We start from the raw sequence: 114,781 nt of genomic DNA on the forward strand, positions 1-114,781 counted from the left end.
CCCCATCGTTGTGACGCTGGGAGTGTTGACGCTGGCGCGGGTGCCGCTGCCGCGGTGGGTGTGGCTGGGGCTGCAGGCCGGGTTGACGTTCGCGGTGGTGTTCGTGCACTGGCTGATGTTCGCCTCGCTGTACCGCATCGGGGCGCTGTGCCCGTACTGCATGGTCGTCTGGGTGGTCGTCGTCGCGCTGTTCTGGTACACGACGCTTCACAACCTGGACCGGGGTCGCCTGCAGCTGCCCGGTCTGCGCCGAAGTGCGGTGAATCTTCTGGCCGAGACGCACGCGGCTGGTCCGGCGCTGTGGGTGCTCACTGTCGTCGTGCTGATCGCGCAGGCATTCTGGGACCAGTGGATGATCATGATGGCCTGAGCGCGGCGCTACTCCTCCGTGACCGGCCGGCGGCAATGGAACTACCGGCAGCGTCGTGACGACCAACGCACGTCGCTTTACTCGAGGCACCGCGTCTGCCGGCAGGCGACGGTGGCTCATCAACCGCCTGCGACTGTCGGCCGGTGCCGCACGCGTCGGCAGCCTGGATCAGCTGATGTGATGGAGAGGTCGTCGATGGGTCAGCCGATGGTGAGTACGCCGGGCAGATGGCTGCGGCTGATGCTCGCCGTCGTGGCCGGCGCGGTAGTGGCGCTGGCGCCGGCAGGCGCATCCTGGGCGCACGAGGTCGGCGGGGTGGGCGCGACCAACTTCGCCACCACCCTGTCGGCGTTGTCGCCGCCTGTCGCCGGCGTCGCGCTGTCGGTTGTCGAGAACGGTTCCCGGCTGGAGCTGCGCAACACGACCGGGACCGAGGTCGTGGTCCGCGGCTACAGCGACGAGCCTTATGCGCGCGTCGGCCCCGACGGAGTGTGGCTCAACGACAGTTCCCCGGCCACGTACCTCAACGCCGACCGGTTCGCCACGACCCAGGTGCCCGACGACGCCGACCCGGCCGCGCCTCCGCGCTGGCGCAAGGTATCCGACGAGGCAGTGCACCGCTGGCACGACCACCGCATCCACTGGATGCTCACGACGTTGCCAGTAGCTGTCGGCGCCGACCCGGCCGCCCCGCATCGGGTGTCGGACTGGCGCGTCGACCTCGACTACGACGGTCGGCTGCTGTCAGCCACCGGGTCTCTGGACTGGGTGCCTGGCCCATCACCGACACCGTGGTACCTGCTCGCAGCCGCGGCTGCGTTCGTGGTCATCGGCGCGGTTTTCACCCGCTACGCCCACCACCTGCTGGCCGGCGCGCTGGGCATCCTGGTCGCCGTCGACGTGCTGCACGCCGGCGGCATCGCCGCAGTCACCGCAGGCACCGTACCCGAGCGTCTCGGCGCGTTCATCGGCTCCGACATGACCGCGCTGCTGCTGTGGCCGTTCGGCATCCTCGCTGCGGTCCTGCTCGCCCGCCGGGCGACGTTCCTCGGGTTCGTTGCGATGGGCGTCGGCGGTCTGCTGGCTTCGACCATGGGGTTCGACGACGCTCCGGTGTGGTGGCGCTCGTCGGCGCCCTCTGCGCTGCCGGCCGATCTGAACCGCGCCAGTGTCGCTGTCGTCGTCGGCGTCGGCGGTGGGCTGCTCGTTGCCGGGCCGCTGCTGTGGCGCAGGTTCAAACCCGTACAAGCCGCCGCCATGACCGAGTCCGAGCCGCAGCCGAGCCCGGAACCCGAAGACGCAACCACGTCGGCGGTCGCGTCACCGGAACCGGTGCTGCTGGGCGCCCGCGCGGCCGCCGCAGCTGCCGCCGAACCGGAGCCGCCTGCGGTAGGCCGCCGCGGGTTCGCCGGAACGCTGGCCGCCGGAGGGTTCGGCGCGATCCTCGGCGCGGCCGGCGGCATCGCCGCCAGCGACCCAGCTGACGCACCTTCTTTTCAGCCTGTCTCGACGCCGTCCCTGGCCGACATCGGCGCCACCGCGGTCGCCTTCCGCGGCGAACACCAGGCCGGTATCGCCACGCCGACGGGTCCGCAGTCGCGACTGCGGATCGTCGCGTTCGACCTGGCCGCCGGAACCGACGCCGCGGGCCTGGCCACCATGCTGCGGACCTGGACCGGGGCCGTCGAGCAGCTCAGCCAGGGCCGAGCCCTCGGCGGCCCGGACGACCACATCGTCACCGGAGCCGGGCCGTGCTCGCTGACGGTCACGGTCGGGTTCGGGCCCAGCATGTTCGGCAAAGCAGGCATCCCTGCCACCGCCCGGCCGGTGCAGCTGACACCCCTTCCCTCGTTCTCCGGCGAGCAACTGGATGCGGCGCGCAGCGACGGTGACCTGTGCCTGCTGGTGGCGGCCGACGATGCGCTGGTCGTGTTCCACGCCGCCCGCGCGCTGACCCGTCTGGCCGCACCGTACGCGTCCGTGCGGTGGCAGCTTGACGGGTTCAACACCTCCCCCGGCACGACTGCGCCCGGTGCCACCGGCCGCAACCTGATGGGGCAGGTCGACGGCACCAACAACCCCCAACCCGACCACGAGGACTTCAACTCGAAGGTGTTCGTGACCCACCCTTCGGCGCCGGCGTGGCTGCGCGGGGGGTCTCTGCTGGTGGTAAGGCGGATCCGGATGCTGCTCGACGATTGGGATGGCCTGGCCCGCCAGGAGCAGGAACGGGTCATCGGTCGGCGCAAGGACACCGGCGGCCCGCTGTCTGGTGGCAGCGAGCGCACCGCGGCGAATTTCGGCGCCACTACCGACGGCGGGGGGCTGGCCATTGCCGCCGACGCTCATATCCGGCTGGCCAACCCGGCGTTCAACAACGGCGCGGCGATGCTTCGGCGGGGCTACTCCTATACCGACGGCGACTCCGCAGGGCTGATCTTCCTGGCGTGGCAGGCGGATCCGGCTCGGGGGTTCATCCCGGTCCAGCGGCGCCTGGTCGGGGCAGATGCGCTCAACCGGTTCATCCGCCACGAGACCAGCGCCCTGTTCGCGATGCCGCACGGCGTGCAGTCCGGTGGCTTTCTCGGTCAGGACCTGCTCGGAGAGGACAAGTCATGATCGTCAAGCGGATGTCGGCTGCTGCTGCAGTGCTGCTGACCGGATCGCTGCTGATGTCGGGGTGCGCGGTGTGGGGCATGGAAGGCGGCCCGGGCGGTCAGGGTGCAGCGGTTCCGTCTGCCGCAGCGGCGTCGGGCCTGCCTGCGGCGGTGGCGACGATGGGTCCGGACGGCGTGCAGCGGATCGAGATCACCGTCGACGATGAATTGCGCCTGACTCCGCAGGTTGTCGCCGCCCGGCCGGGCCGCATCGAGTTCACGTTCCGCAATGCCGGTCTTACCCCGCATGACATCGCGTTGCGGATCCCTGCGGCCGCCGGGACGGGCAACATCAACGGCCACACGGCCGGGACCGTCACTATCGAGGTGCAGACGCCGGGTACGTACCCGATGCCGTGTCTGTACCACGGCACCTCCGGGATGCGCGGAACCCTGCAGGTGCGTTAGCACCTGTTCAGTGCCACACCTGCCCGGTGCCGTGCGCGGCCCCGGGCAGGTGCGGCGTGTCAGCGTCGGTGAACCTCGCCGTGTGGCACCGCGCAGTGTTCGGCGGCTTCGATGCGGTGGTCGACCTGCAGCGTGGTGTGGGTGATCTGGTGTCCGGCGGCCAGGCGCTGCTCGAGTTGCTCGCGTACCAGGTGGCAGTCGGTGCCGACCTCGACGATCACATGCGCCGACAGAGCCGCCTGGCCGGAGGCGATCGTCCAGACATGCAGGTCGTGGATCTCCACGACGTCGTCGACGGCCAGCATGTCGGCGGCCACCTTGGCGGGGGGCGCCTCTGCTGGTGCGGCGTTGAGCAGGACCCAGCCCGACTCGCGAAGCAGGCCCCAGCCGCCTTTGACCATCAGCACGACCACGACGAGCGTGGCGATGGCGTCGGCGCGCACGAATCCGGTGAGCATCACGATCAGACCGGCGGCGGTTGCCGCGACTGAGGCGAACATGTCCATCAGCACGTGCTGGTAGGCGCCCTCGACGTTGAGGCTGGAGCGGTTGGCTTTGCTGATCGCCCATGCTGCCACGACGTTGACCGCCAGGCCGATCAGTCCGGTCACCAGGACCATCCAGCCGGTCACCGGCGGGGGGTCGCTGAGCCGTTCGACGGCTTCGTAGGCCAGCCATCCGGCCAGCAGCAGCAGGCTCAGACCGTTCGCGGCAGCGGACATGATTTCCGCGCGGGCCAGGCCGAAGGTGTAGCTTCCGCCGGCGGGACGGGCGGCCATCCGCATGGTGATCAGGGCCAGCACGATCGCGGCGGCGTCGGTGAGCATGTGTGCGGCGTCGGAGATGAGCGCGAGCGATCCGGCGATGAGCCCGACGGCGACCTCGACGGCCATGAACCCGACGATGAACGTCAGTGCGAGGGCCAGCCAGCGCCGGTCGCTGTTGGCGCTGACGCCGTGGGAATGGCCGTCGTGGCCGTGTCCGTCGTGGCTGTGTCCGGGCTGGTCGTGGCTGTCGGCGCTGTCGTCGTGGCGGTGGCTGCTGTCATGGTCGTGCACGTCGTTGACCTCGCGGGGGGAGACGGATGCGGTTCGGCCCAGCAGTGGCAGGAAGCGGCCGACGCGCTGGGTGTAGCGGCGGTAGGTCTGGCCGTGTGTGGCCAGCAGGTACGGTTCTTCCACGATGCGTACTTGCAACTGAACCGCGGCGATCAAGGCGATCAGCGCGGCGGCGCTCAGCAGACCCGGGACAAGCAGGACCGTGCCGGCGGCGACGGTCGTCATCGCCGTGAAGATCGGATTGCGGATTATGCGGAACAGTCCGCCGACGACGAGGTCGGTGTGCTCGGCGTGGTCGACGCCCACTCGCCAGGACGCGCCCATCCCGGCCTGGGCAACAGCGACGACCGTCATGCCTGCCGCGGCCAGCAATCCGCCGGTGAATGCGACTGCGTCTGGTGCGGTCAAGACCGGCGCGCCCATCAGCGTGGCCGCAGGGGCGAGCAGGCTTAGCAGCAGCGCTGCCACGAATGCCAGCTTCGCCCACCAGGGCGCGGTTCCGGCTCGGTCGCTGGACAGCCGCAGTCCGGTGTCGCCTGTGGCCCGCCACGCCAGGTAGCTGCGTATTACGAAGGCGTAGACGGCACCGACCAGGTTGACGGCCAGCGCAAACCAGGCTGCGGTCACGGCCGCCGCCCACGCCGTAGGTCCGAGGGCTGCGATGTGCATTCCATGAACGCGGACAGTACAGCGATTCATGAATTCATTGCAACATGAACATGGAAACGGATGTCATACGCAGAGCCAGCCGCAACACCTACCCCCAGAAACGATCTTGATGCTCGCACAGACGCTCGATCGCCCCCGTACTGTGGAGCAGTGCAGACACTGACCGGCCAGCCAGCCACCCACGGGCAAGTCCTGGCCCGCTTCGGACACGCCCTGTCCGACCCCACCCGCGCCAGACTGCTGCTCGCGCTGCGCGAAGCACCCGCCTACCCCGCGGATCTGGCCGACCTGCTCGGAGTCAGCCGCCAGAACCTGTCCAACCACCTGGCCTGCCTACGTGGTTGCGGCCTGGTGGTCGCGGTTCCCGAAGGCCGACGCTCCCGATACGAACTGTCAGACTCCCGCCTGGCCCACGCACTCGGCGACCTTCTCGGCGTCGTACTGGCCGTTGATCCGGCCGTCTGCGCCCAGCCGGCAGACTGACCACCGGCCGCAGCCAGCCGACAACCATCGCGCCCGCCAGCAGGGTGCACACCCCTCACCGAGGTAGACCACCTGCCACAAGCGTGTGCGAGTGCCGTGCCCTTGATCGCTCGGAGGCCGCCTACCAGGCAATTTCCGCTACCGTGGAGGAAACTATGCTCCGCGGTACAGATCGCGGCCTACCCCGAGCAGTTGGCGAGGAGCGATGACGCACACCGACCGCCCCGAGACCCGCTCGCTGACCCGGCGACACGTCCTGGCCGCATTCGGCCTGGCCGGTGTCGCCGGAGGCCTGACCGCTTGCACGCCCGACACCACCCCAGACGGCGGCGCACCCGGCGGTCCCGGCCGCGCACCTGACGCCAAAGCACACGTAACCATCACCGAACCTGTCTCCGGCGGCACCGAGGTGCCCGCCGCCGCCGAAGTCGTGTTCAGCGCCACCGACGCCGTGTCCACCCAAGTGGTGCTGACCGACGCCACCGGCACCGAGGTATCCGGCGACATGCACCCCGACGGCACCGGATGGCTGCCGGCCCGAACTCTGGCCTACGACGCGACGTACACCGCGACCGTCACCGCCACCGGCGACGACGGTAAGACCGCCACGGCCACCACCATCTTCACGACCATGGCGCAGCCGACGAAAGTCATCAGCATCGTCAGCTTCCTGCAAGACGACGCCGTCGTCGGCGTCGGCATGCCGCTGATCTTCCGGCTCAGCCGCCCCATCGCCGAGCAGCACCGCGCCGCGCTGCAACGACGCCTGCTGGTCCAGACCACCCCCGCGCAGGAGGGCATCTGGACCTGGTACACCCCCAGCGAGATGCACTGGCGCCCACGCGAGTTCTGGCAGGCCGGAACGAAGGTCTTCGTCGACGTGCGCGGCGGCGGCCTGCCCCTGGGCGACGGCTACTTCGGCAAGCGAAACTCCACTCTGACCTGCGCCATCGGCCGTTCGCTGATCATGACTGTGGATGACAAGGCGTCACCGAAGGTCATGACCGTGGTCAAGGACGGCCAGCAGGTCCGCACCATTCCCGTCAGTCTGGGGCGGCCGAGCATGCCCTCCTCCAGCGGCACCACGGTCATCATCGAACGGCTTGCCAAGACCGTCTTCGACACCATGAACGACCCCAACCCCGCCAACCGCTACCGCACCAACATCCAGTACGCGCAGCGGCTGACCTGGGGCGGCGAGTTCATCCATGCCGCGCCGTGGTCGGTGCAGGATCAGGGCCGGCGTAACGTCTCGCACGGATGCGTCAACATGTCCTTGCCGAACGCCAAATGGCTGTTCGAGCAGACCCTCATCGGCGACCCCGTCATCACCAAAGGCACACCACGCGAGCTGCAGTACGGCAACGGCTGGACCGACTGGGACAAGCCCTGGGACGAATATGTCAAAGGCAGCGCCGTGCCGAACACCGATACAGCAGCCGCGTCGGCACCGCCGACGCCGACACCGTCGAGCTGAGCGGGCCTGCGGCCAGGACAGACCCGACCGCAGGCCGCCATGCGGTTCCTACTTCGCGACGGCCACCAGTGAGATGTCGTCGTTGAGGTCCGCGCCGACGTACTTGTGATCGCCGGCGACGTACAGCCTGCACGGGCTGATCGCGGCGTCGCCCTTGGCACTGTCATGACGGCACACGACCGCTCGGTGTCCGGCCGCCACTTTCAGCGAGCTGATCTTGTCGTTGCCGACCGGTCCGATCTCCGTCGACTCGTAGACGCCGATGCCGTACTTGTTGTTCACGCCTTTGAAGTCGCGGTCGCCGTAGACCGTCATCCGGGCGCCGTTGCTGGGGCCGGCCAGCACCGCCATCATCGAGATGGTGTTGTCCAGGGCCGTTCCCGCCAAGCTGTGGTCACCGGCCGCAAAGGTCTTGCAGGGGCCGAGGTCGCCTTTGTTGGCCAGCTTCTTGCCGTCGTTGTTGCAGACGACAAGGCGGTAGCCGGGTTCGACGCGAAAAGAGGTGATCGCGTCGTTGCCGACGATGCTGAACTGGCCCTTGTAAGCCTCGTAGATGCCGGGCGTGTACGCCTGCGCGTTGCCGGATTTGCCCGCCTGGCTGTAGGCGGTCACCGCCGGCCCACCGACCGCGATCATGCGCACGTTGCCGTCGAAGTTGGCCCCAAGGCTGGGGTGCTCGCCGGCGGCGAAGAGCCGGCAGGGGCCGACCTGGGCGCTGTTGACGCCCGCTTCACGGTCGTTCTGGCACACCACTGCGCGGTGGCCGGCCGCGGCCACCATCGAGCTGGTCGCCGCTCCGACTTCGGGCAGCTCACCTGCGCTGGACTCGAAACCGCCGACGCCCAGCGGCTGGGAGGCGCCAGACATGCCCGGGTTGCGGTAAGCCGTCACGCCGTCGCCCCTGGCTGGTCCGGACATGACCGCGACCAGCGACACCTTGTCGTTGAGGTCTGCGCCGACGAACTCGTGCTGCCCGGGGCCGTAGTAGCGGCACAGGCCCAGGTTCAGCGCGTTGGTGCGGCCCTGGGAGCTGTCGTCCTGGCACACTACGACGCGGTAGCCGGGCCCGACCTTCATGGAGCTGAGCCGGTCGTCGCCCAGCGAGCCCAGCCCACCGTTGGCAGCGTCGTGCACGCCGGCGCCCAACGCCTGGAATGCGCCCTTGAAGTCGCGGTCGGAGTAGAGCATCACCTGCGAGGCGACTTGCTGCGGCGCATACCGCACTCGGTAGATCTTCGCCCCGGCTTTGGTGGGGTCGGTGCCGGCGTCTGGATACAGTCCGGTGAAGTAGAGGCCGTCCTGGCCGACGGCCAGGCCCGCGACGGTCGACTTGCCTGAGCCGTTGTACTCGACAAGGGTTTTCGGGGCGCTCACCGAGCCGTCGGCTTTGAAGCCGAACTCCACGATGCGCTTGCCCTTGGCCTGCGGTCCGGCGGCGTAGGTCGGACCGCTCTCGGACACGAACGCCCGGCCCCATTTGTCTTCGGGGAAGCCGCCCGCATGGTGGTCGCTCTGCTCGGTGAAGGCGATGTTGACCGGCGCGTGCGTGGTCTCCCACGTGTAGAGGGCGTTCTTCTTCATGTCGTTGACGCCGCCGGCCCAGCCGTAGTCGGTGCCCTTGGTGATGCGGGCGAGGCGGTCGTTGGCGCCGGGGCCGTTCTCCACCGCGTACAGCTGCCCGTCGGAGGCACGCCAGCTGCCGCCGAACGCGTTGCGCAGGCCATACGCGAAGATCATGTCTTTGGCGGTGAGGCCGTCGGAGGCGTCGTAGAACGGGTTGTCGTCGGGGATCGACCCGTCCAGGTTGAGCCGTAGGACCTTTCCCCTGGCAGTGTTCTTGTCACGGGCGGTGCTCGGTTGCATCGCGTCGCCCATGTGGACGTACAGCTTGCCGTCAGGGCCGATGCTCAGGTTGGAGATCTGGTGGGATGCGGCCTGCGGTTCGTCGTCGAGGTCCAGGATCGTCTTGCTCGACGACGCGGTCAGCCCGCCGTCGCTGCTGGAGAACCGGACGATCTTGGGATAGAAGTCGGACCCGTCCTTGTAGACCATCGCGGCGAGGACGTCACCTGTCTTGGGCTCGACGACGATCCCGGATAGGCCGATCTCGCCGCTGCCGGGAAACGCTCCGGTCGGGTCGAAGTTGAGCAGACCCGACTCGTAGGTGCTGACGGAGTAGTCGCCCTTGACGACCTTGATCTTGCCGTACAGCTCGGTCACGTAGAACAGGGGCATTTTCGCCATGCCCTGCTGGCTGCCGGGCGCCATGGCGATGTTGACCGGAAGCTGGAATCCACCGGCGACCTCCTCGACGCGGTAACCGTCCTGCTTGACGACCCACTGCGGTGCGTCGGGCAGCGGCTTTTGCTCCTTGGCGGTCCGGAACGGTCGTTGCGACCAGGCGCTCCACTCGGAGCCGGGATCGCCGCTGTTGTCGCGGTAGCGCACCCGTACCGCGTAGTCGCGTTCCGGGATGAGGTCCGCTCGGCCGGCGTGGCTGTTTTCGAACACGCCGTCGCCCATGTGAATGTGATTGCGCAGCACTCCGCCGGTGCAGCCGCTGGACCAGACCCGTTCACCGCCTCCGGTGACGATCTCCCATTCGCTGCACAGGTGCGCGTCACCGTCGGGATCGCTGTAGGGCGCAGACTCCATGTGCACGTCGGCTGCGCTGACCAGCATGTTGTCCGCCCCGGGCTCGGTGATCACCGGCGCGGCCGGCGGCGCCGCTTGGGCTGCCGGGCCGGGCATGGCGACGGTGAGCAGCCCGGACATCAGCGCTGCGCCGACAGGCAGGGATCTACGGTGGCCCATGACGTGAACGCCCCTTCGCACTCCGTTGGTCTTGAGCGCGTCAGGTTAGCGGGCGAAACTGGGTATATGGGCCACTCGATACTCCGACACAGCTTAGGTGATGATTTACGCTCTTTGGAGTGTATTTGTTGTTGGGCCGGTAACTCATCTGTCCGGTCGTCTGCACCACGCCGGCAGCACCGTCCCGGTTCCCCGACGGCCGGCGATCTCGGTGTTCGGCGGGAGCGCCTGCGTGAGTCCCCGACATTTCGTTGAACATGGCAGTGTCGGACCAAGCCGGCGGCTGTGGGGATGCCCTTCTGAGGGCCGCCGGCTGAGGCGTTCGGGTGGCCGAGGACGATCCGCAGAGGCGCTGGCCGAAGGAGTTGTTGCGCTGCTGGCTGCGGTCGCACGACGTCTGGCCTGCGTGCGACCGCAGCGTAGGCAGGTCAGCCGCGGGTGGCGTTCCAGTGCCGGTCGTTGAAAGGCCTGCGGCCTTCGACGGCCACGAAGACGGGGTTGCTGTAGAACCACAGGTCGGTCCACGGATCGGCGGCGCCGGGCGGGTCGAGTCGCGGCTCGATCGAACCGGTCGCGGAGTACCGCCCGTCGGTGCCGCGCAGCCGCAGATAGAACGGCTCGTCCACCTTGCGGAAGCGGTAGGTCAGCTCGACCGTGCCGGTCCGCTGGCTGATCTCGAACGACTTCACGACCCGGGTCCCGGGCGCGGTGAGGGTGTCGCGGTCGGCTGCCGCGCCGGTGACCGGACCGGCGATCAGGTCGACGCGCCGCAGCCGCGGTGTGTCACCGTTGTTGTTGGGTCGGCTCGGCAGTCCGATGCGGACTGTGACCTCGACGCTGTCTCCGCGGCTGGCGGTGACGACCTCGCCCAGGGTCCCGCGCGGGTGGCGGCGGCTGCCGCCGACGCTGACGTCGAGGCTGTCGATGAGCTGCCCGTGGTCGACCCAGATCCGCCCCGCACGCAGCGCGCGCATCACCGACAGGTAGCTGAAGTCACGAAGCCCGAGGTGGGTGCGGGAGTACTGGCCGGGCCAGTAGTCGCCCCGCCCGGCCACCGGGGTGCGGGTGAACACCGGATCCGGGTACACGCCCTCCGCGCTGGGTGCGCCACCGTACTCCCACGTGTCGCCGAAGACCCGGTGCGAGTCCGACGTCGCCGTGACCCAGAACGGCAGGCCCTCGGCGAGCATCGAATCCCATACCCCGCCGACCTTCGCGGTCAGCCAGTCGAAGCCGCCGAACGTGCTGTACGACTCGAGCGGGTATCCGGCGAAGGAGTCCGCGCCGGGCCCGCCGCCGTAGCCGCCGCGTCCGCCACCGGCCCCGCCGACAGCGGTGGGTATCCCTGCGGCCTGGTGGCCCGGAGCGCCCTCCATGCCAATCGCGACGGACGGGTCGGCGTCACGCAGCGCGCGCAGCTCCGAGGGGGCGTAGGCCCCTGCCCGCGACGGGTGGTTGAGCACGGTCAGGCCCATGTCCACCCGCCCGGCCCGCACCTGCGCGCCCAGCCACCGCACGGCTTCGAGGGCCTTGGCCTCATTGGCGGGGCTGCTGGGCCGGGTTCCGTTGATCGCCGAGTCGAACAGCGCCTCGAACTCCGTCAGCACGATGGCCTCGTTGGCGCCGGGCGCGACGAACAGCGTGCAGTGCTCACCTGCCGGGACGTTCCACTCCATGCCCTGGAAGACCAGCATGTCGGGGTTCTGGTCCCGCGACAGCCGCACATCGGCCAGTGACTGGTTCAGGCCGAACTTCTGGTGCAGCGCACCGCCGTGGTCGGTCACGACCAGCCAACCCAGGCCGTAGCGAGCGGCGGCGGTCACATGCTGGTCGACGCGGTAGGGGGCGTCGGAGCCGGCGCTGTATTTGGTGTGGGTGTGGTGGTCGCCGGCGCTCCACAGCAGCTGACCGCCGGTTGCGGTCGGCGGGGACGCGGCTGCCGAGCTCTGCGTGGCCGCCTCGAGCGCGCTGGCGGCACCGCCGACGCTGGCGATCCCGACGCCCAGCAGGCCGGCACCGCGCAGGAATGACCGGCGGGTGCGGTCGGATGCGGACAGTTCGCTGTCGGGGACCGAGGTGTCGGCGAACGCCGACACCGGCCCGTCGTGGTGATGGTGGTGGTGGCCGTGATCGTGGTCGTGGTCGTGGGGGTGATCGTGGCCCGGGTGGTGGTGCGCGCCCATCGTGAGTCCCTTCGAGAACGCGAGCAGACACCTGATCTTCAGCGGGTGGGGTGAATACCAGATGGCAGGCGGAGGAAGCCGCGGTGGCGGAACGCAAGCCGTATGAGCACACGGTCGGTCGCCACGCGTGCTGACAGCCAGACTCCTGCTGCTTGCCTGCGCGGGTGCGCGAAGCTCTGCCGTCAATCGTGTGCAGCACGCTGGCGGCAGGTGGTCTGGGTGGCCGTTTGTGGCACGGGGGTGTCCTGGCAGCTGTTGCCGGTCGGCCGTGCTCGGCCGCACCGCCGTACTGCGCGGCTGTCAGTTCAGGTCGGCGCATTTCGGTCGTGGGTGCTGGCGTTGTCCTGGCCATGCGCCAGCGGTCGCCGTCTCGGCGCTGTACCGGCTGCCGACTCGGTTCTGCTCAGCTGCCTGGGGTCCGCTGCGGCACTACGAGCCGTCGAGTGAGGGTCTTTGAATCAGGTGCACTTGAGTGCGGCGGAGACGAGCATCGGACCGGATGTCGATGACCTGCGCGTATCGCTGGTTCAAAAGCTTACAAACGAGACATATGACTACTATCCTGCTTAGGATACGTCCAGGTAGCAAGGGGTCGGGGTGTCCGCTTGCGAGGGAGGGCAGCCCGATGAACAGGACACGTATCGGCATCGCGGTCACCGTCACCATGTCGACGCTGGCCTCGGCGGTACTGCTGGGCCTGGTGGCGGGACGGCTGTCCGCGCCGCCGACGCGGGTCGCCGTGTCCGAGGACTCGTACACGATGAGCACCGAACCCGGGGTCACCAAGGGCAGCCGCCTCTACCTCACCGCGGGCGGGGTGGGCGGCGGCGCCGCGGTCAGCTACCTCAAGTTCGACGTGCAGCTGCCCGTCGGCCGCCAGCCGAAGAAGGCCTGGCTGTGGCTCGGCCGGCACAGCGGCCCGCTGCCGGGGCTGGTCGAGCTGACCAGCGTCCCCGACACCCGCTGGCGGGAGGGCACCCTCACCGCCGCCACCGCGCCCCGTCTCGGCAACGTGGTCGCCAGCGTCACGCCGGGCCGGTACGACCGCGCGGTCGCCTTCGACATCACCAAGGTCGTCCGCCGGACCGGCCGGTACGCCTTCGCGATCACCGCGCCGAGCAGCAACCAGGTCGCCCAGTTCGTGGCGGGCGAAGCCGGTGCCGACAGCACCGACACCGGCCCGCCGACCATCACCTTCGAGTGGAACGAGCCTGGCGGACCGACCCTGCCGCCGCCGGTCGACCAGCCGACGACCGCCCCGAGCCCGTCCGGGACGCCCGCACCCGAACCCACCGTCACGCCGTGGCCGGGCACGACGTTCGACCCGAGCGCGACGCCCACGCCGTCCACCGCGCCCGGCCCGTCGTTCCCGGCCGACCCGGCGACCGACCCCAGCCCGTCGCCGACCGGCACCTTCGCCACCGACCCGGTCTACGAGCCCGACCCGGAGCCGAGCCTGCCGGACCCGACCGACGCGCCGACCGACCCCGGCCAGCAGCCCAGCCCGGATCCGGCTACCGAGCCGAGTCCGGACCCCGGCGCGGAGCCGGGCACCGGTCCGGAACCGAGCGCCGAACCCAGCACGGTTCCTGACCCCGGCACTCCGCCGAGCCCGGACCCCGGCGCCGAGCCCGGTCCTGCCCCCGGCCCCGGCCAGCCTGATCCGGGCACGGAACCCAGCCCCGACCCGAGCCCCGGCGTCCCGCCGGTGACCGAGCCGTCCGAGCCGCCGGTGACCGAGCCGAGCCTGCCGCCCGTGGTGGACCCGTCCGAGCCGCCCGCGACCGAGCCGAGCCTGCCGCCGGTGGTGGACCCGAGCACGCCGCCCACCACGGACCCGAGCCTGCCGCCGGTCGTCGACCCGAGCACGCCGCCCACGACCGACCCGGGCACGCCGCCCAGTACGGAGCCGAGCGTGCCGCCGGCCTCACCGTCGCCGTCGGCCGACCCGAACCAGCCGGTGGACTGCGTGATCGGGCAGGCGCTGGTGCCGACCTGCGGTGCGCTGTGGGGCGTCGCGCCGGGCGCGCACACCTCGCAGAACCGCATCGAGGCGCTGTACGCCTTCGAACGGCGCACCAACCGCCAGCAGGTCGTCTACCACGCGTACCACCGCGGCACCTCGCTGTTCCCGACCGCGGAGGAGCTGTCGCTCACCAAGGACCCGCTGCACAAGCGGGTGCTGTTCCTCAACTGGAAGCCGCAGGGCGTCAGCTGGGCCGGCATCGCCCGGGGCGACGGGCGCACCGAGGCCTACCTGGACCGGCTGGCCGTGCACATCCGCGGCTCGCTGCAGGACCAGTTCTTCTTCACCATGAACCACGAGCCGGAGAACGACGTCAATCCGCGGCCGGGCTCCGGGATGACCGCGCAGGACTACGCCGCGGCGTACCGGCACGTCGTCACCGGCCTGCGGGCCCGCGGGGTGACCAACCTGGTCTCGGTGATGGTCTACATGGCCTTCGTGCCGTGGAACGTGAAGACCTGGTTCGAGGACCTGTACCCGGGTGACGACGTGGTGGACTGGGTCGCCTGGGACACCTACGCCTACAGCGACCCGGGCTACGGCTACGGCGACTTCGCGGAGATGATGAACCGCAAGTCGGGCAGCCGCAAGGACTGGCCGGGCTTCTACAACTGGGCCGCGACGTCCTTCCCCGACAAGCCGCTGATGCTGGGCGAGTGGGGGGTCTGGCACTCCCGGACCAACCCGCAGCACCAGGCGAAGTTCTTCGACTCGGCCCGGCTGCAGCTGGAACTGTTCCCGCGGCTGAAGGCACTGGTCTACTTCGAGTCGCCCAGCGCCGAGGAGGGCCGCAGCTCGATGATCGACATGACCTCGACCGGGTTGTCCTCGTTCCAGCAGTTCAGCCGGCACCCGGCCTTCGACATCGTGACCGGCCCGGCCTACTGACCCCGGATCGCGACGGCCCGCCTTTGCAGCAGGCGCACCCGCGCCAGAACTTTGAGCAGACCGGCGCGTCGAGCCACTGCGACTAAAGGGACATTTGATGATTGAACGGCGTTAGGCTGCAGATTGTCGATCAAGGGAGATCACATGCGTCCAACACGACGAACAGTGCTGACCAGCGCAGGCGCGGCGGCGGCCGGGAGCTTGGTGGGCGCCAGCGGCTCGCTCGCCGCTCCGGTCCCCGTCGAGCCTGTGGCCGACCCCGTCGTGCTCGGGCCAGCCACGGACGTACCGGTCGGCGGAGGCAAGGTCTACAGCACGGAAATGGTCGTGGTCACCCAACCTGTGGCGGGCGACTTCAGGGCATTCACCTCGACCTGCACCCACTGGGGTTGCCAGGTCACCGCTGTGGAGGACGACCAGATCATCTGCCGCTGCCATGGCAGCCGCTTCTCGGCGACCGACGGCTCAGTCACTGTTGGCCCGGCCACGCTTCCCCTGAGCCCGAAGACCGTCATCACCAAGGACGGTCAGATCATCCTCAGTTGAACACTTCGTCCATTGTCCTTGGTTCAGCCGAGCCCAGGCCTTCTCATGCCGCGGTGATGGGCGATGCTGCTGCCTTCCCGCGCTCGTCCACCCAGTGGTGTAGCTCACGGTGATGGGTAGGCTGGCGTCCAGGTCGCGCCGGCATCGCTGCTACGAAGGACTCCGCCCTCCTGAACAGCGACGAATAGGTCCGCGTCGTGGGCGGCGAAAGCCGTCGGCGTTCCTTCGACACGTCCGGTCGGCTTCCAGCCGGACCCACCGTCACTGGAGCGCATCACGTCGCCACCCGCGGTGACCGCCCAAAGGACGCTGCTGCTTGGCCAGCTGAGCAATGCGAGCTGGGGCCCGGCAGCAGGGGTCCAGGTGCGGCCGCCGTCAGCGGATCGGGCCATGCCGTCCAGGGTCGTGGCCAGCAGCATGTCGGGGTCGGTCGGGCTGATGACGAAGTCTCGCAAGGCTATGTCTGCGCGCTTGTCCCACGTAGTTTTGTCCTTGCTTGCCAGCAGCTGCCCGTTAGTGGAGTTGAAACCGAAGACGGTGCCATGTCCGTAACGCAACGTGTGGAAGTCAGCGCCGCCGCTGAGCGACAAGGTCTTCCATGTCCGCCCACCATCGGTTGATTCGATCAACCCAAGGTCTACAGGCCCGTCCTGGCCGGTAGCAGGATGGCCGGACGCGAGGAAGTGATCGGAACCTGCGACAGCGAACGCCATGGTGTCCTGCCGCGCCTCACCGACTCGCTGCGGGCCGTCGCTGTCCGGCAGCCGCAATACGCCGTTGTGTGTGGCGGCATACAGGCTGCCGTTGCCGGGGTTCACCGCGAGCCCGTGCACTTGGTCGATCTCGACTGGGCTCGTCACGGCAGGCGTGGTGCGGCCTCGCGGCCAGACGATGAGTCCCGTGACTACAACGAGCACAAGTGCCCCTGCGACGACCAGACTTCGGCGAAACCCCACCTGGCGGGTATGCCCTCCGCCGTTGCGGGTCCTGTCCGCGGCTGGCTTGACCATCCTCACTCCCGACGTTCTGTCAGCGGTCGACGCAGCGCCACCACCTCCTACTAACCTACCTAGGACTTGGCGTCGTCGTCGAACGGGGCAGCCCGGGGTGTGCCCGCTCGTCGCCCCGGGATCCATGACTCTCGACCACGAATGCGACAACTCGGGGCGGTGGCCCCCCAAGCAGCCCCGGCCGCACCGCTACTCGCGCGCAAATCCAGGTCTGGTGACCGAGGCCCTGCGGCCGCAGCTCGACGCTGCCAGCCATTCTGTGGCGCTCGGCACGTACCGACCGCCAGGGAACGCCACAAAACTACGGAGCGTGACAGCGCAGCGGCTTACCGAAGTTGTTGCGGCCCCAGCTTGAAACCGACTCGCTTTCTTTCCTAGGGTTGGTGATCAACTGCCGCGTACGCCTGGTTGCGCCCCTGCGACCGCGCAGCAGTCACCGCCGCCGGCTCACCCCTGACCGTCGGCCGCGGTAGGCGGCAAAGGAGATCCGGTGTCCCCCCTCCATACCGCGTCCCACCCGCTCTCGCGGGTCATGACCGCAGTGGCAGCTTTGGTGGCCGGACTGCTCTTCGCAGTCCCCGCACACGCCGAACCGACCCCCGCCGAGATCGAAGCCCAGATCACCGACGCGTGGAACAAGCTCGAGCCGGTGATCGAGGAGTACAACAAGGTTCACGCCGAGCTGAACAACCTGAAGAAGAAGGCTGCTGCGCTAGACGCAAAACTCGCGCCGCTGCGACTCACGGTCGAGGTCACCCGAGCCCGGGTCGGTGCCGTCGCTTCCGAGTACTACAAGGGTGGCCGCACCCAGGAGATCAATTCGCTGCTGTCCACAGGATCACCGCAGCAGTTCGCCCAGCAACTATCGCTGCTGACGCAGCTGGCGCACTCCAAACAGGAGCAGATCGCCAAGACAATTGAGGTGAAGGCGGCCTTCGACCAGCAGAAGGCCGAACTCGACCAAGTCATCGCCGATCAGGCGAAGAAAGACGCCGACATGGCGGTCAAGAAGCAGGCCATCGAGGCCGACATGGTCCGGCTCGCGGCGCTGCGGCTCAAGGCGTATGGCAGCGGCGGCCCTGGCGGCTCTTTGAAGATCGGCAACCTGTGCCCGGTGCCTGCCCTCGGCACACAGGACAACACATCCTCAAAGGGCAACACGGCCGCGCTGACCGCATGCAGACAGATCAGCAAAAGGTACGTTTTCGGCGCCAACGGCCCCGACACCTTCGACTGCTCAGGCCTGACCCAATGGGCGTGGGCGAAAGCCGGCGTGGAACTAACCCACTACACCAAAGCCCAGTGGACCGAAGGCAAACGGGTAAGCACCCCCATCGTCGGCGACCTCGTCTTCTTCTACCCCAATGACGGCCTGCACCACATGGGCATGTACGTCGGAAAGGTCAACGGCAGACGGGTGATGGTCCACGCACCGCACACCGGCGACGTCGTGCGCATGCAATACATCGACGTCATGCCCCTTGCCGGGTACGTACGCCCGAGCTGAACGGCACCTGAGACCGGCCGCACCGGCAACTTCCAGCGATCGCCAATATTGTCACTGCAGTCATGGAAGTCGAGTAAGCACGGTCCGGCCGGTGTCAACTGCAAACCACGCAAGCCTGCTGTTGCCTGATCGCCCCGATGCACCTGACGCCACCGCAGCACCGTCACGATCACAGCTCCCTGCGAACAGCACTCCCACAGGTTCCGTGCAGCATCTTCGCCTACTCTGCCGAGAGCTGCCCGCAGACAACCTGCCCGTCACGGGTCGGCGTCCAGTCGAGGTGCCAACGATGCGGACAGGGAGGCCAAGTGAGCACCGAGCGCATCGGTGACCAAACCCCGCAGTCGCGAACCGATAGAGGACGTGCACCCACCGAACGCACGACACGTGACCTCCTGAAAACCGCCGACATTCCATGGTTTGGCAACCGACGCACCCACCGCCAACAGCGTTTCGCGGTGCGCACGGCGATGGCCGAGACCGTCACCATGGGAGGCGGCCGATGAACTCACGACGTCACCTGGGCCTGGTCGCGGCCGCGGCCACCGTGCTCGCCTCGGCCCCGATCTCGGACATCTTCGCCGGCTGGAGCTGGCTGTTCGAGGGCGGCCTCATGGTCGCGATGGTGGCCGGGGCCGCGCTGGGCGCCCGCTCGCTGCGCGGACGGCTCTGGGCCCAGCTGCTGGCCATGCTGGCCGCGCTGCTGATCGGCCTGACCTGGCTGTTCGGCAACGGCACCGCGATCGCCGGGCTGATCCCGACACCGGACACGTTCGCCGAGTTCGGCATGCTGTTCGCGCTGGCCGGCGAGGAGGTGCAGAAGAGCTACGTGCCGGTGCCCGACCTGGAGGGGCTGCTGTTCGTCAGCGCCCTGGGCATGGGCTCGGTGGCGATCCTGGTGGACCTGTGCGCGGTCGGGCTGCGCCGCCCGGCGCTGGCCGGGCTGCCGATGCTGGCCATCTACTCGGTGCCGGTCGCGGTCTATGTGGACTCGCTGTCGCCGATCCCGTTCGTCGTCGGCTCGATCGGCTTCCTGTGGCTGCTGGTCAGCGACAACGTCGACCGGGTACGCCGGTTCGGCCGCCGGTTCACCGGCGAGGGCCGCGGCGTCGACGTCTGGGAGCCGTCCCCGCTGGCCTCGGCCGGACGGCGGCTGGCCGTCGTCGGCGTGCTGGTGGCGGTCGCGCTGCCGCTGGCCGTGCCCGCGATGAGCGCCGGCTTCCTCGGCGACTTCGGCTCCGGCGACGGCCTCGGCCAGGCCGGCAAGGGTCCGCGCGGCAACGGCCGGGTGGACCTGTTCGCCGAGCTGAGCGGGCGGCTCAAGCAGGCCGGCGTGCAGGACATGGTGAAGGTCACCACCAACGACCCGAACCCGTTCTACATGCGCTTCGGGGTCGCCGACCAGATCAGCGGCGGCGGCTTCGCCAGCCACCAGCCCACCGGGCAGCCGGTCAGCGACAACCTGCCCGACCCCGCCGGACTCGACCTCAGCGCGGTACGCACGCAGGCCGCGACGGCCCGCGTCGAGATCACCGAGAACTTCGCCATGCCACTGCTGCCGGTCTACTCAGCGCCGACGTCGATCCGCGGGCTCGACGCCGCCTGGTCGTACGACCCGTCCCTGCAGATCGTCTACTCACAGCGGGCCAACTCGGCGGGCCTGTCGTACGAGTTCGACTACGTGCGCGCAGAGTTCACCCCGGACCAGCTGCGCACCGCGCCGACCCTAGGCGCGAATGACGCCAACCAGCGCGACTACAGCCGGGTGCCGGAGGTGCCCGAGGTCCGCGCCCTGGTCGACGGGCTGATCGAGGGCGAGTCGAACAACTACGACCGGGTCCGCGTGCTCTACGACTACTTCTCCGCCAAGAACGGTTTCAAGTACGACGTGGCCGCCCCGGCGGGCACCTCCGGCGCGGCCATCGTCGACTTCCTGAACAACAAGCGGGGCTTCTGCGAGCAGTACGCGGCGGCGCTGGCCTGGATGGTGCGCACCGCGGACATCCCGGCCCGGGTCGCGTTCGGCTTCACGCTGGGCGGCTCGTCGGACAACGGCGTGCGTACCCTCACCAACCGCAACCTGCACGCCTGGACCGAGGTCTACTTCTCCGGCTTCGGCTGGGTGCCGTTCGACGCGACCCCGTCGACGTACGTGGTGGGCTCGGCCCCCACGGCGTGGGCCCCGGACGTGGACGCCCCGGAGGAGACCCCAGGCGGGGTACGCCCTTCGCTGAGCCCTGGCGCGAGCGGCGGCCCGGAGGGGCCGGGCGGGGCGACGCGGGACCCGATCGACCCCGACGGTGGGGTGATCGGTCCGCTTGACCTCGACGAGGAGCTGCCCACCTGGGTGTGGGTGGCGACGGGCGGCGGGGTGCTGGCGCTGGCGCTGCTGGTCACCCCGGCACTGCGGCGCTTGACGCTGCGCCGGCGGCGCAGCGTGCGGGCCGCGGTGGCCGCCTCCGGCGGTAGATTCGCCGAGGTCAGCATGTCCGCGGCGGACCTGGCCATGACCGTGGTCACCGACCCCGACGCGGCCCGTCGGCAGGCGCACGCGGCCTGGGACGAACTCATCGACACGATGATCGACTACCGGCTGGCGGTCGACCCGTCGGAGACCCCGCGAGCCACGGTTGAGCGGCTGATCAGCACCGCGCTGCCAGAATTCGATGCGATCGAACAGGCCCGCCTGTTGGGACTTGCTGAGGAGCGGGCCCGCTACGCGCAGGTGCCGCTTGCTGCGGAGAGCCTGACCAATGCCGTCCGCTCAGTACGTCGGGTGGTGGCCGCTGACGCCAGCCGCCGGGTGCGGCTGGCCGCGGTGCTGATGCCACCCTCGGTGCTGCTGCGCTGGCGCGGTGCAGCGTATGCCGCGATCACTGCCCTTGCTGCGCGTACCACCGTGGCGAGCACCGCGGTGAAGCGGGCGCTGCGGCCGCGGCTGGTGCGCTGACGCCAACCGAACTACGACGGGCGGGCCACTTGAGGTGAGCCTGGAGCAGCCCACCCGTCATGGTCGTACGCGCTGGCGATGCCGACGTGACGGCGGATGGGTACAGGCGACTCAGGCATCTATCACCGGCCTGGCCGACCCGCTCGCCGAGCTGCCCGAGACGGCCAGATCGTGGCCCACTCCAGTGGCGCCGCGCGGGAGCGCCGAACCGACCGCCGCCCTCACTGTGCGGGCAGTAAACCACCGCCCGCGCGGCTCCCGCACCGGCGGGCGGTGGAAGGACCGACCCTATGCCCGTGAGGCCCCGTCCACGTGGATCCTCACCCGGGCGTGTGACAGCAACAGCGCTGAGGTCTTCGCCACCGATCAGGTCAAGTTCCAAGTCTTGAACCGCAGATGGGTCGTGGCGCAGCGAGAACACTCGCTGTCGTGGATCACCCGCTGTCACTCCTCCGGCGGTCACCTTCTGCCGAGGGCAGGGGTAGCCGCCAGAGCAGCCGATGCTTAATGCCCGGCGTGGTCGGTGCCGGAACGGTATGCAGGTGGTGTGCCTGGCGCCTGCCCGGGGTTGACCACCGCGAACTGGCCCATCATGCCCGCGTCTTCGTGGTAAAGGACGTGGCAGTGGTACATGTACGGGATGTTGGGGTCGGTGTAGTCGGTGAACCGCATGATGACCCGGTAGTAGGTGTCTGACGGGACGAAGATGGTGTCTTTCCATCCGGTCAGGTGCGGCGGTGGCGGGGCGCCGTTGAGCGTGAGGATCAGGAACTGCACGTCGTGGACGTGGAAGCTGTGCGGGTCGCCGTCGTTGTTGAACACCTCCCAGATCTCGGTGGTGTCGACCTGCGCGGCGAAGTCGATGCGGTTCATGTCCATCTGCTTGCCGTTGATGCTGTGCCCGGACAGGCTGAACTTGCGCGTGACCTTCGCATCGCTGGGGTTGAGGCGATCGATCGGCACCAGCGCGGCCGGCACATCGGGTGATGGCGACAGGGTTGCCGCTGCGCGCAGTTCGAGGATGTCGAAGGTGTCGGCCCCGCCGTTGAGGGCGTCGAAGTCGCTGCCCTGGTCGGGGTCGTAACTGCGCACGACAGTCCTCTCCCCGGGTGTCACAGCTACCACGATTTCGGCGCGTTCGCCGGAGGCGAGCTGGATGCGGTTCATTGACGCGGGCTTATCCAGTAGCCCGCCGTCGGTGCCGATGAGGCTGAACGGCCGGTTGTCGGAGAAGCCGAAGTTGAAGACGCGGGCGTTGGAGCCGTTGAGGATGCGTAGCCGCACCAGCCGGGTGGTGACGTCCAGGTAGGGCGAGTGGGTGCCGTTGACGGCGATCTCGTCGCCGAGGATGCCCACGCCCGACAGGAACGGGGTGCGCTCGGTCAGTTCGCCGTCGCTGCCGAAGGCTTTGTCCTGCACTATGAGCGGGATGTCATCGACGCCGTAGGCCTGCGGCAGCGCCAGGCTGGTGGCCGTTGGGTCGTCGAGGATGAACATCCCGGCGAGGCCCTTGTAGACGTGCGCGGCGGTTTCGCCGTGCAGGTGCGGGTGATACCACAAGGTGCTGGCAGGCTGGTCGATGACCCAGTTCGGGGACCACGTCGCGCCGGGGGCGACCTGCTGGTGCGGTCCGCCGTCCATGACGGCGGGAAGATGCATACCGTGCCAGTGCACCGTCGTTTTCTGGCCGAGGGTGTTTTTGACGTTGACGACGACCTGCTCGCCTGCTTTGGCACGCAGTGTCGGCCCGAGGTAGCTGCCGTTGAAGCCCCACGCCGGAGACACCCGGCCGGAGCCGAAGTCGTGGATGCCCTCCTGTGCGGTCAGGTCGAAGACCCGGCGGCCGCGTGAGTCCACCGTGGATGTTGCCAGCGGTGGGATTGCGAGCTTGTTGGTGAAATCCACCTTGCCGACAGTGTCGATACGGTTGCCGGTCAGCGCCCACGTCACCACGGCTACCGCGCCACCGCAGCACAGCAGAACAGCCACCACAGCGATGATCAGAACGGTGCGAAACGGCCGACGCCGTTTCGGCGTGGGCGCCATAGGCGCGGCGGGTACGGGCACAGCAGGAGGGGTAGTCACTCAACCACCATCGCCAGCGGGCACCCATGCTGACGACCCCGAGACGCCCACGTTCAGGGACATCTCAGGTGATTCCCTGACCGGCCTGCAACGCCATCTTCAAGCCCGAGATCGACGCCATCGCCGCTCAGCGCGGCGTCACTGTGCACTGCCCGCCGGGACGACACAGACTTTCGCGGATTTCTTCGCCGCCGCCGCGCCACGACGGGGGCGTTGCGGAACCGGCGGACTGGGCGCGATCCTGGTCCAGTTGGCCCGGGCGGCCGGCGCCACGGTGATCGCGGCGGCGCGGGGCACGGCGAAGCTCGAACGGATCGGCGCCGATGTGGCCGTCGACTACTCGCAGCCCGGCTGGACCGAGCAGGTGGGCCCGGTAGACGTGGTGCTGGACGGCGCCGGCGGCGAGTTCGGGCGCGCGGCGTTCATACTCCTCGGGCCGGGCGGCCGCTACTCGGGGCACGGCTCGTCGGCCGGCTCGTTCGCTGCGGTCGACCGGGGACGAGGCCGCGCGGCGCGGGGTGACGGTGACCGGCATCGAGGCCGTACCGCTCACGCCCGCTGAGTTCCGCGAGTACGCGACTCCCGCACTCGAAGGCGTCGCGAAGCCGTGTACGCCCTGCCCGGCAACCTCGAACGCTGTAGAAATTCAGATAAAGCGGCGAAAGGGACTCCAGTGGAAACCGTGGTGCGAACCGTTCTCGCGTCGGTGCTACTCGGCCTGGTTGCCGCGTTCATCACGGCGGTGCCCGCACGCGCTGGGGACCGGGCGGAAGACTCGGGTTTGCGGCTGGCTGTCGCACCAGCTCAGCCGGTGTTCAGGCCCGGAGATCCAGTCGTGCTGAAGGTGACTGTCACCAACCGGGCGCATGTCACCTGCCGACTCGCGGACACCGCAGACGGCACCATCACGATGATGATCCTTCGCGACAGCGTGGCAACGGCGGCTGTCTTCGCTCCGGTTACTTATGCAGATGGCCTGTCGGGGATGGTCGCCCTGGCCGCGCGTGACGTGGCACCGGGACAGAGCCTCGCGTTTGCGATGACCGGGGACGACGGCCCGGCAAGGCGTGCGCTTCGTGCAGTCACCGCCGTGCCGGGCGACGGCGGCGTCGCCGCCTACTGGCCGGTGTCCGAACCCGGCCGGTACACGGTCACAGCGATCTACGAGATGCCTGCAACCGCCGGCGCATGCGCGGGCCGAAGCCAGCCGGCCGCCGCCGACTTCACCGTGTCCGGCGGTCCTGCTTCCGGGATGCGTTGGTGGTGGTGGTGGGCCGCTGCGGCGTTGCTGGTCACGCTGCTGGCCGGTGGAGGCGTTTGCGTGCTGCGGCGCAGGCGCGGCTCGGCCGGTGCGATGGTGCTACTGCTGGTCTCAGTCGCTTCGCTGGTCCAACAGCCGACACCCGCCCACGCCAAGATCGTGATCGACGATCTCGACAAGCCGGAGAACCTCGGCTTCGTCGAGGCCGTAGAAGCGTGCATATCCGACATCCGCACGCGCCTGGGAGCCGACGCGATCGGTGTCATGCCCGCCCTCGACGACCCGAACTTCACCGTGCACATCACCCCGACGAAGGGCTCATCCGAGTCGACGCACTTCGACAAACGGACCGAGGTCAAGTTCAACCCCAAACCGGCCGGCACCTACAACGGTGAGACGACCGCACGACACGGCTGCTCCGAGTTCTTCCACGAGATGGTGCACGCGCACGACAACGCGACCGATCAGCTCGACAGCCGTCCGTGCAAGACCGGAGCGGATGGAAAACCTACGCGCAACGGCGCCCAGGTCCAGGAGGTCAGCGCAGTGCGGGCCGAGAACCACTACCGCGCTTCACACGGCCTGCCTCAGCGCACGACCTACAGCGGCCTGCCCCTGCCACCTGGCAAGGACCCCACCAGGGCTTCAGTTCTCAGCGACTGCGCGCAGAAGGAACAGGACAAGCAGAAGGACAAACCGCCCACTCATTCGGACCTTCCCGGCGGCAGCAACGGCGATCCGCATCTGCTGACCTTCGACCAGCGCCGCTACGACTTCCAGGCCGTCGGAGAGTTCCTACTGGCCAAGTCCGGCGACATCGAGGTGCAGGTGCGCCAGGCACCGGTGCCCGGATCCCGTCTCGCGTCGGTCAACAGCGCCGTCGCCATACGCGCACAGACGAGCCGGCTGACCTTCGCCCTCGACGACGGCACCCCGCAAGTCCGCCTCGACGGCTCACCTGTCGAAACCTCGGCCACGCAGACCAGCCTGCCCGGAGGGCTGCTGCTGGCCGCAACCGATGACGGCTCCCACTCCGTCACCTGGCCGGACGGCACCGAAGCCGAGCTGACCTACCTCGGATATTGGGGAATCCGTGTCCTGCTCTACCCAGCCACCGGCCACCAGGGCCGGTTCACGGGCCTGCTCGGCAACTTCGACGGCGACCCCGACAACGACCTGACCACTGCCGACGGCACTACACTGCCAGCCGATCTCGACCATAAGGCGCTCTACGGCCCCTTCGCCGACACCTGGCGGCTGACGCAGACCGCCTCGCTGATGGACTACCCCACCGGCACCGACACCACCACGTTCACCGACCGCACCTTCCCCGACCGGCTAGTCAGCGCCACCGACCTCGACCCCGCGCAGCGGGCTACCGCGCAACGGATCTGCGCCACCCTCGGCGTCAGCGACACGGTTGCGCTCGACGAGTGCGTGCTCGATCTCGTACTGACCGGTCAGCCGTCGTTCGCGGTCTCTTCTGCCACTCTCGCGGATAAGATCGCCGCTGCCGCACCGCGGCGCGTCCCAGCCGGTACGACGGTTCGTGACGGCACCATTGTGAGCGGCTCGATCAGCGCGCCGGACATGAAGGTCACCTATCCCCTCGACACAGGCACGGCCACCGTGGTGAGACTGGTCGACCTCGTCGGCGAAGACGGCCGCTCCGCACCCGCCACCCTGCGCATCGGCGTCGACGGCCCGGACGCGTCGGCCGAACCCGGTTTCACCGTGACCAGCGTCTACCAGTACAAGGTGAAACCCGGCACCAGCAACACCTTGTCGATCCAGCGCACCGCCGGCGACACCGGTGACTTCAGCTTCCGCGTCGTCACCGCCAAGGAACGCCGCATCACCACCGCCGGCGAAACGGTCACCGGGCGTCTGGACGTTCCCGGCCGCGTCGACCTGTACCCCTTCGAAGCGACCACCGCCGGACCCCTACGACTGGCTGACCCCACCGGATGTGACTTCTCGGTCGCCGTCGTCGAAGACAACCCAGCTCCACGCGTGTACACCCCAGCGAAGCTGTGCTGGGGCATCTCACTGGCCAACCTCGAACCGGGCAAGCGGTACCTGCTGATTGTCTGGTCAGACACCGCAGCCCTCGGCAACTACCAGTTCCGGCGGCAGACCTGACCCACGCGGAGGCCAGCCAGACGGTTTGGGGGCAAGGAGCCTGACACACCACGGGTAGGCCGTCCTAGGACCCTGACCCGGGCGCCATCGACGTAGGCGGGGAGAAGGCCCCGCTCACTGCACCGGGGGCAGGCGTGCTGTTCTTCGCGCCCGCCGACTACCTCATCGCCGTCAATGCCTCCGGCCAGTTCGTCGACCTGAGCAGCCACATCGACGCGCTGTACTTCGCACTGCCCACGCCGGCCACCGTCGCTTTTGGCGACGTCCACGTGCAGGGCCAGCTCGTCCGCTCCCTGCTGTGCGTGCAGATGCTGTTCAACGCCGTCGTCATCTCCACCGGCCTGTCCGTGCTGCCCAAGCAAATCGGCTCCTGGGTGCGCCGCCGCCCCAGCGCTTGAACCGCTCCTTTGCCGCCCGACACCGCCGCCACGCCAGGCAGATGCGGCAAAAAGGACACCGGGCGCAGCAGACGACGCTAAAGTGCGGGTTGTCGATCAACAGCGGGGATGGTCATGGGCGCGACGCGACGAACATTGCTGACCAGCCCAGGCGCGGCAGCGGCCTGCGGCCTGGTAGGCGCCCACGACTCACCCGCCGCCGCCGGCTCCGGCGAGCCTGCGGCCGACCCCGTCGCGCCGGTGGTCGACCCCATCGCGCTCGGCCCGGCCACGGACATCCCGGTCGGCGGGGGCAAGGTCTACAGCACCGCAATGGCCGTCGTCACCCAACCCGTGGCAGGCGACTTCAAGGCGTTCACCTCGACCTGCACGCACTGGGGCTGCCAGGTCACCGAGGTCGAGAACGACCAGATCATCTGCCGCTGTCACGGCAGCCGATTTTCGGCGAACGGCTCGGTCGTCCTGGGCCCCGCCACGCTACCTCTCGGCCCGAAGGCCGTCACCGTCAAGGACGGTCAGATCACCCTCGGCTGAGCACGGTATTTACCGCTTCGGGTCCTATGGCCTACGGTTTGTCCTGGCCCGACCGTGGCGGTTGCGTGGTGGCGATGCCCGTTTCAATGATCAGCTACCCGTGGTGTGGTTCACGGTTATGGGTGGGCTGGCGTCCATGTCGCGCCGGCATCACTGCTACGGAGGATTCCGCGCTCCTGAACGGCAGCAAACAGGTCTGCCTCGTGGGCTGCGAAAGCGCTATACCGCACACATTGGATGGCCGCGAGCGGACCTCCCCGGATGTCGGAGCTGCGCACTACGCTGGTCGGCATGGGCATGACACCCGCGCAGGTACGCTGTCCGCTTTACGCAGCTCTGCGTGATCCACGCACCACGCTCGACGAGCAGGAGGCGCTTGCCGCTGACTGGCTGAGAACGCAGTCAGGATCGCCGCTGATCCTCGCCAGCAGCATTGGCGACTACCGCGACAGCACGCTGGCCGATCAGCTTCCGGGCGCCGCGGTCGAAAAGCTCGGTCGGCGGACCGCCGTCGGACACAGTGGGCCGCTGCTGGTCGCGTGGCCCGCAGCAGAGAACCTTTCGCAGCTGCAGCATCTGGACCAGGTGACGGCGATCTGTGTCGTTGAGGGCGGCGGCGTTCTCCAGCAGCCATGGCTTCGCGCCCAGCGCGCCATCGATCTCGCCACCGGCATCCGTTTGGAAACGAGGTCCGGCTTAGTTCCAGAGGTCGTAGCCGTGGCGATTCAGTCGCTCGTTCCGATGCTCAACGGCCTCAGTTCGTCGTTTGACAAGCCAACCGTGATCGACGCGCTCTGCCGGCTCAAGGCCAGCGGCTACGAGGTCGACCCGATCGCGGTATATGAGTTCGCATTGCGCTCCGGTGCCGACGGTGATGAGGCGATACTGATGCACGAGGTGGCTACCGGGCTGCGCAGGGGGCACAGCTATCGACGGAGCCAGCGCTTCGGACCGGACATCATTCGCCACTGGGAGCAGGAGGCTGCTGCGCTCCCCAATCGCCCGTGAGCCAGGTGCCGCCAACCCGGCGGCGTGGAGCCAACTCCTGCGATGGTTCACCTGCCGTTTCCAGAGCACCAGCTCCCTGGCCGAATCTTGCCAGTCAAAGGGTTACTGCAGGAGCGGCAACCTGGCTCGCGTGGCCCCTAAGCCGACACCCAGTGTTCTGAAGCCAGGCAAGGCTCAACCACCTGCAGCTCTGCGAGGGGGCCTCGCCCGGCATGATTTCCGACCACACCCATGAGATCGACACCTTGAGTTTCAATCAAGTGATCAGGAGAGGAACTTCGCCTCGAGCGGTCGCCTGCCATCAGGCCCGCGTGTCCAAGTGGGGACATGGACACAGCTCTACAGCACCGGCAATGGAAACCGGTGTCCATGTGTCCCGACCCTAGTCCGTCGGGCGCCATATGGTCAACTCAGCCAGGCACCCTCCCCGAGCTGGGGGTACAGCCACTTGCCGAGCCTCTTAGGGTTGTTTCGTGTCCTAGTGGCAAAACTACACGACCCCTGTCCGCTAGTCCAGCTGGGGCACCAGAGGTCATTCTTCCTGGTGACTGGTCCAGGGCCGCTCGGCCGCTTCGCTGGCCGAGGCACCTGCCGAACCGCCGCACACCTGTTCGTCACAGGCGTCCGGCGACGGCGCCTGTCTTGCGGTGCCACTCGGTATGGGCGCTCGCAGTGAGCAGCTGGCCGGTCAGGTCACGGTCGTACGGCCAGGCCACCAACTGACGGTTGCAGGTGGACCGGTCGCGGCACCACCACCCGGCCGAGTCGACCCACAGCCAACCACGCAGACGCGCCAGGCGGCCGATGTTCTGGCCCCGTCGCGACCGTCGCACCAGCCGCATCGACGGAAGGCACCGCCCGGCACTCTGGTCTCATGAAACCTTGAAGCCTGCGAGCCGGCCATCGCTAATTACATGCGGAGCTACCTTGGGCGATGCCTGTCGCGCCACAATGCGTCCCGTGGATGTGGTATCACCATCTGATGCCTGACTACGACCTGAGCCGCCTCGGCACGCGGGCCTTCGAGCAGATGGTCGTGGCACTTGCCCGCAAGGAAATCGGGCCGGGCGTGCGGGTATTCGGCGACGGGCCTGACGGAGGCCGTGAGGCGACCTTCGACGGGACGATCAACTGGTCGGCCACGTCGCAGGGTGTGTCGACGAGTGCCGACTCTTGGGTCGGGTACACGGTGCTGCAGTCGAAATTCCAGATCAAGCCCAAGCCCGAGCCTCGCGACAACGCGGTGTGGTTGCAGGGCGAGATCAGCCGCGAGATCACGAAGTGGGCGGAAGCAGCCGAAAATAAGACACGCTCTCGCCTGCCCCGCTACTTGATCTTTATTACCAACGTCGACCTCTCTTCGGTCGCCGAGACCGGCGGGATCGACACGCTCACCAGTTTCATCCGCGGCAAGCTGCAGGACACAGACCTGGTGAGAAAAGGGCTGCTCGTAGAAGACTTCGCGATCTGGCATGCCGATCAGATTCGGTCGATGCTCGACGCGCATCAGGACGTGCGTTGGGCTTATCCCGGCCTGCTCACCGTCGGGGACGTGTTGTCCAGGCTCGGCTCGGCGTCCGTACCGCTCGGATCCATGGACCTGCAGGACCCGCTTCGCGAGGAACTGCTGCGTTCCGTCAGGCTCGACAGGTGGGTCAGGCTTAGCCAGGCCGGCGGTCCGGGCGACTCAAAACTATGGCTCGACGACATTGCCATCGATCTCCCGGCTCTGCTCGACGACGACAGGGAGAGTTCCGCCCACACGGTTCGCCACGTCCTGCAGTTGGGTGATTGCGTCCTTCGCCAGCGGCAGCCTGACCGCATCGGGCGCCCCAACGTCGTAATCGTCGGCGGCCCAGGCCAGGGCAAGTCCACGCTGAGCCAGTTGATCGCACAGGCGTACCGGGTATCCATGCTGACCGACGTGGACCTCGGCCCGAGCGTCAAAGAGATCGTCGACGGCACCCGCACAGCTCTGGACCGCCTGGGGCTCGCAGTTCCCCAGAATCGACGGTGGCCAGTGCGAGTCGATCTTGCTAAGTACGCCGAGGAACTCAGCGCCGGAACCGACACGACCCTGCTGCGATGGATCTCGTCGACCATCCAGAAGCGCACCGAGCAGGACATACAGCCCGCCCAGCTGCGCAGCTGGCTTCGGGCGTGGCCATGGGCACTCATCCTCGACGGCCTTGACGAAGTGCCGTCGGTCAGGTCACGCCGCCTTGTCTACCATCAGATCGATGACCTGCTGACCACCGCCGAGGACCTCGACGCTGACCTTCTCGTGGTGGTCACCACCCGGCCGACGGGCTATGACGAGCGGTTCCCATCAGAGCGTTACCAGCACGCCTACCTGCAGCGGCTGCCCGCCAAGGAGGCGGCTGAGTATTCGCAGCGGATCACTGACCGGCGCTTTGCCGACGACGATGAGATGCGGCGCAAGGTCGCTGACCGCATGCGCGACGCGTCGCTGGACCCGGTCACTTCCAAGCTCATGGAAACGCCGCTGCAGGTCATGATCATGTCGTTCATCGTGGAGAAGTACCCGAATCTGCCGCCGGACCGGTTCACCCTGTTCAATCTCTACTATCAGACCGTCTGCGACCGGGAGACAGCCAAGGAGATCCCGATAGCGCGCTTCCTGGCCGAGAACCGTCAGCGCATTGACCGGCTACACGAAGAGGTCGGACTGGTGCTGCAGGTGCAGTCCGAAGCGGCAGAGGGCGCCGAAGCGGCACTCGATCCTGAGCAGCTGGGCGAGCTGGCACGCCGGCAGTTGCGCGAGCGTGGTTTCCAGGCCGACGCCGCCGCCGATTATGCACGGCAGCTGGTCGACGCGGCGACCATGCGCCTAGTTCTGTTAACCCCCCGCGAAGGTGGCGTGGGCTTCGAAGTCCGCAGCCTTCAGGAGCTGATGGCGGCCCGCGCCATCACAGAAGGCCACGACGCCGATGTCGTCGCCCGGCTACGGCTGATCGCCCACAGTCCCCACTGGCGTAACACATGGCTGCTGGCCGCTGGCCGCCTGCTCGTGACATCCGAGCGGTTCGAAAGAGTGCTCATAGGTATATTGCGCGATCTCGACACGGATCCGCGCCGGCTCAGCGGCAGGTTCCCCACCGCCCCGCTGCTTGCTGCTGACATCGTTGAGGACAACCTCGCCGTTCGCCGCCCCAACTTCGAAAAAGCGCTGATCCAGCGCATGTTCACGGTTCTTGAGCGGCCGCCGGTAGTGGGGCTCGACCGTATCGCGAAAGCAATGCTCGGAATCGCTAAGACCCCCTATCGCGCGATGGTCTTCGACCGCCTGGCGTCTGTGGCGACCGGTAGCGCGGCCAGCCGCGCAGCCGCCGTCCTGATCTTGTTTGTGATGCGGACTATGACGAGGGAAAACGGCCCCCTCACCAGCATCCGTCTGGCCGGAGAGAAGATCCAGTTGTCCGAGGTCGAACAGCAGGCCATGAGGGGATGGCTGTCGGTTTACGATCCTGACACACCTCCGCGACCGACGGCTGGCGGACAGGAGATCGTCAAGTACCTTCTCGCGCAAGCTGCAAGTACAGGCCTGGTCGATCCCGATCTCGAGCTACTGCGGGACGGCCTGGAAATGCTGGCTAATGCGAATTTTCATCTCGTTGGCCCAGAGCCGAGCTTCGCCGTAGTGGAGTTGGAGCAGGTCGGTGACCCGCTGGCCCTTCTGCTCGCCGTGGAGAACGACGATGTGGCGATCTCACTCGAACTTGCGCTAGACACCGCTCCATCCAGCCACTGGGCGATCGAGGCCGTGTTGGGCCTAGGTCTGAAGCCGGCCTCAGATCGCCTTGCGGTCGGTCACCGAGTGATTGAACTCGTCACGGAATCCAGATCACGCAGCTCCGCCCTAGACGACCTGATCTCATAGGATTTTCCATCGAGGCTCGCCCACGATTTGGGTGGCTGCCTAGCGCAACGGTGTAACTCCTGAGCGAAATGAGATGGGCGCGGCGCGCCAGACATCTAAGTGAGGTCAAGCGTCGGCCAGCAGGGAGCGGTCAGGCGAGGGGTGTTCCATCCCTGCCATTGAAGCCGCCGACCGGCCGATCAGCGGCTTCGCGGCGCGGTGGCACCGAGCACGTCGACGACCGCCAGGACAACCGAGCACGGCCCGCAGGTCCAGCGGTACCGGTGCAGGTACTCTGCGTCGGCGACCAGGTAGCGCTGATGATCCTGGTGTCCGGCAGAAAGGCGGTCCAGCGCCGCCCAGAAAGGCACGCTACCGAAACGTTCCGCCGTGATCGTGACGTAGGGCGCGTGAGCGTCCGCGGGTTGGAGGTCGTCGGGCCTGCTCACAACAACATTGTGAGCGGTTGGCTCGGGGGCCCGGCGCTCGCCCCTCGCCTACACCGGTACAGGCTGAATCTCGCTTCAGACCTAGCGCCTGGGTGGTTCCCTATCGAGTTATCGCAGGCCAACCTGCATGAGTCCGACCGGCGTAGCGGTGTTCAGCGAACGAAGATCGTCGGCGGCGGACGCAGCGATCTGCCGAACCTCGGCATACAGTCTGGGCATCGAGACCCTCGTGCCCTTGGCGGTGCGCAACAGCGGGATGCGGATCTTGCCGTCGACGGCTTCGAACTGCTGCGCCTTGCGAAAGCGCGTCGGATGCACAGTCACCTGCTCACACAACACAGCGGGTAGTTCCAGCACCGGCCCGCTCGGCAGGCGGAGGCGCAGTCCCTCTGCGGGATCGTCGGCGCCCTTGTTGATATCGCTGATGTCGAGCCTGCGTACGTCTGCGGTTCTCACCCGTATGTCGAGCGCGAACAGCAACAGCATCACCGTGCCCGCACTGCCGCTGAACCTGCTTGCTGCGGTGCGCAGCAGCCGTCGCGTCTGATCAGCGGTCAACGCCGTCGTGTCCGGCTGGACCCGCCGGTCCGCCGATTTGGGATCACGGTTCTTGTTTGTCGAACACCAACTCAAGCGCCACTGGTGTCGTTGCTGGACTTCCGTCATCCGACGTGGCGGAAACGCTGAACAGCCGACCGTCTTCCGTGCGGTCAAACGTAAGGTTCATCGGCGTCGTGCCGTTGTCGAAGGCGAATGTGATTCGCTCAGATAGGGTGGTGTCCCCTTGCTGATACCGGTAGACCTTGTCGATCGGGACTTTCTGATCTATGACGTAAAAGAGACCACTGAAGATGATCTTCACGATGTCCACCGGCCCGATGTCCGTCTCAAGTTGGTAGCGTGTCGCGGGGTTCATGAAGGCGACGGCCAGATCTAGGTTTCTGCGTTCCCCGGACAAGATCTGTAACTCGAATGGCTGCGGCCCCAGGGCGAGCCATGCCTCGTGCAGCGACACAGGCCGCCCGCTCTGCTTCGACAACAGGACGGGAGTATCGTCGGTCGGTGTTTCCAGCGCGGCCTTGGCGTTTTGATGGATTTCCACGTGTCCGCAATCTGGATCGAGGCTGATGCTTGCGCCCGAGATCTGGAAGGTCCGCAATCGGACCTCCATCGTCTCGGCACCCATCCACTCATACACGTCGGCACGGCTGACCTCTTCGAGCACACGTAGTCGGATCCCTGCAGCTGTCGCTACCCGCGATGCTGCAGCTGAGAACCCCCTAGAGGAAACGGCGACGATGATGTCGACCCTCGTGTGGCGCTTTTTCGTAACGAGTTGTTCGATCCACGCAATGTCTTCTACCCGAGTCCGATCTCGGCATTCGAAGGCCATGAGGCTTTCCACACCGTTGACGACGCCCCGTACCGCAACGTCTACTTCGCGCTTAATGCCACCCACGTGGTCGTACACGAGGTAAGGCGAGATAATTTCAACCGGTGTGTCCGCCAAGATGTGCTCTAGATGCGCTACAAGAAGTTCAAGATCACGCCCTGCCCTTGCCATATTGGCACGGTATCGCATCCACTTATGACTGCTGGCGTAGCCGTAAGTCCACGGACTACTCGTCCCCCGTGGCCCGTGCGGCGGCTTCGGCGATCTTGCGCTCGGCGTCGTCGAGTATCTCGACGATGGATACTCCCTCCAGCAGCGCGACGCGGTGGGCGAGCTCCCGTGCGATCATGGCCGCCGCCGCGTACTTCGTGCTGATGATGTCTCCTGTCGCGGCCGCTGCTGCCGCTGTCATCCCGCGTGGCAGTCGCACCTCGCCGTAGACCTCGTTCCAGAGGTCGACTTCCGCCTCGCCGGTCTCAGCCGCCCGGAGGAGGCTCGCGAACTCGTGTACTTCGTGGGCGATCTGCTCGATCAGCTCGTCCTCTCGACGACGAGGATCCTCCGTCATGGCCGCGGGCCCCAGATGTCGTGCACGGCCAACTCGGGCGACAGAACGTGATAGGCCGACACCATAGTCAGCCCTTCGGCCAGAAATCTGCAGAACTCGCAGCCCGCGCAGGTCGGACCGTGTTCTCGCGCGACGCTCACGAACATGGCTGCGAAGTGGCCGAGGGCGTAGCTGGTGATCGTGGCTCCCCGCACGAACGCCGGTAGGTCGGCGGCGGCCTGCTCCATGTGCTCGACCATCGCGGCGAGTTGATCGGGGTCGGGGACGATCTCCATGACTCACTGTGCTCCTGCCCCAGCGCTCCCCGCTAGATCAGGCGGCCAGCCTTAAGGACCTTCCTTGCTCCGCCGACCGGCTGATCAGCGGCTTCCGGTCGCCCTCTGCGGTGGGCATGTCGACCCCACCTGGACTGCCATGCAGGCGCGCAACTTCAGCGGTAACGTAGCGCTGATGTCTGGTGTCCGGTGGGTTCGGGATGCAAGCCCGACCTGCGGTTGCGGTCGCGTCGGGCGGCAGGGTGCCTGGCCAATGCCCCTTCTTGTGGTCCGCCACAGGTCGCCGGATGTCGCCCCTGCCCCACACAATGGGTAGGTGGCTCGCACCCCCTCACCGCTGAGAAAGCCGCTGGAGCACCGTAAGCCCACCGACACCACCGTCAAGCGTCTGTACTCAACCGCTTTCGGCTGCTGCAAACCGGGCTGCGGTCAGCCGCTGTTGCGTCAGAGCGACAGCACGGATGAGTTTCTGCTCAACAGCCGCGTCGCCCATATCCACGCGCGTAGCGAAGGCGGTCCTCGGTGGGACCCGCAGATGAGCGAGAACGACAACCGCAGCTACGACAACTTGCTGCTGCTATGCATACCCCACGCTACCGAGATCGACGACACCTACGAGCACTTCCCGCCAGCGATGTTGCGGGAGTGGAAAAGCAGCGCGGTCGACGAGTTCGAGCGCACCAGGCGGAATTGGCCCCTCGACGACCGGCAGGTGGCCGAGATCGTCGCGGCGTCCTTTGATCCACGCCCCTTGCTGGAGACGATCGCTGCCAGCATGCCGTTCTCCGCTCGTATGCGCACTCGCGAGCAGGCACTCGAACGCACCGCCGCGAAGGCTCGGGCTAGACGGTCGGTGCGCCTGTCGGCGCTGGTTCCCGCGCAGAAGGTCGCGGAGGTGATCGCGTGGATGGCTGGCAACGAGGAGCACCTGGACGTCGTTCCCGAGGGCTCGGTCCGCGTCCTTGTGGCTCCGATGGGCGCAGGTAAATCGGAGCGTGCTTTGCGTTGGCTTGAAGAGGGCTTGGGGATCGCGGAGTCGAATGGTGAGCGCGACGTCCCGTTATGGTTGAACGCTCGCGAGATCACTGGCAGCTTGGAGTCGGCTGTCGGTGACGGTCTCGGCGCTGAGCCTGCCAACGGTTGCAGGATCGTCATCGACGACCTGGACGGTGTCTCGCTGCGAAAGGCCGATCATCTTCTGATGCAGGCCCGTGAGCTTGTTACGGTCTGGCCGCGTGCCTGCGTCCTTGCGACCGCTCGGCCGGGAGTGCCCGTACATCAAGGCGAGGTTGTCCGGGTAGAGCCGTGGCCGAGGCGGCGCGGCGGGGACCTACTTCGTCTGCTGGTAGGTGAGCGGATTCCTTGGGGCATTTGGGCGCCGGAGACGTCGGCGCTGTTGGGGAGTCCGCTGACGGTGCTGGCCTTCGCCGCTCGCATCAACGCCAGCGGTGACACGAATGTCACCCGGCTTGAGCTGCTCTCCGACGTGGCCGGCACGATCATCAGGTCGCGCCTCGCGGAGCAGGCCACCGAAGAAACGTGGCGTGACCTCGCGCAACTGGCGATCCGGATCCTCGACAGCTCCTCTGCCGTGCGTACGTCCTCGTTCGGGATCGAGCCGCGTGTGCGCAAGATGACGGCCACGGACTTGGTTGTGGACGACGAGGGCCTACTGTCTTTCGCCCTGCCGCTGTTTGAGCAACACTACGGCGCCCAGGCAATCATCTCCGACGCTGTAGACCTGGATACGATCGCCGCCCCAGACGCTTTCGCACGGTGGCGGTACGCCATCGCCTTCGCTGTCGCTTCTGGTGAGCCGCGGCGGCAGGAACAGCTCATGAAGCGTCTGGCTCAGCTCCATCCGGCTGCGGCATCGTGGGTGCTGAGCGAGGTCGCACCGGACGGACGCGCCCATACCGAGCAGTGGAACGAGCTCACCGACGGGAAGATCATCGCGATGATCAAGAGCCGCGGCGGTGCTGCCGGCGCCTCCGTGTCCTCTACTCCGGCCGTCGTGGCGGCCGAATGGCTGCGTGAAGCCCAGCAGGCACTGCTCGACGGTGTCGGTCCGCTCGCGCAGTCCTTGGCCGCCCACCACGACGGCCAGCTCGTCCAGTGGGGTGCCTGGCTGCAGTCGGCGTACCTGACGGTGGCCGAGGCGCGTGACAGCGCCCGGCCACCTGCAGTCACTCAGCTGGACTCGATCCACCCCGACATCACCATCAGCGCAGGCTGGGAGCGGTGGACCCAGCAGACGTTCCCAGACGCCGAGTTTGGCCGCTGGCTCTGGGCACGAGAGCGCCTGCAGGAGGAGCTGCATCGCATCCTCCAACGAAGGACACTGCCGCTGCCAGCACAATCACGCCTTGCTGCTGAACGCCTGTGGTACCTGAGCAACTTCGTGATCAAGTTCAGTGCCGGGCGGGTGCCCGACCGCATCGAGGTAGGCCCGCTGCGTGACAAGGTCGCCGAATGGATGGACAACGTTCGAAGCTCCGTCAACTCAACCTGGCAGGGCAGCGGCGGCTCCGTGGAGTCGGACGACATCCGCTGGCTCGACGCCCAACTCGAACACGTCACGGCAGATGTCCTGGAGCCGCCGTGGCCGCGTCCTGACCAGCCCCATCGGGCACGAAGGTGGGCATGGGAGAGCTACTCTCCGGAGTTGACGCTTTCCATCGCCCAGGGTGTCTTACGTGATGCGCTGGCCGGGTACCGCGACCTCGTGGAGACCAACTTCGCCGCCTTCGGCGTCGCGCTTGGCCTGCAGAGCATCCTCCCCGTGCGGGCTGATGGCTTCGTCGTCAGGCCCGACGAGGGTAAGGATGCCTGGTCCGTGAGGATGATCGTCAGCCTGACACACGATCTCACAGTCGGCGTGCGCGACGACGCACCTATCGAGCTACGGCTGATCACCGACGACTCCCAGGGGATCGTCCGCGAGTTCGCCGAACCTCGAGTCCAAAATGCGCGGCAGGTAGCCTTCGGCCCGTCTCCGATCGACCACCTCGCTGTCCGCTTTAACGCGATGCGACCCGCTACCAACCTCGCCTACGAGTGGCTCATGCGCGATCTCAAGTCAGTCGGCTGGCTCGACAGGTCCATCCGTTATAGCGACTGACGGCCGGCGATCTCATGCCAACGCGGACGCGCCGAGGGCATCGCGGCGTCCTGCGCCTGAACGGGCGGCACGGGCGGAAGCTGGGCGAGAACGTCTGCATGAGCGCCGGTGGCCAGGTTCATGGCCGAGCACGTGTCGCACCGCTCCTGCTGATCGCAGCCTTCGGCGGTCAGCAGGTTCCGGACGTGCACGAACGCCCGGGACGGGTCATCGGTCTTTACGGCATACCAGGTGCCCTCGCATGCCTCTCCGGTCAGCCCAGCGGCAACGTCGTGGCGCATCGGCTGGTACAGGCGGCGACAGTGGTGCCGGAGCAAGTAGAGGTGGTCGAAGTGGTCGACGAGGTCCGACTCGGGCTGCTCCTGCCGGTACCAGTCTGCGGCAGCAGCGCGGTCGCCAGGGCCCCAAAGGAGCTGCGCCGGATAGGTGGTTGTCTCATGGAGCGCGTCAAACCCGAACAGGCCCAGGCTGCCGGGACGGTTAGGCTCATCGACGGCCCGCACGATCAGGTACCGCAGCCCGGCGACGTCCCCGTCGGCCAGCAGGTGCTCGGCCGGTTCGGTGTACTGGTCCCCGTTCACCGGGTTCCAGGCAAGCGTCATGATCTGGCGTTCGGCCAGCTGAGGGTAGAGGCGACCGCCTGGTGTCCGATGGTCCCACAGCTGATTGATGATCTCTGCCACGTCCTGGAGCTTGCCTATGGCGCTGGTTGGCATGTCCAGCTGGTGGCCGTTGGAGTGGGCGACCCAGTTCCGCAGATCAGTGAGCGTGGCCTCGATCCTCTGATTGGCCTGGCCGCGAAGCAGACCTTCTGCCCGCGCCCAGCTCCGTAGTCCATCGAGCATTCCGTTGAATGCGATCTCCTTGCCCAGGGATATGCGAAGCTTGGCACCCCTTCGCGCGGCCCTGACGACGTCCTCATAGCTCGTGGCGGACACGGTCCGCTCCACGCCGTTCTTCACGAACACGAGGTGGCCGCCGGTGAGCTGCATGAACCGGTCGCGCAGCGCCTGCTCGATGACGAGCAGGGCATGCTCGCCCACCAGGGTGAAGATCTCGTAGCAGAGCACACCGTAGGGCCATACGGTGCGGAGCATGTCGAAGCGGGCTCGCGTGCCCTCGGCGACGTCGTCGGCCAGTGTGATGGCCGCGATCGACTCCCGCTGGTAGCGTGCCGCCGCTTCGTCGGTGAACCGCAGGCCGAGGCCGAGGCCGCCGGGCAGGAAACGCAGCGTCCGGCTGTCGGTCTGGCGCAGCTGGTGCAGAACGTCTTCCGATGTGGTTGTCGCTTCGTCGGTGCTCACAGGCGACCATGGTGCGGTCTGGGTGGCGGGGCGACAAGTTAATACCTCGTCCGGGTGGTTTCAGGTCCAGCCGTGGAGCTGCACGTCATCGGGCGTCAGATCTGGGCGGGAGCGGTGAAACTTCGAGGAGTGCCGCCAGCGCCCGAACTCCCAAGCCGTGTCGTGCTCGACCTCCACTACCAGCAGCGGCGGAACCTGTCGATACGGCAGCGGCTCGGTCACGCTGAACTGGCCGGCCCACGCCGCGGGTAGCCGGTCTGGCCACGAGTGAACGGCGGGTCCAGCGAGCTCTGCCACGACGCCGAGCAGCGCTCCGACTTCACGGCTCTGCGCCCCGGTCAGCGGGCGGGTTCGGCCGACGTAGCGCAGAGTGCCGTTGCGGTCCAGCCGGCCCAGAAGCAGCGTGGCCGGCTGCCCAGGCGGACCGGTGATACCGCCAACGATCGCCTCCGCAGTTGAGGTCGCGCGTAGCTTTCGCCAACCTCGTCTGCCAGGTTCGTAGGCGGAGCCTCGGCCCTTGACGACCAGGCCTTCGGCGCCAGTGGCGGTGGCGTGGCGCAGCCAGGAACGGGCCTCGTCGGCGTCGCAGGTCTGCGGACACAACTGCAGCTGGGGCGGGGCGTCCGTCAATAGCTGTTCCAGTCGAACCCGGCGTTGCCACAGCGGACGTCGGCGCAGGTCGGTGTCTCCGTCGTGCAGCAGGTCGAATAGGACGAGGACGGCTGGATGGCGCAGCGACTCGCGGGCTATGGCACGTCCGGCGGTGAGCCGCCGGTGTAGCAGCGTGAACGAGGTCCGGTCCGCACTGGCGTCCCATATCACCAACTCACCGTCGACGACGGCGCCCGGAGGGAAGGCGCCTTGCGATGCCGCGACTATGTCGGGGAAGTACGGGCCTAGCGGCTTGAGTGCACGCGACTGCAGGTAGGGGGTCCGGGAGGCGAAGAGCACGCAGCGGTAGCCGTCCCACTTGATCTCGTAACAGCACCCGCCGGCGCAGCTGTCGGGCGCGGGCAGATCGGCGACCGGCTCAGCCTGCATCGGTTTGATCGGTGGTCGCATCTGCCTACCCCGCTGAAGGGACCCGCACCAAGATCCAAGGTATCTCGCGACGCACGCCGAAGGGTAGCCACCAGGTGGACGGGGCCCAGCTGAAGGCGGTCGGGCCGCGGCAACCCGCCCGGCGTGCTGGACTCCACGTTCGGCAAGGATAACGCCAAATTGTGACAAAGCGGTCATGGGTTATATCCGCAGTTCAACCACAGCATCGCGATGCGCAGCGTGGCAGGGAGGGCAGGCCCGCACGACCTTTTGCGGCGTTGTGACGCTTGCCGGGGAGTCCCTCCGGCGGCCTCGTCGGCGGATCTGGCCTGGCCGAGCCTGCGTCAAGGTCAAGGCATCCGGGCGGGTGAGACCCCTGGGCGCAATGACTCCCCCACCCTCCGATGGGGGTATCGTGTCGAGGTTCCACTCATGTCGTTGGGCTCAAAGCAGGCGTAGCTGAGGGGTGGCGGGGTGTCGCTAGAAGGACTTTCACGACGCATCGTACGGGATCTTGTGGCCGGGGTTAGCCCTCTTGACGCAGTCGAGCGCGGCCACCAAATCGATATCCTCGGCTGGATCGATGCTGGCCATGATTTGTTCCGGGTGAACCCTCCAGCGGATCCTCCCAAACACCTAGCGGTGTACTTCGCCTTGTTCGACGACGATGAAGGCACCGTGATGATGGTCGACCATAAGAAGGCCGCGGCGTGGTTGTTGCCCGGTGGCCACGTCGACCCGTATGAAGACCCACGGGTTACCGCTCTACGCGAGGCTGAGGAAGAGCTTCAGATCGCTGGCAAGTTCCACGATCTGACCGGAGACGCCCCGTTGTTCGTGTCCGTGACCGAAACCCGGGGCGCCCACAGCCACACAGATGTGACTCTGTGGTTCGTGCTCAAGGCCAGTCAGCGAGAGCTGTTCCGCCCCGACCCGGGTGAGTTCGAGGCGGTCGAGTGGTTCCCTTTGCGGGGCACCGACTGGGACGGGGACAGGTTCGACCCAAACATGGCGCGGTTTGTCAGGAAGCTCGATCAGTTGGCGTCGCAGTAATCTCGGCGCTGGTCGGAAACGGATCGTCCTCCGTTCGTGAACACCACAGGCTGCCCGCCGAACAGGCACGGGTGAGTGCGTCGTGTAGGACCGGCTGGCTCTGCAGACTGTCGAGCAGCGCAGCGGAGAAGACCGATCCTGCCCCTTGAACCTGCTTCACCGCGACCTTAAGGGCTGGGGCGTGGACGACGGTGTCGTCTGCATGGTGGACCGCGAAGGCGCCGAGGTGGCCAGCGGTTACGACAGCGACGTCGGCGGCGGCGGTCTGGGCCAACTGGACCGCGAGCCGGCCCGCGGCGTCAGGGTCGGTGTGGGAGGCATTGGTCTGCACAACGCGAGCTCGTGTCGTGGCAGGCCCACGCAGCCATCCTGGCAGCGGTCCACCGCCGAGGTTGAGGTAGATGTCGACGCCGAGGTCACATGCCGCATCGAAGACGCGCCGTGGAGCGTCGCCGAGGACCTCGTAGCAGTCGATGTAGACGGCAGATGCGCGGTGTAGTGGGCTGAGGTCGATGTCGTTCAGGATCGAGTCGATGCCGCGTAGGCCGGAGAACCAGGTACGGTTTCCGGCTTCGTCGCAGACCACGGTGTTGACCATCGTTGCCGTGGCCATGGCTGCGAGTGGTGTGGGTACACCCCAAGTGCCGAGCCGGTCGGTGATGAGCTGACCTTGGGGGTCGTCGCCGATGGTGTTGGTGAGCAGCACGGGTTCCCGGCCGAGGGCGGCCAGGGCACCGGCGACGATGGGTCCGTCTCCCGCGAGGAAAGAACCGGTGCTGATGATCTCGATGCCGTAGTTGAGTTCAGGCATGCGCGGCACGCGCAGGGTATGGACGGCCGCGAGGTAGCTGAAGCAGGCGATGGCGGATCTGGTCACGTCGGCTCTCATTCAAATGCAGGTGTCGATGCTGACGAGGATGGCCGAGTGGTCGGTGAGCACCCCGGTGCGGGGGTAGTGGTCGTAGGTGCAGCTGGTGAGGTGCCCGGCCGCGGGGCTGACGAAGATGTGGTCGAGTCGTTGGGCACCGTGCAACGGGTTGGTCCAGCTGTGGTCTTCGCCGTCAGGCTGTACGGCACGGTAGGCGTCGTTGGCGCCGAGTTCGATCAGGCCCCGGTAGAAGGCGTAGTCGTGGTCCCGGAAGTGCGGCAGCGGGGGCCGGTGGCCGGGTTCGATGGTGTTGAGGTCGCCGCCGATGACTACGCGTTTGGCGGCGTTGTGCCGTAGCCAGGCCAAGCAACGGCCTTGGAAGTCCGCCCGGCTGGCGCTGCTTAGGTCGGTCATGCCGTTGGCGGGGCCGTAGATGCCGACCAACTGGATCTCCCCGGCCTTGGACGACAGCGTCGCGGCGGTGACCCGGCCGTCGAATGCTGTCAGGTCTGCGGGCTTCACATCGGCGAATCCCTTGACCGCCAGGGCGCAGAAGTGTTTAGCGTTCTGCCAGCCGGAAGGCAGCACGGTTTCGTAGCCGGTGGCACGAAGGCTCGCGATCAGGCGACGGCCGCCGTCGCTGGGGTGCAGTTCGGTCAGGATCAGCGCGTTACTGCCGGTCGAGGTCAGCCACTCCGCAAGACGTTGGGCGCGGTTGACGGATGGACCTTGGACGTTAAGCGCGCACACCGCCAGCTGCCGGTGGGCGAGTGTGTCGTCGACCGGCTGGCTGAAGGCTCCGAAGAGCAGATCCTGGATGGCGTCGCTCATGCGGCAGGTCCGACGGGGGTCTTCAGCAGGTTTGTAATGTGGGCGGCACTTTCGACGAGCTGGTCGGCGGTCATCTGTTTGGCGGCACGCTCCTGCGGGGTTTCGGCGGCTTGGCCGTAGACCCAGAAGAACCGGTGCTGCTCGCGGTCGAGGATCAGGAACCTGTCTTTGGTAGCCGGTCCGCGTACCAGCAGCGAGAGGGTGTCTGCTTGCGCCTGGACGGTGTGGACGCTGGTGTGATGCAGGACGTAGCAGTCACCTGGCCGCTCGATGCGTTCGTGGATGGGGACGAGTGTGTCGGGGTCGAGGTCTTCGGTGAACGCGTCGTCGCGGCCGAAGACGCGGTGGCGGTACCGGCCGCGCAGGATGTTGCTGGCGAAGTTCCAGCGGTGGTTGTGGGGCCGGTCGAAGTAGCCATCGCGGTAGCGGTGCAGCCGCACCCGGATGCCGGGGTGAGGCAGGTCGGCGAGGACGAGTTTGTCGAGGAAGTCGTAGCGTTCGCACATCGCGGCCAGGTGGGCGTCGCCGGGTAGTCGCTGTACGAGTGCGGGCAGCAGGTCGGGTTCGCTGGCGACGGCGTCGAACAGCGTGGTGCAGCCAGCCAGGATCGAGGACGTGTCGTTCCAGTCGAGGGCCGTGAGGCCGGCCAGGGCAGGGTGGTCCAGCGGCGTTGAGGTCATGTGGGCCTTCCTTCGGTGGCACCGTAGGGCGATTGGTCGAGGGTTCGTTTGAGGTGGGGATGCAGGCGGTAGAACTGCCGTGCCCCGTCCGCGGGTTGCGCTGTCGCGGGCGGCAGCTGCCCGGTCGAGGTGACGTGCTGGGCTGCCTGTAGGAGCAGCTCCAGCTGTAGCTGCTTGACCCGGTCTTTGAGGCTGGCCAGCGGGGTCGCTGGCACGACGGCGGAGGCGAGTACAGCTCCGGCGTCGACTTGGGTCGCGGCCAGGTGCAGCGTGCAGACGACTGGATCTCCGTTGATCAGGGCCCAGCCGACGGCGTCCATTCCGCGGTAGTCCGGCAGGGAGCCGTTGTGCGCGTTGATGAAGCCGATGCGAGCGGCGGCCAGGACGGGTTCGGGGACGATCGGCATACCGACCAGGACGACCAAGTCGGCAGCGGCCGCGGTGAGCGCCTGGGCGGTGGCGTCCCATCCGTGAACTTCGACGGGCGTGAACCCTGCCGCCGGCTGGGGTGGCGGGGCGATGCTGTCGTCAGCTGGCGGATACCAGGCGCTGGCGTACGCGGACTCCGCCGCGGTGTGTCCGGCGCCGTGGCCTGGTGTGAAGCTGAAGACGTGCGCGATCGGTACGCCGTGTTGGCGTGCCATGTGCAGGAACCGCATGGCGCCAGCTGACCCGTGGCCGTGCAGGACTGCGATTCGTCCGCCGCGGCGCCCGGTGGCGGGTCGTGTGAGCGCCCGGGTCGACGACCCCGGGTCCTCTTTCGTGAGGGCGTGGTTTCTGAGCTGCTGCACGAGGTGATGTGTCGCCTGCTGGAGGAGTCCGGCGACCACCACCGCCTGTGCCCGCAGCTGCGGATCACCGCCGGCAGCGGCGTTGCCGCTGGTTAGGCGGATCCAGGCCGCCCCGAACAGCTTGCAGGCGGCGTTGAGGAACCGTGCGTCGCCGCTGTTGGCATGGACGGCGAGCCAGTGCTCGGCCAGCCGAAGCCACGTGATCGCTTCAGTTGGCGTCAGGCCGGCGACGGCCTCTGCGACCGGCGGGCGCCACAGGGCAGATGTCTCGAACGCGTGCAGCAGGCGCACGTCGTCGCCGGTGGGCGGCGCATGTCCGGGCGTGGGGTCCGAGGCCGGGATGTCGGGTGGCGTGGTGAACGGCAGGCGCCACGCTGTGGCGGCCAGCAGCGCGGAGGCCAGGTCCGGCATGTGCCTGGCTCCGGACCCGGTGGCGTCGGCGGCCAGTTCAGCAGCGACCTGGGGCAGGCAGAAGTCGCCGTCGAGTGCGCTGTGGACGGGAAACCGTCCGACGGTCGTTGATGTGGTCATCGTGCGACCGCTTCGGTGACTTTCAGCAGCGAGGCGAGGTATCCGTCCACCAGCTCGGTGTCGCCGGGGTAGCCCCAGATCGGGATCTTGAGGAAGGTGCTTTCGAAGGCCTCGACACCTGGCAGCGCGGGAGCTGGACCGGCAGCGCGCGGCGTCCACGGCTCGTAGGGGTCGTGGCGCTGGAACAGCGGTTCACCGGCCAGGTTGCGGGTCGAGCCTGGTGCGTCGACCTCTCGGGCGCCTTCGGCGACGACGAGGTCGATGAATTCGTCGCGGGTGACGGTGGCAGCTTGTGGGTGGAACGCGAAGCCGATCACATACAGGCCGTGGGTGCCGTGTTCCGGTGGTACGACGACGGGGGTGAGGACCGGGTTGCCGGTCAGGCCGTCGACGAAGGTGGCGAGGTTGGCGCGGCGGCGTTTCTCGATGTCGGCTGCGTGCTGCAGCTGGTGGACACCGATCGCAGCACCGATGGTGGTGATGCGGTGTTTGAGGCCCATGCCGGTGAACGCGAACGGGTAGATCGGCGAGTCGCGGTCGATGTCGGACAGCGCCCTCTTGTTGTAGTGGGCGTAGAGGATGGCGAGGTCGCGGTGCGCTTTGAGCCGCGTGGTGAGGAGTCCGCCTTCGCCGGTGGTGATGGCCTTCTGGTTGGTGGAGAACACGGCCATGTCGCCGAACGTCCCGATGCGCTGGCCGTTCCAGGAGGCGAAGTGGGCGTGGGAGCAGTCCTCGAACAGCAGCAGCCCGCGGCTTTCGCAGTACGCCGCGATGTCGGTCATGGCGCAGGGGTTGCCCCACATGTGGGTCACGATGACCGCGCGGACGTTCGGGGCCATGACGGCTTCAATGCTCGCAGCGGTGACGTTGCCGTACTCGTCGGCGTCGGCGAAGATCACCTCGATGCCGTCGAACGCGAAGGGGCTCGCGGTCGCCAGGAAGGTGTAGGCAGGAGCGATGATCGCGTCACCGGGTTTGAGGTCGGCGATCCGACCCATGGCGTGGATCGCCGCGGTGCCCGACGCGAACGACACCACGTGCTCGGCACTGGCGAACTTGGCGAACTCCTTCTCGAGCTCGCCGATGATGCCGGAGGCGTCCCGGTCGGAAAGGGACCGGTGCGCCTGAACGATGATCGCTTGTTCCAGGCTGGCGTTCATGTCGGGCCAGCGGTAGTGCGGTCCTGGGATGTCGAGGGTTTTGGCGCCGCCTCGGGCGGCCAGGGTGGTCATCGGCGGGAACCTCCGTAGGTGAGGGTGTCGTGGTGCCTCAGCTCGGCGACGATCGGAGACAGCCGTGCTGCGGTCTCGGGGGCTTGTTCGTCGGCGTCGACGAGCAGCGTGGGCCAGCCGCGCCGGACGGCTGTTTCGCGCAGCAGCCGCTGGCCGTCGGTCTGGTAGGTGATGAACGTTTCTTTGCCGAGGTCGGGCAGCGCGGCGTGCATGCCGAGTTCGGCGGGGCGGAACTGGCCTTCGCGGCGGTCGTAGAGCGCGGCCGGGTCCGCGGTGAGCAGGATGACCGCGTCGGGCATGCGGACCCTGCTGAAGGTGGCGTCCAGGACGGCCTGGTCGTAGCCCTGCAGGATGAGTTTGGAGAAGAACTTGTAGACCCAGCCGTCGACGATCACGTCGAGGCCGGCGTCCAGCAGTGGTCCGATCACCGTCGTGGAATGGGCGGTGAACCAGGCGGCCTGCAGCGGAACCCAGAAGCTGTCGGGCAGGTCCGGGCTGTCGCCGCTGCCCCACAGCATCGTCGACAGATGCCCCATGAGCCCGGCGGAGTATGCGGAGGTCGCTGACATCTGCCGCCGTGACACGTACACCAGCCGGCCAGTCGGCGGGTCCTCGCCAGCGGCTTTGAGCCCCTGTTCGTAGTCGAGGTCGGCGACCATCCGGGCCAGGGTTGTCTTACCGACGCCGTCGCCGCCTTCCAGAGCAAGGAATCGTCCGGCCATGTTCGTACCTCTCATCTAGTTGCCGCAGGATTCGGCGGCGTTGATCAACTGCCAGCCCGACGCCGCCCGCCACCGGCTGTGCTCATCGACCATCAGTTGCCGCGCCGAGGCGGGCAGCCGAGGCCCGGTCTCTGCGACGGTCTTGTCCATCACCTCGGCCATGTCCGCAATGGCGGAGTCCATCGCGGCCCGAAGCCGTGCGTCCAGGCCGGCTTCGTCGGGGTGCTCCGGGGGGAACTGCCCGATCAGGTCCAGCATCCGGCCGAGCAGGTCGAAGGCCGCGGTCTTGATTACCACGCGGGCGGAACGGACCGCGTGGTAGGCATCGCCGTCGAGGATCTTCGTCAGCGACTTGAACGTGTAGTCCAACGCGAAGTTGCGGTCGACCCACAGCTGGGCGTGGTGTGAGGCGCGGCCGATGCGCCAGTCGGCGAAGTCGGCGTCGACCCGGCCCATCGACGGACGCATCGCGCCGGCGAGACCGGCCTGCGCCACTTGCTTGGTATAGGCGGCGCCGATGAGGCACTCCATGCTGACCAGCAGGTACGAGATCGCGCTGTAGAACGGCTTGCCGGTGCTGTGCTGCGCGACGAACTGCTCGTCGCGGACTCCGTCGACGATCTGTTCCACGCTCAGGTGCGCAAGGGGACGCAGTAGTAGGTCGGTGCGGCCCTGGAACGCATGGGTGGCTGCCAGCTCGTCAGCGGTCATGAGATGGTCGAATGTGATGTAGGTGAAGCGCGGCGGGACACCCAACGCGGTCAGTGTCCGGATCGCGAGCGCGTTCTGCTCGCCGGTGGTCTCTTTGTTGAAGCGGGTGAGGATGGAGTCGACGCCGGACTCGACGCCGAACAGCATCCGGCGCAGGCCATAGTCGACCAGTTGGCGCCACATCTGAGCCCGTTCGATATGCCATGCGCGGCTTTGGTCGGGTAGCACGACCTGGTCGACCCGGCACGATGACTCCCACCGGTAGCCGTGGTCGTGGAGGGTCCGGCCGAGCGACAGTGCACGTTCGACGACGTTGTCGCCGCGGCCGATGAACTCCTCGTCGACGAGGTAGAGGGTCCGGCTGATGTCGGGATGCTGGTCGAAGACGGTGCCCATCGCGCGTAGCAGCCATGGCAGGTTGCTTCCGTCCGGGCCAGCCCAGATGCCTTTGTGTCCGCGGGGGCAGAACGAGCAGAAGTTCGTGCACCCACGTGATGCCTCGAGCTGGGCGACGCCGTGATGGGCGAAGGTCGTGGCCAGCAGGTCGAGTTCGGGCAGGAAGTCGGTCTGGTTTCTGTTGGAGGTCACGGCGTTGCGGCGTACACCGATCTGCAGGCCGCCGCCGTGGGCCGCCCCGGCGTAGCCGATGCCGTTGACATGCGCGAGTTCGATGTCGCCGTGGAAGTAGGCGATGATGTCGGCGATGGTCGGCTCGCCGGCGCCGCGGGCGACCAGCAGGCGTGGGTACTGCTCCAGCAGCAGGCGTTCGTTGCGGGCGGTCAGGCTCCCGCCAGCGAGGACCACGGGCGGCTCGGGACGAGCGAACAGCTCGTCAAGCAGTTCGATCATCAGGTCGTGCTGCCCGAAGGTCGCCGAGATGCCGACGATGTCGGGCCGGTCAGCGTCGACGGCGGCGAGCACATCGGCCGGCGAGACGCCGAGCTGCATGTCCATCAGACGTACTTGCCCGGACAGTGTGGATCGCGCAGCGCGGGCGAGGTCGGAGATGGCCAGCGGGAACCGCGGCAACGGAAAGGTCTCCTTGTGGTACAGCGCCGTGAGCAGGATGTTGGGGCGCAGCAGCCGCCGCTGGCCTTCCGGTGTGATCGTCGCCAGGGAGCTGTCCTGCGCCGGGTCGGCGACGGCGAGGTGGTCCCTTGCCCAGGTGGGCCATGCCCGGTCGCGCAGGGTGCGGCCGGACAGCTCGGCGAGCACCCAGTCGTCGCTGGCGGGGACCTTGGCGATCAGGAGCCGGTGGTCGAGGGTTCCGGTGAGAGCCACGGGCGTCTGCAGGTGTGCGCGCAGCCGGTCGACGGTGGCCATCGGCTGGGTCAACTCGTCGTCAAAGCCGGCGAGTGTGGCCGCTGCGCTGTGACCGGTTACCAGTTGGAGGGCGTTTTCCAGGCGTTGCTTGGGGGTGAGCATCCTGTGGACTCCATCGATGGCAGGGCGGGGACCGCCCACGGGTATGAGGGTGTGAGCCATCGAGCTCGCAGCGTGATTGCTGCGGGCTTGAATGAGGAGCGGGAGAGCTAGATCGCTGCCGGCGGGTCAGCGGTGCTCGTCGACGAACACCTCCCCGGTGCCGTCGAGCTGCTGCTGGACGCCGGACATGATCGATCGTGCGACGGCGATGTGGGTGTCGTCGGGGCGCATGCGCAGCGCGGCGAGGTTCTGCTCGACTTGGTCTGCGGTGGTGAACCCGGCCAATACCGCTGCGTCGTCGAACCTTGTCAGGCATGCCCACAAGGCGACCGCGACCAGGTAGGTGGGGTCGTCTCCGATCACCTGCTGCAGGTCGCGGATCCCTTGGTTGATAATCGATTTGGCGTCGGGTGTGAACCATCGCCTGCGGCTGCGGTGATCGCCGGGTCCGAAGTTCCGTTCGCGGCCGGATGTCGTGGCGGCGGTCAGCAGGCCTTGGCTGAGCGGCTTGTTGAACAGCACGCCGCAGTCGTGCTCGGCGGCCAGTTCGAGGATGCCGGTCAGCCGCGACGCGGGGGTCAGCAGGTTGTCGCGTACGGCGAGGACCTCTGGCTGGATCTGGCCGAAGATCCGGCCGAACCTTTCGATCTTGTCGGTCCTGTCCCCGGTAACTTGCAGGCGTTCGGGGGCGTAGCGGTGTGGGCCGCGCATACCGACGGCCCGGATCAGGCCTTGGCTGCGGAAGGAGCGCATCGCCTCGACGGCGCCGTGGAGCCAGCGGTCATCGGGCCCGAAGTCCGGGTGATGCAGGAAGTAGACGTCGAGGTAGTCCGTGCGCAGGTTGTCCAGGCTCTGTTCGAGTTGGCGCCGCATGTGGCCGGGGTGGTAGCCGTGCTCGGCGGTGCCGGCGAAGTAGCCGACTTTGGACGTCAGAGTCAGGCTTTCGCGGGGAACCTCGCTGACCAGGTGGCCGAGCAGACGCTCGGACCGGCCGTGGCCGTAGACGTCGGCGGTGTCGAAAAGCCTCGCACCCAGCTCGTATGCTTTGCGCAGGCCAGCGGCTGATGCGTCGTCGTCGGCGGTGGACCAGCCCATCGGCATGCCGAGGTTTTCGGCGGGGCCGCCGATCGCCCAGCAACCGACGCCGACCGCCGGTACGACGATGCCTGTCCGGCCGAGCCTTCGCTGTGCGAGGTGGTCGTTCACTCGCGCCCCCTGTCCTGATAGCTCGTGAGCTGTCTATTTTCCGGGGTGCACGACGATGTCGGACAGTGGCAAGCGGCGACTCCGACAATCCGCTGACATTGACACTCGCTATCGACAGCGAGGTGATCGTGCCGCTACCGATACGGGTTCACCATACGGAGATCAAAACAGTGTTCCCGCGGTCACGGGCGAGGAGGCCTCGTACGGGAGGTGGTCGACCCTGACGTCGAATTGCGCGGACACGGCAGCGTGGTCGGTGAGCAAGTCCGTCCGTGGCCGGTGGTCGTAGGTACAGGCCATCAGACGCGGCAGGAGCTTCGGCGAGAGGTGAATGTAGTCGAAGCAGTAGGGGTTTCCCGAGCGTCCGTGCCAGGAGTGCTCCTGTTGTGCGTGCAGGTGTCGGTAGGCGTCAACGAGGCCTAGGTCGCCGGTTAGGGCGTCCATGAAGCCGTACTCCCAGGAGAGGAATGTTCCGCGGTACGCCGGATCGTGGTCACGCGTGATGACGTTGTAGTCGCCACACAGAACCAGCCCGTCGCGCTGCTTCGACGGCATGTCCTTCAGCGATGTGACGAGGCTGTTGAGGAACTCCCGCTTCTTGCCGACTTTGTCAGCGCTGCGGTCGCTGGACGGAACATAGATCCCGTACACCGTCACCTCGGGATCGGTTTTAACCGAGCAGGCGACCGCGCGGCCGGGCAGCGACAGCGAACCCGTCAGGTCCGGCAGGGGTGTCAACGGTAGGCGGCTGACGATCGCGCAGCCCCGGTCCCCCGCCGCGCCAACGTTGGTTAAGACGCTCCAGCCGGCCTCCTGACATCGAGTCAGCAGATGGCCGGTTCCGTCACCAGCGCTGGTCTCGGTAAGCACGAAAACATGATCTTCTCGTCCGTCGAGCCACTGCAGCAGTGCCACCGCTCGAGGCAGCGCAGCTGCCTGGATGTTCACCGTAGTGATCAGCATGCGAGCTCCCGGGCTGTTGGCGGTGAACTGTTGGCGGCTCCAGGGAAACCGCGGGCATCGTCGCGTTCTGCTCCCCGTGCGGTGAACAGTTTGCGTCAACTAGACATCGCGGACACTCGGCCGGCAACACCACCCCGGCACTTCCGACAATCTGCCGACAATGCGCTGATGCTCGGTTTGGCGCCGGGCATCAGCCCTTTGGCGTCGACACTCCGGTGATCCAGGGGAGGCGCTTAACCGCTTGGAGTTGCACAGACCGGGCCCTAGTGTCATCAGCCGTGTCCGAGAGTGAGCAGCAGCACGTTCAGCTATTGGCGTTGTTCAATGTGGTTCCCCATTGGGTGTGGCGTGTCTCGGGTGAAGAACCATCCGAGAGCGAACCGAAGTCAGGCAGCTCCCTGGCCGACGACGACCAGTTGACGGGCAAATATCCCGTTAGCGGCGGCGCGTGGCACCACATCACTGTCGCTGTCGATCACTTCAACACCCTGCGCGCCGCGACTGTCGGGCGCGGTGACCACGAGAACCTGACTCTACTTCCCTTCCTCAGCGGGCAGTACACGTTGCTACGAGCGGTGATCGAGAACGCCTGTACGGCCTTGTGGCTGCTCGAGTCGCCCTCCCAGAGTGATCGGGTGTTGCGGCGCCTGGAGTTGGCGGCTAACGACATCCGCAACGACGAGCTATACCGCGCCTTGATAAATCGCCCTGGGCGTAAGACCAAGGAGCAGCTGCTGGCAGAGGTACGCACCATCGCCAACGCCGCTGTCCCGGCCCATCGGAGCAAGTTCGAAAAGCTCGGGTACAAGGAGATCGTGAGTGTGGGGGGCGCTGCCAGCACGATCGGAGGTGACCGTGCAGTCTTCCTGTGGCGGTCCTGTAGCGGCTTGGCGCACGGTGACGGCGGGGCACTGTTGCACGCGTCGGATCATGAGTTTGGCATGGGCGACGACGGCACGCCGACTCTTAGTGCCTGTTGAAGAACCAGACGGCGAGGGCTTTTAGGTGTCGTACTCGCCGTTCCAGGGCTCGTGAAATCCGAGTCGCTGAGGGTAGAGCTCTGCCCATGGACCGCCGTGGGTCTCCTCCGGATCTTCGGAGGTCTCGTCGATCAGACCGAAGATGACACCGTCATAGTCAACCCGGAAGGGCCGGATCGCAATGTCGCAGAAGGTGACTGGCCCGATGTCTGACAGCCATCCCGTCACGGCCTGCTCGGCCTGCTCGACAACCACGTTCCCGTCGGCCCTGACGCCGGCGAACAACACGTCCGAGCCGAGGTGATGTCCGCTGTTGTCGAAGCGGTGCAGGACCGCGTATATCCGCATCTGCTGACGCCAGTCATCGCCGACGGCGACACCTTCTTGATATGCGCCGGTGACGTCAGCGAAGAACTGGCCACCTGGGAAGCGGCCGATCAGGTTGGTGCGGTAGTCGGGTTCGTACTTGATCGGGATGACTTCCGGGAGTCGCACAGCGCGGATCCTAGCTGCCTCGAACCAGCTGAAAATCCAGTCCCGCAGCGTCGGGCTGAGATTGCGAAGCAGATTCGGTGTGTCACACGGGCACGAGACGAGGCCTTCGAGTACGGCAGTGGTTGTCGAAGCCCCACCGCCCCGAAGGCCCCATCGTGTCTTTCTACCTGGTCTGCGGCCAGGCCGCTGCCGCACCCCCGACTTCCGGCCCAGAGCACCTGTCCACGACCCGCCCGCGCCGCTACCCCTCCGATACCACCGACACCGAATGGCAGCTCATCGCCGCCTACCTGCCCCCGGGCGGCACCGGCGACCAGGGAGGTCGCCCGGTCGTCTACTCGCGCCGCGACATCGTTGATGCGATCCGCTACCTCGACCACAACAGCTGCGTCTGGCGGGCGCTGCCCGTCGACTTCCCGCCCTGGCCAACGGTCTACCACTACTTCCGGACCTGGACCCGCGACGGCACTCTCACCCAACTTCACGACGGCTTACGTGAACAGGTCCGCGTCGCTGAGGGCCGCAAACCCACCTCGACGGCGGCGATCATGGACTCGCAGTCGGTGCGCGCTGCCGAGACCGTCGCCAAGACCAGCCGCGGCTTCGACGCGGGCAAGAAAGTGAACGGACGCAAGCGCCACATCGTCGTGGACACCACCGGACTGCTGCTGATCGTCCTGGTCACCACCGGCGCCGTGCAAGACCGCGATGCCGCCCGCGCGCTGCTGTGGGCGCTGCGCACTTGCTTCACCGGCGTGATCAAGGTCTGGGCCGACGCCGGATACGCAGGCCAGCTCGTCGACTGGGCCGCCGACGCGCTCGGCCTGGCCGTGGAGATCGTGCGTAAGCTGGCCGACCAGGTCGGATTTCAGGTCCTTCACCGCAGGTGGGTGGTGGAGCGGACACTGTCGTGGATCACCCGCTGTCGGCGTACTGTCCGCGACTACGAGCGCCATCCCGAGCATCACGCCGCGATGGTTCAGTGGGCCATGGTCATTGTCATGACCCGACGCCTGGCCCGCTACCACCGCACCGGACGGCTCTGACCCACCACCAACCTCATCTGACCTGGTTCTTCAACAGGCACTTAGGCTGCGCACGAACGTGAAAAGGTTGATGGACACAATCGGCGAAGGCAAGATCTTGGTCCAAGATGCGATGGCTAAATATGACCTGTACCGAGATGCCCGCAGGGACTGAAACAGGTCACCTCCGCAGACCCATCCTCAACCACGGCGAACCATGCACGCCGCCGACCGCCACACGACCCGGATGCTCCTACACAAGAGCGGCCCCCAGGATGACCTGGAGGCCGTCTGTTCTCAGCGCGCCGAAGCCGAGGCGGTGACGGTCAGTCGTGCGCCGTCAGCCAGCGAGGGCATCATCACCGTCCTTGTAGAGGTTGGCTACGGAGATGACCTTCCCCGGCACCATCGTGGTCCATGGCCCGAGGAGGCTCGCGAACGCGTCGTCGTCGTCAACGGCGACCTCCACCGCCTCGGGGCGCCCGGTGCTGCCGTGCCGGCGGACGGTGACGTAGAGGGGCGCGAACGGGTCAGGTTCCAGTGGCGTTCGGGTGCTGGGGTGGACCCGGATGTCGAAGATGTCAGCCTCTGACAGAGGCTCGCCTCCGGGAATGGGCATCACCAGGTGCGTACCCAACGGATCGTCATCCATTAGCCCACGGCCACCGTTGGCCAAGCACGCCTCCGTGAGCTGCTCCAACCGCACGAGTTTGTCGCGGCACCCCCAACGTCGTGCAGGGCTGGACTCCGGACCTCGCCAGCCCTGCACGATCCAGCCTGCTGAGCTGTTTGGCGGATGGCCAAAGATGCCACTGCTCGTCACGCGGGTGACCTGACACATCTGCCAGATCCTGGAGGCGTCCGACTCAGGATCGAACCCGGTGGGCAGTAGTTTCAGCGCTTCGACGCGCCCGGCGGCGTCTGCTGCGAGCTCGTCGGCGACTGCGAGCCGCTGGGCCCGGGTAAGGGCACTCAGAACGCGCGGCGCGGTGGACTGCAACTCCTCGACGAAGTCGGCGCAGCTCCAGCGCTCAGCGTGGCGGCAGCCTTCGACATCGACGTGAACGGGCTCGGTCAGTTCGCCGTCGGACCGCAGACGTTGCACGAGTTCCACGATCGCGGCTTCCATCGCTGGGGCCGTGTCCAGAAACGCCGCAGCGTCCCATGAGAACTCCGACAGCCGCGTAAGCAGCTCCGCAAGCGCTTGGGCCGGGTAGCGCTCGGCCAGGCTGGTGATCGTGAGGCTCGTATCGACCGTCTCGCCAGACCACGTGGCGATGATCGTGTTGCGCGTACCGGATGACAGGACGCTGTAACTGGTCACGAAGGCTCCAAGCACGTGAGACCGCAACGCCAGTCGCAGCAGCGTGTGAGCGCGCGGACTGTCGGCGGAAGAAATGGGGAGCTTCGGTAACCTCGCAGCACCACCGCGACGCCGATCCGAGCGTTCCCCGAGTCTACGGCATGGCCGAGTCCTCCCCGCAACCTGAGCCTGACTCCGGTCGCTGACGCGGACTCGGCGCCAGGACTTCGTGGCATAGCAGATCCACGACCAATTGTGTCGTTATCCCCAAGCCCGAGTTGTCCACAGGTTGCGTCGATCTCTGGTTGCATCGCAAGCGTTGCCTGCGCAGAGTTCTTCGTGCAGCAAGACAGCACGCACCCTTCTACCAGCTCCATGCGAGCGGGGCTGATGTGGAGCGCGCAGGTTGCTGCGCATCCGGATGCGGGCTGCCCCACGAAAACGGGGGTGGGGCAGCCCTCCGAAATCTGACGGATGACCTTTACCGCTTTAGCACACCTGATCGATTACGATCGTAGATCATGACAGCCGGTAGCAACGACGCTGGCCAACTCTCGGGGCCCCTCAGCATGCGTCAGCAGCAGATACTGGCAGCGATCCACAGCTGGGGGGACCGTCACGGCTACCCGCCCACCGTCCGAGAGATTGCCTCCGTGGTCGGACTGTCGTCGCCATCGACCGTCGCTCACCATCTTTCCGTCCTGCAGCAGCGGGGCATGATCCGCCGGGATGGAGAACGTCCCCGGGCCGTCGACGTGCGAGCCGGCGTAGCTGCCGTGGATGGCCTCTTGCACGCTTCCGCACCGGTGTTGGTACCGCTGGTGGGCACGATCGCCGCCGGCAGGCCGCTTCTGGCCGAGGAGTCGATCAATCGAGGATGTCCTGCCGCTGCCACAGGAACTCATGGGCCGCGGAACGCTGTTCGGCTTACGCGTGCGCGGTGACTCCATGATCGATGCAGCTATCTGTGATGGGGACATCGTCGTGGTGCGTCAGCAGACCACAGCCGACAACGGTGACATCGTGGCCGCGATGATCGACGGCGAGGCGACCGTCAAGGTCTACCAGCGTCTGGACGGAACCGTGCGGCTACTTGCTCGCAACAGCTCCTATCCGCCGATCACCGCCGACGACGTCGTCATCCTGGGGCGGGTCGTTTCAGTGCTGCGGCACATGTGACCTTGGCCCCGGTCACGAAAATGCTGCGAGCGCCGGTGATCGTTTCAGCCCTTGGTTACCGCTGAGGCACCGTCGCGTCCTACAAGGACCCGGTTGCCCAGCGGCCGGGCGAGGCGGACCGTGTACGGCTGGGTGCGGTAGACCAGGTCATCCAGGCAACCGCCCTGCCGTCTGCCGGGAGTTGCCGCTGGCGAGGATTCGACCAGCCGCAGCCCGATGGTTACGGCGGTGGTGGATTCGGCCACCTCGGCCTCGAACTGCTCCGTGGGCATCCCCGGACACGGATCAGGAATTTTCATCAGCTGGACGGTCAGCGTCATCCCGTCCGCGGCGATGCTCGCCGCGCCAGGTTCGCCCAGGTTCGGCTCTCCCGGGCGCCAGAACGCCGCCTCAGCGAGCATGGGCACAGCCAGTGGTTGCGTCGATTCCACAGCGGTGAACAACCACGCGGGCAGTGTCAATCGGCCGCGATCGGTCCGGAACTCGGCCGTGCCGAGAGCAATCTTCGTGATCCTAAGCGGTGCCGGGCTGACATCGGATACCGCTCCCGGGTCTCCAGCTGCGACGATGACGTCATAAGCCTGCTCTGCGCTGATTGCGGGGAGGGTGAAGGTTCAGTCGGTCAGGTTCACCTCGACGGTCGACGGGCCAGCGGGAAGTGTGGTCTCCAGGGCGAGTTTGCCCTGCATCAATGCAATCTTCGCGTTGTCGGTGGTGAAGCCCTGCACCCGTATCCGTGAGTCGCCCATGAGGACGATGGGGCGCGGGGCACGCTCTACGGGGAAGTCCGCCCATTGTTGGAGAACAGCCGGGTCGGCGCGGACGAGGGTCACCCCACCGGGCGTCATGGTGCCGTCGCGGGTGTGCGTTGCAACGGGAGGTGCGCAACCGGCAAGAGCTGCCGCTAGTAGGACGACGGCAGTCCGAGGCAGGCGAGCCGTCATACGCACTCCGGCAGATTCGACCACCCGAGACTCACTGGGGCCAGTCCAATTGCGCTGACGGCACACCCACCGACGTTGCGTACGCGACCACCCGCTGATGTTGGTCACGATCTCCGCGGTTGATCACAAACTTGCGTCCGGCGAACACGACATGACGTTTATCTGCCGCCCCGAAGTCGGCATACCAGGGCCCAGGTGACAGAGCCGCTGCGAGCTGGTCGGCGAATCGGTCGATGTCAGCCTCGGCGCAGGTGAAGTCGATGAGCGTCCAATGTCCCGGCTGGCCTGCTACGGGATCGGCGGCGGTGATGCGCTGCAGGCGTCGTAGCGTCAGCGGCACATCGAGGACGGCGTCGGTGGCCAGGCTCTCCGCGATCAAAGTGCCGATAACGGCCACGTCGTCCTCCCTTGCCGACTCCGTGGCAGTCTACCGAGTGTCTCGTACACCTGTACGGCGACATGCCCAAGTCTGGACATCTGCCGACTGAACCGGTCACCGGCAGACATACACTGCCGGGTACGCGGCTGTGGGGCGAAGTCGTAAGCCGTGGCCCGGCCAGCGCGGCTACCCGATGTTCGCGCTTCGGTCGTCTGCGGCTTGCGGTGAGGCTGGCAGGCGGCCGGATCCAGCGAGCGGCGGAACGAAGTCCGATCCGCTGGCAAGAATAGGTAGGGTTCGCTTTATGGTCGAGGAGACTGCCGTCCCGTCCCACCTGCTCTCCGTACTGACCGTCGGAGGCCAACAGGCTCTGGCCGAAGCCATCGGCGACCTGGTTCGCGCGTGGTTCACCAAACACGGCTGGTCCGATAGCCTCGAGCAGCTCTCCTTCACGACCTACCATGATTTCCACCGCCTGCCCCCCGCCGAATGGCCAGTCGCCGCGATCATGCTGAACGGCGACAACCACGTAGAGGACCGCCTCTGTGCCGAGGGCGAAGACGGATTTTGGGACTGGTTCGACACGCTCGGGCTGCAGTTCAATACGAGGTCCGCTGGCGTCCACCACATCAGCATCCCCGATGACGCGCCGGCAGGCGCGGGCCTGCACACCCGGCTGGCGACCTTGCAGGCGTTCGAATGGCACGCACACCTCGTGGCTCCCGACTACACGGCGATCTACCGCACGGTCTTCGAGCACTTCGGCCGCCACCCCGAGCACTTCGGCGCTCTTCAATGGCGGGGGTTCGAGCAGCTGTGCGCTTCGGTCTTCACCGCCCAGGGCTACACCACCGAGCTCGGCAAAGGCCGCAACGACGGCGGAGTCGACATCCGCCTTACTTCGCACCCCGTCTACGGCCAGCAGGTGACCGTCGTACAGGTGAAGCAACAAAGGAAGAAGATCGAGCTCAACCTCGTCCAGGGGATCCTCGGTGCAGCTCACGGCGAGGGTGCCGACCGAAGCCTCTTCGTCACCTCCAGCAGCTTCCTGCCCGGCGCCGAGAGGTGGGCCCACGCCCAGGGCAGCACGATCCCGCTCGAACTGGCAGACAGACAGAAGGTCGCCGAGTGGTGCCGCGATATCCCGCCCAGCCGCGACTGGATCCGGCAGCAGGCAACATCGTGGAACCTCGGCTCGGCAAAGGTTGTTGTCGCGTCCATCGGTGTCAGGATGATCAATTCAGCCTGGGCGGCTGTCGTCGCAGAGACACCGCTCGCTGCACGTCTGTTCCCGCTCGGTGCTCACCACGTTCGAATGCCCACCGATCCCATGCGGGGAACGGTGACCCCCGTGATGCCGAGAGTCCTGCCCGAGGCCGACTGCTCCTTCACTGCTCGTCGGGACGGCGACCGATACTCGGGCGACGACGGGCGCTTCTACGACGTCTGGGACGGGCAGCCCCGGTACTTCGACGACGCCGACTAATTCGCTCGCACACGCCATGTCGTCGATGCCGCAGCGGCGCGGTCCACGCCCAGGCGACGCCCGTCGGCGCGTCATATGGGAGAACGGCGTACTGACTTTCACACAGCACTCACAGTGAACCCAGCCGATGGCCATCCGATCCCGGCGGACCCACCAGCCTCGGCCCTCGACGCGCAAGAGGCTACAACCTGCAGCCGTCACGACACCGTCGCGCGTCCGCGTGGTGGACGGGAAATTACGGAGATCGAATTGTAGGGGTATCACACGAGGTCAAGACGCTTCTTCGTACACTAGTTCGATGAAGTGGCAGGGTGCAGATGATCTTCCGTGGGTGGAGTTGCGCAAACGACTGTCCGGAGATCTGTCCGTCGAGGCGCCGCCAGCCGACGCCGACGCCGCGGCGTCGCATCACCGGCCGCAGTATGTGCCCGCAGCGATCGAGCGGCCCGAGCCCGTCATCGCGTACGCCGAGCTGCACGCTCACAGCCACTTCAGCTTCCTCGACGGCGCCTCCAGCCCCGAGGAGCTCGTCGAGCAGGCGGTCCAGCTCGGCCTATCGGCCCTGGCCCTCACCGATCATGACGGCATGTACGGGGTGGTCCGCTTCGCGGAGGCTGCTCGTGGGTACAACCTGGCGACCGTGTTCGGGGTCGAGCTGTCGCTGGGCCGCGGTGGCCGGACCGGGGTGCCTGACCCGCCTGGCGAGCATCTGCTGTTGCTGGCGGAGGGGCAGGAGGGCTATCACCGGCTCGCCGGGGTGCTCGGCGATGCGCACCTAGCTGGCGGACAGAAAGGCATGCCGACCTATGACTTGTCGGAGGTCGCCGAGCGGCTGCGGGGGCATGTGGTCGCGCTGACTGGCTGCCGTAAGGGCTCGCTGCGTCGTGCCCTTGCCGCGGAGAACGTCGACGCCGCCCAGGTGGCATTGCACCGGCTGGTGGACCTCTTCGGCCAGGGCCATGTCGCGGTCGAGCTGACCGATCATGGCAACCCCCTCGACGGCGAGCACAACGACTTCCTTGCCCAGCTGGCTACTGCTGCGCGGCTGCCGGTCCTGGCGACCAACGCGGTGCACTACCACGCGCCCAAGCGCCGGCGCCTGGCCGACATCATGTCCGCGGTGCGCGCCAATCGCAGCCTGGACGACATGGCACCGTGGCTGCCGACCCCGTCGGCGTACCTGCGATCAGGTGCCGAAATGGCGGCGCGGATGCGTGCGTACCCGACCGCGGTTTCGTACTCGGTCGAGCTCGCCGAGCGGTGCGCGTTCGACCTGCAGCTGATCGCACCGGATCTGCCGCCTTACCCCGTGCTGACCGGGCACACCGAGGACACATGGCTACGGCACCTGGTCTACGACGGCGCGGCGGTTCGGTACGGGCCGCCATCGGCACATCCGGAGGCGTACGCGCAGATCGACCGCGAGTTGAAGATCATCGCCGAGTTGGGGTTCGCCGGGTATTTCCTGGTCGTGTACGACATCGTCGACTTCTGCCGCAGCCAGCGGATCTACTGCCAGGGGCGGGGGTCGGCGGCGAATTCGGTGGTCTGTTACGCGCTGCGGATCACCAATGCCGAGCCGATCCATCACCGGCTGCTGTTCGAGCGGTTCCTGGCCCCGGAACGCGACGGGCCGCCCGACATCGACGTCGACATCGAGTCCGACCGGCGTGAGGAGGTCATCCAGCACGTCTTCACCAAGTACGGCCGTCGCCACACCGCCCAGGTCGCCAACGTGATCACCTACCGGCCGCGGTCGGCGGTACGCGATGTCGCCAAGGCGTTCGGGTTCTCCCCGGGTCAGCAGGACGCGTGGAGCAAGACCCTGGACCGCTGGCACGACATCAGCCCCGAAGCCGCCGCCGGCATCCCCGACCATGTCATTACCTACGCCACCGAGCTGCTGTCGGCGCCGCGGCATCTGGGCATCCACTCCGGCGGAATGGTCATCTGCGACCGGCCGGTGACCGAGGTGTGCCCGGTGGAGTGGGCGCGGATGCCCGGCCGCAGCGTGCTGCAGTGGGACAAGGACGACTGCGCCGCCGCCGGCCTGGTCAAGTTCGACCTGCTCGGTCTGGGGATGCTGTCGGCGCTGCGCTATGCCCACGAGTTCCTCGGCGACGACCTCGACCTCGGCGAGCTGCGCTGCGACGACCCTGAGGTGTACGAGATGCTGTGCCGCGCCGACTCGGTCGGGGTGTTCCAGGTCGAGTCCCGGGCGCAGATGTCGACGCTGCCGCGGCTCAAGCCGCGCGAGTTCTACGACCTGGTCGTCGAGGTCGCGCTGATCCGCCCGGGGCCGATCCAGGGCGGGTCGGTGCACCCGTACATTCGGCGCCGCAACGGCCTGGAGGAGCCGACCTACGGCCATCCGCTGATGCGCAACGCCCTGGAGAAGACGCTCGGGGTGCCGCTGTTCCAGGAGCAGATGATGCAGTTGGCCATCGACGTCGCCGGCTTCTCCCCCGCCGAAGCCGACCAGCTGCGCCGCGCGATGGGCTCGAAGCGGTCGGTGGAAAAGATGGCCCGAATCAAGGGACGGCTTTACGACGGGATGGCTGAGCGCGGGATCACTGGCGCGGTCGCCGACGACGTCTACGCCAAACTCGAGGCGTTCTCGTCCTACGGCTTCCCGGAGAGCCATTCGATCAGCTTCGCGTACCTGGTGTACGCCTCGGCGTGGCTCAAGCGCTACCACCCGGCAGCGTTCTGCGCCGCGCTGCTAGGCGCCCAGCCGATGGGCTTCTACTCCCCGCAGAGCCTGGTCGACGACGCCCGCCGCCACGGCGTCACCGTTCACCGGCCTGACATCAATCGCAGCGGCGTACGCGCCATCCTCGAACACGGCCCCGCTACCAGGTGGGGATCGCAGCTGGGCGAAGCGCCCAGCCGGTGGGGGCTGGGCGGGCCCGAGGTCCGCCTCGGCCTGGACCAGGTACGCACTCTCAGCGGCGATGTCGCCTCCCGGATCGTCGCCGAACGCGAAGCCCACGGCCCGTACCGCGACATGGCCGACCTCGCCCGACGGGCCGGACTCAGCGCCGCACACCTGGAAGCACTCGCCACCGCCGACGCGTTCGCGTGCTTCGGCCTCGACCGCCGCGCCGCGCTGTGGGCCGCTGGCGCCGCAGCCCAAGACACCCCCGACAAGCTCGCCGGCACCATCGCCGGCCTGCACGCCCCGGTGCTTCCCGGGATGGAAGAAGTGGACCTGCTGGTCGCCGACGTCTGGGCTACGGGCCTGTCGCCGGACAACCATCCGATCAAGCTGGTCCGCGGCAGCCTCGACGCCGACGGCGTGCTGCCCATCGACCGCCTGCGCTCAGTGCCCGACAAGACCCGGGTGATGGTCGGTGGGCTGGTCACCCATCGACAGCGGCCAGCCACAGCGCAGGGCGTCACCTTTCTCAACCTCGAGGACGAGACGGGAATGCTCAACGTGGTCTGCTCACCGGGCATGTACGCCCGCTACCGGCCGGTTCTGACCCGCAACAACGCCCTGGTCGTTCGAGGGCACCTGGAGTCCGCATCCGGTGTCCTCAACCTCGTGGCGGATAAGGTCACCGCTCTGCATATCGCCACCCGGCCGGCCAGCCGCGACTTCCGATAACTGGTGACATCAGCCACCTGCTGCTGCCGTGCAGATACAGATGCCTTCCATGTTCGTCTGGGAGCAGTCATAGTCGCCGAGATCGACAGCCGAGGCCGGTACGGGGCGCGTTCGGCTACCAACGCACCCTTGGCCTGGTTTACGAGCTGGTCTCTTGTGATCCTGTGCCGGGTTGGTGGCCTCTATATGCCGCCGACACCGGAACTGGGTCGGCCGCTTTCTGGCACCCAACGCGCGCTGTGCGGCATGAGTGAGGTGGGATAGCCCGTTGCTATGAGAGGCGAGCCGGGACACGGCGAGTCGCTAGAAGAGGGCCTCGCGGGTGACCTCGCTCAGGTCCAGCCCGGTCGCTTGCGCAGGAGCTGGACGGTGCGGCTCACGACCGCGTTGCGTCCTCGGGTTGCGAAACAGCGGATCGAATCCCCATAGTTCGATCTTCGCCCGGGTGCTGGCGCTGTCCTCGCTCGGGCTTCGGCCTTTCGGGTAGTACACCCGCCACTGTGCTGCCGGCGGGTTGTTCAGGTACTCCGCCCAGCGGCAGCCGGCTGGGTGCATGCAGCCGTCGATGTGACTGTTGCAGTGCAGGCACAGCAGGCCGCGCACATAGCCGGTGAAGTGATCGTGGTCGACGACCGTGCCGAACTGCGTCCCGCAGCCCTGGCATTGAGTGCGGAACGCATCGACCAGGCGTGCCCGCATCTGCCCCATCGGCGTATCTCCCAGATGCGCGGGCCAGGGCCCGAAACTCGACGCCGGGCAGCGGTGCCGCTGGCGGACCTTCGCCGGATCCACGATCTCGTCGGTCAGGGTGACATCCCAGGTGAACTCGACCTCGCCCCGCTGGCCCTCAACCAAGATCATCACGTCGTCGATGCGCTGCCAGGCGCCCGCCGGCGCCTGAATGGTGTAGCGACGCTGGTCGGTCCACCAGAAATACCCCTGCGTGTGCCGGTGCACGCCGTCACCGGAATCCTTGCCCCGCCCGCACTGCACTTGCCCGTCGACAATGAGGTGGAACCGGCCGTCGCTGCCCCGCACCGCAGTCGGTGCGCCGCCGGGACGCAGTTCGGTCAGTAGCGAGGTGCAGCGCTTGGTCTTCACCTGTCGAACCATGGCATCGACGTCGGAGCGGGTGCGGACGGCCAGGGCCGGGCCGGGATCGTCGTGCTTGATCAGGTAGCGCCACAGCAGGGCTTCTTGGCGGTGCACCGGAAGATCTGCCAAGCCGGCCATGCCGCCTCCATCAGCTACGTGGGTCCGCGCGACGATATCGGCGACCAACGACAGTTCCGGTCCAAGGTCGTTGTCGCTGCCGTTTGATGGGCGCCGAGGTGAGGTTGCTCCTTGGGCGGCAGGCAAACAGCGTCATACACCGGTCGCGTGGGCCCGTGGGGGCTGCTTGGGCAGCGTCACATCGCGTGGGCCCGAAGTGTGCTGGCCGTGTGCGGTGTTGGCGGCATCGATGCCAGCGCACACGCCACCATGGGAGATCCGGTCTTACCCGCTGGCCGGACACCGGGCACGCAGGTGCGCACGAAGGATGCGCTGGTGGACGGGACGGCTGGGCGCCTCCGCTGGAGGGTTGACCGAAAGCCGCTGGGTTGGCTTCTCGGCCCCCCCGAACAACGATCTTGGGTAGGTGATGTGCAAGGTGCCCTGCCTCCACATGATCCCGTGTGGCCTGCCGCGGTCTTTCGAGCCGGTGCTCGACGAACGCTGCCTAGGTCACCGCGGTCGTGGTCGGGTCGGCTTGCCCAGACCGAGGGCGGCCTGCGTTGACCTGGGCAGCGGCGATGGGCGGACTTGGCCAGTGGGCATCGCCACTCGTGCACCGTTTCCCACTCGAATCAACGCGCCACGACACGACCACACATCAGCGAGTCGCTGGCACAGTAAACACGCCCGCCTTATCTATCGACGGTTTTGGCGCCAGCGTGATGATGACTGTTGGCAGGGCGGCGTGCGAGGGGGCTGTCGGCGGCCCGGCCTGCAACGCTGAAGACGCGTATGCGGGCTGCTGGCGTGTCGGAGCGGATGCCGTGGGCGGCGACCAGGGCGGCTGCCTCGGGCAGTGTGAGGGGGAAGAGGAACCGTTCGGGTTCGGCTGGGCGGCTGAGTGCGATGACGTCCAGGCGGTGGTGCAGGCCGGGGATGCCGGTCAGCTGCGGATGGCGGTAGGCGGCGGCATCGCTTTCGGCAACGGGGGTGATGACAGCGATCGTGGCTGGTCCCGATCCGGAGATCAGTGTGCAGGCGAGCAGGAGGTCTGCCAGGAGGGCCTCGTCGGGCTGGTGGCGGGCTGGTGGCCACTGGGCGGTGATGAGGGTCGGTGGGGTGTTGGGGTCGATGTTGGCGAGGTCGCCAGGGGCGTTGACGGCGATGAAGTTGCGGCCGGCCAGCAGTGTCGCGGCGGTAGCGTGGAGGTCTCCGGTGAGGCTGACGACGGTGTCATCGCGGCTGGTGTAGGTCAGGACAAGCTGGCGTGTGAGTCGTGTGGCCAGACCTGAAGCCGTGGGTGTGGTGTGGTCGGTGTTGAGCCACCACATGGCCAGGCTCTGACCAGCGTCGGTGTGGTGATGTGTGGCAGGGTCGTGGGTGAACATTGGCGCTCCTGTTGTCGTGGGCTTGCCTCCCATAGGTGTGTGTTGGCCGTGTGTTGATCGTGTTGGCCGCGACCGAGCTGGCCAACATCGCCCAACATGCCCGGTGAGGTTTAGGTGCCCACCGTGTTCGGTTGCGGCTGGCGGGTCAGGCTTCGGTGTTGGCCGCCGTGGCCGTCGGACATCGCGTGTGTTCACGCGCGGGTGTAGGCGCCCAACATCCGGCAACGCGTGTGCGGCGCGAGGTTATGCCAGGTAGCGGTCCCATCTACGCGTGTCTCGCCGGGGCTGGTAACTGCCTGGGTGCCCGTATCCGGGCCTGCTGTTGGGCAAAGCCGCTGCTGCTGTTGGGTTCGCGTGGCCAGATGGGTTGGTGCGCTACGAGCTGGTGGCGCCTGACGCGTTGGGGTTGTGATGTCGCTGGTGGTCGCTCGTTCCTGTTTTGATGCGGTGCAGGAGCGGTTTGCGGCGTTGGTGGTGGCTGGGCAGCTGCCGCTGGTGCCGGAGATGGGGATATCTGTTCCGTCTGCTGTTGGGTTGCTGGAGCTTCGTGACTTGGTCCTTGGTGGGGCGGTCGGCGACGGTGTCGCTGACCGGTTGTGGCGGGTGCTGGTCCAGCGGTCGCGGCAGGAAGCGGGCCCATGGACGGTCGCGGCGTTGGGCATGGCGCTGCCTGGCCTTCGTCGGGTGGCGCGTGATTGCCGCCGTCGGTGGAGCGACGATGTCGAGGACTTGGAGTCCGAGTTGGTCGCGGGGTTCCTGGACCGCTTGCTGACGGTTGATGTCGAGGCACCGCGGATCTGTGGTCGGCTGATCGACGCGGCGGTGCGGGCGGTCCGGCGGGCGCAGTCGGCTGGTCGGTGGGCCCAGCAGCCGATCTCGTTCACGGCAGGTCCGACGGTCCCGGGGTTGCCGTGGGATCACCCGGATTACGTCCTGGCGCGGGCGGTGGCAGCCGCGGTGCTGTGCCGTGAGGAAGCTGACGTGATCGGCGCGACGCGGCTTGGCGATGCGACGTTGGCACAAGCGGCATCGGGGCTGGGGTTGGCCAAGCCCGCTGCCCGGCGGTGGCGCCGGCAGGCGGAGCTGCGGTTAAGGGACGCCATCCGCGCCGGTGAGCTGGCGTTCGTCCCGAAGCGTCGGCGCCGCCGGCGGCAGCCCGTGCCGGTGTCAGCTGCGGCGTGACGGTGCCTTGTTGGGTGGGTGTTGGGCGGTGTTGGGCTGCCGGACCGGTTATCGGGCGGCCAACAGCAGCCTTTGGTTAGCGACGGGAGTTTCACGCCGACGATGCGGGCCCCGTCGCGCCAGCTATGGCCGCGGCTCCATTCGACAGCGGCCTGGACCGGTCGCCTACTGCGGCCGGTTCTGTGCTGGCGCACCTCTCTCGTTTCCGATCTATGCCCTGGCCAAGCCGGGGCCGGAGGTGCTGCCATGCTTCGTCAACTCTTCCATCGTGCGTGCACAGTGACCCTGACGGCAAGCGTTGCCGTTGTCGTCGCCGCGTCTGCCGCCTACGCCGAACCCGACCCGGGTGACGGCGACAAGCCCGCCGAACTGGATCTCGCCGCGATCATCGGCAACATCCAGGGCCTGGTCACCGGGCTGCTGATCGGTCTGGCCACGCTGTTTCTCACCCTCGGCTGCGTGCGCTACATGATGGCCAACGGCGACCCGACCGCGACCGAGAAAGGCAAGAGCGCGTTCCGTAACGCGCTGATCGGTTACGCGCTGGCGATCGTCTCGCAGCCAGCGCTCGCGCTGGTCAAAGGCATCGTCGAGTAGCCATGTCGTTCTTCACCGGCCAGATGATCGCCGCTGTCATCGGTTGGCTGGCCACCAACGTCGACAACGCGCTCAACGTGTTATGGGACCTGCTGTCCAACTCGCTGCTGCGCAGTCCGGACGTCACGGTCCTACCGCAGATCAAGCAGTTCGCCGGCACGTCGCTGACTGTCGTCAACACCGCCTACATCCTGGCGGTCCTGGCAACAGCACTCATGATCATGGGCCGTGACACGATCACGACCCAATCCCCCTACGGCCCAGGCGAGCTGATCCCCCGGCTGATCATCGGCTTTATCGGAGCGAACTTCGCCCTGCCGCTGATGTCGATGATCATCCGGTTCGCCAACTCGGTCACCGCGGCGATGACCGACAAGCCGATCGCCGACCAGACGACGCTGCCCTACCTGCGGCAACTGGTCAGATCGGCGTTACCGGTGATGACCACGCCCGACGGGAAGGTCCTGCCAACGCCGCCAACCCCGAGCGCGTTCCTGCTGGTGCTCATCGGGTTGCTGATCGCGGTCCTGCTCGCCATCCTGCTGATGCAGTGGATCACCCGGCTTGGTCTGCTGCTGTTCCTGGCAGGCATCTCCCCGATCGCGATGGCCCTGCACGGAACGCCGTGGACTGAGCCGGCGGCGAAGCTGTGGTGGCGTTCGCTGTTCGCCGCGTTGGGTACGGTGACCGCGCAGGCGCTGGTGATGCATCTGGCGATGCAGATCCTGCTGACGCCGGCGTCGAACCTGCCGGTGCTCGGCATGCCCGGCGACCCGGGCGCGGTGCTGAACCTGCTGGTCGCGGCCTGCATCCTGATCGGCGTCATCAAGATCCCCGGTTTGATGAAGCGTTTCGCGCTGCGCGGCGGCGGATCCAGCGGCGGCCGGGTGATCGGGTTCCTGGTCCTGCAGCAGGCGACCCGGATGCTCACCGGCCGTCTTCCCGGGTTCGGCCGAAAGGCACCGATGATCAGCCCAGGCAGGCGGACCAGCGGCGACGCGGGCGTATGGCCGCGCATCGAGGCGCCTTCCGGGCCGACCCGGGCCGGCCGGGCACCGTGGCGGGGCCGCCCCAGCTGGGAGCCCGACCCCAGCGGGTCGTCGCGTCCCGGCGGATTGGCTGGTCCTCCGGCTCGCCTGGCGCGACGCGCACCGGTGGCGCCGGCCAGGGCACGGCCGCGGCCGTACACACCCGATGAGCTGGCCGCCGGTGTCGATCTCTACACGCGCCGGATGAAGAAGCCGCGCGGATCTATCTAAGGAGTAACGATGCGTCATGATCCTGACGTCGTGCCGGTCACCCGGATCCCGGCCGACGTCAACACCCCCGACAAGATCGCCTTCGGGCTGACCGCCCGCCAGCTCGCGGTCCTCAGCATCGCCGCTGTGGCCGTCTACGGCATCTACCGCGCCCTGGCCGGGCACGTCAGTCCCTCGACCATGTTGGCGATCATGCTGCCGCTGGGCGGGCTCGCCGCCACCATCGCCATGGGCAGCCGCGACGGCCTGCCGATGGAGTCATGGCTGCTCGCAGCTCTGCGGTTCCTGCGGGCGCCGAAGCTGCTGGCACCCGCCGCCGACGGCCAGCATCATCTGCCGCCGGCGTGGGCGCCGCAGGTCCAGAACCTGCGGCTGCCGACGGTGCTGCGACTGCCGGCGAGCAGCATCGACGAGCAGGGCGTCGTCGACACCGGTAGTTCGGCGGTGGCGCTGGTGGCGTGCACGACCCTGAACATCGGCCTGCGGACCGGTGATGAGCAGGCCGCGCTGCTGGCCGGGTACGGCAGGTGGCTCAACAGCCTGACCGGGCCGGTGCAGGTGGTGGTGTCGACGCAGCGGGTCGATCTGTCCAGCCATGCCCAGCGCATCATCGAACGCGCCGACCTGATCACCAGTCCGGCCCTCGCGGCGATCGCGGTGGAGTACGCGCGGTTTCTCACCGACCTGGCCGAGCACCACGACCCGCTGTGGCGGACCGTCACCATCGCCGTCACCGCCACCGGCGACAGAGCCCGCACCAGCGAAGTCAGCCGCCGTGCCGAGCAGACCGCGACCGCGCTGACCGCCCTCGGAGCCAGCGCGGCGGTCCTCGACGGGGCCCGCGCCACCGCGGTCCTGACGACCGCGGTCGACCCCTACATCCCCACCGACGCGACCTGGCCCCGGTCGCGTCCCACCGATGCCATCACCGGAGGCACCCCGTGAAACTGCCCCGCGCACTGCGCAGACTCTCCCCCGCCACCGCTGCGAGCCCGGCCGAATCGGCCGGGCTCGCTGCTGTTGTGGGCCCGGCCGCCGTCGAGGTGACGCCGAACTGGATGCGGGTCGGTGACGGCTATGTCGCGACCCTGGCCATCACCGGCCTGCCGACGCTGGTCGGTCCGGCGTGGCTGTCGCCGCTGACGTCGTGGCCGGGCCGTATCGACATCACCCAGCACATCGTGCCGTACACCGGCCCGCAGTCGGCGCAGATGCTACGTCGGCAGCGGGCCCGGCTGGAGTCCAGCCGGCGGGTCGACGCCGACCAGGGCCGGCTGACCGACCCGGCGACCGAGGCCGCCGCCGAAGACGCCGCAGACCTGGCCGACCGGGTCGCCCGAGGCCAGTCGAAGCTTCACCAGGTCGCGACCTACGTCACGATCCACGCCACCGACCTCGACGAGCTCGCCGAAGCCGTCGCCCACGTGCGGGCCAGCGCCGCCTCCACGATGCTCGACACCCAGCCGGTGACGTTCCGGCAACTGCAGGGCTGGACCTCTACCTTGCCGTTGGGGGCAGACAGCCTGCGGATAAGCCGCGTCATGGACACCGAGGCCCTAGCCGCAGCATTTCCGCTCGCGAGCGCGGACCTCCCGGCGCCGTTGCCCGGCGAGCCGGCCCCGGCGGGCGGGGTGCTGTACGGGATCAACCCGGACTCGGCGGGTGTGGTGTGGTGGGACCGCTGGTCGCAGCACAACCACAACTCTGTCGTACTCGCCCGCTCCGGCGCTGGCAAGAGCTACTTCGTCAAGCTCGAGGTGCTGCGCAGCCTCGCCGATGGCGTTCACGTCGCGGTCGTCGACCCCGAAGACGAGTACGTGCGCCTGGCCCGCGCCGTCGACGGAACCGTCATCCAGCTCGGCAAACCCGGTGTGCGGGTCAACCCCCTCGACATCCCGCCCGGTGACCGGCGCAGCGACGCCCTTGTCCGGCGGGCGTTGTTCGTCCACTCGCTGATCGCGGTGCTGTTGGCAGAGCAGCCCTCGGCCGCCGAACAGGCCGCCCTCGACACCGCGATCGCCGCGGCGTACGCCGGGGCGGGCATCTCCCACGACCCGGTCACCTGGACCCAGCAGCCGCCGCTGCTGCGCGACGTCGCCGCAGCTCTGGCCACTCAGGGCGACGACGCCGCGAGCTTGGCAGCGCGCCTCGCACCGTGGACCAGCGGGTCTTTCAAGGAACTGTTCGACGGCGCGACCACCACGGTTCCGGCTGGGCAGCTGGTGGTCTGGTCGACGCGGCAGCTGGCAGACGAACTGCGGGCGCCGGGCATGCTACTGGCGCTGGACGCGATCTGGCAGGACGTCGACGCCGCACCCGCACGCGGCGGCACCGCACCACGTCGGCTGGTGATCGTCGACGAGGCGTGGCGGCTGCTGCACGACGGTGAAGGCGCCCGGTTTCTGTTCCGGCTGTCCAAACAGGCCCGCAAGCGGCGCGCCGGTGTATCGGTGGTGACGCAGGACGCCGCTGACCTGCTCGGCTCGCAGCTCGGCCAAGCCGTCATCGCCAACGCGGCCACTCAGGTCCTGATGCGACAGGCCTCACAGGCGATCGACGAGATCACCGAGGCGTTCGGGCTGACCAGCGGCGAAGCCCGTGCCCTGCTGGCCGCACGACGCGGCGAAGGGATCTTGCTGGCTGGCTCGCACCGGGTGTCGTTCCAGGCTCTGGCCAGTCCGGCCGAGCACCGGCTATGTGTCGGCGATCTCGACCGGCTCGACGAGGACGACGAGGACGACGAGGACGAGGACGAGGAGCCGCCCCGATGAGCGGCCTGCTCACCACATCGTACGACGGTTATCCGGATCTAGCGCGCGAGCTGTCCGACGCCGTCACCGGTGCGGTGACATGGTGTGTCAGTCGGCCATGGCTGGCGTTGGTCGCGTTCGCCCTGCTGTTGGGCGCTGCCGCAGCGCGTGTTGGGTGGCTGCGACACAGCGACCAACTGCTGCAGACCCACGCCCAACAGGTCACGATCGTGGCGCCACCGCAGGTCGACCCAGCCGGGATCACCGCGTTCTGGGCGACCATGGCACCGCTGCTGACCCGCCGCTGGCGGCTGTGGCGGCCCCGCCCACACGTAACCTGGGAATACCGGTGGGCCGGACGCGAACTCACGATCGTGCTGTGGATACCGGGCACCGTCAAGGTCACGCCGGTGCTCGCCGCGATCCGGGGCGCGTGGCCAGGCGTGACCGCGTCGGCGGCCGATGCCGGGCCCGCGCTCGGCCATCGGGAGGGCAACCCTGTGGCCGCCTCGGCGGGAACCGCGCTGGTTCCGGTGATGCCGGCGTGGTATCCGCTGCTGACCGACCACGACACCGACCCGCTGCGAGCCGTCGTGGCCGCGGCATCCGGGCTCAAGGACAACGAGTCCGCGTGTGTGCAGATCCTGACCCGGCCGGCGTCGCGGCGACAGCTGAGGCAGCTGCGGCGCGGAGTCGCCGCACTGCGCACCGGCCGCAACCCCGGCAGCGTCCTCGATCCCGGCCGGTGGCTGAGCGCAGCACTCGACGGGCTCGAGTGGCTGATCAGCCCATCGCGGCATCCGCACCCGGGCGCGGGGCCGTCGCAGCAGGCGCTCCTGGCCGTCGACCCGCAGCGAGACCGTGACGCGCGTGCCGCCGTCGAGAAGCTGGCCGCCGGGTCACAGTGGGAGACCGCGATCCGGATCGCGGTGGCCCACCACGCCGCACCCGGTCGGCTACCGGGCACGACCGCTCAGGGACGGCTAGTCACGACGGTCGAGGCGCTGGTCGGCGCCGCCGGGCCGTGGACCGGCCGCAACCGGCTGCGGCGGCTGCGGATGCCCCATCCCGCAGCGGTCGTCATGGCCCGCACGCTGCGACACGGGTGCGTGCTGGACGCCGGGGAGCTGGGTAGCCTCGCTGCGCTGCCCCACGACCTGGCCGTCCCCGGCCTGCTGCGAGCGCGGGCCAAGACGATGCCGGCGCCGGTCGACGTGCCCACCGGCGGCCGCGGCACGAAAGTCATCGGCCGGGCCGAGTGGGGCGGGCATCCGGTCGCGCTGCCGGTCGCCGACGCCCGCCAGCACGTACACATCGTCGGCAGCACCGGCTCCGGCAAGTCCACGCTGATGCTCAACATGATCCTCGACGACATCAGCTCCGGGCGCGGTGCCGTCGTCATCGACCCGAAAGGCGACCTGGTCCGCGACGTCCTGGACCGGATCTCGGCGAAGAAGGCCAAGAAGGTCGTGTTGATCGACCCCGACATCGACACCGGGACCACCCTCAACCCGCTGCTGGGCGATGACCATGACCTGGTCGTCGACAACATCGTGTCGATCTTCTCCCGGATCTTCCAGAAGCACTGGGGTCCGCGCATCGACGACGTGCTACGGGTGTCGTGTCTGACGTTGATGCGGCACGCCAACGCCACGTTGACGCTGGTACCGCCACTGCTCAACGACTTCAAGTTCCGGCGCCGCTTCACCGAGGACCTCACCGACCCCGAAGGTCTGCGGGGGTTCTGGGAATGGTTCGAAGCCACCCCGCCGGCGGTCCGGACACAGGTGATCGGGCCGGTCCAGGCCCGGTTGCGGTCGGTGCTGCTGCGCCCGTTCGTCCGCCGCACCCTCGGCACGCCGTTCAACTCCTTCGACATGGGGCAGATCCTCGACGGCGGGGTGCTGCTGGCCCGCCTGCCCAAAGGTGTCATCGGCGAGGACACCGCCCGGCTCATGGGCTCGTTCGTCCTCGCTTCGGCGTGGCAGGCCGCCACCGCCAGGGTCCGGCTCGACGAAGCAGACCGCCGCGACTGCGTCACCTATGTGGACGAATGCCACAACTTTCTCAACCTGCCCGGCGCGGTCGGCGACATGCTCGCCGAAGCCCGCGGCTACCACTTCGGCCTGGTCCTGGCACACCAGAACCTCACCCAGCTGCCCCGGGAAACGCAGCTGGCCCTGTCCGCCAACGCCCGCAGCAAGATCTTCTTCTCCAGCTCGCCGGAAGACGCCACCCAACTGGCCAAACACACCACTCCCGAACTCGACGAGCACGACCTCAGTCACCTGGACGCCTTCCGGGCGGCCGCACGTCTGCTGGTGAACAACCGCGAAACCGCAGCCTTCGTCCTGCGCACCAACCCCGCACCCGCACCCGTCAACGAGCCCACCGCGGTAAGACAAGCGATCACCGCAGCCGCCGGACACCGGCGCACGGCCGCGATCGCACGTCTCGCCGGCATCGACGACTCCGACCCCCTCCCGCCCGAACCCGATGCCTGACCGGCCCTGGCCCCGGCCGCCATTGCGGCGGCCGGGGCACATCGGCACCACCCAACACCCCCGAGGAGAACCCGTGCCTGGACACAACATCGCCCTACCGCAACTCGCCGGCACCCGTCATCGGCATCCGTTCGTAACCGCCGGGCTGCTACCGGCGTGGGTGCCACCGCCGAACCCGGCACGTCTTGCCGCCATGCGTGCAGCCGTCAACCGCTGGCACCGTAACCGCCGCACCCGGCACTGGCCGAACACCCCACGACGACACCGGTCCTGACCCCGGCCCCGCCCCTGGTTCCCACACGCACCTCGGTCCGGTCCGCGTACTGCCGCCCCCAAGCCGCCTCGACCCAGCCGAAACACCCAGCTAGGAGCACACAATGACCGACGAGCCAGGATCGCGACTGTCCCTTCAAGGGGACTCTTCCCTACCGGGGAACGGCAGAAGAACATCCACACGCAAACGCCAGCCGACGGCACGCCTGCCGACACTCATGGACCTGTCCGGGCGCCTCAACGCCCGCGACTACACCATCGCCCACCTGCTCGACGAGCACACCGCACTGACCACCCCGCAGCTGGCCGCAGTGCTGTTCGGTAGCCCCATCACCTGCCAGCACCGGCTCAACAGCCTTCGCAAGCTGCAGTTCGTCGACCGGTTCATCCGCAACCAGCCCACCCGGCCCCGACCGATGTGCTGGGTCGCAGGCCCCCTGGCCGCCCGTTACGTTGCGCTGTCGCGCGAGGAGAACCCACCCACGCCCAAAGCCGTCCAGCAGCGCGCCGAACGCATCATGGCCAGCCCGAAACTCGACCACCTGCTCGGCGTCAACGGCTTCTTCGTCGCCCTGGCCGCCCACGCCCGCACCCACCCGGCGGCGAGGCTGGCGCGGTGGTGGTCCGAGCGCAGCAGCAGCGCCGCCTACGGTCGCCGGGTCCGCCCCGACGGCCACGGCGTCTGGACCGAGGGCACCGCATCCGTCGGCTTCTTCGTCGAATACGACACCGGCACCGAACCCATCGGCCGCCTGCTCGACAAGCTGCCCGCCTACCGGCAGTTGCGCGACGATGGCGGCCCGGACTACCCGGTCCTGTTCGTGCTGCACAGCCCCGTCCGCGAGCAGCATCTGCATCAGCGGCTGAGCGCAGGGTTGGGTACGACGGTCACAGTCGCCACCACGAGTCCGCAGGCCGGGTCCGATCCGGCGGCGGCGGTGTGGCAGGTGGTAGGCGACGGGCGCCGACGCCGGCTGGCGGACCTGCCGGGCTCGCACGGACAGACCGGACCGATCAATCCAGGACCGCCTACTGCGGTCGACGACCCGCTACGGCTGCTGCAAAGCCTCTGAACGAGTACGGCGGCGACGTCAGGGTCTGGGTGCGGGCAAAATCGGCGGCTGGCGAAAGCGTTCAGGTCGTCGCGGAACACGGTGACGGAAATTTCTTCGCCGACGTAACCAACAGCAGGTCAGTGGCGGTGTCCCGGTTAGGGCTCACGGGGCGCCCCACAACATCTGCCGAATAAGACCGCAGGTCAGCGGCTTGCGGTCACCGGCGGTCGTGGAGGCGTGTTGGGTGTGGGCTTTAGGCTTGATCCATCTCCTAGAGACAACCCTTACGCACCACCCCCGGGCTTGTCCGCCCACGACCTGCGGTCGCAACCGCCCACCCGCCACAAGCCGGTCGGCCTGCCACCTCACCGTCGGCGAACACCCACCCACCGGTCCCTGACCGGCGCCAGCGCGGTGACATCACCCGCGCTCCCTCACCCTGCCTACCGCACCGCCCATCAGCGGTGCGTTTCCGCGTGCCCGCACGCAGAAGGAGCCCACCCCATGCCACAGATCGTCACTGTCTGCGTCCCCGCAGATGTGCCCACCTCCGAGGTCGCCCACACCGCCAAGGCTGCCTTCATAGCCGGCGTCAGCATGTTCCCCGACACGAAAGCTGTCTTCCACTCCCCCAACGCCAGTGAGCTCTACCCCCACTTCGCGCACACCGCACACCGCCGCAGCCGGGGCGAGCTGATCGCCCCACGCGAACACCTGGCCGCGGGAGCGCCGGTGAAGCTACTGAACCTGGGCGCGATGGCTCAGCACGGGTACACGGTCTACCGCAACCGGTGGCACGTGTGGCACCAGGTTGTGCAGGGCACCCAGGCCGCCAAGCCGCTGTGGACCTTCATCGACCGGCACCGCAACACCCCCGACGACCGGTACACCCTGGCTCAGGCACACCGGGACTTCCAGGGCCAGCAGTGCATCGCCGCGATGGAGATCTACAACCGCTCCGGCCGAGGGGTCATGCACCTTCCCTTGGACCACTTGGAAGCCTTTCAGGTGGGCCGCGAGGCCTATGCCGAGATCGGCTACAGCGTGGCCGTGCCCGGTAACGCAATCGTCGACCGCAACGGCCTGTTGGTCGAGTGCCGGCCGAACTCTCCGTTGCAGAAGATCTGGGAGTTCATGTCGGCGACCGGCTCGGCGTTGAGGGCATTGTCAGCCGACGACCGCCTGGTCGCGCTGATCGTGCAGTGATCTGAAGGGGTGAGGCCCGGATTCGCTTCAGCGGACCGGGCTTCACCCCTTCATGCTGCAGTTCGCAGCTCGGCGTCCTCGCGTCCTGGTACGGCGCCGATGACGCCACCGACGGCGAGCACCCAGCCGACCCGCAGCAGGACCGATGGTGCGGGTGCTGCTTGCTTCTTGCCGCTCCACGGAGCGCGCTCTGAATAACCGCGGTTAACTGATCAAGGAGATCACTTGTACGAAAATGCATGGTTGGTGGAGCGGTTCATCGACACACTGCGCCAAGCTCGGGCCGACGGTGACGAGGCAACGGTGGAGGCCATGCTCAGCCGCGCTGTCGCCGACCCGGCGCTGTGCGCGGCCCTGCTCGACATCGGCTTGCGCAACGCCTTGGCCGAAGGCGACATGGACACTGTCGCCGCCTGGTTCGTTTACCAGGCCCTCTGACGCGGCGCCCGCGTCCAGCCGGACTACCCGCAGTCGGGCAGGTCCAGCGACCCGGTGGACCGCAGGCTCGGCGGGCACGTTCCTCGTCGGCTACTCAGCCCTCCACCACCTCGCGTACACATCTTCAATCCATGGCCGCGCCGGACCGGAGATCTGGGCGGCTTTCTGCATCCAGGAGCATGCTTTGCACCGATTCACATTGCCCGTCGGACCGTGGTTGGCTCACCGTGCAGCCACCGGTCTGCTCGGCCTCGACTTCATGTCGTTGGTCACGGCTCTGACGATGGCCGCTGGCATATTCGCGGTGGTCGGGCACCGCCCTGACGCCCTCTGGCTGTTGATGGTGACAGCCCTAGGGGTCGAGGCCATCATCGCCGCTACGCGGTGCATCCTTCGGGACCACACCCGTCGGGCGGTCAGCTGTGCCGACGCGGACGCCTGCGTCTGCGGCAGCTCGTACGCCGACGGACGGGACCTGGTGGTACATGCCGACCAGTGGGTCGGTTGGCACACCGAGGGCATCGCCGAACAGTTCACCCAGGCGCTGCGCAGTCACCCAGGGCCTGACGATCCGACGCCAGCGCGCTGGCGGCTGCAGAACTGGTGCCTGCAGCAGGGATGGCTCATCACCGGCCGCAACCGGCCCGAGCTCGACAGACCTGACCTGTGCTGCAGCATCGAGGTCATCCACGCCGCGACTTCGGACGGCCGGCGGTATGCCGTTGTGCAAGTCGGGCGGCGTCAGCCGGTCGTCTACCACGTGGCCGAAGGGCACCGTTGGAGCGAAGCCGCCGATGTCGACATCGTCTGCGCAAGCGGTCACCGCTGGGCGTGGGATCACGGCATGGTCCATGGCGCCGACCTCGGCTACGCATCCATGGTGCAGGTGTTCGGCAGTCAGTCTCCCGTCGACTGCGCCGGCGCCACCCGACGCGCCACGCCCCGGCGGTGCGCTCTTCGTGTGTTGAGGTGCCCGCTGTGCGGGCACGGCTGCGCCCTGCAGGTCGCCGCGTCGCCGGGTGTCCGCCAGCTGCCCAGCCTTTGGGAGCCAACGGACGGGGCCGATATCCAGGTCCGCGAGTCCGGGGGCCGCGAGGTCCGCATCATCGCCCACCTTCGTGACGGTGCGACCAGGTACACGGTGTGGCTGGGCTTCCACAACACCACCGGCTGGCGTGGCCTGCCCGCCCTGCCCGACGCCCAGCAGCTGGCAGTTCTCGCCGACGAACCGCGCCACTGGGGTGCGGCATATCGTTCGCGGCCGTTCGTGCGTATGCGACGTGCGCTGCCATGGCTGATCCGGACCGTCACCTTGGGGGCAAGGCTCAGCGACCACCTCTCGCCCACGGGTGCCTGGACCAGCTGCGAGCCGGGTTGCTTCTGCCGGCGCACCATCGACGAGCAGCTGGCCGAGAACCGGTCACGGCACCCTGAGCAGCAGCAGATGCGGCTGTTCAACGGTCGTCCCGTCGCTGACGCCGAGGCCTGGGTCGCCCAGCGCGTCGGATCACTTGACTGGGACTTCACCGAAGGTCTGCGGTGGTCGCCGCAGGCCACCTACCGCCCCGCCGACGTGTCAGGTGTGCGGGCCTGGTGCGAGGCCAGCGGCTGGATGGTCCATGACGAGATCACCGAAGACGATCTTCGTTTCTTGAGTTACGAGACCGGCGTCGTTCTGGCCAGTTCGCCTGACGGCACGCGGCACGCGATCGTCGTCGACGACCGGGGCGAGGAGTCGGTGTACCTGGACCGGACCGTCGACCCCGCGGTGTGGCGTTCCGCCGGCCACGTGATCTTGACCTGCCCGGACGGCCATCAGATCACCTGGGACGGTGAAGGCACTGTCGTCGACCCGGTCGCCGGGAACCTGCCGGTGAAGGCGCTGTTCGGGTCCGGTCGACGCAGCCCGGTTCAGGTGTGCCGCGCCTGCCGGCCGACTCGTTGCCGCGACACCGACGTCATCGCGGTCTTCTGCGACCGCCATCACGGTCACCTCGAACGCGAAGACGTCCCCGAGGCCGCGTACTGCCCGGTCTGCGACCAGCTGTGCCAGCTCACCCTCGCGGTCGTGGAAACCGACCCGCAGGTGGCCGTTTCACCGCGCTGAGCCCCGGCCGCAGCACATTGCCGCTGCGTGCTGCATCGCTCTACCAGCTGACCTCATGGCGATCTAGCCCACCGGGCCTGAGCTGGACGAACCCATTAACCGAACACAGGAGCCCACGATGAAAGCACCCGACGAGTACGGCCCGTACCTCAGCCGTGACGACGCCCAGAGTCACTTCAACGCCATCGCCGGCCCGGTCTCCATAGCTGGCATCCGCGCAAAGATGGCCGTCATGCGGCTGGGCACGGTTCTGACCACCGACCGCAACGTTCGCCTGACCGCCTGGGAGCTGACGCAGCTGGACGTACTGACAGGCGTCTGTGACGAAGCCCAGACGTGGACCGCGATCGGCTTGATCAGCCGGTCCCGGCCCAGCCTCTGGGCCGACCAGCTCGCGCCCTGGTCCGGGCCCTACGACAGCCCCGCGCATGCGCTGACGGCCTTCGACGACCGGGTCGCCGCTCTACCTGAGCTGGTTGCCAACGACCGTCGCCGCCTGGCAAATGCTTGGCTGACGATCACGCTGACGCTGCACCAGGTGCAGCTGACCGCGTGGGAGGCCGACGTCGTGAGCCACCTGGCCTGCCACGCACCGATCCCGATGATCCAGGCGTTCATCGGCTGGATCATCGCCGCCGGTCAGGCGCCTGCCTCCGTGGCCGCGTCCACCGCCGACAACAGCAGGCATCGCCGGTTCTCCTCCGCACGGTGACCCGCTTGACCGCAGGCAGCCTCGGAGCCCGCGGGCCACCGAGGCTCCCAGCCACCACCAGCACCCTGCAGTTCCGGCCGAGCCTGGCCGACCGCGCAGCAGCGCGCACCCGGGCACGGCCGATCGGCCGTGCCCGGACTCCATTCCTTCGCTACAGGAGTCCCACGCCATGACCTACATACCCCCGCTTTCGGCCGCCGCGGCACCGTTCGCACCGCAGCAGCAGGTCCACCTCAACATCGGCGCGACGTGGCTGCCCGCCACCGTGCTGCAGACCCTGACCGGCGGCAGAGTCGTCGTGTCATACCTCATCGGCGCGGTGCCGACGACTGCCGCCGTGGCCGACTGGCTGGTCCGGCCCGCCCACGGCTACGACCTGCGCACCGCGGCGATGCTCGCCTCCGGCGCCGAGGTCGCGTTCGCCGACGCGATACACACCGTCGCCGCCGCCCCCTGGATGCGCCGCGGACAGTGGGTGGTCCCGTACACCAACGGCGAGTCCTCGCTGCTCCAACCGCATGCCAAAGTTCGGGTCGTCGACGACCGCGCCGCGGTCACCGTCGACGGCATCCCCCTGCCTCAGGCCCTGGACCTGCTCAACGGCGGGCAGGTGACCCCGTGACCGTCTACAGCCACAGCTTCGCCGCTGACGTCGCCACCGACCGGTACCGGCTGACCTGGCCGGTCCTGCTGGCCGACACCCAGAGGATCCTTACCGCCGTCGGACAGCTCGGGATCGGGCTGTGCGGCCCGGACGGGTTCGGTGCACCGGTCCTGGACTCACACAAAGGAGTCGCGGTCAACGGCGACGCCGCGACCGGCCGCCACGGCACCGCGCTGCTGCTGCCCCCACCGCTGAAGCTCAGCCGGCCCGTTCCGGCCAGGTCCGGCACCTGCCACACCCGCCGCGAGCACTACGACCTGGCGGTCACGGCGGTGCTGCTGCGTGCCCGGCTGCTGCTCGGCGAAGACTTCGCCGTTCTCAGCGACGGACGCTGGGAGGTCGAGTGGAACGAAGGCCCACGACGTGGCCTTCCCGGCGCCCGGCAGCTGGTCGGTGACCTGTTCGGCGGAGTGCCTGCGTGCTCGCCGCTGTGAGCGCGTCCCGGCACCGACTGACAACTTGCGGCAATGGCGCCGCGGTACGGGCTTCGGCTCGTGCGTACCCGGCCTGGCCGGGTCACCAGTCCGAGACCCTTCGGACGAATCCGGCCCCAGGCGTTGGAGCGCCTGAGGCCGGCAATGCAATGGTCACTCTTGGTAGGAGTACAGACCGATGACAACTCTAGCAGTCGGCCGCTCGGTCGACGTGAACGAGAAGTTCGCCGCCGAGCGGGCCGGGCAGCTGGCCACGATCGATCGTCGGCGAGCGGACCTGCAGGCCCGAATGGACGCCGGCAAGCTGGTTTCGCTCGGCGAGGGCCGGTACCGGGTCAGTGACCCGGGCAGCTGGGACAACGGCGAGATCTGGATCCAGCGCGACAACGGCCTGGTCCTGCCGCAGCACGGCCTGGACCTGTCCACCGGCCGAGCCGCGCTTTATACGTCCACGCCGGCCTGGCACCAGCTCGGCACGGTGATCGAGGGCGGCACCACCGACGTCGACACCGTCCTGAAGGCGGGGGCGATCGACTTCACGGTCGAGAAGTTCCCGGTCCAGTTCCGCACCCCCGACGGTCTCCTGCACGAGCTCGACGACCAGAACGTCACGGTGCGGCGGGACACCAACGCCGGTCTCGGTGTGGTCGGCAACCGGTACGAGGTCGTGCAGAACCGCGACATCTTCGAGTTCCTGCAGGCCCTGGTCGGCCGCAACGACGTGATCTGGGAGAGCGCCGGCGCGCTGCGCGGCGGACGCCGCGTGTTCGTGACCATGCGGCTACCGGACACGATCGTCATCGACCCCGGCGGCCTGGCCGACGTCGTCGCGCCGTTCCTTGCCGCGTTCAACTCCCACGACGGACTGACCGGCTTCGAAGCCGTCGTCACGCCATGGCGGGTGGCGTGCGGCAACACCGAGCGGTTCGCGTTGCGTGACGCCGTCGCGCGGTGGAGCACCCCGCATGTCGGCGATCCGCTGCTGCGGATGCGACAGGCCGAGGAAACGCTGCGGCTGTCGCGCAAGTACTACGAGTCGTTCGCCACCGAACAGGAACTGCTGCTGCAGACCCAGGTGGCGATCGACGAGTACCTGCAGGTCGTCGCCGACCTGTGGACGCCGCCGGGTGACGAGGAGTCCGACAAAGCCAAGGCGAAGTACCAGAAGTTCGCCGACGGCATGGTCACCCGGTTCGAGACCAACGCCGAGAACGTCGGCTCCAACGCGTACGCGGCGGAGCGGGCGATCACGGAGTTCCTGGACTGGGGCCGTGGTGTCCGGGCGCCGAAGTCGATGACCGAGGAGGCGTGGCGTGCCAGCCAGGCCCTCGAGGGCGACCAGGACGGCAAGAAGACCACGGCCCACAAGCGGCTGCTGACCCTCGTGCGTTTGCGCACCCGCCCGCGGCCCACCTCCGCCGCCCGGCCGGGCGGCAGCCTTCGGATTGCCTCGAGTTTCCTCAAACCTGAACGGAGCTGCATGGAACAGCCTGACAAGCCCGCCACGTCCGCTGCTGCACCGACGCCGGAAGTTCTGCGTGTGCGAGCGCTGCTGGACCGGGACTGGGACAGTCACTACCTGGGAGATGTACGCGATGAACTTGACGTTCTTCGCACGGAAGACGGCTACACCATCGACGTTGTCGCCAACGGCTTCGGCGAAGGCGGCATGGTCGTCGGACACCGTGACCACCAGCGGACGGCGACGGTCCTGGCGTTGACCATTGATGTCGCCGACAGCCTGTTGGCGTACGAGGCCGTGCCCTTATTCGGTGTGGAGTTTCGCGAACGTCCGGACTCACCGCCGCTGCAGGCTGAAGCCTGTTTGCCGGCCAAGCTAGCCCTGAAGGTCGCAGCGGCATGGGTGTGTGGCGGCGATCCGGTCCGGGTGACGCCGTTCGCGTCCTGGTCACCGCTCGTGGCAGCCCGCAAGCGGGAGGTCCCGGTCGGGCAGGAGGGCACCTGGTCGATGTTGCAGCATCTACTGGCCGTGGTCGGTTCCCACGAAAGCGTCAGAGCGATGCGGCTCGGTTTGACGGCAGCGGCCCAGGACGCAGTCGACAAGGCCGTGGCCATGCGTCGCCTACGTCGAACCGCAGACGTCGGCCAGCATTCGATCATGTCACCGGAAGGCGCCCTGATGGTCGCCCAGGGCCACGAGCAGCGAGCTGAGGTGTGGTCCGCGCTGGCCGAGCTGTTGGAGCGCGTGGAGAACGCTGTCGAGGGCGGCGATGAGCGGTCCGGCATCTGAGGCCGTCAACTACCCGCCGGCGTTCGGCTGGCTGGCGGCGGACGCCGTGGACGCGATCGCGGTGAGCGTCAACGACTACCTGACCGGCTGCGGCTTCGGCGTCGACAGGTTGGCGGTGCAGCAGGTCGTCGGCGCGGCCGTCTACCGCCAGTTGGCCGGGTTGTGGCAGGCCCGCGACCGAAACCGGTGCCTGTACGAGGCCTATGCCGCGTGCTTTCCCGACCCGATGCAGGCGTTGCTGTTCCTGAGCCATGCCGCCGACATCGGCGTGGCCTACCTCGATCGTGACGTCATCGAGAACGACCTCGACCGCACCGTTACCGACGAAGAATGGGAGCGGCTCGCTCCTCATCTGGCGAACTACGACGAGTACGTCTCGTCCGTCGGAGACCTCAACCTCATCATCATCCGCGACATGGTGCGGCTGGCCGGTCTGAGCGAGACCGACGACGGACCTGAACCCAACGGCGAAGATCCACAGCCGGCTGCTGCTGTCGACTTCGATGCTCCGTTGAGCTGACCTGCACCTTCTGCCTCGCCAACTTCCAGCAACGGCTTTTATCCACAGAGTTGTCCACAAACCAGTGGCGTCGATCCGTGAACCGGTCCGGCGTGCACGCCGGATCTGTCGCGACCGGCGCCGCACCCGACCTTACGGAGAACCATGCACGCACTTCCGGCGGCGCCGATACGCGCCCGCCTCAACGACGCCGACATTACGGCGCTGCTCGGGTCGCTGCACGGCGCGGACAATCCCGGTGACCTGTTGCGCCGGGTCCTGGTCGGTGTCTTCACACCGCTGCTGGCCGCCCAAGGCAGGTCGCTGCACGACTTCGGGCCCGGCAACCGCCTCAACGCCGACACGTGGCTGCTGTCGACGCCGCAACTCGACGCGATCCTGCAGGCCGCGTGCAGCCGAGCAACCCAGTGGGGTGCTTCCGCCGACGTTGTCGTCGAGCTGGTCAACATGCTGCCCAAGGGATTTCTCGACAACGTCACCGTTCCTGAGGTGCCGACGGTCGACTACCAGCCACGGCAGCTGGTGGCCACCGTCGAACGCGACGCGGCCGCGGTGTTCGCCGCCGTCCAGCACCGCCTGAACGCGCTGGCGACCTGCTACGGCGACACCAGCCGCTTTCACGTCGACGCGCAGACGTCCTGGGTCGCGATGGTCACGGTGCTGATGTCGCTGAACTTCGGTCCGCACCAGTCGGTCGAAGCGTTCGGGGACCTCGGGCTGCTGGTCACCACTGCCGGGGGTACCACGTACAGCATCGCTTTCGAGCCGTTGCCGCGTACGTGCGTGGCCGGCGGCGGCTGTCCGGCGGTGCTCGACGACGACGGGCGCGTCCTCAATCCGAATCAGCAGGTCATCGGACATGTCCACGTGCCCGCATACCCGACGACGGCGATCACGCCGGGGGTGTGGCGGGCCCGTTCCGACCTGCACCGGGCACTGCCCGCCTGACCGACCACGGCGCCGCTCGCGCCGCCTTTCCACCTGCCAGGGGTGCGGCGCTCTCGCGCTGCACCCCTTTTCTATTTCCCCGAACGGAGACAACTGTGCTGCTCACCGAACCACGCCAGGCCGACCACCTGGCCGTGCCCACACCCGGCCGTTGTGCCGGGCTCCACCTCACCGCACCGACACTTGCCTGGCTCGGAGTCGTCGTCGCTGCTGTCGGCGGCCACCACCTGGCACTGACCGGGTCGATAGGCACCGTCCGACACCCTCTGGCCGAAGCCCTCGCCAACCTCAGCATGAGCCTGCCACGCAGCGACGCTGAGCGGATCGCTGCCATCTGGCAACACCGGCCCGACCAGCTATGGCTGGCGCCGAAGGGCCAGCCGCGGCTGGTTCGCCGAAACCACACCGCGCGGCCGGTCGACCTGCTCGGTACCGGCGACCCGCACCGGCCTGGGGCGGTGACGCTGGCCGACACCGGCGTCCTGGTCCTCGACCAGGTCGGCTGGTACGACCCGCAGACCGCGGCCGCGCTGGCCGCAACGCTCGCCGCCGGCAGCATCACCCACCACGGCCCGGCAGGCAGCCACACATGGCCCGCCCGCTTCCAGGCGGTGTTCACCTCGACGCCCTGCGGATGCGTGGTGCACCTACTGGACCACCCTTGCCGCCAGCCCGACACCGAGCAGCTGGCCTACCAGGCGCAGATGGCCACGCTGACGCGGTTTGCTGACCTGCGCATCGACCTCGACTCCGCGCCGCCGTGTCCGCACTACGACATCGCCGGCAGGGACACGATCGGCGTGCGCCGCCTAGTGGCAGCCGCGACCTGGCGGTCCCGTATCCGGTTGAACGGCCTCGGCGTCCGCCGCGCCGCCGACCTGCGTCACGACCTGCGGGCCCCCGCGCTGTGGGACACCCCCGCGCTGCAGCGGCTACGGCGGCGGCTGAACCGCGACCGGATCACCGTCGCCGAGTACACCGCCGTCAGCCGGGTCGCGGTGACGCTGGCCGACATCGCTGGACGCCCTGGCCCCGACCTCACCGACGTCCGTACCGCCGGGCTGTTGCACGGCGTCGACCTCTGACCAGCCGCCGACCCCTTCTCGTGGGCGCCGTCCATCTGTGGACGGCGCCCTCGCCATTTGAGGAGCTGCTTTGACCCACCCCATCGAACCCGACGACACCGACCGCCGCGCTGCACACGACGTCGCCGACGGCACCGTGCTCTGCGTCTTCTGCTCCCAGCCGACCATCGCCAACAACGCGCACCTGCTGGCGCAGGGCTGGACGTGCAACCTGTGCATCGCCCGCGCCGGGGCGGTGACCCGATGACGGCACCACACCACCCCGCCGGCACGGATCGACCGCAGGAGCTGCTGCTGTGGTCGCTCAGCCTTGACGACCGCGCTCTGCTGCTCCACACCCTGCAGCGCGCCGCCCGCCGGCCGCTGTGGCGTGACCGGGTCGCCGTGGCGAGTCTCGCCACGCGGTTGTCCGCGGTCCCTGTCCTACAGGCCCCGCGGCTGCTGTTCGACGCCGAAGCCTGCTGGCAGTGGCTGGAAGCCGGTGCCGCCGCCCGTTACGGCATCGACGACACGCTGCACCGCGACACTCTCGCCGCCACCTGCGGGCAGCTCGACGACCTGCTCACCGGGCTCAACGACGGCGAGGCACCTCACGTGTGGCAGCCGACTGGGGCGCTGCGGCAGGTGCGGATCTGGCGGACCGCCGACAACGACGGCGCCGACGGCGGCGGCGTCCTCACCGCACAGCTGCTCATCGGCCACACCACGGTGCGGATCTGCCCCATGCATCAGGAGCCCCTGGACCTGATGCCGTCGGACAACTGCGGTGTCTTCGCCGCCGTCGAGGCCCTCGAGCACATCGCCACAGAGATCAACCGCGAGTGCCAGGTGGTGTTCGCGGCACTGACCGGAACCGATCGGGAGCTGCCATGACCACCACGGCCCTCACGCCGCCACGTCCCCTGCTGCCGGCGGCGGTCTACGACCTGGACCTGTCGTGCGGGCACCGTACGACGGTCACCACCGCAGCTGCTGTCCCCACAGTGCTGGCCTGCTGCCACCGGCTCGGATACAGCCCGTACCTGGACTCGCGTGGGGTGCGTCTGCCGTTCCCGGCGGTCGTGGTGGGCATCCACCGCCGGGCCGACATCGCGACTACGGCACCGCAGCTCACCGTCATACACCGAGCTGACCGCGCTGCGCCCTAGCTGTCTTTGCGCCGACCTGCCCGAATGCGGGCAGGTCTGCCCGCTCATGCCGACGCCGTCGGCCCCGCTGCCCATCTGCCCTTCTCCGACAGATACCGCGCGTTCAAGCGCGGCCGTTCACCCCTGGAGCTTCGATGTCCATAGATTCCCCTCCGACCGTGCGACCGCAGCCGGTTGCCAGAGCTGATGGCGGTCTCGCCGCACTGCCGCGGGCTGCCGCCCTCGACGCCAAGACCATGGTCAAGATGTCGGTCATCCGCGGCCGCCATGCGCAGCTGCTGGCCGGCGCGCTGTACAACGTCGCCGCGCTCGGTTCATGGATCGGGCAGATCTGGGCCGGTGCCACGAACCTGCCCTGGCCCGAGCCGTTCCCGCTCTGGCTTCGCCTGCTCATCGTGGCGCCGTTCGCGTTGGTCATAGACCTCGGCGGCGTCGCCACGATGGCGATCGCCGACTGGCGCCGATCCGAAGGAGAAAGCGCCCTCTTCTGGCGGATCCTGTCGTTCGTGTGGCTGGGCCTTGCCGTCGGCATCAACATCATCGGCCACCTCGACCTGCCGCTGCTGGCCGTCGGGTTCGGGTTCCTGGGCGCCGGGGCGTTCGCCGTCGCCTACGGCCACATCGAGGCCCGCCGCCGCGACGCCCTCAAAGCCGCCGGGCTGCTGCCCCGCGACAAGCCCCGCTACGGCGACGACATCCGCAAGTCCGAACCCGACGCGGTCCGCCTGGCCGAACGTTTCTACTACGAGGACGGCCTGGACAAGTGGGCGGCGCTGGACGCCGCCCGCGAGAGCATCCGCAGCAGCCGGCACAGCGCCGCGCTGGCGGCCTACCTCAAGAAGCAGATGACCGAGACCCACGGCGGCGATCAGACACTGCCGGGCCTGATCGCGGGTGCGATCCGCTTCGACCAGCTCGCCGAGCTGGTCATGGCACAGGTCGACCTGCACGCCTGGGCCGGCCACATCGGCAGCCAGCTCAGCCCACCGACCACCGATTTCGACGACCCCGGCGACTACGACACCGGCGCCGGCACCGTGCCCAGCCACATGATCGCCAACGCGCCGCTCGACGTTATCCGCCGGATCCCCAACCAGCAGGGGCACTACGACCTGTGGCGGTGGCTGTGGGCGCAGATGCTGGCCAACCCGGAAATGGACCCGGCCACCTTTGCGCACAGGTTCGACATCAAACCCCGCCAGGAGCAGTCCATCCGCAAGGCTGGCAGCATGCGGCTGCTGGACTTCCCGCAGACACCCGCCGCGCGGCTGGTGCACGCGGCCGCAGCTGCGGCGCCGGTCGACCTGTCGGACATCGCCCACCGGCCCCGACCGTTCGCGGCCGACAACGACCCCGCCGAGCCCGAACCCGCCGACACCGCCGCACCGGCCGCCGCATCCGGCGAGCTCGTCTCCACCGCGGGCACGGTGAGGTGACCGTGGCGGAGATACTGAGCTGCACCGCCGACGTCACGCACCGCCATCATCGCGGCAGCCACACCGTACTGGTCTGCGTCGGCGACCGGACCGGCTACGGCCCTCGGCTGCTGCACGCCATCGAACAGCAGCTCGCCTGCGTCGGGGTGAGGGCGTGCGTCACCGACCTGATGTGCTCACGGCACCTTGAGCGTTTCGGCGACTGGGCCGCGGCAGTGCACAGCGACCACCTCGATCTGGACACGGCACGGCGGCATGCTGTTGCGGTCGGGCAGTCGACGTACTGCTGGTATCGCCTCAACGTCGACCGCACCGGTCCGGTGCCGCTGCGGCTGCTGCGCGACGGCACCCGGCAGCAGATCACCGAGCACCCCCGCAGCCAGCGGCTGCTGCAAGCAGATCCCGGCCTCGGCCGCGCTGAAACGGAACTGTTCGGCATCGGCCTGGCCTGCCTGCAGTCCGGGCCGTACGTGTTCGCCCAGTATGCGGCGGCGACCACGATGTTCGGTCACGGGTTGATCACCTGCGACGGCGAGCTGCTGCGCAGTGGCCGCTCGGCGCCTGGCCGCGACACCCTCGGCGGGCGGCTGACCTACGCCGGTGCCGCCGAGGCATACCTGCGTCGGCTGCGTGATGCGGTCGTGTGCGCGGTGCACGTCGACCTTCCCGTATCGGTCTGACCCCCGACCGGATGCCGCGGCGACCCTGCCGCCTCTGAAGCTGCCGCTGTCTGCGGCTGCGCCTCCCCAGATGAGGGCAGCCAGCGGTACCCGGCTGCCCTCGCACTCTCTCCGCTTGCGAAGGAGATGCGATTCCAGTGTCCCCCGACATCACCTCATACGCGTTGCTGGGCTTCGGGTTTGTCGTCGGCTTGCTGTCCGGCATCGGGCTGTGGCTGCTCGCCGACATATCGCGCCGTCCGTCCCCGCGCCCAGCGCCGGCAGCGAAAGCTGACCGCCTGACCGGACTGCCGGACCGTTACGCGCTGCTCGACGCGCTCGCGCCGATCAGGCGGTCGCGCGAAGGCGTCACCCTGGCGATCGTCAACATCGACCAGTTCGCCGCCATCAACAACACCTTCGGCTACCGCGCCGGCGACCAGCTGCTCGTCCTGCTTGCCGGCGCTCTGCAGGAAGCCGCCCGTAAGCGCGGCGCGAGCGTCTACCGCCTGGGCCGCGACGAGTTCGCGCTGCTGTGGCCCCGCAGCGACGACCAGCTCCGCCAGGACGTACAGGAGCTGCTGCGGCAGCTGGGCAAACCGCTCGAGGTGCATCTGCCCGGCCGGACCGTGGTCATGGACGTCACCGCATGCGCCGGCGTGTATGCCGAACGGCTGTGCCCCGACACCACCACGATGCTGCTGCGGGCCAACACCGCCCTCCAGCACGCCAAAGCGGCCGGCGCCGGCAGGGTACTCACCTGGGCCGTCGGGCTGCCGGTCCGGCACCGGCCCCGCGACGACCGTCGCTGCCACGCCGTCATCAGCTGGGCGGCCGGCCCACCGACCCTGATCATCGGCCGTGACCCCGAGGCCGTCGACCGGCAGGCGACGCAGGTCGCCGCCGACACCGTCGCCGCCGAATCCCACGCCGCCTGGAGCAACCACGACGAGCGCCGGGCCGCGGCCCTGTCCGCGCTACCGGCCACACCGGCAGCCGACGCCCCACTCGCCGACCACGTCGCGTGGACGGCCACGGCACTGCCGCTACTGGCGGCGTCCTACCACCGGCTCACCGACACCGACATCACCCGGGCCGAGCCCGTCGTCGTGCCGGTCTCCCTGGCCCGGCCGCGGCATGTGCAGCGGCCCGGCGGCACGCCCGGGACCAGGCGGTCGGCATGAACCGCCACGATCTGCCCGTCCGACTGGCCGGCAGGCCATTCGACCAGCGGCGGCAACTGCCCGTCCCGTACGTCAACGAGCACGGACCCGGCAGCTACGACTTCGCCGTCGTCAACGGCCGGCGTGCCGTGGAATGCGCCCGCGAGCAGCTGTGTGGCGCCTGCGGCCACTTCATCACGCGGCAGCTGACCTTCGTCGGTGGCCTCGCCAATCTGCTGCACAACACCTACACCGACCCGCCGATGCACACCGCCTGCACCGACGCGGCCCTCCAGCTGTGCCCGTTCCTGGCCCGGCCCCGGAGGCGGCCCCGGCCGACAACCGCCACCGCAATGCCTGCGGGATACCGCGACCTGGACCGCAGCAGGCCACTTGCGGTTGCGATCACCGACGGCTATGCCACACGGCTGACCGCCACCGCCGACGGCGTGCTGCTGGAGTTCCATCCCGAGCCCTGGCAGGCACTTCACGTGTTCGCCTACACCGACGCCGGGCTGGTCCCCACTGCGGCCGCAGCTGGTGCCGACGCCGTCACCGACCTCATCCAGCAGCTGAGGGAGACCCACCGTGACTGACCAGATATCGCCCACCCGCCACGCCGCGCTCAAGCCCTACCCGCTGGCGGCAGACCTGCCGGGCCATCCGACAAAGTTGGCCAGCGACCTCACCGGCGACTGGCGCTACGAGGTCGACAGCCCTCAGATCACCTACGGCCAGGGGCTGTGGCCGTACTACCGGCACGGCAAACCGACCGCCGTTCGCCTCTCGCCTGACATCGCCTACCGCGCCTGGCAGGACCACTACGTCACGGCCAACCCTGTCGGCGACGACCAGGTGCAGCTCGTCCTTTTCTGCCACGACCGCGGCGACGACAACCGCGCGGTCAAGGTCTACGCCCGCGTGGACCTGCGGCTGCGCCTGGTCGTGCTGCCGCCGGGCCTGCCCTCGCCGCTGGGCGGCCAGGGCGCTCATCAAGGCCAAGAAGGTGCTGGCCCTGATCGACGCCGCATGCGCCGACCGTGACGTCCACGTCTGGCCCGTCACCGCCGAGATGCGCTCACGCACTCGCTGACCGCCTCCAGCCACTGATCCGACCGGGTCTGCCCTACACGCGGGCAGGCCCGGTTCCACCCGTGCGTACCCGCCGCGGCGGGTGCGCACCACACCACCGCGGGAGGACCGCCGCACGCAACGCGGCACACCAAGGAGGAACCCTCATGCACCCCCAGCCCAAGGCCGCGCGGATATGACCAGCCGCGCGATCAACTTCATCCTCGCCACCGTCATCGGCGTCGCCATCTGCTGCGTCGGCGGACTCATCGGCCTCAGCGGCACCGCCACCGCCTGCGTCCCGCAGGCCACCACCGCACCCTCCGGGTCGCCTTCGCCACTCGAACGCTACGACAGCGAGCAGAAAGGCCACGTAGCCACCATCGTGCAAGTCGGCGCGAGCAAGAAGGTGCCCGGACGCGGGATGGTGATCGCCGTCGCGACCGCGATCCAGGAGTCCAGGCTGACAAACCACGGCGACCTCGGCGCCGCCAACGACCACGACTCGCTGGGTCTGTTCCAGCAGCGGCCAAGCCAGGGCTGGGGAACCCCGCAACAGATCATGGACCCGCAGTACGCCGCCGGCAAGTTCTACGACAAGCTGCTGACCATTGACGGCTGGCAGCAGATGCCGCTGACCCAGGCAGCCCAGGCCGTGCAGCGCAGCGCCTACCCCGACGCCTACGCCAAATGGGAACCTGACGCCACCGCGCTGGTCACCGATGCCGCTACAGCGCTCGGCATCGACATCTCCGGCGGCTTCGGGATGTGCATGAGCGCCGGAGGGTGGATCAAGCCCGTCGACGCGCCGCTGAACTCCGGCTTCCGCACCGCTTCACGCCCCGGGCACGACGGCGTCGACCTCGGCGCCGGCCGCGGCACACCGATCCGCGCCGCCTCATCCGGCATCGTGATCAAGGTCAGGTGCAACGCTTACAACGCCGACGGGTCACCGCGGTCATGCGACATCGACGGCAACCTCAGCACCCCGGGCTGCGGCTGGTATGCCGAGATCCTGCACCCCGACAAGACCGTCACCAGGTACTGCCACATGCTGCAACGCCCGGCCGTCGCCGTCGGCGAAGAGGTCATCACCGGGCAGATCATCGGCCTGGTCGGCAACAGCGGCCACTCCACCGGCCCGCACCTGCACCTGGAAACCCACACCAGCCAGCCCGCCACCGAGGCCAACGCCGTCGACCCGGTTGCCTTCTTCGCCGCTCGCGGCGTCGACCTCAGCAGCAGCAGGCCTGTCGCTTCTCACTGAAGATGTCGTCTTCTCATGGACATGTCGTCCGAGTTGTCGCTGGCTGTCCGGTCTCGGTGAGGTTGGCGAATTCTAATGCAGTCGACAGGCTTCTCGATGGATTTTTGTGTAGCTTGGCGACCGTAGTCCGATATGTAAGCTTATGCAAGGAAAAGCGTCTCAGGTAACCTGGCGATTCTCGCTGAAACAGTGGTGTCCGGATAGGCTTAATGTGCTAACGGGCACTGAAGGTGGGCGGGCTGCACCCCTGGACCATGGGGACGCTGCGTAGCGCCGATGGTGAGAGAATCCCCGGGCGCCGCACCTTGCGGATCTGCCGATGAGCGGTCGTCACTCCCACCTGTTCTTGTCGGTCCACCGGACCTCGGGATACGACGGCTTGGGGATGGTGCTGAACCCCACCGCCTTCATGAAGCGGCGCAGCGCGAGGATGCTCCCGGAGGCTGACCATTCCGCAGCGCCTTTAGACGGCGACTGGGTGCCGCCGTACAGGCAGATGCCTACATTGTGCTGCTCAGCCAGGGAGTAGACCTCTGCGATCTCCGCGTTGGAGAGAGCGTTCGGGCTCTGCAGGTACGTCTTCATTGGCCAAGGTTAGCGTCGTAACGTTGGATCTGAGCGTGCATACGTCGCCGGTCAGGGCGGATGCGCGCGAGGTAAACCTGAGTGAGAACGATCTCCGCGCGCAAGGTCAGGCACCTCGTGGGCCGACATCTCGATTGAGAACCCACAAGGCCCTAGCTCTCACCTGGCTGCGTTCAGGCTCCGTAAGGTCATTGGTCGAGCTCGTCGAGGAGTTTGATCTGCGCGACGAGATCGACTTCGTCGGGTGCCCACGTGTCCAGGTAGCCAGGTGCCGTATTACGGGAGTACGCGAGCCAGGCGATGATCTGCTCGAATCGGGGGTCGTCGCCAGGCGCCTGCTCGACGATGTCGAGGATCTTCAATTTGGAGCCGACGTCGGCCACCTGGTCCATCGCCAGGCGGCACACGACTCTCCCGGCTGGCGTACCGGCAGCTTCGCGGGCCGTGTCCAGCAGCCGGTCCCGGTCGCGTCGCAGGCAGTCGCGCAGCCAGTCGAGCCTCTCCTGCGTCACGCGGCGATCATCGCACCATCGCATCGGTGCAGCAACGCGCGTACCTCCCAGGAGTGAAGAACCCACCGCGCCATGTCCACCAGTCCAGGCAGCGCCGGAGCGGACAGATCGCATCAGCCCAGGGGCCCCAGTCGCGGACGGGCTGCCAATGCCGAGCCGAGACTGAACGACAATCGTCTGCAAACAGTCAGCATAGTCGCCGGTCAGACGATCACACGGTCCCCGGAAAGGAGCCCGTTGCGCAGTATCGGCCCTCCAGCACCACGACCATGCCGGTCCTGCCCATACCGCCGTGATGTGCCATCGGGCGTGTGGGCAGCCACCGAGTACGACAAGCTCGAGCGCTACGACGGGGACACCGGCGAGCAGCCGGCCGGGGTGTTCGCCTGCCACCAGACAGATCTCGACAGTCCCCGGGTGCGGGTGTGTTCAGGGTGGGCCGGCTGCCATGACGGCGCCCATCTGCTGGCTCTGCGGATCGCCGCCGTCGACGGCTCCATGACTGCCGACGACATCCAGGCGACCGTCGACTACTGCTGTCCGGTCCCGTTGTTCGGGTCCGGCAGGGAGGCCGCCGAGCACGGCAGAGCCGCGATCGACCGCCCGTCGGCAACCGCACGGCACCTCATCAGCAAGATCGTTAATGTCCGCGGGGACTTGATCACCTGACGGCGGCCACACCGTTTTGAGCGGTGCGCTACGCCTGCCGCCCGCCAACGACACGCGATCGCGATACAAGCCTCCTTGTCGTACTGGGCGCCGCACCGCGACGGCACCACGCAGGCCGATGGCCGCAGGAGCGATCAACATCGGCCCTCACGCCTGATCGGCTACGGCCACAGACGATCACAATTCTCGATCAAACCTCGAGCCGTGGCCTCCGGAACGGATGCGCCCATCTACCGCATCTGCCTGAGCGCTCGGCGTCATTTCGAAGGAGCACAGATGTCTGAGACACGACGGGTCGACGCCCCGTTCAAAGGCGACCGCATCCTCATCACCGACGACCCGAGCAAGAGCCGCAGCGTCATCGGTCGCGCCGGCTGGCACCCGGCCCGGGTCAGCCGTGGCGTCACCACCGCCACCGTCCAGGGCGTGAGCGTCGACAAGTACACCAAGGACCAGCGCCCGCACACGTACAAGGTCATCACCGATGTGGGTGAGGTGCCGTCGCTCAAGCCGACCCAGGTTTTCCTCATCGCCTGACAACAGATCTGGCACCCGGCCGGCGGTACGGCTTGCGGGCCGATGCCGCCGGCCCGGCCAGCGGCCTTCCGACCGACCCGTCGCACCGATTCGCGCCGGATCAGCGGGTCCTGCGCAATTGTGGCGCCCAACTCCGGAGCTCAACGTGGGATACAGCCACTCCTTCACCATCCAACCCGGTCACGACATCTACGCCAGCATGTGGCCCGGCCTACTCGAAGACGCCGTCACCATCGTCGATGCGGTCAAGGCAAAGGGCATCGAGATCAACGGACCCAGCGGCCTTGGCACACCCCGCCTACATCCGAGCCGAGGCATCGCCTTCAACGGCTCCCGGATCGCGGGCTCGCAGTGCGACAGCTTCCATCTCGACTCCCCCGCACCGATCGCCGGCGCCGACCGCAGCTGCCGCCGCTACCGCTACGTCAAGACCGACGCCAACCCCTACGACCTGGCTGTATGCGCCGTCCTGCTGCGCATGAAGATGCTCATGCCCGACATCGTCGCCGTCGGCAACCCCGGCGTCTGGGACGACACGGCCGCAGGAAGGTCGCTGGTCGTCGACCTGTTCGGCGGCCCCGATCCTGGACCCGACCTGTTCGCCGACCCCACCGACGGCCTGGTGCTGAGCTTGAGCGGCTGGGTCGACCCGCAACTGCTGGAGCAGGCCGGCGGCCCGGCGGGCAGCCGATGAACGCTCCCGTGCAGGCCGTGCCCGTCCAGCTCGCGCACCTGCCGACCGTCGGCGGGCTCGTCGTCCCGTGGATCACCGCAGTGGCCCCCGATGGCCGGGCTCACTTCGGCCACACGCTGTCGCAGCGCATCGAGCTGGCGTTGTGGACGCGGCTGTGTCAGGTCTGCGGCCGAACCCTGGACCCGACCTTCGTGTTCGCCATGCGCGACAGCGATGTCGCCGCCCGCAACAGCAAAGAACCTGCCATGCATCCGGTCTGCGCCCGGTACGCCGCGACCGCCTGCCCCATGTTGCAGGGGCGCCGTACCGGCTACCAGGCCAAACCGATCACGGTCGACGATCGGCGGATCGAGATCGTCAACAGCGGCGACCCGTCCGGCATCCGAGCCGATGAGCCGGCCGAGCCCTGGCACCTCGTCTGGGCCAATGGCTACCAGGTCCGGCTCCATTCGCTCACCGGCACCCTCACCGCGCAGATGACCGCCGAGCGGATGCTGCGCGTGCGTCCGATCAGCCGCCGCTGACCACGCGTGGCGAGCAGCACTGATCCATGCGGATGCGCTGTCGAAGGGCATGACCATGACCACTCCCCCTCTTCTGATCATCATCGTCGGCGGGGAACGAGCCGCTGATTACGCCGATGCCGCCTCGACGTTCGACGAGGAACAGGACGCTGCGTACGCCCTTGAGGAAGCCGTCGGCAGCGTCCCGCCTGAGTCCTGGGATCGGATGAAAGACGCCGCCGAGGAACTGGCCGGCAAGGTCGTCCACGTGTTCACCGGCGCCGTGCGACACGAGATCAACGAGCACGCCACCCCGGCGGGCCGGGCCTGTCTTTGGTCACGAGCGCGGGTCGACGCCGACACCTACCCGTGGGAGCACGGCCACTGCCCTGACCAGTGTCCCGGCTCCGCGGTCCACTCCGCCGACAGCCGGTAGCCGGTACGGCCAACAGCACCGAGCACCCCCGGCCTCCGGCGGCGCGTACACACATTTCGAAGGAGTCCCATGTCCGCTGCTGTCAGGGTCTTCGACGGCTGGTTCGTGATCGACACCGACGCGTGGCTTGGCCAGAGACTGGGCCAAGAGCACCCGTTGCTGACCTACAGCCTCAACGACTTCACCAGCCACCGCACGTTCGACGGGCCCCAGGGCTGCCTGCCGGTCGAGGACCGCATGCTGCTGTGGTGCGTCGCCCGCGGCTGGACGGTCACCGAAACCTCTCCCATAGAACATGACGACAGCGTCCTGACGCACGCCGTCACCGTCGTGCTGGCATGCGGCGGAGCCGAGGCCACCACTTATGCGCTGGTGCACGTCGAAGACCGCCGTCCGGCCGTATACGACGACCGGACCATGGACGACGCGTACTGGGGATGGGTCCGCCCCGTCGACATCATCTGCCCAGTGGGCCACACCTGGACTTGGCTGAACGACACCACGGTCCTGGACTCCTCCGGCAGCCCGCACCACGTCACGGACCTGTTCGACGGACGCACCACACCGTTTCGGCCATGCCAGGAGTGCGTCGCCTACGACGACGGCACCAGCATCAGGCCCTGCCCTTGCACGGATACGGCGGTCGTCTACTGCCCGGCCTGCGGCAGCCGCAGCCGACTGCACCTGACCGATGTACCGGTCTTCGCCACCCCCACCGACCAACCTGCCCACGCATCCGTCTGAAAGGAACGTCCCGGTCGTGTTCACCGTGCAACTGCCTGACCAGCAGGCAGCCGCGACAGCGTTGACCTGCTGCCGCAGACTGCTCGCCTCCAGCAAACCGCTGCCGCCCTACCAACGCCAGTCCGTCGCCGCCGTGATCGAGCTCCTCCAGCAGCTCAGCGGCGCCACTTTCCTCGACCTCGACGACGACAAGACACGCGCGCTACGGATGGCAGTCTTCTCCCAGCGCGACACCCTCGACCTGCACTTCGCCGCCGATGTCCAGCGGCTCGCCCGCCAGCTGCCCGACCCGCTCACGTTGCCGTGGTGGCGCCGCCCCGACGAACAGATCCTGCAGTTCATCTCGATCGGCACCAGCCGCCAGACGGCACGCGGCAACCGGCCCACCTTCATGATCGCCATACCGGACCGAGAAACCTTCGAAGTTGCTCTGGCCGAGCACATCGGCTGCGTCGTCGGCTTCGACGGCGCTCACGCCGCAGCAGTACTGGGCGAACTCTGGGACGACGTGGCCGAGGTCAGCGTCGGACTGGCCGCCGCCGCAGGGCATCCCCACCTGCTGAAAGTGACCTTCACGCTGCCGCAGACCACAGAACAGCGCAACAGCCCCGGCGCTCACCCTAATGGTCGACTGACCCACGAGGAGCTGTCGCAGCTGACACTGCGCATCCACGCCGCCGCCGCGGCCTGCGGCGTCCGCCCTACCACGCTCCACTTCAAACGGCACGTCGGCATGCTGCCCGTCGACTGGCCCGCCAGCGTCGAACTGCACTGGACAACCTGATCTTCATCCGACCCAGCAGCGCATAGCCGTTGCCCGCCATGACCGTCTGCGTCGACCGAGCCGGCATGGCCGAGGTCGACGCACCTGCCTGGAGATCGTGATGAACGAAACCACCGGCACCCGCCCGATCAGCGAGATCGCCGCCGACATCAGCTGTCACTGGCCGCAGCCGTACTTCGGTGCCGTCCCGTACCTGGACGCGATGCGGCACCTCGACCGCATCACCGACACCTACCTGCAGGACAACGCGCGCGGCATCGTGCGGTACTTCCTGTCCAACGCCAGCACCTGGCGTGGACCCGACGCCCGCCGCATCAAGGCCGAGCTGAAGGCCCTGGTCGGCTGACCAGCACCGCCCGCTGCCACACCGGCATCTCGCCTGCTGCCGTGGCCGCTGCGTCCACAGCTCGCCCTCCGCCAAGGAGCCCCATGGTCAGCCACATACGTGAGGTCGTAGTCGACGACCTCGACGGCCACTCACCCGCCCAGCCCGTCGCGTTCGCCTACCAGGGCCGCAGATACCGCATCGACCTGAACGCCGCCAACCTCGCCGCCATGAGACGAGCATTGCAGCCGTTCATCGACAGCGCCCGACCGGATACGACCCTCACACCCCAGCGCCGCGTGCCCCGCACCCGCTGACCCGCAACACCTGACACGGCCGGTTGACACCGGTCGTGCGAGCAGCCGACCAACTCGGCCGCCACAACCCGCAAGGGGTTGAGCGGCCGTGTGGCCGCTCAACCCCTGTCCGACCCGACAGGGAGCACCCAATGCGCATCATCCACGCCTGCGCCGTCACCCAAGGACGCAACGCCGCGGTGACCACCGCCCGCCAGCTCGCCACCATGACCAGCCAGCTACGCCTGGCCCTGGCCGAAGGCGGCGAAGGCCTCGACACCGCCGACGCCGAACTCACCCTCACCGCGCTGAACTGCGCCATCGCCGACATCGACACCGCAGTCGCCTACCTTCGACGCCTGATCGGCCTCGACGGCGACACCGAACCCGCCAGCGGCGACGTCAGCCTCGACCCCGGCACGGACCACGCTGCCTCGCCGGAGCCAGCCCAGGACCACAGCTGCCTCGACGCGCCCGCCCTGGCCCCGGCCGACGTCTCGCAGACGGGCCGCCAACCGATCGGCCAGGCCGCACCCGCACCCGCACCGCAGCGAACCGCTGTCCAGGCGACGCCGGTCGCCGAACACGCCGCCCTGCTGCTGCGACAGCTCATGCACACAGCACCCGCCACCGTCACCGATGTGGAGCACCTGATGGCTGCGCTGATCAACGCAGCCGAAGACCTGAACGCGATCAGCCAGCGGTACCTCATGCCCACTCGCCAGCGCCGGGCAGCCGGCCATCTCACCATCGTGGGCGCCCCCGCCACCGAGGTCACTGCGACCGCAGGCCCTGTGCCCTCGGTCCAGGCCCGGCCCGACGGACGGCCGACCCCCTTCATCCTCGACCGGCGGCGGCCCCACTCCACTACGACAACCGGCCGACCCGTCGCCGCTGACCTTCTCGTCGCAGCTGCCTGAGACGGCCCTGGCCCGCCGTGGCCGCACCCGGCACGCCAGCGACTGACCTGACCGCTCTGTCTCGACACCGCCAGCTAGGAGACCACCAAATGCCGCCCGTTTGCGCTTTCTTGATCCGGCAGCTCCACAGCGACTACGCCGCAGCGTGGCCGCAGATCGTCGAAGACGTCCAACGGATCGTTGACGACTGTGCCGAGCTGGGCATCGTCATCGCCGGGCCTGACGGCACCGGCGACCCGCAGATCGACATCGCCAACGGCATCTGCTTCAACGGCGACGCCGACACCGACAGCAGCAACTCCCCGCTGCGTATCCCACCGCCGCTAGCCGACGACGGCAACTGGCCCGACCAGACCGCGGTCCACTTCCAGGTCGACACCGGCGCCATGCCCTACGACCTCGCCGTCCGCACCGCCCTGCTGCGACTGCTGAGGCACGCCGGAGACGCGGCACGGCTCGCAGAAGCCGACGGCGACTGGGCCGAAGCCATCCACATGCACCTACGACTGTTCGGACCACTCAACGACCGCATCCGGTCCGTCCTGGACTACGCCACCCAGGCCTCACCCGCGTGAGTTCCTGAAACGCCGCACAGCCCCCAACCCGCCGCGCACACCCGCGGGCCGCGAACGACGGGGGTCGTCCAGACCCGCGCATCGCCTACTCGCCTGCGGCAGCACGGCACCCTTATCCGCCCGGCAGCAGGCGATTGTGCCGCTTACGGGCTCCCTCACCCGCCAACAGGCGCGGGCACCCACAAAAGGACACCCGATCATGACTCAAACCCCGGATGCAGGTTCTCCCTCGCATCCCCATCCACCTTCCGATGCCGGCAACACCGCGCAGCTAACGATGGGCAGCCCCATCGTCCCGGACAGTCCCGAAGACCTGATCCTGATGTTCGAACTCGACCGCATACAGCAGCTCGTGTACGAGGCATCTGCTTCCGGCGAGCTGTGCCTGATGCTGGTCGTCGGTCACGGCATTCAACTCCACGTCCCGAACGGCTCAGCAGTTTGGGCCCACGGGTGGCAGCCTGCCGTCTCGCTGCACGCCCACGCCGCCCAGCTTCAGCGCCGACGGGCCAGCCATCTCGGTGACGACCAACAACACGAACTGCCGCTCGACCTCGACCGCCCCGACGGCCTGTACGCCGTCGTCACCACCGGCGTCGCCGGTGGTGACACCGCACTCAAGGTCACCGTGTCTGCCGAGGCGATCAGCATCACGACCGATCGACCGGCAGTGTCACGCCACGTCGGCTCGCCGCCAACGGCGGGCCGGCACACCGGGTCGGCCATAGACAGCGGTACCCGATGAGCACCCCGCTGTACAAGCAGCTGACCAACAAGCTGCGGCAGGTGCCCGGATCCCAGAATTGGTACGCCACCGCAACGCTCATCCTCCCGGCCGCCGCGACCGCCGACGCCCCGCTATGGAGTCCGGGCCCAGGCTACCTGCAAGCCCTGACCGGATCGGTCTACCTGAAGCCCGTGCCTGACGGAGCCGAAGCAGTGATCATCAACCAGTTCGCGCCCGGCGGAGTCTACGAGCAGATGACCGGGCCATTGACAACCTGGCAGCTGCTCGGCCCCGACGGCGTGCTTCGGCGCCTACGCGCCGCCTACCTGATGCCCTTGCAACACCAGGCGCTCAGACCAGACCATCCGGCCGTGCGCTACCGGTGCTGGGTAGACCAGCTCGCCACCCGCATCGGAGCACACCTGCCGCCAGCAGAACACGGACATGACACCGGCGCCCGGGTCTACCTGCGCCGCGACGGCCGGTTCCAGGCGAGCTTCGCCATCGGCATCAATCCGCTGGACCGCTGGCACCAGGCGACAGTCACAGCGGCGTGCGCCCTGGCAGCTGCCGCTGCCGAGTTCGGAGGAACGCAACTACGGCTCGATCAGGGCATCACCGGCCACCTCAGCGACCCGCTACTGCACCACGCCTGGCGGCAATTGACGCCCGCCGGGCCTGCCAAGGTCGGCCGGTTGTCTGTTCGCGCCCGGTGAGCCGCACCATCCGCGTCAGTTTCAACCTCGACGTCGAGACCCTCGCACGGATCATCACGATCGCCGACGTCCCGGGTCCAAGCCGCGCCGCTGTCCGCGCCGCAGTCATCGAGGTCCTCACCCAACACGGTATCGACGGCGCGATGCGCCGCTACCGCCATCGGCGAGGACAGCTGACCGACCCCGCCGACCTCGTGCGCTTGGACAACGTGCTGGCCGAAAACCGCATCCTGGCCCAGCGCCTGTTCCCCACGCCCACGCCGCGGCCACACCGCGAACGGCCTGAGCCCGTGGGCCGGCCGCTCCTCGACGTCCTGGCCGAGGTCCCCGACAACACCTGATCAGCGGCCACCCCCTTTGACCTTCTCATCCCGGAGCCGCGTATGCGCTTCTCAGTGATCACGCTTTCCTGCACCTACCCTGACGAGGTCCTCCGGATCCGGGCGGCGAACCTGCCGCCCCACCTGCTCGTTCCGCTCATCGCAGACTTCCGCGCGCAGACGGTGACCGCACCGCCGGACTGGATGCAGGAGTTTCTCAACCATCTCGCTGTTTATCGGCTGCTGGCCGGATTCGATGTGGTGCCCGACGCCTCGTGGCCCTGGGTGAATGACGTCGCCGTGTACCGCTACGAGGTGACGTTCGACGTCGACCGCGGTGGCCTGCTTCTGGCCATCGACGACCGCAGCGGCACCGTCCCCATCCGAGTCGAATTCACCCACGCCGACATCGACCGGTACGCCGCCGTGCTGTGCGATGAGATGGCCGAACGCGCCGAACGATTCGCCGCCAGCCACGACGGGTTCACCTTCCCCGACGGCCACCCCAGCCGATGGGCTCTGGCCGCGGCCAGGCATCGCCGACGAGATGGCCACGTCAGCGCACTGGCCGCGCAGGCCAACCTCGCCGCCGCGATGCTGCCTGCGAGCTTCGACTCGATGTCCCCGACGCTGGTCATCGCAGGCATCCACGTCATCTGCTCCTTGCGTCCGGACGGGCGCCTGCAGGTTCGCGTCGACACCGAGACAGCCGACGAGTGGCTCGTCGATGTGAACGGGTGCACCACGATGACGTTGCTCGTCAACGAAACCGAGGTCTTCGACTCCGATCTCGACGACGATCCGGAAGGCCTGCGCGGCTGCTGCCGGTCCCGCACCGCACCACGCATAACGTGGCCTTCGGCGGCCATGTATCCGCTGCGTCGCGGTGCTCACGCCCTCAGACGCAGAATCTGGCGTCTCATCGACCGACGTACTGGTCACACGCAGCAACAACAGCGGAAACGGCCGTGAACAGGTCACCGATCACCTGCAGCCGGTTCGCCGAGACGCTGCGAGCAGCCGGCGCACGCATCACCTGGTCCGATAATCACGAGTTCGAGGCCAGGACCGGCCGGGGTGCCAAAGGCCGCAGCGTCACCGTCTGGTTCTACCGCGACGCCGACACCTTCTACCGCGCCGTGTCCGGCAACGGCACCGCGCTGCGCTCCATGCGAGCCGTACGCGCCTACCTGCGCATCGAGCAACCAGCTCCGTGAGCGCCCCGTGTCGGGCCGACATGACCGGCAAGGTCCGGCCCGACACCGGCGCAGCTGCTGGAGATCTCGTCAGGACCCGGGCCGCGCGGCCCGTCCAGCGACCTGGCCACATTCGTGATCACGACATTTCGAGGAACCATCGTGCCCAAACTCTCCGCTGCCGAGGTCGAGCATCGGCTTGCCGAGGCAACAACAGCGCTGCGACAGTCGCTGGCCTCACTGCTTTTGTCGCTCCGCGAGGACCATCCCGTCCCCGGCTGCCTGCCAATACCGGCGCTGCGGGTGCCCGCCGACATCACCGACATGGCAGACCACGCGCAGGAGATCTACACCAACCTGTGGAGCCTGCCTCACGGCCGGTGCAAAGCAGAGGCCTGGATCGCCGCCTGGGACACCTGCCCGCACCTGCCCGACGGTGGCGTGCACGCCGTGTGGGAAGTCCTCGACGCGTGGCGGTCGCTGCTGCTGTGCGCAGCCGGCCACGCCCAAGGCCGCAAGCAGGCCTTCGGCCTCGACGACTGCCAGAACTCCGTGCTGGCCCGTCTGACCGACCTCGACCGGCTCATCGCCCACAGCGATCGGCAGCCGCCCTCCTGACGCCGACCGCCAGGCGCCAACACCCCAGCGATCCTCCAGGGCCGCCCAGGCCCCGCGGAGCACCTGCAAAGGACTTCGACCATGCCCGACACGCAGCCGGTCGACGCACCGGACCCCGACACCGACGGTCTCAGCCGTTACGACGTGGAAGATCTGTCTGGCACCTCGGATGGGGACCCCGAGGGCAGCCAGCTGATCGGCGAGCTCATCAGCCGCCTGCAGACGCTGTGCCAGCAGAGCGCGTACACCACCTTCGACTACGAGCTGCGCAACGAGGACGGCCGCAGCATCACCGGCAGCAGGACACGTGGACCGGCCCGCGAGATCGCCGTCGCGTACAGCGACAGCGGCCGCCGGGTCAACATCCAGGTGCCTCGCCCGACCCTCACCGACCAGCGGTGGTACGAGGTCATCTTCTACACCGCCAACCGCCACGAAAGCAGCGCCGAGGCACGGTTCACCGATCCCGACGAGGTGATGCATCACCTTGGGCAGTGGCTTGCGTTCGGCACCCGGCCGCCGCGGCGGTTCACCCACGCCGACGTGCTCGCCCACATCACCCACGACCTCGGCGACGGGTTCCGCACCGCGACCGTCGACCTCGCCGACAACGACGCCACCTGGGCACCCGGGACCAGCAAGAAGGAACTCACCGGAGCGGGCCGGTACCTGTACCAGATCACCGCCGCCGGGTGCTGGGTCATCCAAGAACCCGACTTCGCCCGGCTGGTGCCCCTGACCCGCCCCCAACCAACCACCCGCTGACTGGACCCGCCGGCGGCCCTGCCACCGCAGACGGCGACCCAAGCCCGCAGACGAGGCCCTGCGAACTGCAGCCGTCAGGTGACAGCACAACCATGAAAGGCACCGACGTGGACAACCAGTACCCGCCAGACCATCTGCGGCAGTACATCCGCAACGCCGCCAGGTTCCAGAACACCGACACAGCCCACGCCGCAGCACACATCCTGTGCAGCACCGACCTGCCCGAGCGGCAGGGCCTGCTGCTGCCGCACCTGATCGTGTCGCTGCAGGGCACCAGCAACGACATGTACACCACCGCCCGGGTGAAGAACTGGGACAACCTGCTGACCGAGCTCACCTGCGGGACGCCCGACGGGATGGGAAGCCTGCTGCGGCTGGCCCGGTCCCTGGCCGATGGCACTGCCGTGGACCTGCAGGCCGCGTGCCGGGGCCTGAGCGTGCGCTACGCGGGCATCGTCTCCGAGGCAGTCCTGATCGCCGCCGGACACCAGGCTCGGTACGTCCACGAGCCGGTCACCGACCCCGACATGCGCCAGCTCTCCGACGTTGCTCACGTCCTGCACACACGGATCGCCGAGCTGGCCATCACGCACCACGACCACCAGATCCAGTCGCTGGCCCGCGACGACACGGCCGGCGCTGCGGCGGTCAAGACGATCGTCGACACCGTCGGACAGCTGGCCCTGCGCGCCCGAAACGACGTGCTGCAACGGCTGGCCCCAGCCAAGTGATCTACCGCGCGGCAGGGTCACGGCAGCCGCCTGGCCGCCGTGACCCTGGCCGTCACGGAACCTGGGCATCGCGCCCAAGCAGCCGCTGCAGGGCGGCACGGCTTACCGCCGAACGGCCTGCGACGACCGCGGCACAAGTTCAAGCTCACCGCAGGGGGCCGGAGCCTGCCCGGCCGCCTGCCCGAACAACAACAGGAGTCCTCCTCCGATGACCATGAATATGCTCCTGGTGACCGGGTTATGTCTGAGCCTGGCCGTCTCCGTCGGCGTGGGGAGCTGGGCCTGGTACCGGCTCAGAGAAACACGCTTTGACCTGTTCGACGCACAGATGGCCGCCTACAGCGACCCCGGCACCGGCATGGACAACCGCCGGGCGCTGCTGCGGTACCTGCACCGCAAGTCGGGCGGCGTCACCGCTGTGGCGATCGTGTCGCTGCACGGCCTGGGCGACATCCGCGGCGCCTACGGACACCGCACCGCCGAGGCGGTGTTCGCCGTGCTGATGCGCAGAAGCGCCCACACCCGGGTGTGCAACGCCGCCGAGTTCCGGCTAGCCGCCGACGAGATCATCCTCGTTTGGACCGGTCCGCCGAACATCGACGAACTGCGGAAGCTGTGCGATGCGCTGATGAAGCCCATTCCTGCCACCGTCGACGGCCGCGCCGTGCAACTGACGGTCGCGGTGTCGGCCGGCGTATACGCCGTCCAGCCAGACGACGGTACCTCCGTCGTCCTTTCCCGAGCCGACACCGCACTGCGCGTCGCGATCCGCGCCGGCCTCGGACACATCACCACCTGGAAGGCCGGGCTTCGCGCCCACGACCGGCTGCGGCAGCGGCCACCGATGTGTGCCGTGATCGAGTTCCATTCGATGCTGCCACCCGAAGTGGTGACAGGCTTCACCGCCGACCTGCTCGCCAGACAAGTCGTCCGCGTCCTCGCCGAACGGGCCAAGGGGTGGACCGGCCCACTCGCCGCCGATGACCCCGAGTTCGACCTCCGGCATCCCATCCCCGACCCCGACGCTCCCGACGCCGACATCGCCGACTGGCTGAGCCTGCTCAAAGCCGCGACGACCTCCCCGGCGGTGACGTTCCTCGACCACAGCCAGGTACACCACTGCAACCCGCGGCCGAGCGTCACGCTGACCCCGCACCGCGAGCCAGGGGCCCTATCAGACACGCACTCCGCCTGATCAGCCGACATACACGGAGAGATGCCCAATGACCGGCAAAGACATACTGCTGGACTTCGTGTTCGGCACTGAGGCCATGCTGGACCACCGGGGCTGGGACGCCCCGCCGCGCCTGCTGGTCATGCGCCGTCACGCCGACGGCATCATCGCCACAGACACCACCGTGCTCCACGGAGTAGCCGATATCCAGGGCCACCTCGACAACCTCGTCGTGTCCACCGCCATCAACTCCGACGCCCGGCGACGCTTCCGCACCGCCGTCGGCCCCAACGCACTTGGCCTGTGCCTGCACCTCGAAGCCTGGGGCCTGTTCGACAGCACATCAGTGGCAGAAGCCGCCCGCATCGCCGGGCCGCGCCCGGTCAGCCGCCACCCCAAACGCCAAGACGTACGGGTGCTCACCGCTGTCGTCCTGGGCCGTGACGTGTCGGTTCAACGCATCCGCGGCGGCGAACCCACCGTGCTGTTCGACTCGGCAGACGCCGCGTTCGACAAGCGGCTCGTCGGCCACATCCCCGAGGCACTACGCGCCCTGCACAACATCGTCCACGACCTGGCCTAGCTCGTAGACAACGTCCAATCCCGGGCTGCCGGCCGAGGTGCGGCCACTGCGTCGCCTGCCGATCCGGCAGCCCACTGTCACGCGGAAAGGGGCACCATGCACTCCGCTCACCGCCGCCACTATGCGGTACTTGACTGGTCATCGGGCATCGGCGCATCACCGGAGCTGATCGCCGGCGCCACCCGCGACGCCGTCGACCGGCAACTCGTCCGCTCGATCTGCGCCATGCACCAAGCATGGATCGGCGGCCTGCTCGATGACGACACGGTGACCACCAACCCGTTCCCCGACCCAGATGACCCGACCCACGACGTATCGGCCTGGGTCGAGGCTATGAGCGAGGCCGGGCCCGTGCTCATCGCACGATTCGACGACGGCACCCTGACGTGGGCGCCAGCCGTCCCGGTCCACCGTTAGCTAAAGCCGACGGCTCACACCCGACGTCGAGAAGGGGCCACAGCGGCGAGGAAGTGCTGCTCGCAGCTGATGACGACGGCCAAAACTCTCGGTGACATCGAACCTGAGCACACGGTTGGCCCTACGGGGCCCCGCCGCCTCGCCCGCTGTCATCAGCTATTCGACAGAAAGCCGATCATGAAATACAGCATCGCCGACCTCGACCTTCAGACTGCCGAGCAGGCGTACAAGCAAGCAATCGTCGCGGTGGGCCAGGCGCAGAACGCACTGGCCACCTCCAGCGGTGCGCTGGCCGCCCTGCTCGTGCTGCGACTGCATCCGACGGCGGGTCTCGTCGTCGTCGCCCTCAACGAAAGCCGCGGGAACGAGTTCGAGTCCGTCTACGCCATGGCGACGATCCGTGACCAGTCCGGTCGCCTGCTGTGGCAGTGCTCCAAAGACATCAACGGCGACCCCGCCGTCGACGCCAATGGCCCGCACGCTGAGCTGATCCGGCGGGCCAATGATCTGTTCGGCATCGCCGACCAGTACCGGCAGGGGCACTGGCACTCGTGCGAGCAAGGGCACGCGTCATTCGAAGATTGGCCGTTCGACGCCAGCGCGGAGGACAAGATCAACGCCGACCGCGGCCTGCTTCTGATCCCCATCGAACGACGCCCAGGTAACCCTCCCGCCACCTCAGGCATCAGGCCTCAGGCGTAGCACCCGATCCGGGCCACACGTGGGGACCTCCGCGCGGCCCGGCGTGCCCGCATACGTGGCATTGCGGCGGGCCGCACACAAAACAAGACAAGGCACATCATGATCAGAGTAGATGCCGGCAAGGTCCGCGACCTGCTGGCCAACACCGCCAGCGGCACCGACAGCTGGCAACAGCGGCTGTCCATCCGAGCCGATGGCCGGCACCTGCGCACGCAGGCCGTATCCCAGTTCCTCGCCGACGCCGCCTCCGTCGGTCTCATCACCATCCTCGCCCCGGTCCATACGCTGTCGGCCGAGCCACTTCCCACTGCGCCCGGCGACACGGAATACGTCCAGGTCGTCGTCCAAGTCGGCGCCGATCTGCGGCTGACGAGCCTGCCCATCTGCTTGGCCGGCATTCTCGGCGACGACCCCGATCCCGCAGCTGCCGCAATGTCGATGACCTACGCCCTCGTCCGCCAGGCCCATCAGCTCCTCAACAGCCTCGAGCAGTTCGTCGCACTGACCACCGCCTTCCGGCCCGTGCTACCCGATGTGACGTCGCGGCCCGTTGTGGCCGCAGTCCCGGCCATCGCCAGGGGACGCTGGCACACCGTGGTCCAGGTCGCCGGCGCGCTCGGCCACACCTCCGGCCAGTACACCGCCGGGCTGCTGACTCGCCAGCCCGATGGCACCTGGCGACCGGCAAGCCCATCCTCGCTGCATGTCGAATCGCTGGAGGCGGCAGTGCGACGCATGCTGCGCCTGAGCGGCCGCATCCCCGTCGACAGCAGCATCAGGTGACCGGGCTGGTCCGGACCAGTGCCCGCTGGCCACTTCTCGCGGGGCCGCCTGCCCGCCGGCAGCCCGCCTGCCCCTGTGCCTCAGCACGACACCCTTCGGGATGAAGCCATGACCACCGAACAGACCCATCCGGACACCCTGATCGTCGACCAGCTGACAGCCTTCCTCAACAGGTCGGTCGACCCATCGGGCGGCGATGTCGTCGATTTGCTCACGTCGCTGGTCTGCGACAGCGGCCGGCCGCTGCTCAACCACACGATCGAGCTGGACGCCGAGGTCGTCGAAGACCGCTACGGCATCGCCACGGCCGTCGTCTACGCCGGCCCCTACACGATCCGCATCACGCAGCCCGCCGACGGGCACGCCGACATCGTCGTCGCTGTCACCACCGACGACCACGACGACTACGGCCTGGCCATCACCGTCGACCGACGGCCAGTACTCGACGCCATGCCCAATACCTGGACCAGCAGCGTTCCCGCCGACCTGCAACTGGCACCGCCGGCTGTCCCCCGCCACACGATCAGTCGGCGACCGCGATGACGACGTCTTCCATCATCCCCGGCGCAGATACCGCGATCCCCGGGCTCAAGAAGTCGGCCGCCGGTGTGCTGTTCACCGACCCCGACGACCGGATCCTGCTCGTCGAGCCGACCTACAAAGACCACTGGGACCTGCCCGGCGGTGTCGTCGATCAAGGCGAGACTCTGCTGACCGCAGCGATACGCGAGCTCGAAGAAGAACTCGATCTCAGCTGGCCTGTCGGGCGGCTTCTCGTCATCGACGACCTTGGGACCGCGGTCATGGCGGTGTTCGACGGCGGTGTCATCGCCGAACCGCTCAGCATCCGACTGCAGGAAAGCGAGCTGCGGTCGTGGGCATGGTGCACACCGGCGCAGACAGCCCAGCGGATGACCGCCGCGCCGATCCTGACGCGCCGCGTTCAGGCCGCCCAACAGGCACAGCGTGACGGGGCCACCTACTACCTCGAACATGGGCACATCCGGCTCACGGGTGCCGCCCGGCGGCCTTCCGCGTGACAGACGACGGCCCAATGGCGTCTGAGCGCTGACCTCAGCGATCGCATCCGCAAAACCCAAATGCCGTGCCTTCATCGCGGACAGCGAACGCGCAGCAATGCCCTCCGGCACCGCGCACCATCCTGTCCCAGCCCTGACCATCCTTGCCAGCTGCCGTCATCGAGGCGTTATCGGTGGCGGCGGCTGCTGCCAGTGGAGGAAAACTCGTGACCGTAGACGAACTAACCAGCTCGATGTGGTGGCATGTCATCCGGCCTCTCTGGCTGTACATCTGCCGTCTGGACAACCAGCGTCGCCAGTACGTCCCCGACAGCGAGTCGTGGCGGCGCCTGCTCGAAGGCGCCGAAGCCGCCGAAGGGGCCCTGGCAAAGCAGATCACACAGTTGACCGGCGTGCCTGCCGTGGCCGCTCGTGGCCTCATCAGCGAACTGCACCAGCGCCGCCGCCACGACACGACGCCCGCCACGACGGTGCCGACGATCGCCTGGGCGGTCGACTACCGGGGCCGTGACGGACACATCTACACGACCGACCACGCCCACCTGCCGTTGACGCAGCGATTCGGCGACGACTGGGACGACCCGGTCGCGGCCGCAGCCGATGCCCTCACCGACGAGGCGGTGTCGTTCACCAGCCTCACGCGGTATGAAAGCGCCGATGCCGAGTCCGGTGCTCATCCCGGCTACCAGCACCGCGCGGTCGCGACCCTGTCCGGCTGGACCGCCGAGCAGCTCACCGAGATCCAGCGCCGCACGAACCGCAACGCCTGACCCCGTCCGCCAGCTGTGCGGCTTCATGGGATGCGGTCGGCGAGCAGGTGCGCCACTGCGCGCACGCGCCCCGGCTGCTGATCGCGGCCATGGTGGCGTCGATCTGATCCGTCACGGCCATCGCCCACCCGGGGCGGGGCCAGCGGTGGCCGCACAGCACCGACACAAGGCCACAGGTCAACAGGAGAAGCTGGATGGACAACGAAGAACTCAACGTAAGCGTCATCGCCGATGCGCTGCGCGCCGAGGGCGTCCCGGCGCAGTTCGACTGGCTCGGCGGCGGCGCCTGGATGTTGTACATCGGTGCCGCAGGCACCGACATGCGAGGGTACGGCTCGTGGCCGCTGACGCTTGGGCCCTGCCGCCCCATCGGCCCGGACGGACCGTTCCTGGCCAGCGGCGACGACATCGCCGTACGCCATCACACCGATGACGGCATCGAGTGGCTGGTCCCGCAGCAGCCCTGGGCCACGCCCGCAACCATCACGCGGAAGATCCTGACGATGATGGAGTCGGCTCCTCCGGCCGGGTTCGACCGCGACCGGCTCCGGGCATGGATGACCGGAACACAGGCAGCAGGAACGACGCAGACCCTGGCCAACCTGGCGATGTTTCCCGATCGGTGGGATCTATGGGTCAACGACGCCGACGGCTACCTTCACGACGTGTGCGACCTGGTCCACGCCGCAGTGCGGGACCAGGCGGTGACCCTGCCTGGCGGCGTCAGCGACCTGCGGGCATGGCACGTACACGACTCGACCGAGTCCTGGCCCTGGGAGTCAGGCGCCTCCACATCACGGGGCGGCACCATCGCGTTCGTCGTCACGCTGTCCGGAGGAGGCATCACCTTGGTGACCTCCAGATGCCACCGAGGCACATTCCAGAGTCCTGACGAAGGGCTCGACGGCGCATTGCACGCCCTTGAGATCGCCCTGCGACAGATCAGCACCGTCCTCGGACGGCACCAGACCCGCCACGCGCCCCACGCGACCGCCGGACGCAGCGCCCAAGGACCCGCCGCACCCGCTAGTCGTCACGAAAGCTGACGATGGCCATCGCTCACAGTTTCCGCATTCAACCTGCCAGCTTCGACTATCACCGGTTCTGGCCGAAACTGGTCAGCGAAGCCGACCTGCTCATCGTCGCGGCGGAGGTCTTCTACGGCGTCACCGTCACCGGACCCTGCGGCGTGGGGACACCCGAGATCTCCAAGAACGGCATCGGATTCAACGGCCGCGCCGACGCTTCCCAAGACCGACAACCGTTCCAGCTACATCCCCCGGAGCAGACCCGGCGCGGACATGACCACGACCGGGCCGAACACAGCCGCATCCGCACCGACGGCCACCCCTACGACCTGGTGGTCAAGGCCGTCCTGCTGCGTATGCGTCACCACCTGTCCGGCACCTGTGTCATCGGCAGCAGCCGCTCCTGGCGCCACTGGGCAACCGCGCACAACCTCGTCACCACCACATTCGGCGGCCACCGCTGCCTCGACCGGCGCCTGCTCGGCGACACGACCGCCGGCCTGGTCCTCGTCGGCCGCCACTGGACCGATCCCCGAAATGCTCGCGAGCTCACACGCGGGCACACCACCGTCACCACCGGCACCCGGCGTCAGCCTCTGACAGCGCCGCAGGCCATGCCACCTCACACCTGGGGACCCCATGATCGAAACGTTTGAGCAGTTCCTGAAAGCCCACGGCCGTCCACCCCACGAATACCCGATCTACCGGCTCGACCCGGACACCGACGACCTCGCCTCGATCATCGTCGAGTACGGCGACAAGACCGCCCTGCTGACGATGTACGGCCTCGGCAGCGGCGACCAAGCCCACCTGACCATCGACGTCCACGCCTTCGTGCAGGACCTCGTCGCACGCACCGGTGTCTTCGGGCTGGAAAACGGCCGACGCTACGAAGCGTTCGCCGACGGAGCCCCCGGAACCTCGCACGGCTGGCCGGCCGTACGCGGCGTCTCCGTCCTCATCGGCCGCCAGCAGAACACCCCACCACCACAGACCGGGCAAGCCCCACCGGCTGCACCCGGACAGGACCCGCTGTACGTGTGGGCGTTGTCGCCCGCGCAGCGCGACCTGGTGCTCGCCGCGCTGGCCAAACCGTCGCGGAGCCGCCACCACCGCGACCTCGGCACCCACCTGGCAGCGATCGCACCACTGCCCCCGACGTCGGTCACATTCGACTATCAGGCCGCCCGCGACTGGCTCACCGCCAACGCCGACGACCTCGGCATCGACGCCCACACCCGCAACACCCACGAAGACGACGAGTTCGTCGCGGCCCTGGACCAGGTCCTGGCACGCCTGCGACAAGGGCTGGCACCACAGGTATGGCACACCGACGGAATGCTCGACGACGTGTGCGTATGGCGTACCGCCGACAGCGACGGCCCCGACGGCGGCGCGGTCATCAGCGTCGACCTGCGCACCGGCAGCCACACCACACGGCTGGCCAGCAACCACCAGGCGCACGGTGATCTCACCGAGGACAGCGAGCTCACCGGCGTCGACGCCGTCGTACAAGCCCTGGGCCGCACCGCCCATCTGATCAATACGCGCCTGGCGGCCGCACAGCGGTTCATCGCCGCGCTCGGCGGCGCCGACACCGGCCGATGACCCCGCCGCCGCGAACCACGCGGCCCCGAGGCGCACCGACGCCGGCAACGTTTCCGCTGGAGTTGCTGCAGCAGCGCCGCGACCATCTGCTCGACCTCGCCCGCCAGACCGACGACCTCTACGCCACCGCGAACCTCGGTGTTGAGGCCTACCGCCTCCGCACCGCCTTCCCCACCATCGTGTGGATCATCATCCGGTTGACTGACGCCGACGACCCCGACTGGGAGTACGACTACCGCTGCTCGACCATCCGCGACCACCATGGCACAACGTTCGTTCCGCCCACCGCCGACGCCGACGCTCTCGAGGCCCTGCTCGACGACTTCTGCTACGCGCTGCGCGACAGCCATGGCCTCACCTCGCGCTGGCCGGCCTACCACATGATCTCCGAGGCGAACCTGGGACTCGCCGCTGACGAGGAGTCCGACACCGACGCCGAAAAGGCCCGCCGCGGCGAGCTGCCCAAGTGGGTCGTCATCAACCTCGACCGGCTGCTGGCCGACTGCCGGCAGCTGCTCGACACCGGCCGACTACCCGAAACCGCGCCGGCCCACGACGAGTGAGTTCCACACGTCCGCACCGTGATTCGGCTGCGGACGTCGTCGACCGGCCGCCAGGTCGGCCGGTCGACCCACCCTCGCGTACACCGCAGCGCACGGCCCCGCCATGTGCTCAGACGGAAGGATCCTTCGTGTCCGAACAAGACGACACAAGCGCTCCCGTAACCAACGCCGAACGCGCCCGCTGGGGTCAGGCATGCCTGCACGGCCTCGCCGAACGCACCGGCGACTACGACGGCATCGACCTCACCCCCGGCACCGACCCCCACCACGTACAGGACATGCTCGTCGACGCCCTGGCCCACCTGCGCCACTACGCCGACGCCGCCGGCATCGACTTCGACCTGGCCAGCACACGAGCCGAAGGCTGGCACCGCCTCGAAAAGGGCCGCAAACAGGTCGACATCCCCGGCCGACGACAGACGTACCTCGCAGTGTTCGACAACGCCAGCGACGCGCTGGCCGACCTGGCCGACCACACCACCATCGCCATCGCCTGCCTGGACCGCCGCGGCGTCGAAGCCGCCTGCGGCCCGCTGACCGACGTCCAGTGGGCACAGATGCGCCCGCTGCTGAGCAGCTACCAAACGTTCGCAGCTTCCAGCGGTGCTGACACCGCGTTCGTCGACCACCTGGTCCTCACCGCGATCGGCGGCGCCGACACCCACTCCGACCAGCGGTGAGCATGCGCACCGCATCCGCCCGAACCGAGCCGGTCGAGGTCACCGCGGTCATCGACGTGCTCTACGGCAACGCCGACGGCGAGCAGACCGCATTCCTGGACGACCTACTGACCCGCGCCGGGTACCGGCGCCGCTGCGTCTGCAAGGCCATCGCCGAGCGTGGACGGCCATGTCCGGTGTGCGCCGCAGCAGATCCCGACGACCTGTTCGACGGCACTCGGGCCCAGCTGACCGTGACACTGCCCCGCCTGCGCAGGCAGCAGACCAGCCTGTACCTGGACCTCAGCCTTCGCCAGCCGAGCAGCACGGCAGCGTGCTGTGAGTACGCCTACCGGCTGCGCCACGCCGGCCGCTGGCTGCAGACCGGACATTGGCGCTGCTGGGCGCAACAGCCGCGAACCCTGCTCCAGACGGCCCTGCTGCTGGCAGCCGGCCTGGCCACTGACCGTCGGCTGGATCCAGAGACCAGCGACCGTCTGCGGGCATGGACCACGGCGCTTCCCGGCCCGACCTGTGCAGCCGACGACGA

At 68.0% G+C, this 114,781-nt stretch carries 113 protein-coding genes (2 of these 113 running past the window's edge); 82 read left to right on the forward strand and 31 right to left on the reverse strand.

Annotated elements, in window-relative coordinates:
* The 3 genes from AB0B66_RS10020 to AB0B66_RS10030 all read left to right on the forward strand — a co-directional run.
* Positions 1 to 370 carry the 3' portion of a vitamin K epoxide reductase family protein gene (locus tag AB0B66_RS10020; RefSeq protein ID WP_360525851.1) on the forward strand. It extends 275 nt beyond the left edge of the window, so the window shows 370 of its 645 coding nt (coding positions 276-645); its start codon lies off the left edge, out of view; the stop codon is at positions 368 to 370.
* 195 nt (positions 371 to 565) lie between these two features.
* Complete coding sequence (locus tag AB0B66_RS10025; protein ID WP_360525854.1) at positions 566 to 2,989, forward strand: Dyp-type peroxidase; 2,424 nt, start codon at positions 566 to 568, stop codon at positions 2,987 to 2,989.
* Positions 2,986 to 3,435, forward strand: coding sequence for a cupredoxin domain-containing protein (locus AB0B66_RS10030; protein WP_360525857.1), 450 nt, complete (start codon positions 2,986 to 2,988; stop codon positions 3,433 to 3,435). Before AB0B66_RS10025 ends, AB0B66_RS10030 begins: the two co-directional genes overlap by 4 nt.
* 59 nt (positions 3,436 to 3,494) lie before the next feature.
* Here the strand turns inward: AB0B66_RS10030 and AB0B66_RS10035 are convergent, their stop codons facing one another.
* On the reverse strand, positions 3,495 to 5,120 hold the full coding sequence (locus AB0B66_RS10035; protein WP_360525860.1) for a cation diffusion facilitator family transporter: 1,626 nt from the start codon (positions 5,118 to 5,120) through the stop codon (positions 3,495 to 3,497).
* A 201-nt stretch (positions 5,121 to 5,321) separates the two neighbouring features.
* Between AB0B66_RS10035 and AB0B66_RS10040 the strand changes: the two genes are divergently transcribed.
* Positions 5,322 to 5,645: a metalloregulator ArsR/SmtB family transcription factor gene (locus AB0B66_RS10040; protein ID WP_360526314.1), complete on the forward strand. Its 324-nt coding sequence runs from the start codon at positions 5,322 to 5,324 to the stop codon at positions 5,643 to 5,645.
* Between the two features lie 205 nt (positions 5,646 to 5,850).
* Positions 5,851 to 7,122 carry an Ig-like domain-containing protein gene (locus AB0B66_RS10045; protein WP_360525863.1) on the forward strand — a complete coding sequence of 424 codons (1,272 nt, stop codon included), beginning with the start codon at positions 5,851 to 5,853 and terminating at the stop codon, positions 7,120 to 7,122.
* Positions 7,123 to 7,170: 48 nt separating this feature from the next.
* Here the strand turns inward: AB0B66_RS10045 and AB0B66_RS10050 are convergent, their stop codons facing one another.
* Both AB0B66_RS10050 and AB0B66_RS10055 read right to left on the reverse strand, forming a co-directional pair.
* The gene (locus AB0B66_RS10050; protein ID WP_360525866.1) at positions 7,171 to 9,936 is read right to left on the reverse strand and encodes a PQQ-dependent sugar dehydrogenase; all 2,766 of its coding nucleotides are present in this window, start codon (positions 9,934 to 9,936) and stop codon (positions 7,171 to 7,173) included.
* A gap of 428 nt (positions 9,937 to 10,364) precedes the next feature.
* Positions 10,365 to 12,119, reverse strand: coding sequence for a histidinol-phosphatase (locus AB0B66_RS10055; RefSeq protein ID WP_360525868.1), 1,755 nt, complete (start codon positions 12,117 to 12,119; stop codon positions 10,365 to 10,367).
* Between the two features lie 625 nt (positions 12,120 to 12,744).
* Between AB0B66_RS10055 and AB0B66_RS10060 the strand changes: the two genes are divergently transcribed.
* Together AB0B66_RS10060 and AB0B66_RS10065 are read left to right on the forward strand one after the other, a co-directional pair.
* Positions 12,745 to 15,033, forward strand: coding sequence for a hypothetical protein (locus AB0B66_RS10060; RefSeq protein ID WP_360525871.1), 2,289 nt, complete (start codon positions 12,745 to 12,747; stop codon positions 15,031 to 15,033).
* Positions 15,034 to 15,177: 144 nt separating this feature from the next.
* The gene (locus tag AB0B66_RS10065) at positions 15,178 to 15,579 is read left to right on the forward strand and encodes a Rieske (2Fe-2S) protein (protein WP_360525874.1); all 402 of its coding nucleotides are present in this window, start codon (positions 15,178 to 15,180) and stop codon (positions 15,577 to 15,579) included.
* A gap of 104 nt (positions 15,580 to 15,683) precedes the next feature.
* On the opposite strand, the gene AB0B66_RS10070 is transcribed toward AB0B66_RS10065, so the two are convergent.
* On the reverse strand, positions 15,684 to 16,439 hold the full coding sequence (locus AB0B66_RS10070) for a F510_1955 family glycosylhydrolase (protein ID WP_360525877.1): 756 nt from the start codon (positions 16,437 to 16,439) through the stop codon (positions 15,684 to 15,686).
* A gap of 640 nt (positions 16,440 to 17,079) precedes the next feature.
* On the opposite strand from AB0B66_RS10070, the gene AB0B66_RS10075 reads away from it, so the two are divergent.
* The 3 genes from AB0B66_RS10075 (at position 17,080) to AB0B66_RS10085 (ending at position 21,046) form a co-directional block, all read left to right on the forward strand.
* Complete coding sequence (locus AB0B66_RS10075; protein WP_360525880.1) at positions 17,080 to 18,096, forward strand: NlpC/P60 family protein; 1,017 nt, start codon at positions 17,080 to 17,082, stop codon at positions 18,094 to 18,096.
* Between the two features lie 308 nt (positions 18,097 to 18,404).
* Positions 18,405 to 18,602 carry a hypothetical protein gene (locus AB0B66_RS10080; protein WP_360525883.1) on the forward strand — a complete coding sequence of 66 codons (198 nt, stop codon included), beginning with the start codon at positions 18,405 to 18,407 and terminating at the stop codon, positions 18,600 to 18,602.
* Positions 18,599 to 21,046, forward strand: a complete 2,448-nt coding sequence (locus AB0B66_RS10085) for a DUF3488 and transglutaminase-like domain-containing protein (RefSeq protein ID WP_360525886.1) — start codon at positions 18,599 to 18,601, stop codon at positions 21,044 to 21,046. The genes AB0B66_RS10080 and AB0B66_RS10085 overlap by 4 nt, the downstream gene beginning before the upstream one ends.
* Positions 21,047 to 21,550: 504 nt before the next feature.
* On the opposite strand, the gene AB0B66_RS10090 is transcribed toward AB0B66_RS10085, so the two are convergent.
* A complete protein-coding gene (locus AB0B66_RS10090; RefSeq protein ID WP_360525889.1) occupies positions 21,551 to 23,035 on the reverse strand; it encodes a multicopper oxidase domain-containing protein in 1,485 nt (494 codons plus the stop codon).
* 7 nt (positions 23,036 to 23,042) lie between these two features.
* Here AB0B66_RS10090 and AB0B66_RS10095 point away from each other — a divergent pair, with 7 nt between their 5' ends.
* The 5 genes from AB0B66_RS10095 (at position 23,043) to AB0B66_RS10115 (ending at position 28,474) form a co-directional block, all read left to right on the forward strand.
* Positions 23,043 to 23,693 carry a zinc-binding dehydrogenase gene (locus AB0B66_RS10095; RefSeq protein WP_360525892.1) on the forward strand — a complete coding sequence of 217 codons (651 nt, stop codon included), beginning with the start codon at positions 23,043 to 23,045 and terminating at the stop codon, positions 23,691 to 23,693.
* Between the two features lie 45 nt (positions 23,694 to 23,738).
* Positions 23,739 to 26,534 carry a VWD domain-containing protein gene (locus tag AB0B66_RS10100; protein ID WP_360525895.1) on the forward strand — a complete coding sequence of 932 codons (2,796 nt, stop codon included), beginning with the start codon at positions 23,739 to 23,741 and terminating at the stop codon, positions 26,532 to 26,534.
* A 134-nt stretch (positions 26,535 to 26,668) separates the two neighbouring features.
* Entirely contained in the window at positions 26,669 to 26,932 is a 264-nt protein-coding gene (locus tag AB0B66_RS10105) for an ion channel (RefSeq protein WP_360525898.1), read from the forward strand.
* Between the two features lie 114 nt (positions 26,933 to 27,046).
* Entirely contained in the window at positions 27,047 to 27,466 is a 420-nt protein-coding gene (locus tag AB0B66_RS10110; protein ID WP_360525901.1) for a Rieske (2Fe-2S) protein, read from the forward strand.
* Positions 27,467 to 27,757: 291 nt separating this feature from the next.
* Entirely contained in the window at positions 27,758 to 28,474 is a 717-nt protein-coding gene (locus AB0B66_RS10115) for a hypothetical protein (protein WP_360525904.1), read from the forward strand.
* Positions 28,475 to 29,088: 614 nt separating this feature from the next.
* On the opposite strand, the gene AB0B66_RS10120 is transcribed toward AB0B66_RS10115, so the two are convergent.
* Positions 29,089 to 29,307, reverse strand: a complete 219-nt coding sequence (locus AB0B66_RS10120; protein ID WP_360525907.1) for a hypothetical protein — start codon at positions 29,305 to 29,307, stop codon at positions 29,089 to 29,091.
* Positions 29,308 to 29,456: 149 nt separating this feature from the next.
* On the opposite strand from AB0B66_RS10120, the gene AB0B66_RS10125 reads away from it, so the two are divergent.
* Entirely contained in the window at positions 29,457 to 32,375 is a 2,919-nt protein-coding gene (locus tag AB0B66_RS10125) for a hypothetical protein (RefSeq protein ID WP_360525910.1), read from the forward strand.
* Positions 32,376 to 32,554: 179 nt separating this feature from the next.
* Here the strand turns inward: AB0B66_RS10125 and AB0B66_RS10130 are convergent, their stop codons facing one another.
* The 5 genes from AB0B66_RS10130 to AB0B66_RS10150 form a co-directional block, all read right to left on the reverse strand.
* Positions 32,555 to 32,803: a hypothetical protein gene (locus AB0B66_RS10130; protein WP_360525914.1), complete on the reverse strand. Its 249-nt coding sequence runs from the start codon at positions 32,801 to 32,803 to the stop codon at positions 32,555 to 32,557.
* A gap of 108 nt (positions 32,804 to 32,911) precedes the next feature.
* A complete protein-coding gene (locus AB0B66_RS10135) occupies positions 32,912 to 33,469 on the reverse strand; it encodes a hypothetical protein (RefSeq protein ID WP_360525916.1) in 558 nt (185 codons plus the stop codon).
* Positions 33,405 to 34,367: a hypothetical protein gene (locus AB0B66_RS10140; protein WP_360525919.1), complete on the reverse strand. Its 963-nt coding sequence runs from the start codon at positions 34,365 to 34,367 to the stop codon at positions 33,405 to 33,407. Before AB0B66_RS10140 ends, AB0B66_RS10135 begins: the two co-directional genes overlap by 65 nt.
* Before the next feature lie 55 nt (positions 34,368 to 34,422).
* Entirely contained in the window at positions 34,423 to 34,764 is a 342-nt protein-coding gene (locus AB0B66_RS10145) for a hypothetical protein (protein ID WP_360525922.1), read from the reverse strand.
* Positions 34,761 to 35,039, reverse strand: a complete 279-nt coding sequence (locus AB0B66_RS10150; protein WP_360525925.1) for a hypothetical protein — start codon at positions 35,037 to 35,039, stop codon at positions 34,761 to 34,763. The genes AB0B66_RS10145 and AB0B66_RS10150 overlap by 4 nt, the downstream gene beginning before the upstream one ends.
* A 316-nt stretch (positions 35,040 to 35,355) precedes the next feature.
* Between AB0B66_RS10150 and AB0B66_RS10155 the strand changes: the two genes are divergently transcribed.
* Positions 35,356 to 38,160, forward strand: a complete 2,805-nt coding sequence (locus AB0B66_RS10155) for a hypothetical protein (protein ID WP_360525928.1) — start codon at positions 35,356 to 35,358, stop codon at positions 38,158 to 38,160.
* Here AB0B66_RS10155 and AB0B66_RS10160 read toward each other — a convergent pair.
* A complete protein-coding gene (locus AB0B66_RS10160) occupies positions 38,148 to 39,464 on the reverse strand; it encodes a hypothetical protein (protein WP_360525931.1) in 1,317 nt (438 codons plus the stop codon). The genes AB0B66_RS10155 and AB0B66_RS10160 overlap by 13 nt on opposite strands.
* A gap of 60 nt (positions 39,465 to 39,524) precedes the next feature.
* Positions 39,525 to 40,526: an ATP-dependent DNA ligase gene (locus AB0B66_RS10165; protein WP_360525934.1), complete on the reverse strand. Its 1,002-nt coding sequence runs from the start codon at positions 40,524 to 40,526 to the stop codon at positions 39,525 to 39,527.
* A gap of 621 nt (positions 40,527 to 41,147) precedes the next feature.
* Here AB0B66_RS10165 and AB0B66_RS10170 point away from each other — a divergent pair.
* The gene (locus AB0B66_RS10170) at positions 41,148 to 41,558 is read left to right on the forward strand and encodes an NUDIX domain-containing protein (protein ID WP_360525937.1); all 411 of its coding nucleotides are present in this window, start codon (positions 41,148 to 41,150) and stop codon (positions 41,556 to 41,558) included.
* Here the strand turns inward: AB0B66_RS10170 and AB0B66_RS10175 are convergent.
* The 9 genes from AB0B66_RS10175 to AB0B66_RS10215 form a co-directional block, all read right to left on the reverse strand.
* Positions 41,527 to 42,435, reverse strand: a complete 909-nt coding sequence (locus tag AB0B66_RS10175) for a carbohydrate kinase family protein (protein ID WP_203692114.1) — start codon at positions 42,433 to 42,435, stop codon at positions 41,527 to 41,529. The two genes, AB0B66_RS10170 and AB0B66_RS10175, sit on opposite strands and share 32 nt — an antisense overlap.
* Before the next feature lie 12 nt (positions 42,436 to 42,447).
* Positions 42,448 to 43,257 carry an endonuclease/exonuclease/phosphatase family protein gene (locus AB0B66_RS10180; RefSeq protein ID WP_360525941.1) on the reverse strand — a complete coding sequence of 270 codons (810 nt, stop codon included), beginning with the start codon at positions 43,255 to 43,257 and terminating at the stop codon, positions 42,448 to 42,450.
* Positions 43,254 to 43,937, reverse strand: coding sequence for a hypothetical protein (locus AB0B66_RS10185; protein WP_360525944.1), 684 nt, complete (start codon positions 43,935 to 43,937; stop codon positions 43,254 to 43,256). The genes AB0B66_RS10180 and AB0B66_RS10185 overlap by 4 nt, the downstream gene beginning before the upstream one ends.
* Positions 43,934 to 45,259 carry a formyltransferase family protein gene (locus tag AB0B66_RS10190; RefSeq protein WP_360525947.1) on the reverse strand — a complete coding sequence of 442 codons (1,326 nt, stop codon included), beginning with the start codon at positions 45,257 to 45,259 and terminating at the stop codon, positions 43,934 to 43,936. Before AB0B66_RS10190 ends, AB0B66_RS10185 begins: the two co-directional genes overlap by 4 nt.
* Positions 45,256 to 46,491, reverse strand: a complete 1,236-nt coding sequence (locus tag AB0B66_RS10195; protein ID WP_203692118.1) for an aminotransferase class I/II-fold pyridoxal phosphate-dependent enzyme — start codon at positions 46,489 to 46,491, stop codon at positions 45,256 to 45,258. Before AB0B66_RS10195 ends, AB0B66_RS10190 begins: the two co-directional genes overlap by 4 nt.
* On the reverse strand, positions 46,488 to 47,213 hold the full coding sequence (locus AB0B66_RS10200) for a hypothetical protein (RefSeq protein WP_360525950.1): 726 nt from the start codon (positions 47,211 to 47,213) through the stop codon (positions 46,488 to 46,490). The genes AB0B66_RS10195 and AB0B66_RS10200 overlap by 4 nt, the downstream gene beginning before the upstream one ends.
* 15 nt (positions 47,214 to 47,228) lie before the next feature.
* The gene (locus tag AB0B66_RS10205; RefSeq protein WP_360525953.1) at positions 47,229 to 49,349 is read right to left on the reverse strand and encodes a radical SAM protein; all 2,121 of its coding nucleotides are present in this window, start codon (positions 49,347 to 49,349) and stop codon (positions 47,229 to 47,231) included.
* A gap of 126 nt (positions 49,350 to 49,475) precedes the next feature.
* Positions 49,476 to 50,555, reverse strand: a complete 1,080-nt coding sequence (locus AB0B66_RS10210) for an aldo/keto reductase (protein ID WP_360525956.1) — start codon at positions 50,553 to 50,555, stop codon at positions 49,476 to 49,478.
* A gap of 162 nt (positions 50,556 to 50,717) precedes the next feature.
* On the reverse strand, positions 50,718 to 51,518 hold the full coding sequence (locus AB0B66_RS10215; protein WP_203692121.1) for an endonuclease/exonuclease/phosphatase family protein: 801 nt from the start codon (positions 51,516 to 51,518) through the stop codon (positions 50,718 to 50,720).
* 278 nt (positions 51,519 to 51,796) lie between these two features.
* Here AB0B66_RS10215 and AB0B66_RS10220 point away from each other — a divergent pair, with 278 nt between their 5' ends.
* Positions 51,797 to 52,498 carry a hypothetical protein gene (locus AB0B66_RS10220; RefSeq protein WP_360525960.1) on the forward strand — a complete coding sequence of 234 codons (702 nt, stop codon included), beginning with the start codon at positions 51,797 to 51,799 and terminating at the stop codon, positions 52,496 to 52,498.
* 21 nt (positions 52,499 to 52,519) lie between these two features.
* Here AB0B66_RS10220 and AB0B66_RS10225 read toward each other — a convergent pair whose 3' ends face one another.
* Complete coding sequence (locus tag AB0B66_RS10225) at positions 52,520 to 52,993, reverse strand: hypothetical protein (RefSeq protein ID WP_360525963.1); 474 nt, start codon at positions 52,991 to 52,993, stop codon at positions 52,520 to 52,522.
* Between the two features lie 218 nt (positions 52,994 to 53,211).
* Between AB0B66_RS10225 and AB0B66_RS10230 the strand changes: the two genes are divergently transcribed.
* Complete coding sequence (locus AB0B66_RS10230) at positions 53,212 to 54,039, forward strand: IS5 family transposase (RefSeq protein ID WP_360526317.1); 828 nt, start codon at positions 53,212 to 53,214, stop codon at positions 54,037 to 54,039.
* A gap of 319 nt (positions 54,040 to 54,358) precedes the next feature.
* On the opposite strand, the gene AB0B66_RS10235 is transcribed toward AB0B66_RS10230, so the two are convergent.
* On the reverse strand, positions 54,359 to 55,342 hold the full coding sequence (locus AB0B66_RS10235; RefSeq protein WP_360525966.1) for a hypothetical protein: 984 nt from the start codon (positions 55,340 to 55,342) through the stop codon (positions 54,359 to 54,361).
* Between the two features lie 548 nt (positions 55,343 to 55,890).
* Between AB0B66_RS10235 and AB0B66_RS10240 the strand changes: the two genes are divergently transcribed.
* Together AB0B66_RS10240 and AB0B66_RS10245 are read left to right on the forward strand one after the other, a co-directional pair.
* Positions 55,891 to 56,265, forward strand: a complete 375-nt coding sequence (locus AB0B66_RS10240) for a hypothetical protein (protein ID WP_360526320.1) — start codon at positions 55,891 to 55,893, stop codon at positions 56,263 to 56,265.
* Positions 56,225 to 56,500, forward strand: a complete 276-nt coding sequence (locus AB0B66_RS10245; protein WP_360525969.1) for a S24 family peptidase — start codon at positions 56,225 to 56,227, stop codon at positions 56,498 to 56,500. The genes AB0B66_RS10240 and AB0B66_RS10245 overlap by 41 nt, the downstream gene beginning before the upstream one ends.
* A gap of 44 nt (positions 56,501 to 56,544) precedes the next feature.
* Here the strand turns inward: AB0B66_RS10245 and AB0B66_RS10250 are convergent, their stop codons facing one another.
* From AB0B66_RS10250 to AB0B66_RS10260, 3 genes are all read right to left on the reverse strand, one after another.
* Complete coding sequence (locus AB0B66_RS10250; protein WP_360525972.1) at positions 56,545 to 56,901, reverse strand: hypothetical protein; 357 nt, start codon at positions 56,899 to 56,901, stop codon at positions 56,545 to 56,547.
* A 213-nt stretch (positions 56,902 to 57,114) separates the two neighbouring features.
* Complete coding sequence (locus AB0B66_RS10255) at positions 57,115 to 57,249, reverse strand: hypothetical protein (RefSeq protein WP_360525975.1); 135 nt, start codon at positions 57,247 to 57,249, stop codon at positions 57,115 to 57,117.
* A gap of 226 nt (positions 57,250 to 57,475) precedes the next feature.
* Positions 57,476 to 57,841, reverse strand: a complete 366-nt coding sequence (locus AB0B66_RS10260) for a hypothetical protein (RefSeq protein ID WP_360525978.1) — start codon at positions 57,839 to 57,841, stop codon at positions 57,476 to 57,478.
* 286 nt (positions 57,842 to 58,127) lie between these two features.
* On the opposite strand from AB0B66_RS10260, the gene AB0B66_RS10265 reads away from it, so the two are divergent.
* Complete coding sequence (locus AB0B66_RS10265) at positions 58,128 to 59,309, forward strand: restriction endonuclease (protein ID WP_360525981.1); 1,182 nt, start codon at positions 58,128 to 58,130, stop codon at positions 59,307 to 59,309.
* 298 nt (positions 59,310 to 59,607) lie between these two features.
* Entirely contained in the window at positions 59,608 to 62,919 is a 3,312-nt protein-coding gene (locus tag AB0B66_RS10270; RefSeq protein WP_360526323.1) for an error-prone DNA polymerase, read from the forward strand.
* A 303-nt stretch (positions 62,920 to 63,222) separates the two neighbouring features.
* On the opposite strand, the gene AB0B66_RS10275 is transcribed toward AB0B66_RS10270, so the two are convergent.
* Together AB0B66_RS10275 and AB0B66_RS10280 are read right to left on the reverse strand one after the other, a co-directional pair.
* Complete coding sequence (locus tag AB0B66_RS10275) at positions 63,223 to 64,152, reverse strand: endonuclease domain-containing protein (RefSeq protein ID WP_360525984.1); 930 nt, start codon at positions 64,150 to 64,152, stop codon at positions 63,223 to 63,225.
* Between the two features lie 674 nt (positions 64,153 to 64,826).
* Complete coding sequence (locus AB0B66_RS10280; RefSeq protein ID WP_360525987.1) at positions 64,827 to 65,522, reverse strand: hypothetical protein; 696 nt, start codon at positions 65,520 to 65,522, stop codon at positions 64,827 to 64,829.
* A gap of 411 nt (positions 65,523 to 65,933) precedes the next feature.
* Between AB0B66_RS10280 and AB0B66_RS10285 the strand changes: the two genes are divergently transcribed.
* The 25 genes from AB0B66_RS10285 to AB0B66_RS10405 all read left to right on the forward strand — a co-directional run bounded on the left by AB0B66_RS10285 (position 65,934) and on the right by AB0B66_RS10405 (position 92,251).
* Entirely contained in the window at positions 65,934 to 66,704 is a 771-nt protein-coding gene (locus tag AB0B66_RS10285) for a hypothetical protein (RefSeq protein ID WP_360525990.1), read from the forward strand.
* A 246-nt stretch (positions 66,705 to 66,950) separates the two neighbouring features.
* Entirely contained in the window at positions 66,951 to 67,301 is a 351-nt protein-coding gene (locus tag AB0B66_RS10290; protein ID WP_360525993.1) for a pilin, read from the forward strand.
* A gap of 2 nt (positions 67,302 to 67,303) precedes the next feature.
* The gene (locus AB0B66_RS10295) at positions 67,304 to 68,560 is read left to right on the forward strand and encodes a hypothetical protein (protein ID WP_360525996.1); all 1,257 of its coding nucleotides are present in this window, start codon (positions 67,304 to 67,306) and stop codon (positions 68,558 to 68,560) included.
* 9 nt (positions 68,561 to 68,569) lie between these two features.
* Positions 68,570 to 69,505, forward strand: coding sequence for a PrgI family protein (locus tag AB0B66_RS10300; protein ID WP_360525999.1), 936 nt, complete (start codon positions 68,570 to 68,572; stop codon positions 69,503 to 69,505).
* Between the two features lie 113 nt (positions 69,506 to 69,618).
* On the forward strand, positions 69,619 to 71,331 hold the full coding sequence (locus AB0B66_RS10305) for a DUF87 domain-containing protein (RefSeq protein WP_360526326.1): 1,713 nt from the start codon (positions 69,619 to 69,621) through the stop codon (positions 71,329 to 71,331).
* Complete coding sequence (locus tag AB0B66_RS10310) at positions 71,328 to 73,814, forward strand: type IV secretion system DNA-binding domain-containing protein (RefSeq protein ID WP_360526002.1); 2,487 nt, start codon at positions 71,328 to 71,330, stop codon at positions 73,812 to 73,814. The genes AB0B66_RS10305 and AB0B66_RS10310 overlap by 4 nt, the downstream gene beginning before the upstream one ends.
* Before the next feature lie 491 nt (positions 73,815 to 74,305).
* The gene (locus tag AB0B66_RS10315) at positions 74,306 to 75,160 is read left to right on the forward strand and encodes a replication-relaxation family protein (protein WP_360526005.1); all 855 of its coding nucleotides are present in this window, start codon (positions 74,306 to 74,308) and stop codon (positions 75,158 to 75,160) included.
* Between the two features lie 486 nt (positions 75,161 to 75,646).
* Positions 75,647 to 76,348: a hypothetical protein gene (locus AB0B66_RS10320; RefSeq protein ID WP_360526008.1), complete on the forward strand. Its 702-nt coding sequence runs from the start codon at positions 75,647 to 75,649 to the stop codon at positions 76,346 to 76,348.
* A 289-nt stretch (positions 76,349 to 76,637) separates the two neighbouring features.
* Positions 76,638 to 78,893: a hypothetical protein gene (locus tag AB0B66_RS10325; RefSeq protein ID WP_360526011.1), complete on the forward strand. Its 2,256-nt coding sequence runs from the start codon at positions 76,638 to 76,640 to the stop codon at positions 78,891 to 78,893.
* A gap of 118 nt (positions 78,894 to 79,011) precedes the next feature.
* Complete coding sequence (locus AB0B66_RS10330) at positions 79,012 to 79,605, forward strand: hypothetical protein (protein WP_360526014.1); 594 nt, start codon at positions 79,012 to 79,014, stop codon at positions 79,603 to 79,605.
* A 169-nt stretch (positions 79,606 to 79,774) separates the two neighbouring features.
* Positions 79,775 to 80,227 (forward strand): hypothetical protein, encoded by a 453-nt coding sequence (locus tag AB0B66_RS10335; RefSeq protein ID WP_360526017.1) that lies wholly within the window; start codon positions 79,775 to 79,777, stop codon positions 80,225 to 80,227.
* On the forward strand, positions 80,224 to 80,703 hold the full coding sequence (locus tag AB0B66_RS10340; protein WP_360526020.1) for a hypothetical protein: 480 nt from the start codon (positions 80,224 to 80,226) through the stop codon (positions 80,701 to 80,703). The genes AB0B66_RS10335 and AB0B66_RS10340 overlap by 4 nt, the downstream gene beginning before the upstream one ends.
* A 211-nt stretch (positions 80,704 to 80,914) precedes the next feature.
* The gene (locus AB0B66_RS10345; protein ID WP_360526023.1) at positions 80,915 to 82,954 is read left to right on the forward strand and encodes a DUF932 domain-containing protein; all 2,040 of its coding nucleotides are present in this window, start codon (positions 80,915 to 80,917) and stop codon (positions 82,952 to 82,954) included.
* 46 nt (positions 82,955 to 83,000) lie between these two features.
* Positions 83,001 to 83,474 carry a hypothetical protein gene (locus tag AB0B66_RS10350; RefSeq protein WP_360526026.1) on the forward strand — a complete coding sequence of 158 codons (474 nt, stop codon included), beginning with the start codon at positions 83,001 to 83,003 and terminating at the stop codon, positions 83,472 to 83,474.
* A gap of 144 nt (positions 83,475 to 83,618) precedes the next feature.
* A complete protein-coding gene (locus AB0B66_RS10355) occupies positions 83,619 to 84,422 on the forward strand; it encodes a hypothetical protein (RefSeq protein WP_360526029.1) in 804 nt (267 codons plus the stop codon).
* A gap of 95 nt (positions 84,423 to 84,517) precedes the next feature.
* Positions 84,518 to 85,507 carry an ATP-binding protein gene (locus AB0B66_RS10360; RefSeq protein WP_360526032.1) on the forward strand — a complete coding sequence of 330 codons (990 nt, stop codon included), beginning with the start codon at positions 84,518 to 84,520 and terminating at the stop codon, positions 85,505 to 85,507.
* Between the two features lie 70 nt (positions 85,508 to 85,577).
* The gene (locus AB0B66_RS10365; RefSeq protein WP_360526035.1) at positions 85,578 to 85,754 is read left to right on the forward strand and encodes a hypothetical protein; all 177 of its coding nucleotides are present in this window, start codon (positions 85,578 to 85,580) and stop codon (positions 85,752 to 85,754) included.
* Entirely contained in the window at positions 85,751 to 86,380 is a 630-nt protein-coding gene (locus AB0B66_RS10370; RefSeq protein ID WP_360526038.1) for a hypothetical protein, read from the forward strand. Before AB0B66_RS10365 ends, AB0B66_RS10370 begins: the two co-directional genes overlap by 4 nt.
* Positions 86,377 to 86,655, forward strand: a complete 279-nt coding sequence (locus AB0B66_RS10375; protein WP_360526041.1) for a hypothetical protein — start codon at positions 86,377 to 86,379, stop codon at positions 86,653 to 86,655. The genes AB0B66_RS10370 and AB0B66_RS10375 overlap by 4 nt, the downstream gene beginning before the upstream one ends.
* 158 nt (positions 86,656 to 86,813) lie before the next feature.
* Complete coding sequence (locus AB0B66_RS10380; RefSeq protein ID WP_360526044.1) at positions 86,814 to 88,091, forward strand: hypothetical protein; 1,278 nt, start codon at positions 86,814 to 86,816, stop codon at positions 88,089 to 88,091.
* Between the two features lie 2 nt (positions 88,092 to 88,093).
* Positions 88,094 to 88,771 carry a hypothetical protein gene (locus AB0B66_RS10385; protein WP_360526047.1) on the forward strand — a complete coding sequence of 226 codons (678 nt, stop codon included), beginning with the start codon at positions 88,094 to 88,096 and terminating at the stop codon, positions 88,769 to 88,771.
* A gap of 137 nt (positions 88,772 to 88,908) precedes the next feature.
* Positions 88,909 to 89,934, forward strand: a complete 1,026-nt coding sequence (locus AB0B66_RS10390; protein ID WP_360526050.1) for a GGDEF domain-containing protein — start codon at positions 88,909 to 88,911, stop codon at positions 89,932 to 89,934.
* Positions 89,931 to 90,509, forward strand: coding sequence for a hypothetical protein (locus tag AB0B66_RS10395; RefSeq protein WP_360526053.1), 579 nt, complete (start codon positions 89,931 to 89,933; stop codon positions 90,507 to 90,509). Before AB0B66_RS10390 ends, AB0B66_RS10395 begins: the two co-directional genes overlap by 4 nt.
* Positions 90,502 to 90,957 carry a hypothetical protein gene (locus AB0B66_RS10400; RefSeq protein ID WP_360526056.1) on the forward strand — a complete coding sequence of 152 codons (456 nt, stop codon included), beginning with the start codon at positions 90,502 to 90,504 and terminating at the stop codon, positions 90,955 to 90,957. The genes AB0B66_RS10395 and AB0B66_RS10400 overlap by 8 nt, the downstream gene beginning before the upstream one ends.
* 223 nt (positions 90,958 to 91,180) lie before the next feature.
* Positions 91,181 to 92,251, forward strand: a complete 1,071-nt coding sequence (locus tag AB0B66_RS10405; RefSeq protein ID WP_360526059.1) for a peptidoglycan DD-metalloendopeptidase family protein — start codon at positions 91,181 to 91,183, stop codon at positions 92,249 to 92,251.
* Between the two features lie 330 nt (positions 92,252 to 92,581).
* On the opposite strand, the gene AB0B66_RS10410 is transcribed toward AB0B66_RS10405, so the two are convergent.
* Together AB0B66_RS10410 and AB0B66_RS10415 are read right to left on the reverse strand one after the other, a co-directional pair.
* Positions 92,582 to 92,836: a hypothetical protein gene (locus AB0B66_RS10410; protein WP_203744929.1), complete on the reverse strand. Its 255-nt coding sequence runs from the start codon at positions 92,834 to 92,836 to the stop codon at positions 92,582 to 92,584.
* A gap of 188 nt (positions 92,837 to 93,024) precedes the next feature.
* Positions 93,025 to 93,348, reverse strand: a complete 324-nt coding sequence (locus AB0B66_RS10415) for a hypothetical protein (protein WP_360526063.1) — start codon at positions 93,346 to 93,348, stop codon at positions 93,025 to 93,027.
* Positions 93,349 to 93,420: 72 nt separating this feature from the next.
* Here AB0B66_RS10415 and AB0B66_RS10420 point away from each other — a divergent pair, with 72 nt between their 5' ends.
* The 33 genes from AB0B66_RS10420 to AB0B66_RS10580 form a co-directional block, all read left to right on the forward strand.
* Complete coding sequence (locus AB0B66_RS10420) at positions 93,421 to 94,017, forward strand: DUF6283 family protein (RefSeq protein ID WP_360526066.1); 597 nt, start codon at positions 93,421 to 93,423, stop codon at positions 94,015 to 94,017.
* 276 nt (positions 94,018 to 94,293) lie between these two features.
* Entirely contained in the window at positions 94,294 to 94,554 is a 261-nt protein-coding gene (locus tag AB0B66_RS10425; RefSeq protein ID WP_360526069.1) for a hypothetical protein, read from the forward strand.
* Between the two features lie 145 nt (positions 94,555 to 94,699).
* Positions 94,700 to 95,248 (forward strand): hypothetical protein, encoded by a 549-nt coding sequence (locus AB0B66_RS10430; protein WP_360526072.1) that lies wholly within the window; start codon positions 94,700 to 94,702, stop codon positions 95,246 to 95,248.
* A gap of 17 nt (positions 95,249 to 95,265) precedes the next feature.
* The gene (locus tag AB0B66_RS10435; protein ID WP_360526075.1) at positions 95,266 to 95,772 is read left to right on the forward strand and encodes a hypothetical protein; all 507 of its coding nucleotides are present in this window, start codon (positions 95,266 to 95,268) and stop codon (positions 95,770 to 95,772) included.
* Between the two features lie 55 nt (positions 95,773 to 95,827).
* Complete coding sequence (locus AB0B66_RS10440; RefSeq protein WP_360526078.1) at positions 95,828 to 96,187, forward strand: hypothetical protein; 360 nt, start codon at positions 95,828 to 95,830, stop codon at positions 96,185 to 96,187.
* Between the two features lie 69 nt (positions 96,188 to 96,256).
* The gene (locus tag AB0B66_RS10445; protein WP_360526081.1) at positions 96,257 to 96,931 is read left to right on the forward strand and encodes a hypothetical protein; all 675 of its coding nucleotides are present in this window, start codon (positions 96,257 to 96,259) and stop codon (positions 96,929 to 96,931) included.
* Between the two features lie 16 nt (positions 96,932 to 96,947).
* The gene (locus AB0B66_RS10450) at positions 96,948 to 97,715 is read left to right on the forward strand and encodes a hypothetical protein (protein WP_360526084.1); all 768 of its coding nucleotides are present in this window, start codon (positions 96,948 to 96,950) and stop codon (positions 97,713 to 97,715) included.
* A 100-nt stretch (positions 97,716 to 97,815) separates the two neighbouring features.
* On the forward strand, positions 97,816 to 98,061 hold the full coding sequence (locus AB0B66_RS10455) for a hypothetical protein (RefSeq protein ID WP_360526087.1): 246 nt from the start codon (positions 97,816 to 97,818) through the stop codon (positions 98,059 to 98,061).
* A gap of 83 nt (positions 98,062 to 98,144) precedes the next feature.
* On the forward strand, positions 98,145 to 98,357 hold the full coding sequence (locus tag AB0B66_RS10460) for a histone-like nucleoid-structuring protein Lsr2 (protein ID WP_360526090.1): 213 nt from the start codon (positions 98,145 to 98,147) through the stop codon (positions 98,355 to 98,357).
* A 131-nt stretch (positions 98,358 to 98,488) separates the two neighbouring features.
* Positions 98,489 to 99,256, forward strand: a complete 768-nt coding sequence (locus tag AB0B66_RS10465) for a hypothetical protein (protein ID WP_360526093.1) — start codon at positions 98,489 to 98,491, stop codon at positions 99,254 to 99,256.
* Positions 99,257 to 99,366: 110 nt separating this feature from the next.
* Positions 99,367 to 99,831: a hypothetical protein gene (locus AB0B66_RS10470; RefSeq protein WP_360526096.1), complete on the forward strand. Its 465-nt coding sequence runs from the start codon at positions 99,367 to 99,369 to the stop codon at positions 99,829 to 99,831.
* Between the two features lie 199 nt (positions 99,832 to 100,030).
* Positions 100,031 to 100,576 (forward strand): hypothetical protein, encoded by a 546-nt coding sequence (locus AB0B66_RS10475; protein ID WP_360526099.1) that lies wholly within the window; start codon positions 100,031 to 100,033, stop codon positions 100,574 to 100,576.
* Complete coding sequence (locus tag AB0B66_RS10480) at positions 100,573 to 101,274, forward strand: hypothetical protein (RefSeq protein ID WP_360526102.1); 702 nt, start codon at positions 100,573 to 100,575, stop codon at positions 101,272 to 101,274. The genes AB0B66_RS10475 and AB0B66_RS10480 overlap by 4 nt, the downstream gene beginning before the upstream one ends.
* Positions 101,271 to 101,615 carry a hypothetical protein gene (locus AB0B66_RS10485; protein ID WP_360526105.1) on the forward strand — a complete coding sequence of 115 codons (345 nt, stop codon included), beginning with the start codon at positions 101,271 to 101,273 and terminating at the stop codon, positions 101,613 to 101,615. Before AB0B66_RS10480 ends, AB0B66_RS10485 begins: the two co-directional genes overlap by 4 nt.
* Before the next feature lie 54 nt (positions 101,616 to 101,669).
* The gene (locus tag AB0B66_RS10490) at positions 101,670 to 102,566 is read left to right on the forward strand and encodes a hypothetical protein (protein ID WP_360526108.1); all 897 of its coding nucleotides are present in this window, start codon (positions 101,670 to 101,672) and stop codon (positions 102,564 to 102,566) included.
* A complete protein-coding gene (locus tag AB0B66_RS10495; protein ID WP_360526111.1) occupies positions 102,563 to 102,811 on the forward strand; it encodes a hypothetical protein in 249 nt (82 codons plus the stop codon). The genes AB0B66_RS10490 and AB0B66_RS10495 overlap by 4 nt, the downstream gene beginning before the upstream one ends.
* 141 nt (positions 102,812 to 102,952) lie before the next feature.
* Positions 102,953 to 103,408, forward strand: coding sequence for a hypothetical protein (locus AB0B66_RS10500; protein ID WP_360526114.1), 456 nt, complete (start codon positions 102,953 to 102,955; stop codon positions 103,406 to 103,408).
* A gap of 81 nt (positions 103,409 to 103,489) precedes the next feature.
* Complete coding sequence (locus AB0B66_RS10505) at positions 103,490 to 104,173, forward strand: hypothetical protein (protein WP_360526117.1); 684 nt, start codon at positions 103,490 to 103,492, stop codon at positions 104,171 to 104,173.
* Between the two features lie 92 nt (positions 104,174 to 104,265).
* Positions 104,266 to 104,904 (forward strand): hypothetical protein, encoded by a 639-nt coding sequence (locus AB0B66_RS10510; RefSeq protein WP_360526120.1) that lies wholly within the window; start codon positions 104,266 to 104,268, stop codon positions 104,902 to 104,904.
* 208 nt (positions 104,905 to 105,112) lie between these two features.
* Complete coding sequence (locus AB0B66_RS10515; protein WP_360526123.1) at positions 105,113 to 106,099, forward strand: diguanylate cyclase; 987 nt, start codon at positions 105,113 to 105,115, stop codon at positions 106,097 to 106,099.
* A 28-nt stretch (positions 106,100 to 106,127) separates the two neighbouring features.
* Positions 106,128 to 106,661: a hypothetical protein gene (locus AB0B66_RS10520; RefSeq protein WP_360526126.1), complete on the forward strand. Its 534-nt coding sequence runs from the start codon at positions 106,128 to 106,130 to the stop codon at positions 106,659 to 106,661.
* 96 nt (positions 106,662 to 106,757) lie between these two features.
* Complete coding sequence (locus AB0B66_RS10525; RefSeq protein ID WP_360526129.1) at positions 106,758 to 107,078, forward strand: hypothetical protein; 321 nt, start codon at positions 106,758 to 106,760, stop codon at positions 107,076 to 107,078.
* A gap of 177 nt (positions 107,079 to 107,255) precedes the next feature.
* A complete protein-coding gene (locus tag AB0B66_RS10530) occupies positions 107,256 to 107,780 on the forward strand; it encodes a hypothetical protein (RefSeq protein ID WP_360526131.1) in 525 nt (174 codons plus the stop codon).
* Between the two features lie 99 nt (positions 107,781 to 107,879).
* Positions 107,880 to 108,563, forward strand: coding sequence for a hypothetical protein (locus tag AB0B66_RS10535; protein ID WP_360526134.1), 684 nt, complete (start codon positions 107,880 to 107,882; stop codon positions 108,561 to 108,563).
* Between the two features lie 108 nt (positions 108,564 to 108,671).
* A complete protein-coding gene (locus AB0B66_RS10540) occupies positions 108,672 to 109,106 on the forward strand; it encodes a hypothetical protein (protein WP_360526137.1) in 435 nt (144 codons plus the stop codon).
* Positions 109,103 to 109,603, forward strand: a complete 501-nt coding sequence (locus AB0B66_RS10545; RefSeq protein ID WP_360526140.1) for an NUDIX hydrolase — start codon at positions 109,103 to 109,105, stop codon at positions 109,601 to 109,603. Before AB0B66_RS10540 ends, AB0B66_RS10545 begins: the two co-directional genes overlap by 4 nt.
* A 206-nt stretch (positions 109,604 to 109,809) precedes the next feature.
* Positions 109,810 to 110,373 (forward strand): hypothetical protein, encoded by a 564-nt coding sequence (locus tag AB0B66_RS10550; RefSeq protein ID WP_360526143.1) that lies wholly within the window; start codon positions 109,810 to 109,812, stop codon positions 110,371 to 110,373.
* A 194-nt stretch (positions 110,374 to 110,567) separates the two neighbouring features.
* Positions 110,568 to 111,419 carry a hypothetical protein gene (locus tag AB0B66_RS10555; RefSeq protein ID WP_360526146.1) on the forward strand — a complete coding sequence of 284 codons (852 nt, stop codon included), beginning with the start codon at positions 110,568 to 110,570 and terminating at the stop codon, positions 111,417 to 111,419.
* A gap of 2 nt (positions 111,420 to 111,421) precedes the next feature.
* Positions 111,422 to 112,057, forward strand: a complete 636-nt coding sequence (locus tag AB0B66_RS10560; RefSeq protein WP_360526149.1) for a hypothetical protein — start codon at positions 111,422 to 111,424, stop codon at positions 112,055 to 112,057.
* Positions 112,041 to 113,009, forward strand: coding sequence for a hypothetical protein (locus AB0B66_RS10565; RefSeq protein WP_360526152.1), 969 nt, complete (start codon positions 112,041 to 112,043; stop codon positions 113,007 to 113,009). Before AB0B66_RS10560 ends, AB0B66_RS10565 begins: the two co-directional genes overlap by 17 nt.
* Before the next feature lie 62 nt (positions 113,010 to 113,071).
* Positions 113,072 to 113,572 (forward strand): hypothetical protein, encoded by a 501-nt coding sequence (locus tag AB0B66_RS10570; RefSeq protein ID WP_360526155.1) that lies wholly within the window; start codon positions 113,072 to 113,074, stop codon positions 113,570 to 113,572.
* Between the two features lie 128 nt (positions 113,573 to 113,700).
* Entirely contained in the window at positions 113,701 to 114,252 is a 552-nt protein-coding gene (locus tag AB0B66_RS10575) for a hypothetical protein (protein ID WP_360526158.1), read from the forward strand.
* Between the two features lie 2 nt (positions 114,253 to 114,254).
* A protein-coding gene (locus AB0B66_RS10580; RefSeq protein WP_360526161.1) for a hypothetical protein crosses the window boundary here: on the forward strand, positions 114,255 to 114,781 show its 5' portion. It continues 340 nt past the right edge of the window; only the first 527 of its 867 coding nucleotides appear in the window; the start codon lies at positions 114,255 to 114,257; the stop codon falls past the right edge of the window.

Origin of the sequence: Catellatospora sp. NPDC049111 (assembly GCF_040648615.1) — a bacterium.
GTDB classification, from domain to species: domain Bacteria; phylum Actinomycetota; class Actinomycetes; order Mycobacteriales; family Micromonosporaceae; genus Catellatospora; species Catellatospora aurea.

Excerpts from the sequence above, each read along its gene's own strand:
- AB0B66_RS10410 (WP_203744929.1), bottom strand. The coding sequence starts at position 92,836 with ATGAAGACGTACCTGCAGAGCCCGAACGCTCTCTCCAACGCGGAGATC.
- AB0B66_RS10515 (WP_360526123.1), top strand. The coding sequence starts at position 105,113 with ATGACCATGAATATGCTCCTGGTGACCGGGTTATGTCTGAGCCTGGCC.
- AB0B66_RS10370 (WP_360526038.1), top strand. The coding sequence starts at position 85,751 with ATGACGGCACCACACCACCCCGCCGGCACGGATCGACCGCAGGAGCTG.
- AB0B66_RS10095 (WP_360525892.1), top strand. The coding sequence starts at position 23,043 with ATGATCAGAACGGTGCGAAACGGCCGACGCCGTTTCGGCGTGGGCGCC.
- AB0B66_RS10275 (WP_360525984.1), bottom strand. The coding sequence starts at position 64,152 with ATGGCCGGCTTGGCAGATCTTCCGGTGCACCGCCAAGAAGCCCTGCTG.
- AB0B66_RS10110 (WP_360525901.1), top strand. The coding sequence starts at position 27,047 with ATGGGCGCGACGCGACGAACATTGCTGACCAGCCCAGGCGCGGCAGCG.
- AB0B66_RS10065 (WP_360525874.1), top strand. The coding sequence starts at position 15,178 with ATGCGTCCAACACGACGAACAGTGCTGACCAGCGCAGGCGCGGCGGCG.
- AB0B66_RS10295 (WP_360525996.1), top strand. The coding sequence starts at position 67,304 with ATGTCGTTCTTCACCGGCCAGATGATCGCCGCTGTCATCGGTTGGCTG.
- AB0B66_RS10530 (WP_360526131.1), top strand. The coding sequence starts at position 107,256 with ATGAAATACAGCATCGCCGACCTCGACCTTCAGACTGCCGAGCAGGCG.
- AB0B66_RS10320 (WP_360526008.1), top strand. The coding sequence starts at position 75,647 with ATGCCACAGATCGTCACTGTCTGCGTCCCCGCAGATGTGCCCACCTCC.
- AB0B66_RS10440 (WP_360526078.1), top strand. The coding sequence starts at position 95,828 with ATGACCACTCCCCCTCTTCTGATCATCATCGTCGGCGGGGAACGAGCC.
- AB0B66_RS10405 (WP_360526059.1), top strand. The coding sequence starts at position 91,181 with ATGACCAGCCGCGCGATCAACTTCATCCTCGCCACCGTCATCGGCGTC.
- AB0B66_RS10560 (WP_360526149.1), top strand. The coding sequence starts at position 111,422 with ATGGCCATCGCTCACAGTTTCCGCATTCAACCTGCCAGCTTCGACTAT.
- AB0B66_RS10555 (WP_360526146.1), top strand. The coding sequence starts at position 110,568 with ATGGACAACGAAGAACTCAACGTAAGCGTCATCGCCGATGCGCTGCGC.
- AB0B66_RS10165 (WP_360525934.1), bottom strand. The coding sequence starts at position 40,526 with ATGCGACCACCGATCAAACCGATGCAGGCTGAGCCGGTCGCCGATCTG.
- AB0B66_RS10540 (WP_360526137.1), top strand. The coding sequence starts at position 108,672 with ATGACCACCGAACAGACCCATCCGGACACCCTGATCGTCGACCAGCTG.
- AB0B66_RS10300 (WP_360525999.1), top strand. The coding sequence starts at position 68,570 with ATGCGTCATGATCCTGACGTCGTGCCGGTCACCCGGATCCCGGCCGAC.
- AB0B66_RS10375 (WP_360526041.1), top strand. The coding sequence starts at position 86,377 with ATGACCACCACGGCCCTCACGCCGCCACGTCCCCTGCTGCCGGCGGCG.
- AB0B66_RS10355 (WP_360526029.1), top strand. The coding sequence starts at position 83,619 with ATGCACGCACTTCCGGCGGCGCCGATACGCGCCCGCCTCAACGACGCC.
- AB0B66_RS10330 (WP_360526014.1), top strand. The coding sequence starts at position 79,012 with ATGAAAGCACCCGACGAGTACGGCCCGTACCTCAGCCGTGACGACGCC.
- AB0B66_RS10290 (WP_360525993.1), top strand. The coding sequence starts at position 66,951 with ATGCTTCGTCAACTCTTCCATCGTGCGTGCACAGTGACCCTGACGGCA.
- AB0B66_RS10255 (WP_360525975.1), bottom strand. The coding sequence starts at position 57,249 with ATGGGCGACTCACGGATACGGGTGCAGGGCTTCACCACCGACAACGCG.
- AB0B66_RS10505 (WP_360526117.1), top strand. The coding sequence starts at position 103,490 with ATGCCCGACACGCAGCCGGTCGACGCACCGGACCCCGACACCGACGGT.
- AB0B66_RS10180 (WP_360525941.1), bottom strand. The coding sequence starts at position 43,257 with ATGAGCGACGCCATCCAGGATCTGCTCTTCGGAGCCTTCAGCCAGCCG.
- AB0B66_RS10085 (WP_360525886.1), top strand. The coding sequence starts at position 18,599 with ATGAACTCACGACGTCACCTGGGCCTGGTCGCGGCCGCGGCCACCGTG.
- AB0B66_RS10145 (WP_360525922.1), bottom strand. The coding sequence starts at position 34,764 with ATGACGGAGGATCCTCGTCGTCGAGAGGACGAGCTGATCGAGCAGATC.
- AB0B66_RS10425 (WP_360526069.1), top strand. The coding sequence starts at position 94,294 with ATGTCTGAGACACGACGGGTCGACGCCCCGTTCAAAGGCGACCGCATC.
- AB0B66_RS10565 (WP_360526152.1), top strand. The coding sequence starts at position 112,041 with ATGATCGAAACGTTTGAGCAGTTCCTGAAAGCCCACGGCCGTCCACCC.
- AB0B66_RS10195 (WP_203692118.1), bottom strand. The coding sequence starts at position 46,491 with ATGACCACCCTGGCCGCCCGAGGCGGCGCCAAAACCCTCGACATCCCA.
- AB0B66_RS10335 (WP_360526017.1), top strand. The coding sequence starts at position 79,775 with ATGACCTACATACCCCCGCTTTCGGCCGCCGCGGCACCGTTCGCACCG.
- AB0B66_RS10420 (WP_360526066.1), top strand. The coding sequence starts at position 93,421 with ATGTCCACCAGTCCAGGCAGCGCCGGAGCGGACAGATCGCATCAGCCC.
- AB0B66_RS10200 (WP_360525950.1), bottom strand. The coding sequence starts at position 47,213 with ATGGCCGGACGATTCCTTGCTCTGGAAGGCGGCGACGGCGTCGGTAAG.
- AB0B66_RS10525 (WP_360526129.1), top strand. The coding sequence starts at position 106,758 with ATGCACTCCGCTCACCGCCGCCACTATGCGGTACTTGACTGGTCATCG.
- AB0B66_RS10055 (WP_360525868.1), bottom strand. The coding sequence starts at position 12,119 with ATGGGCGCGCACCACCACCCGGGCCACGATCACCCCCACGACCACGAC.
- AB0B66_RS10265 (WP_360525981.1), top strand. The coding sequence starts at position 58,128 with ATGGTCGAGGAGACTGCCGTCCCGTCCCACCTGCTCTCCGTACTGACC.
- AB0B66_RS10245 (WP_360525969.1), top strand. The coding sequence starts at position 56,225 with ATGGGCCGCGGAACGCTGTTCGGCTTACGCGTGCGCGGTGACTCCATG.
- AB0B66_RS10535 (WP_360526134.1), top strand. The coding sequence starts at position 107,880 with ATGATCAGAGTAGATGCCGGCAAGGTCCGCGACCTGCTGGCCAACACC.
- AB0B66_RS10205 (WP_360525953.1), bottom strand. The coding sequence starts at position 49,349 with ATGCTCACCCCCAAGCAACGCCTGGAAAACGCCCTCCAACTGGTAACC.
- AB0B66_RS10030 (WP_360525857.1), top strand. The coding sequence starts at position 2,986 with ATGATCGTCAAGCGGATGTCGGCTGCTGCTGCAGTGCTGCTGACCGGA.
- AB0B66_RS10060 (WP_360525871.1), top strand. The coding sequence starts at position 12,745 with ATGAACAGGACACGTATCGGCATCGCGGTCACCGTCACCATGTCGACG.
- AB0B66_RS10135 (WP_360525916.1), bottom strand. The coding sequence starts at position 33,469 with ATGACGGAAGTCCAGCAACGACACCAGTGGCGCTTGAGTTGGTGTTCG.
- AB0B66_RS10215 (WP_203692121.1), bottom strand. The coding sequence starts at position 51,518 with ATGCTGATCACTACGGTGAACATCCAGGCAGCTGCGCTGCCTCGAGCG.
- AB0B66_RS10395 (WP_360526053.1), top strand. The coding sequence starts at position 89,931 with ATGAACCGCCACGATCTGCCCGTCCGACTGGCCGGCAGGCCATTCGAC.
- AB0B66_RS10280 (WP_360525987.1), bottom strand. The coding sequence starts at position 65,522 with ATGTTCACCCACGACCCTGCCACACATCACCACACCGACGCTGGTCAG.
- AB0B66_RS10475 (WP_360526099.1), top strand. The coding sequence starts at position 100,031 with ATGACTCAAACCCCGGATGCAGGTTCTCCCTCGCATCCCCATCCACCT.
- AB0B66_RS10140 (WP_360525919.1), bottom strand. The coding sequence starts at position 34,367 with ATGGCAAGGGCAGGGCGTGATCTTGAACTTCTTGTAGCGCATCTAGAG.
- AB0B66_RS10480 (WP_360526102.1), top strand. The coding sequence starts at position 100,573 with ATGAGCACCCCGCTGTACAAGCAGCTGACCAACAAGCTGCGGCAGGTG.
- AB0B66_RS10285 (WP_360525990.1), top strand. The coding sequence starts at position 65,934 with ATGTCGCTGGTGGTCGCTCGTTCCTGTTTTGATGCGGTGCAGGAGCGG.
- AB0B66_RS10455 (WP_360526087.1), top strand. The coding sequence starts at position 97,816 with ATGAACGAAACCACCGGCACCCGCCCGATCAGCGAGATCGCCGCCGAC.
- AB0B66_RS10125 (WP_360525910.1), top strand. The coding sequence starts at position 29,457 with ATGCCTGACTACGACCTGAGCCGCCTCGGCACGCGGGCCTTCGAGCAG.
- AB0B66_RS10315 (WP_360526005.1), top strand. The coding sequence starts at position 74,306 with ATGGACCTGTCCGGGCGCCTCAACGCCCGCGACTACACCATCGCCCAC.
- AB0B66_RS10460 (WP_360526090.1), top strand. The coding sequence starts at position 98,145 with ATGGTCAGCCACATACGTGAGGTCGTAGTCGACGACCTCGACGGCCAC.
- AB0B66_RS10465 (WP_360526093.1), top strand. The coding sequence starts at position 98,489 with ATGCGCATCATCCACGCCTGCGCCGTCACCCAAGGACGCAACGCCGCG.
- AB0B66_RS10445 (WP_360526081.1), top strand. The coding sequence starts at position 96,257 with ATGTCCGCTGCTGTCAGGGTCTTCGACGGCTGGTTCGTGATCGACACC.
- AB0B66_RS10185 (WP_360525944.1), bottom strand. The coding sequence starts at position 43,937 with ATGACCTCAACGCCGCTGGACCACCCTGCCCTGGCCGGCCTCACGGCC.
- AB0B66_RS10025 (WP_360525854.1), top strand. The coding sequence starts at position 566 with ATGGGTCAGCCGATGGTGAGTACGCCGGGCAGATGGCTGCGGCTGATG.
- AB0B66_RS10150 (WP_360525925.1), bottom strand. The coding sequence starts at position 35,039 with ATGGAGATCGTCCCCGACCCCGATCAACTCGCCGCGATGGTCGAGCAC.
- AB0B66_RS10305 (WP_360526326.1), top strand. The coding sequence starts at position 69,619 with ATGCGGGTCGGTGACGGCTATGTCGCGACCCTGGCCATCACCGGCCTG.
- AB0B66_RS10510 (WP_360526120.1), top strand. The coding sequence starts at position 104,266 with ATGAAAGGCACCGACGTGGACAACCAGTACCCGCCAGACCATCTGCGG.
- AB0B66_RS10270 (WP_360526323.1), top strand. The coding sequence starts at position 59,608 with ATGAAGTGGCAGGGTGCAGATGATCTTCCGTGGGTGGAGTTGCGCAAA.
- AB0B66_RS10545 (WP_360526140.1), top strand. The coding sequence starts at position 109,103 with ATGACGACGTCTTCCATCATCCCCGGCGCAGATACCGCGATCCCCGGG.
- AB0B66_RS10115 (WP_360525904.1), top strand. The coding sequence starts at position 27,758 with ATGGGCATGACACCCGCGCAGGTACGCTGTCCGCTTTACGCAGCTCTG.
- AB0B66_RS10190 (WP_360525947.1), bottom strand. The coding sequence starts at position 45,259 with ATGACCACATCAACGACCGTCGGACGGTTTCCCGTCCACAGCGCACTC.
- AB0B66_RS10310 (WP_360526002.1), top strand. The coding sequence starts at position 71,328 with ATGAGCGGCCTGCTCACCACATCGTACGACGGTTATCCGGATCTAGCG.
- AB0B66_RS10045 (WP_360525863.1), top strand. The coding sequence starts at position 5,851 with ATGACGCACACCGACCGCCCCGAGACCCGCTCGCTGACCCGGCGACAC.
- AB0B66_RS10240 (WP_360526320.1), top strand. The coding sequence starts at position 55,891 with ATGCGTCAGCAGCAGATACTGGCAGCGATCCACAGCTGGGGGGACCGT.
- AB0B66_RS10520 (WP_360526126.1), top strand. The coding sequence starts at position 106,128 with ATGACCGGCAAAGACATACTGCTGGACTTCGTGTTCGGCACTGAGGCC.
- AB0B66_RS10050 (WP_360525866.1), bottom strand. The coding sequence starts at position 9,936 with ATGGGCCACCGTAGATCCCTGCCTGTCGGCGCAGCGCTGATGTCCGGG.
- AB0B66_RS10250 (WP_360525972.1), bottom strand. The coding sequence starts at position 56,901 with ATGCTCGCTGAGGCGGCGTTCTGGCGCCCGGGAGAGCCGAACCTGGGC.